Source organism: Bilifractor sp. HCP3S3_D3, from assembly GCF_052063915.1.
GTDB lineage: Bacteria > Bacillota > Clostridia > Lachnospirales > Lachnospiraceae > Bilifractor.
In genome coordinates, this window is sequence record NZ_JBQHWP010000004.1 from 57,672 (window position 1) to 173,014 (window position 115,343).

General features: G+C 52.4%; 98 protein-coding genes, 1 tRNA gene, 5 pseudogenes and 3 riboswitches (2 of these 107 cut by a window edge). Of the genes and pseudogenes, 91 read left to right on the top strand and 13 right to left on the bottom strand.

Going from position 1 to position 115,343, the window contains the following annotated elements:
- Positions 1–272, top strand: partial view of a hypothetical protein gene (locus ACTNDI_RS03450; RefSeq protein WP_441099364.1) — the 3' portion only. It extends 52 nt beyond the left edge of the window; only the last 272 of its 324 coding nucleotides appear in the window; its start codon lies beyond the left edge, outside the window; it ends in the stop codon at positions 270–272.
- Positions 273–418: 146 nt separating this feature from the next.
- Positions 419–556, top strand: a pseudogene (locus ACTNDI_RS03455) (IS200/IS605 family transposase); the annotation flags it as partial.
- 33 nt (positions 557–589) lie between these two features.
- Here ACTNDI_RS03455 and ACTNDI_RS03460 read toward each other — a convergent pair.
- Genes ACTNDI_RS03460 through ACTNDI_RS03470 form a run of 3 tightly spaced genes read right to left on the bottom strand, consistent with a single transcriptional unit; the run spans position 590 to position 5,632 of the window.
- A complete protein-coding gene (locus ACTNDI_RS03460) occupies positions 590–3,193 on the bottom strand; it encodes a family 78 glycoside hydrolase catalytic domain (RefSeq protein WP_441099365.1) in 2,604 nt (867 codons plus the stop codon).
- Positions 3,194–3,209: 16 nt separating this feature from the next.
- Entirely contained in the window at positions 3,210–4,076 is an 867-nt protein-coding gene (locus ACTNDI_RS03465; RefSeq protein ID WP_441099366.1) for an SGNH/GDSL hydrolase family protein, read from the bottom strand.
- Entirely contained in the window at positions 4,073–5,632 is a 1,560-nt protein-coding gene (locus ACTNDI_RS03470; RefSeq protein ID WP_441099367.1) for a family 43 glycosylhydrolase, read from the bottom strand. Before ACTNDI_RS03470 ends, ACTNDI_RS03465 begins: the two co-directional genes overlap by 4 nt.
- Before the next feature lie 236 nt (positions 5,633–5,868).
- On the opposite strand from ACTNDI_RS03470, the gene ACTNDI_RS03475 reads away from it, so the two are divergent.
- The 7 genes from ACTNDI_RS03475 to ACTNDI_RS03505 all read left to right on the top strand — a co-directional run bounded on the left by ACTNDI_RS03475 (position 5,869) and on the right by ACTNDI_RS03505 (position 15,056).
- Positions 5,869–8,208, top strand: coding sequence for an alpha-L-rhamnosidase-related protein (locus ACTNDI_RS03475; RefSeq protein ID WP_441099368.1), 2,340 nt, complete (start codon positions 5,869–5,871; stop codon positions 8,206–8,208).
- 3 nt (positions 8,209–8,211) lie between these two features.
- Positions 8,212–9,060 (top strand): alpha/beta hydrolase fold domain-containing protein, encoded by an 849-nt coding sequence (locus ACTNDI_RS03480; RefSeq protein ID WP_441099369.1) that lies wholly within the window; start codon positions 8,212–8,214, stop codon positions 9,058–9,060.
- A 96-nt stretch (positions 9,061–9,156) separates the two neighbouring features.
- Positions 9,157–11,253, top strand: a complete 2,097-nt coding sequence (locus tag ACTNDI_RS03485; RefSeq protein WP_441099370.1) for a hypothetical protein — start codon at positions 9,157–9,159, stop codon at positions 11,251–11,253.
- Positions 11,254–11,363: 110 nt separating this feature from the next.
- Complete coding sequence (locus ACTNDI_RS03490; protein WP_441099371.1) at positions 11,364–12,749, top strand: MFS transporter; 1,386 nt, start codon at positions 11,364–11,366, stop codon at positions 12,747–12,749.
- Between the two features lie 111 nt (positions 12,750–12,860).
- Complete coding sequence (locus ACTNDI_RS03495; protein ID WP_441099372.1) at positions 12,861–14,102, top strand: helix-turn-helix transcriptional regulator; 1,242 nt, start codon at positions 12,861–12,863, stop codon at positions 14,100–14,102.
- Positions 14,099–14,362, top strand: coding sequence for a hypothetical protein (locus ACTNDI_RS03500; protein WP_441099373.1), 264 nt, complete (start codon positions 14,099–14,101; stop codon positions 14,360–14,362). Before ACTNDI_RS03495 ends, ACTNDI_RS03500 begins: the two co-directional genes overlap by 4 nt.
- The gene (locus tag ACTNDI_RS03505) at positions 14,352–15,056 is read left to right on the top strand and encodes an SGNH/GDSL hydrolase family protein (protein WP_441099374.1); all 705 of its coding nucleotides are present in this window, start codon (positions 14,352–14,354) and stop codon (positions 15,054–15,056) included. The genes ACTNDI_RS03500 and ACTNDI_RS03505 overlap by 11 nt, the downstream gene beginning before the upstream one ends.
- Here ACTNDI_RS03505 and ACTNDI_RS03510 read toward each other — a convergent pair.
- Complete coding sequence (locus ACTNDI_RS03510) at positions 15,037–15,420, bottom strand: PocR ligand-binding domain-containing protein (protein WP_441099472.1); 384 nt, start codon at positions 15,418–15,420, stop codon at positions 15,037–15,039. The genes ACTNDI_RS03505 and ACTNDI_RS03510 overlap by 20 nt on opposite strands.
- 52 nt (positions 15,421–15,472) lie before the next feature.
- Here ACTNDI_RS03510 and ACTNDI_RS03515 point away from each other — a divergent pair, with 52 nt between their 5' ends.
- The 20 genes from ACTNDI_RS03515 to ACTNDI_RS03610 all read left to right on the top strand — a co-directional run bounded on the left by ACTNDI_RS03515 (position 15,473) and on the right by ACTNDI_RS03610 (position 34,386).
- Entirely contained in the window at positions 15,473–17,875 is a 2,403-nt protein-coding gene (locus ACTNDI_RS03515) for a glycoside hydrolase family 3 N-terminal domain-containing protein (RefSeq protein WP_441099375.1), read from the top strand.
- 24 nt (positions 17,876–17,899) lie between these two features.
- A complete protein-coding gene (locus ACTNDI_RS03520) occupies positions 17,900–18,064 on the top strand; it encodes a hypothetical protein (protein WP_441099376.1) in 165 nt (54 codons plus the stop codon).
- A gap of 20 nt (positions 18,065–18,084) precedes the next feature.
- Entirely contained in the window at positions 18,085–20,154 is a 2,070-nt protein-coding gene (locus ACTNDI_RS03525; RefSeq protein ID WP_441099377.1) for a beta-galactosidase, read from the top strand.
- A 1-nt stretch (position 20,155) separates the two neighbouring features.
- Positions 20,156–20,812: a GDSL-type esterase/lipase family protein gene (locus ACTNDI_RS03530; protein ID WP_441099378.1), complete on the top strand. Its 657-nt coding sequence runs from the start codon at positions 20,156–20,158 to the stop codon at positions 20,810–20,812.
- Positions 20,813–20,871: 59 nt separating this feature from the next.
- Positions 20,872–21,138, top strand: a complete 267-nt coding sequence (locus ACTNDI_RS03535; protein WP_441099379.1) for a DUF5605 domain-containing protein — start codon at positions 20,872–20,874, stop codon at positions 21,136–21,138.
- 19 nt (positions 21,139–21,157) lie between these two features.
- The gene (locus ACTNDI_RS03540) at positions 21,158–23,356 is read left to right on the top strand and encodes a family 78 glycoside hydrolase catalytic domain (protein ID WP_441099380.1); all 2,199 of its coding nucleotides are present in this window, start codon (positions 21,158–21,160) and stop codon (positions 23,354–23,356) included.
- A 67-nt stretch (positions 23,357–23,423) separates the two neighbouring features.
- Positions 23,424–23,481: transfer RNA gene (locus ACTNDI_RS03545), tRNA-OTHER, on the top strand.
- A gap of 349 nt (positions 23,482–23,830) precedes the next feature.
- Positions 23,831–24,124, top strand: coding sequence for a type II toxin-antitoxin system RelB/DinJ family antitoxin (locus ACTNDI_RS03550; RefSeq protein ID WP_441099381.1), 294 nt, complete (start codon positions 23,831–23,833; stop codon positions 24,122–24,124).
- Positions 24,114–24,302, top strand: coding sequence for a hypothetical protein (locus ACTNDI_RS03555; protein ID WP_441099382.1), 189 nt, complete (start codon positions 24,114–24,116; stop codon positions 24,300–24,302). Before ACTNDI_RS03550 ends, ACTNDI_RS03555 begins: the two co-directional genes overlap by 11 nt.
- A gap of 640 nt (positions 24,303–24,942) precedes the next feature.
- Positions 24,943–26,862, top strand: coding sequence for a tetracycline resistance ribosomal protection protein Tet(W) (gene tet(W), locus ACTNDI_RS03560; RefSeq protein ID WP_441099383.1), 1,920 nt, complete (start codon positions 24,943–24,945; stop codon positions 26,860–26,862).
- A gap of 50 nt (positions 26,863–26,912) precedes the next feature.
- Positions 26,913–27,680, top strand: a complete 768-nt coding sequence (locus ACTNDI_RS03565) for a class I SAM-dependent methyltransferase (protein ID WP_002586626.1) — start codon at positions 26,913–26,915, stop codon at positions 27,678–27,680.
- Positions 27,681–27,721: 41 nt separating this feature from the next.
- A complete protein-coding gene (tet(40), locus tag ACTNDI_RS03570) occupies positions 27,722–28,942 on the top strand; it encodes a tetracycline efflux MFS transporter Tet(40) (protein WP_441099384.1) in 1,221 nt (406 codons plus the stop codon).
- A 170-nt stretch (positions 28,943–29,112) separates the two neighbouring features.
- Positions 29,113–30,351, top strand: coding sequence for an IS1634 family transposase (locus tag ACTNDI_RS03575; RefSeq protein ID WP_441099385.1), 1,239 nt, complete (start codon positions 29,113–29,115; stop codon positions 30,349–30,351).
- A gap of 23 nt (positions 30,352–30,374) precedes the next feature.
- Entirely contained in the window at positions 30,375–30,584 is a 210-nt protein-coding gene (locus ACTNDI_RS03580) for an ErpK protein (protein ID WP_441099386.1), read from the top strand.
- Positions 30,577–30,741 carry a hypothetical protein gene (locus tag ACTNDI_RS03585; protein ID WP_279200722.1) on the top strand — a complete coding sequence of 55 codons (165 nt, stop codon included), beginning with the start codon at positions 30,577–30,579 and terminating at the stop codon, positions 30,739–30,741. Before ACTNDI_RS03580 ends, ACTNDI_RS03585 begins: the two co-directional genes overlap by 8 nt.
- A gap of 193 nt (positions 30,742–30,934) precedes the next feature.
- Positions 30,935–31,600, top strand: coding sequence for a 4Fe-4S binding protein (locus ACTNDI_RS03590; RefSeq protein ID WP_441099387.1), 666 nt, complete (start codon positions 30,935–30,937; stop codon positions 31,598–31,600).
- Position 31,601: 1 nt separating this feature from the next.
- Positions 31,602–31,745, top strand: a complete 144-nt coding sequence (locus ACTNDI_RS03595; protein ID WP_441099388.1) for a hypothetical protein — start codon at positions 31,602–31,604, stop codon at positions 31,743–31,745.
- Between the two features lie 48 nt (positions 31,746–31,793).
- Positions 31,794–32,738, top strand: a complete 945-nt coding sequence (locus ACTNDI_RS03600) for an SIR2 family NAD-dependent protein deacylase (RefSeq protein ID WP_441099389.1) — start codon at positions 31,794–31,796, stop codon at positions 32,736–32,738.
- Positions 32,739–32,942: 204 nt separating this feature from the next.
- Complete coding sequence (locus ACTNDI_RS03605; protein WP_441099390.1) at positions 32,943–33,791, top strand: protein-ADP-ribose hydrolase; 849 nt, start codon at positions 32,943–32,945, stop codon at positions 33,789–33,791.
- 151 nt (positions 33,792–33,942) lie between these two features.
- A complete protein-coding gene (locus tag ACTNDI_RS03610; RefSeq protein WP_441099391.1) occupies positions 33,943–34,386 on the top strand; it encodes an Rrf2 family transcriptional regulator in 444 nt (147 codons plus the stop codon).
- 222 nt (positions 34,387–34,608) lie between these two features.
- Here ACTNDI_RS03610 and ACTNDI_RS03615 read toward each other — a convergent pair whose 3' ends face one another.
- Positions 34,609–35,847 (bottom strand): helix-turn-helix transcriptional regulator, encoded by a 1,239-nt coding sequence (locus ACTNDI_RS03615; protein WP_441099392.1) that lies wholly within the window; start codon positions 35,845–35,847, stop codon positions 34,609–34,611.
- Positions 35,848–36,040: 193 nt separating this feature from the next.
- On the opposite strand from ACTNDI_RS03615, the gene ACTNDI_RS03620 reads away from it, so the two are divergent.
- The 14 genes and pseudogenes from ACTNDI_RS03620 to ACTNDI_RS03685 all read left to right on the top strand — a co-directional run bounded on the left by ACTNDI_RS03620 (position 36,041) and on the right by ACTNDI_RS03685 (position 51,686).
- Positions 36,041–37,558, top strand: a complete 1,518-nt coding sequence (locus ACTNDI_RS03620) for an MFS transporter (protein WP_441099393.1) — start codon at positions 36,041–36,043, stop codon at positions 37,556–37,558.
- On the top strand, positions 37,551–39,716 hold the full coding sequence (locus tag ACTNDI_RS03625) for a glycoside hydrolase family 2 TIM barrel-domain containing protein (RefSeq protein ID WP_441099394.1): 2,166 nt from the start codon (positions 37,551–37,553) through the stop codon (positions 39,714–39,716). Before ACTNDI_RS03620 ends, ACTNDI_RS03625 begins: the two co-directional genes overlap by 8 nt.
- Complete coding sequence (locus ACTNDI_RS03630; protein ID WP_441099395.1) at positions 39,713–40,558, top strand: sugar phosphate isomerase/epimerase family protein; 846 nt, start codon at positions 39,713–39,715, stop codon at positions 40,556–40,558. The genes ACTNDI_RS03625 and ACTNDI_RS03630 overlap by 4 nt, the downstream gene beginning before the upstream one ends.
- Position 40,559: 1 nt before the next feature.
- Positions 40,560–42,824 (top strand): family 78 glycoside hydrolase catalytic domain, encoded by a 2,265-nt coding sequence (locus ACTNDI_RS03635; protein WP_441099396.1) that lies wholly within the window; start codon positions 40,560–40,562, stop codon positions 42,822–42,824.
- Positions 42,808–44,598 carry a family 43 glycosylhydrolase gene (locus ACTNDI_RS03640; protein WP_441099397.1) on the top strand — a complete coding sequence of 597 codons (1,791 nt, stop codon included), beginning with the start codon at positions 42,808–42,810 and terminating at the stop codon, positions 44,596–44,598. Before ACTNDI_RS03635 ends, ACTNDI_RS03640 begins: the two co-directional genes overlap by 17 nt.
- A 12-nt stretch (positions 44,599–44,610) precedes the next feature.
- Positions 44,611–45,906 (top strand): glycoside hydrolase family 1 protein, encoded by a 1,296-nt coding sequence (locus tag ACTNDI_RS03645; protein WP_441099398.1) that lies wholly within the window; start codon positions 44,611–44,613, stop codon positions 45,904–45,906.
- 167 nt (positions 45,907–46,073) lie between these two features.
- Positions 46,074–46,169, top strand: a pseudogene (locus ACTNDI_RS03650) (mannonate dehydratase); the annotation flags it as partial.
- 1 nt (position 46,170) lies between these two features.
- Positions 46,171–46,656: pseudogene (locus tag ACTNDI_RS03655) on the top strand (glucuronate isomerase); the annotation flags it as partial.
- Positions 46,657–47,017: 361 nt separating this feature from the next.
- Complete coding sequence (locus ACTNDI_RS03660) at positions 47,018–47,428, top strand: peptide deformylase (RefSeq protein WP_441099399.1); 411 nt, start codon at positions 47,018–47,020, stop codon at positions 47,426–47,428.
- Positions 47,425–47,730 (top strand): hypothetical protein, encoded by a 306-nt coding sequence (locus ACTNDI_RS03665; protein ID WP_441099400.1) that lies wholly within the window; start codon positions 47,425–47,427, stop codon positions 47,728–47,730. Before ACTNDI_RS03660 ends, ACTNDI_RS03665 begins: the two co-directional genes overlap by 4 nt.
- 169 nt (positions 47,731–47,899) lie before the next feature.
- Positions 47,900–48,076: riboswitch (cobalamin riboswitch) on the top strand.
- A 179-nt stretch (positions 48,077–48,255) separates the two neighbouring features.
- Entirely contained in the window at positions 48,256–49,422 is a 1,167-nt protein-coding gene (locus ACTNDI_RS03670) for an ABC transporter substrate-binding protein (protein WP_441099401.1), read from the top strand.
- 15 nt (positions 49,423–49,437) lie between these two features.
- Complete coding sequence (locus ACTNDI_RS03675) at positions 49,438–50,523, top strand: FecCD family ABC transporter permease (RefSeq protein WP_441099402.1); 1,086 nt, start codon at positions 49,438–49,440, stop codon at positions 50,521–50,523.
- Positions 50,523–51,284: an ABC transporter ATP-binding protein gene (locus ACTNDI_RS03680; protein ID WP_441099403.1), complete on the top strand. Its 762-nt coding sequence runs from the start codon at positions 50,523–50,525 to the stop codon at positions 51,282–51,284. Before ACTNDI_RS03675 ends, ACTNDI_RS03680 begins: the two co-directional genes overlap by 1 nt.
- Before the next feature lie 102 nt (positions 51,285–51,386).
- A complete protein-coding gene (locus tag ACTNDI_RS03685) occupies positions 51,387–51,686 on the top strand; it encodes a hypothetical protein (protein ID WP_441099404.1) in 300 nt (99 codons plus the stop codon).
- A 248-nt stretch (positions 51,687–51,934) separates the two neighbouring features.
- On the opposite strand, the gene ACTNDI_RS03690 is transcribed toward ACTNDI_RS03685, so the two are convergent.
- From ACTNDI_RS03690 to ACTNDI_RS03705, 4 genes and pseudogenes are all read right to left on the bottom strand, one after another.
- Positions 51,935–52,060 (bottom strand): hypothetical protein, encoded by a 126-nt coding sequence (locus ACTNDI_RS03690; protein WP_441099405.1) that lies wholly within the window; start codon positions 52,058–52,060, stop codon positions 51,935–51,937.
- Between the two features lie 69 nt (positions 52,061–52,129).
- Positions 52,130–52,555, bottom strand: coding sequence for a putative toxin-antitoxin system toxin component, PIN family (locus ACTNDI_RS03695; protein WP_441099406.1), 426 nt, complete (start codon positions 52,553–52,555; stop codon positions 52,130–52,132).
- A gap of 7 nt (positions 52,556–52,562) precedes the next feature.
- Positions 52,563–52,844, bottom strand: a complete 282-nt coding sequence (locus tag ACTNDI_RS03700) for a type II toxin-antitoxin system RelB/DinJ family antitoxin (protein ID WP_441099407.1) — start codon at positions 52,842–52,844, stop codon at positions 52,563–52,565.
- Positions 52,845–52,905: 61 nt separating this feature from the next.
- Positions 52,906–53,106: pseudogene (locus tag ACTNDI_RS03705) on the bottom strand (terminase TerL endonuclease subunit); the annotation flags it as partial.
- A 235-nt stretch (positions 53,107–53,341) separates the two neighbouring features.
- On the opposite strand from ACTNDI_RS03705, the gene ACTNDI_RS03710 reads away from it, so the two are divergent.
- From ACTNDI_RS03710 to ACTNDI_RS03765, 12 genes are all read left to right on the top strand, one after another.
- Positions 53,342–54,694: an LlaJI family restriction endonuclease gene (locus tag ACTNDI_RS03710; RefSeq protein ID WP_441099473.1), complete on the top strand. Its 1,353-nt coding sequence runs from the start codon at positions 53,342–53,344 to the stop codon at positions 54,692–54,694.
- Between the two features lie 225 nt (positions 54,695–54,919).
- Positions 54,920–55,684 (top strand): DUF5986 family protein, encoded by a 765-nt coding sequence (locus tag ACTNDI_RS03715; protein ID WP_441099408.1) that lies wholly within the window; start codon positions 54,920–54,922, stop codon positions 55,682–55,684.
- A 27-nt stretch (positions 55,685–55,711) separates the two neighbouring features.
- Entirely contained in the window at positions 55,712–56,899 is a 1,188-nt protein-coding gene (locus ACTNDI_RS03720) for an XRE family transcriptional regulator (protein WP_441099409.1), read from the top strand.
- Between the two features lie 651 nt (positions 56,900–57,550).
- A complete protein-coding gene (locus tag ACTNDI_RS03725; RefSeq protein WP_441099410.1) occupies positions 57,551–58,534 on the top strand; it encodes an alpha-hydroxy-acid oxidizing protein in 984 nt (327 codons plus the stop codon).
- A 194-nt stretch (positions 58,535–58,728) separates the two neighbouring features.
- Complete coding sequence (locus ACTNDI_RS03730; protein ID WP_441099411.1) at positions 58,729–59,475, top strand: metallophosphoesterase; 747 nt, start codon at positions 58,729–58,731, stop codon at positions 59,473–59,475.
- Positions 59,476–59,941: 466 nt separating this feature from the next.
- Positions 59,942–61,102 carry an ABC transporter substrate-binding protein gene (locus ACTNDI_RS03735; protein WP_441099412.1) on the top strand — a complete coding sequence of 387 codons (1,161 nt, stop codon included), beginning with the start codon at positions 59,942–59,944 and terminating at the stop codon, positions 61,100–61,102.
- Between the two features lie 265 nt (positions 61,103–61,367).
- Positions 61,368–62,891 (top strand): sugar ABC transporter ATP-binding protein, encoded by a 1,524-nt coding sequence (locus ACTNDI_RS03740; protein ID WP_441099413.1) that lies wholly within the window; start codon positions 61,368–61,370, stop codon positions 62,889–62,891.
- Positions 62,888–63,937 carry an ABC transporter permease gene (locus ACTNDI_RS03745; RefSeq protein ID WP_441099414.1) on the top strand — a complete coding sequence of 350 codons (1,050 nt, stop codon included), beginning with the start codon at positions 62,888–62,890 and terminating at the stop codon, positions 63,935–63,937. The genes ACTNDI_RS03740 and ACTNDI_RS03745 overlap by 4 nt, the downstream gene beginning before the upstream one ends.
- Positions 63,937–64,986 (top strand): ABC transporter permease subunit, encoded by a 1,050-nt coding sequence (locus ACTNDI_RS03750; RefSeq protein ID WP_441099415.1) that lies wholly within the window; start codon positions 63,937–63,939, stop codon positions 64,984–64,986. The genes ACTNDI_RS03745 and ACTNDI_RS03750 overlap by 1 nt, the downstream gene beginning before the upstream one ends.
- 399 nt (positions 64,987–65,385) lie before the next feature.
- Positions 65,386–67,035 (top strand): response regulator, encoded by a 1,650-nt coding sequence (locus ACTNDI_RS03755; protein ID WP_441099416.1) that lies wholly within the window; start codon positions 65,386–65,388, stop codon positions 67,033–67,035.
- Positions 67,036–67,186: 151 nt separating this feature from the next.
- Complete coding sequence (locus ACTNDI_RS03760; RefSeq protein WP_441099417.1) at positions 67,187–68,701, top strand: sensor histidine kinase; 1,515 nt, start codon at positions 67,187–67,189, stop codon at positions 68,699–68,701.
- A 52-nt stretch (positions 68,702–68,753) separates the two neighbouring features.
- Entirely contained in the window at positions 68,754–69,896 is a 1,143-nt protein-coding gene (locus ACTNDI_RS03765) for an ABC transporter substrate-binding protein (RefSeq protein WP_441099418.1), read from the top strand.
- Between the two features lie 123 nt (positions 69,897–70,019).
- Here ACTNDI_RS03765 and ACTNDI_RS03770 read toward each other — a convergent pair whose 3' ends face one another.
- From ACTNDI_RS03770 to ACTNDI_RS03780, 3 genes are all read right to left on the bottom strand, one after another.
- The gene (locus ACTNDI_RS03770) at positions 70,020–71,963 is read right to left on the bottom strand and encodes a hypothetical protein (protein WP_441099419.1); all 1,944 of its coding nucleotides are present in this window, start codon (positions 71,961–71,963) and stop codon (positions 70,020–70,022) included.
- Positions 71,964–72,189: 226 nt separating this feature from the next.
- Complete coding sequence (locus ACTNDI_RS03775) at positions 72,190–73,059, bottom strand: LytTR family DNA-binding domain-containing protein (protein WP_441099420.1); 870 nt, start codon at positions 73,057–73,059, stop codon at positions 72,190–72,192.
- A gap of 113 nt (positions 73,060–73,172) precedes the next feature.
- On the bottom strand, positions 73,173–74,306 hold the full coding sequence (locus tag ACTNDI_RS03780) for a cation diffusion facilitator family transporter (protein WP_441099421.1): 1,134 nt from the start codon (positions 74,304–74,306) through the stop codon (positions 73,173–73,175).
- Positions 74,307–74,680: 374 nt separating this feature from the next.
- Between ACTNDI_RS03780 and ACTNDI_RS03785 the strand changes: the two genes are divergently transcribed.
- The 17 genes from ACTNDI_RS03785 to ACTNDI_RS03865 all read left to right on the top strand — a co-directional run bounded on the left by ACTNDI_RS03785 (position 74,681) and on the right by ACTNDI_RS03865 (position 96,935).
- The gene (locus tag ACTNDI_RS03785; RefSeq protein WP_441099422.1) at positions 74,681–76,471 is read left to right on the top strand and encodes a flavin reductase; all 1,791 of its coding nucleotides are present in this window, start codon (positions 74,681–74,683) and stop codon (positions 76,469–76,471) included.
- A 58-nt stretch (positions 76,472–76,529) separates the two neighbouring features.
- Positions 76,530–76,925, top strand: a complete 396-nt coding sequence (locus ACTNDI_RS03790) for a pyridoxamine 5'-phosphate oxidase family protein (protein ID WP_441099423.1) — start codon at positions 76,530–76,532, stop codon at positions 76,923–76,925.
- A 12-nt stretch (positions 76,926–76,937) separates the two neighbouring features.
- Positions 76,938–77,579: a trimeric intracellular cation channel family protein gene (locus ACTNDI_RS03795; protein WP_441099424.1), complete on the top strand. Its 642-nt coding sequence runs from the start codon at positions 76,938–76,940 to the stop codon at positions 77,577–77,579.
- 195 nt (positions 77,580–77,774) lie between these two features.
- The gene (locus ACTNDI_RS03800) at positions 77,775–78,752 is read left to right on the top strand and encodes an aldo/keto reductase (protein WP_441099425.1); all 978 of its coding nucleotides are present in this window, start codon (positions 77,775–77,777) and stop codon (positions 78,750–78,752) included.
- 268 nt (positions 78,753–79,020) lie between these two features.
- On the top strand, positions 79,021–80,025 hold the full coding sequence (locus tag ACTNDI_RS03805; RefSeq protein WP_441099426.1) for an ATPase P: 1,005 nt from the start codon (positions 79,021–79,023) through the stop codon (positions 80,023–80,025).
- Positions 80,026–80,446: 421 nt separating this feature from the next.
- Positions 80,447–81,994 carry a carbon starvation CstA family protein gene (locus ACTNDI_RS03810; RefSeq protein ID WP_441099427.1) on the top strand — a complete coding sequence of 516 codons (1,548 nt, stop codon included), beginning with the start codon at positions 80,447–80,449 and terminating at the stop codon, positions 81,992–81,994.
- A gap of 287 nt (positions 81,995–82,281) precedes the next feature.
- The gene (locus ACTNDI_RS03815) at positions 82,282–83,211 is read left to right on the top strand and encodes an AAA family ATPase (protein ID WP_441099428.1); all 930 of its coding nucleotides are present in this window, start codon (positions 82,282–82,284) and stop codon (positions 83,209–83,211) included.
- Between the two features lie 136 nt (positions 83,212–83,347).
- Positions 83,348–85,096, top strand: coding sequence for a hypothetical protein (locus tag ACTNDI_RS03820; protein ID WP_441099429.1), 1,749 nt, complete (start codon positions 83,348–83,350; stop codon positions 85,094–85,096).
- A gap of 219 nt (positions 85,097–85,315) precedes the next feature.
- Positions 85,316–85,969, top strand: coding sequence for a cupin domain-containing protein (locus ACTNDI_RS03825; protein ID WP_441099430.1), 654 nt, complete (start codon positions 85,316–85,318; stop codon positions 85,967–85,969).
- Between the two features lie 65 nt (positions 85,970–86,034).
- Entirely contained in the window at positions 86,035–87,813 is a 1,779-nt protein-coding gene (locus ACTNDI_RS03830; protein WP_441099431.1) for a DUF438 domain-containing protein, read from the top strand.
- Positions 87,814–87,870: 57 nt separating this feature from the next.
- Positions 87,871–87,972, top strand: a riboswitch (TPP riboswitch).
- Between the two features lie 92 nt (positions 87,973–88,064).
- A complete protein-coding gene (locus ACTNDI_RS03835; RefSeq protein ID WP_441099432.1) occupies positions 88,065–88,757 on the top strand; it encodes an energy-coupled thiamine transporter ThiT in 693 nt (230 codons plus the stop codon).
- Positions 88,758–88,921: 164 nt separating this feature from the next.
- Positions 88,922–89,242 carry a DMT family transporter gene (locus ACTNDI_RS03840; RefSeq protein WP_441099433.1) on the top strand — a complete coding sequence of 107 codons (321 nt, stop codon included), beginning with the start codon at positions 88,922–88,924 and terminating at the stop codon, positions 89,240–89,242.
- Positions 89,243–89,853: 611 nt separating this feature from the next.
- Positions 89,854–90,915, top strand: a complete 1,062-nt coding sequence (locus ACTNDI_RS03845; protein WP_441099434.1) for a TDT family transporter — start codon at positions 89,854–89,856, stop codon at positions 90,913–90,915.
- A complete protein-coding gene (gene cooS / locus ACTNDI_RS03850) occupies positions 90,887–93,073 on the top strand; it encodes an anaerobic carbon-monoxide dehydrogenase catalytic subunit (RefSeq protein WP_441099435.1) in 2,187 nt (728 codons plus the stop codon). Before ACTNDI_RS03845 ends, cooS begins: the two co-directional genes overlap by 29 nt.
- Positions 93,074–93,469: 396 nt before the next feature.
- On the top strand, positions 93,470–94,063 hold the full coding sequence (locus tag ACTNDI_RS03855; RefSeq protein WP_441099436.1) for an anthranilate synthase component II: 594 nt from the start codon (positions 93,470–93,472) through the stop codon (positions 94,061–94,063).
- A 175-nt stretch (positions 94,064–94,238) separates the two neighbouring features.
- Entirely contained in the window at positions 94,239–95,771 is a 1,533-nt protein-coding gene (gene pabB / locus ACTNDI_RS03860; protein ID WP_441099437.1) for an aminodeoxychorismate synthase component I, read from the top strand.
- A 210-nt stretch (positions 95,772–95,981) separates the two neighbouring features.
- Positions 95,982–96,935 carry an aminotransferase class IV gene (locus ACTNDI_RS03865; RefSeq protein ID WP_441099438.1) on the top strand — a complete coding sequence of 318 codons (954 nt, stop codon included), beginning with the start codon at positions 95,982–95,984 and terminating at the stop codon, positions 96,933–96,935.
- Here the strand turns inward: ACTNDI_RS03865 and ACTNDI_RS03870 are convergent.
- Positions 96,919–98,301, bottom strand: a complete 1,383-nt coding sequence (locus ACTNDI_RS03870; protein ID WP_441099439.1) for an MATE family efflux transporter — start codon at positions 98,299–98,301, stop codon at positions 96,919–96,921. The genes ACTNDI_RS03865 and ACTNDI_RS03870 overlap by 17 nt on opposite strands.
- Positions 98,302–98,702: 401 nt before the next feature.
- Positions 98,703–98,887: riboswitch (cobalamin riboswitch) on the top strand.
- Between the two features lie 482 nt (positions 98,888–99,369).
- Between ACTNDI_RS03870 and ACTNDI_RS03875 the strand changes: the two genes are divergently transcribed.
- From ACTNDI_RS03875 to ACTNDI_RS03965, 19 genes and pseudogenes are all read left to right on the top strand, one after another.
- A complete protein-coding gene (locus ACTNDI_RS03875) occupies positions 99,370–100,503 on the top strand; it encodes a 1-propanol dehydrogenase PduQ (protein ID WP_441099440.1) in 1,134 nt (377 codons plus the stop codon).
- A gap of 51 nt (positions 100,504–100,554) precedes the next feature.
- Complete coding sequence (gene eutS / locus ACTNDI_RS03880) at positions 100,555–100,920, top strand: ethanolamine utilization microcompartment protein EutS (protein ID WP_441099441.1); 366 nt, start codon at positions 100,555–100,557, stop codon at positions 100,918–100,920.
- Between the two features lie 42 nt (positions 100,921–100,962).
- Positions 100,963–101,418, top strand: a complete 456-nt coding sequence (locus ACTNDI_RS03885) for a EutP/PduV family microcompartment system protein (RefSeq protein ID WP_441099442.1) — start codon at positions 100,963–100,965, stop codon at positions 101,416–101,418.
- 45 nt (positions 101,419–101,463) lie between these two features.
- Positions 101,464–102,051 (top strand): ANTAR domain-containing response regulator, encoded by a 588-nt coding sequence (locus ACTNDI_RS03890; protein WP_441099443.1) that lies wholly within the window; start codon positions 101,464–101,466, stop codon positions 102,049–102,051.
- Positions 102,052–102,053: 2 nt separating this feature from the next.
- Positions 102,054–103,481: a sensor histidine kinase gene (locus tag ACTNDI_RS03895; protein ID WP_441099444.1), complete on the top strand. Its 1,428-nt coding sequence runs from the start codon at positions 102,054–102,056 to the stop codon at positions 103,479–103,481.
- Between the two features lie 22 nt (positions 103,482–103,503).
- On the top strand, positions 103,504–104,934 hold the full coding sequence (gene eutA / locus ACTNDI_RS03900; protein ID WP_441099445.1) for an ethanolamine ammonia-lyase reactivating factor EutA: 1,431 nt from the start codon (positions 103,504–103,506) through the stop codon (positions 104,932–104,934).
- 14 nt (positions 104,935–104,948) lie between these two features.
- Complete coding sequence (locus ACTNDI_RS03905; RefSeq protein WP_441099446.1) at positions 104,949–106,319, top strand: ethanolamine ammonia-lyase subunit EutB; 1,371 nt, start codon at positions 104,949–104,951, stop codon at positions 106,317–106,319.
- Between the two features lie 18 nt (positions 106,320–106,337).
- Entirely contained in the window at positions 106,338–107,300 is a 963-nt protein-coding gene (gene eutC / locus ACTNDI_RS03910; protein ID WP_441099447.1) for an ethanolamine ammonia-lyase subunit EutC, read from the top strand.
- Between the two features lie 26 nt (positions 107,301–107,326).
- Positions 107,327–107,980 carry an ethanolamine utilization microcompartment protein EutL gene (gene eutL, locus ACTNDI_RS03915; RefSeq protein ID WP_441099448.1) on the top strand — a complete coding sequence of 218 codons (654 nt, stop codon included), beginning with the start codon at positions 107,327–107,329 and terminating at the stop codon, positions 107,978–107,980.
- A 19-nt stretch (positions 107,981–107,999) separates the two neighbouring features.
- A pseudogene (locus ACTNDI_RS03920) lies at positions 108,000–108,257 on the top strand (BMC domain-containing protein); the annotation flags it as partial.
- Positions 108,258–108,737: 480 nt separating this feature from the next.
- Positions 108,738–110,216 (top strand): acetaldehyde dehydrogenase (acetylating), encoded by a 1,479-nt coding sequence (locus ACTNDI_RS03925; protein WP_441099449.1) that lies wholly within the window; start codon positions 108,738–108,740, stop codon positions 110,214–110,216.
- Between the two features lie 81 nt (positions 110,217–110,297).
- The gene (eutM, locus tag ACTNDI_RS03930) at positions 110,298–110,594 is read left to right on the top strand and encodes an ethanolamine utilization microcompartment protein EutM (RefSeq protein ID WP_441099450.1); all 297 of its coding nucleotides are present in this window, start codon (positions 110,298–110,300) and stop codon (positions 110,592–110,594) included.
- A gap of 2 nt (positions 110,595–110,596) precedes the next feature.
- Positions 110,597–110,896, top strand: coding sequence for an ethanolamine utilization microcompartment protein EutM (eutM, locus tag ACTNDI_RS03935; RefSeq protein WP_441099451.1), 300 nt, complete (start codon positions 110,597–110,599; stop codon positions 110,894–110,896).
- A gap of 71 nt (positions 110,897–110,967) precedes the next feature.
- On the top strand, positions 110,968–111,801 hold the full coding sequence (locus tag ACTNDI_RS03940; RefSeq protein WP_441099452.1) for an ATP-binding protein: 834 nt from the start codon (positions 110,968–110,970) through the stop codon (positions 111,799–111,801).
- A complete protein-coding gene (pduL, locus tag ACTNDI_RS03945) occupies positions 111,801–112,451 on the top strand; it encodes a phosphate propanoyltransferase (protein ID WP_441099453.1) in 651 nt (216 codons plus the stop codon). The genes ACTNDI_RS03940 and pduL overlap by 1 nt, the downstream gene beginning before the upstream one ends.
- A 113-nt stretch (positions 112,452–112,564) precedes the next feature.
- Positions 112,565–113,386 carry an ethanolamine utilization protein EutJ gene (gene eutJ / locus ACTNDI_RS03950; RefSeq protein WP_441099454.1) on the top strand — a complete coding sequence of 274 codons (822 nt, stop codon included), beginning with the start codon at positions 112,565–112,567 and terminating at the stop codon, positions 113,384–113,386.
- Positions 113,387–113,408: 22 nt separating this feature from the next.
- The gene (locus ACTNDI_RS03955) at positions 113,409–114,356 is read left to right on the top strand and encodes a hypothetical protein (protein WP_441099455.1); all 948 of its coding nucleotides are present in this window, start codon (positions 113,409–113,411) and stop codon (positions 114,354–114,356) included.
- 14 nt (positions 114,357–114,370) lie between these two features.
- Positions 114,371–114,649, top strand: coding sequence for a EutN/CcmL family microcompartment protein (locus ACTNDI_RS03960; protein WP_441099456.1), 279 nt, complete (start codon positions 114,371–114,373; stop codon positions 114,647–114,649).
- Between the two features lie 115 nt (positions 114,650–114,764).
- On the top strand, positions 114,765–115,343 hold the start of the coding sequence (locus ACTNDI_RS03965; protein ID WP_441099457.1) for an ethanolamine utilization protein EutH. Its footprint extends 618 nt past the window's final position; 579 of the gene's 1,197 nt are visible here — the first part of the coding sequence; it begins with the start codon at positions 114,765–114,767; its stop codon lies beyond the right edge, outside the window.

The window sequence follows — 115,343 nt, forward strand, 5'->3', positions numbered from 1 at the left end:
TCTGTCAGAATACCGGCGACCCGGTTCTCGCCGAATCCCTCCACGAGGATCGTGAGCAGGAGAGAAATCAGAAAAATAAACAGCACAAGGTGAATGGTATGGACGAGGGCGGCATGCATAATGCTGCCCTCGTCTTCGTCCTCGCAGCCGCAGTGCTCCCGCTCGCAGAGATCGTGGATGCGCCGCTCCGTCTTGTGACGGTATTTTGTCAGACGGAGAAACTTGTCGAAGGCAAGTCCGCTCAGGGCGCCGATGACTGCTTTGCAAAGTAGGATTTTGACTATGGCGGGTACCGCGACCCGCTCGGAGATGAGGAGGCGTCAATGATACAACGTGATCTTTATCTTCACCAGCTTGTTTCCTATATGTGGGATGGTCAGATCAAAGTTATTACCGGAATCCGGAGGTGCGGAAAGGGGGATATTATGTCAATACAGTAGGGTTAAATGAAGCTGCCATCAGAAAATATATCCAAGACCAGGAGCGGGCGGATATCATACAGGACAAGCTCAACGTAAAGGAATACGAAGACCCTTTTAAGGGTCAGGGTAAGTAATACGGATGCCACTTGAGGGGCAGCGATTTTTGATCACTGCTTTTGATCGGGAATAGGCTTTAGCAAATAGGAATAGCTTCCACAGGAGAGGATCCTCTGCGTCCCGTCGGGAAGCGTCAGCTCCGCCTCGGTATTGGATGGAATCTCAATGTGAAACGCAGTTCCGTCTGCCGTGCGCTCCCAGCGGCTGCACACGGTTCCGTAGGGGGAGTCGTAGCTTGCCTCGGCCCAGCGCAGGCTCCCGCCCGGCAGGGGCCGGATCGTGAAGCGGTTTTCCTTTTTCACCTCGATGCCGCAGACCGTGTCAAACAGGAACGCACAGACCGCGCCGGGAGAATAGTGGTTCATAGACTGCTTGAGCGGGTGCCCGTTTTCATCATAGGCCAGATAGTTTTCCCAGACCGTCGTGGCGCCCTGCTCCACCATGGCCAGCCACCCGGGAGCTACGGTGTTTTCCAGCATGCGGTAAGCCGTGTCCAGATAGCCGTATTGTGTCAGCACGCCCAGCACAAAGGGCGTGGAGAGAAAGCCCGTACCGACGGTGTATTGCCGCTCGACGGCCGAGCGGTTCAGATCCGCCGCCACGCGACCGGCCGTTTCCGTGTCCAGCAGACCCAGCGCCAGCGCGCGCACCATGGGCGCCTGCCGCGGGGCTTGGATCTTCCCGTCCCGGACGAAATGATAGTTGTATGCCTTCTTCGCTCCTTCGGCGTACTCGCGGCAGAGCGCAGCCTCTTCCGGAAGATCCACCGAGCGCAGCATCTCATCGAGAAGCTCCATAGAGTAGTGCATGTAGGCGGTGGTGATCTCCGCCTTCGGCCGCAGGAGCTCCTCCACGCCGTCCACGCCCGGTTCGCACCACTCACCCCAGTGCAGGCCGCTCTCGATGATGTATTTGGCGTAGGGAGAATCGCCCAGCAGATAGGGCGCGATCTGATTTTTGACGGGCATGCCGTCCGGCAGATGATAAAAGCTCTTGTCCGCGGCCGCCTGAATCATATAGTCCCGCCAGCCCAGCATCAGCTCCAGGTTTTCGCGGATGAATTGCTCATCTCCATAGAGTTTCCACAGCGTATAGGGCAGGATGACCGCGGCATCCGCCCAGCCGATCGCGCCGTTGAGCATGTCGCGCTTGCCCTCTGCGCTGCGGATGCGGGGGCAGACGTTGGGCACGCGGCCGCTGGGCTCCTGGCAGTCCCGCACGTCCCTCAGCCATTTACGGTAAAAGGCCGCGGGATCTGCAAAATAGCAGGCGGTTTTCGCAAAGATCTGCGCGTCCCCGGTCCAGCCGCTTTTCTCCCGCTGGGGGCAATCGGTGGGGATATCCACGAAGTTGCCCTTGAGGCTCCACAGCGTGTTGCGGGCGAACTGCGTAAGCTTTTGATTGGAGCAGGCAAAGCTCCCGGTAAAGCGCAGTGCGCTGTACACCGCCACCGCCTCAAAATCCGCCGGGTCCACCGTGTCGAGGCCTTCCACCAGCGCGTAGCGGAAGCCCGAGTAGAAAAAGTCCGGCCGGAACACTTCCTCACCGCCCGCGCAGGTGTAGACGATTTCCTGCCGCTTGACGGGAAGACCCGGCAGGTCCATCTGCAAGGTCAGGTCGCTGAATTCCCCGTGATCCAGCGCTTCGCCCAGACGCAGGCGGATCTGCTGGCCGGCCTCCCCCCGCACATGGAAGCGGACGTATCCGGCCAGATTCTGTTTGAAATCCAGAATTCTCGCGCCGCTGGGAGTGATCCGCAGTTCAGGGGAAAAGACCTCCTGCTCCAAGATCCCGTCCGCAGGGGAGGCGGTGGGACAGACCGGGTACGAGGTCAGGGCGGCGTTTTGAGAAAAGCTCGGTGCCTTTCTCGCGTCAAAGACCTCGCCGTCCATCAGGTCCGCATAGAGGACCGGGCCGTCGTTGCTCCAGCGCCAGCTCTCGTCCGTGCCGACGGTCTCACGGCTGCCGTCGGCGTATTCGATCACCAGCTGCGCCAGGAACTTGAGCTGGGTGCCGAAAACGTATTCCTCGTTGGTACTGCCGAGCTTGCCCTTGAACCAGCCGTCCGCCACGGTGAAAGTCAGCTCATTTTCCGCTTTCAAAAGCGCAGTCAAGTCATAGACCTGGTAATACAGGCGCTTGTCGTATTCCGTGCAGCCGGGGGCGAGGACGCCGGGGAGCCGCACACCGTTGAGCACGGCACTGTAGACACCGCAGGCCGTGGCGTAGAGCCGCGCGCGTTTTACCTCGCCCCGGAGCGCGAAGCGCTTTTGAAAGCAGTCTGCGCTCAGGCGCTCTTTCCGATCTGTGTCCACACCAGCGATCCATTTGGCTGTCCAGTCTGAGCTCTCCAGCAGCCCCATTTCAAACCACGCGCTCTCCGAGTCCTCGATCTGTCCGTTTTCATCCCAGAGCCGGACCGCCCAATGCACACGCTGCGCGCTTTTCAGCTTCGGTCCGTCATATGCACCGTGCATCCGGTCTGTCTCGACTTTTCCGCTTGTCCAAAGCAGATCCCCGTCTTCGCCGCTCACGGTGATCTGATACGCGATTTGCTTTTTGCCGCCCTGACAGATCCAGCTGAGCCGGGGCGTCATATCGTCGATCCCCAACGGGTTGACCCGGTAATTGCATTGCAGGCTGACAGCTTTCATTTTTATACCTCCTGGTTCAGTCCTCAAAGAGCTTCATCAAAACTCTTGCGTATACCTCATGTCCCTCCACGCTGGGGTGGTTGACGCCGTTGGAGAGCAGCGCCTCCCAGGGGATCCCGGCCTCTTTGGCCTGATCCCAGACGGCGCGCACATCGGCCAGGCACACCTGCTCCTCCCGGGCGACTTCCCGGATGGCCTCGCAGCGCGCCGGGGTGGTCACTTCTTTTGCGGGGATACCGATGGGCTCCAGCAGATCGTTCGGCAGATCGCCGTTGGGCGTGAGCAGGATGATATCCGCCGTGGTTTCCGCTTTCAGCTTTTGCACCAGACCCTTCAGCAAGGATTTGTAGGCACTTGCGTCGCCCATGGTCTCATCGTCCCAGTTCAGGGAACCGTTGATCAGGATCAGATCCGGGTCATGGCGCACCACGTCGCGGTCGGCGCGTTTGCACATCATGGGGAGCACATCGCCTGCAATGCCTGCGTTGAGGACGCTGACGGAGGTCTGTTCATACTTGTCGATCAGAGCAAGGCGAAACTTTTCGATATAGCTCTCGCGGGCGTCGGTGATCTCCACCGGCGCGGCTTCTTCTCCGCGCAGCATGCGCTCAAAGCCGGCGCGCAGCGCCTCCGGGTCCTTCGGGAGCAGCGTTTCAAAATGCCCTGCCGTGACGCTGTCGCCCAGCGCCACGATGACTGGGTTTTTCCGTTCCAGACCGTTTTCGTCCAGGCCCGCCTGCGTGAGGCCGGCGACCGCGCCGCGATTGCGCTTCATCTTTTCCATAAAGCGTTCGGGACGTGCGGGGGATTCGCAGACAAAGCTGTCCGCCAGATTTAAAAACTGCTGCGCATACGGCGCGGGGATCCGATAGGTGGTCTTCATTCACACTCAACCTTCTTTCTGTTCTGTTTGATAAGACGAAAGCCTTTCATATCGACGGAGCCGCTGCCCCGATATGTGAAATACAGCGGGAAGACGCCGTTCGGGATGCTCACTTGCCCGGCCCTCTTTTGCCAGATCGCACCCAGGTCATGTACGTCGACGGTGCCTCGGCATTCGCCGTTTGACTGTGTGCGCACTTCAAAGATCCCGCATCCGCTGCCGCGCACTTCAAGCTCGATCTGCGTCAGATCCGAGAAAGCGAACTCTTTGAAGCCGATCGTGGAGCCGTCACGGAGATTGCGGACAACCTGAACCGGATCTTCGGCATCGCGGATTGCTCGCGCATCCTCAGGCTCCAGATCGTCACAGCCCTGGGTCAAAAACGGATAGTCCATTTTCATGACTTCCGGATGGGAGAATGCCGCTCCGCTCTCAGCCGTTAAATGGCAGCAGATATACGCAGGATAGCTGCCCTCGCCCTCAAGCGGGCCGTGATTCAGACCGCAGGAGCTGACCGCTGCCTGGGATATAGAGCCGTCCGGGGCGATCGTGATCTTCTCCGCGCAGCCCTGACGGCTGTAGTTGGTGCGATTGGTCTGGCGATGATAGAAAACATACCACTGCCCGGCGCAGCACTCGATGCCGCCGTGGGTGTTTCCCAGCGCATTGACAGCATGCTCCTCCGTTCTTCCGTCAAGGAACACATCTCCGATGTCGACCAGCGTGCCTCCGAAGTGATAACCGGAGTCCGGCACAGAGCTGACAGCGTAGCAAAGCTCGTGACTTTGCACGGAGGAATAGATCAGATAATACAGTTTCCCGATCTTGCGGATGGAGCTGGCTTCAAAAAACTCATGGCCCTCAAAGCCCGTGCCGAAGCTCTCTGTAACACTGGGCAGCAGCGGTCTGGGCTCCTCGGCCAGCGTCAGCATGTCCGGCTTGAGGCGCATCACCTGGGAATGGTGCATTCCGTCATCCTGCTCAGGGCGCATGGGTGCGTTTCCCGAATAGAGATAGACCTGTTTGTCCTCGTCCACAAAGACGCCGGGATCAAATTGCGTCAGATCTCCCTGGCGGGCTCCCAGGGGCGTTCCATCCGCATGCTGCACACGGCCCAAATACTCATAGGTGCCGCAGGGCGTGTCGCAGACAGCGACGCCGATCTCGGGCAGAAAGTCAAGGCAATAGTACAGATAATATCGCCCGTCCGGCCCCTGCGCCACATCCGGTGCCCACAGGGCGTGGACACCACGGGGATTGAGATCCGATGGCTTTTTGGGCCCAATGCCAAAGAGAAGCCGCTGGGGCGGCGCATCTGCGGGAATGTTCTGATTCACCGGATCCTGACCTTTCCGATAGATGACGCCCTCATAGCGCCACTGTGTCAGGTCATCCACAGGCGCCGACCAGCACACATAATCATTCAGGCAGAAGCCTGCCGCGTCGAAACGGTCGTGACTCCCGTAGAGATAGATCCGCTCGCCGAACACATGCGGTTCTCCGTCCGGAACATACTCATAGGATGGAAGATAGGGATTAAACACCTGCGTTTTCATTTTCTTAGGACTCCTCCTTCAATCGGAAACTGACGGGAATATGGTTCCATTATTTCACGCGAAGCCCGTTCGGTCTATGTCCGGATTGGCTTTTTTTCACTCTGTTTGGTGAAGAACAAAACAAATCCAGATACAAAAAAGCAAAAGAGTGCGTTTACAAACAGACGGTATTTTCTTATTCTCAAGCTGAGATGATTTTGATGTGGAAGCGATATTCTCAAGCTGAGGTGATTTTGATGTGGAAACGAGCGAAATGGCTGGGGATCCCCCAGGGAGAAATCAAGGAAAAAGAGATATACCACGGCGATCTGGGAGGACGCTTTGCGTACTTTCGATGTGACAAGGAGCTGCCGGAGGGCTGCTCTCTGACGCTGGACATTACTGCAAACTCCCGCTACCGGCTCTGGATCAACGGCGAGGCGGTGCTCTCCGGTCCCTGCAAGGGGGATCGCAATCGCCAGTATTACGAGACAGTGGACGTGACGCCCCGGCTGCGGGAAGGGCACAATGCTTTCTGCGTCCAGGTGCTGTACAACGACCCGGACACGGTGGAATGGGAGATCGGCGAGCGGGCGGCCATCTACGGCGTTGTGGGCCGTCAGTGCGGTCACAGGCTTGCTATCGAGGGGGACGTTCTGGACAGCGCCGGAAATGCCGTAGGAACGATTACCACCGGCCTTGCCGACTGGCGGGTCTGGCTGGATCACAGCTATTCTTTGAAGTCCGACGAGCATACCCAGTTTCTCGGCGCGGTGATCGAACAGCTTGACGCCGCGCGGACGCCGATTCATTGGAAAAACGCCGATTTTGATTGCAGCTCCTGGCACCCTGCCCAGATCCTGGAACCGGGGGTGGCGGAGGATCCCTTCTGCTTCGTGGGTGTGACGCCCATGTTCCGCATTGTTAAGCGGGAGATCCCGCTGCTCTATGAGAAGAAGCAGGGCTTTGCCCGCTGCTTCGACCGTGCGGGAGAAACGCTTGCGCTGCTTTCCGAAGGCAGCATGAAGATTCCAGTTGGAGAACAGAAGGAGATCTTGCTGGACGCCGGAGCGATCCTGAACGCTTATCCCCGCTTCCGTTTTGTAGGAGGAAAGGGCGCGAAGGTACAGATCACCTATTTTGAAAAATTCGGCGGCCCCGGCTCGGACGCGGTTCGTTCCGATGTGCGCGGCGAGGTGACGGGCATCACCGATACGATCACGCTTGACGGCAGCGAGCTCTGCTTTGAGCCCTTCTGGGTGCGAACCTTCCGCTTCATTCGTCTGACGGTGGAGGCCGCCGATAGCCCGGTCACGGTCTTTGCGCCGCAATTTAACAAGACCGGCTATCCGCTGACCGTGGAGTCCTTTGTGGATTCTTCCGCCCCCTGGGTGGGAAAGCTCTGGGACATCTGCGTGCGAACGCTGGAAAACTGCATGCTGGAGACCTATATGGACTGCCCCTACTACGAGCAGCTCCAGTACGGCATGGACACCCGCTTGGAGGCGCAGTACACCTATGCCGTGAGCCGTGACACCGCTCTGGTTCGCAAGGCGCTGCTGGACTTCCACTACGGCATGCAGCCGGAGGGCCTGAACGCCGGAAAGGCGCCGTCTGCCTATCTGCAGATCCTCTCCACCTTCTCTCTGCACTATATCTTCCTGCTCTGCGAGTATGCCGCGCTTCATAACGACGCGGCGCTGCTGCGCCTGTGCCGGGGCGATATCGACCGGATCCTGGATGTGTTTGACAGTCGGATCGGGGAAAATGGTCTGGTCGGCAAACTGGACTTCTGGAACTTCGTGGACTGGAACGACGCTTGGAACGACACGACCGGCGCTCCTGCCGCCCTACAGAGCGGCCCGTCCGCGATCATCAACCTCATGTACGCCTATGCACTCGGCTGCGCGGCGGACTTCATGGACGATCAGCGGCGGGCCGGACTGGCCTCCGAATACCGGGAGCGACGTACCCACATTCTTTCCGCCGTGGAAACGCTTTGCTGGGATGAGACGGCGGGACTGTACCGCGAGGGCCCGGCCTTTCAGCAGTTCAGCCGTCACGCCCAGGCCTGGGCCGTGCTGAACGGACTGAAACAGGGAGCAGACGCGGCGCAGCTTTTGAAGACCGCCCTCAGGCGCGAGGATATTCTGCGCTGCAGCTTCTCCGCCTCCTACGATTGGTTCCGCGCGCTGGAAAAAGCCGGGCTTTATGACGACATGCGGCGCGAACTGCAGCCATGGATCGCCCTTTTGGATCTGGACTGCACCACCTGCCCCGAGACGCCGCAGGGCGCGCGCAGCGAGTGCCACGCCTGGAGCGCCCTGCCGCTCTATGAGCTGATGCGTACGGCGGCGGGCGTGCACCCGGAAAAGGACGGCAGCGTCCTCGTTGCGCCGCACACAATGGATCTCAACGATCTCCGGGGGCAGGCGGCGGCGAAAAACGGCCCGATCTCCTTCGACTATCGGAAGAATGATACGGGCAAATGGGAATACGCCCTGACGCTGCCCGTGGGGACGGATGGCCTGTTCCGCTTCCCGGACGGCAGGGAGACGCCTTTGCACGAAGGCAGGCAGCTTTTGAAGGAGGAATAAAGGATGCATCTTACGGTGGAAAAGAAACGGGAGGTTTTGTCCCTGATCACAGGCGTGACCTACGCCAACGTGGAGTGCTGGTACGGCGCGACGCGGCGGGATCTGCACATGGACCTGATCGTGCCGAAAAACCGGGTGGGGCACGCGCCATGCCCCTGCATCGTGTGGTTTTGCGGCGGGGCTTTTCGCGTGATGGATCGCGCTGTCTGGATGCCGGAGCTGCTGCGCTTTGCCGAGGCGGGCTTTGTGGTGGCGAGCGTGGAGTACCGCACCGGAAACGAGGCGATCTTCCCCGCACCGCTCTGTGACGCCAAGGCGGCCGTCCGCTTTCTCCGCGCCCACGCCGGAGACTATTGTATCGACCCGGAGCGCATCGTCTCCGCGGGCGAATCCGCTGGCGGAGCCATCGCCTGTCTGCTGGGCGTCACCGGGGAGGATAAGTCACTGGATCAGGGCGACTGGCTGGAGCAGTCCAGCCGCGTTACCGCTGTGGTGGACTATTACGGTCTTGCGGACATGACGATTTCCCTGAAGGACTTCGAGGGCAATAACGACGTGCCGCCCTGGATGCTGGAGGAGACGCTGGGTGTTCACTACACGCGTCGGCAGGCCGAGGCGGCCAGCGCTGTCAAGCGTGTGAGTCCTTCCGCTCCGCCGCACCTGATCCTGCAGGGACTCGACGATGCGGTGGTTTCCCCGAGCCAGAGCCGAAACTACTATGAAAAATTAAGGGAAAACGGCGTCACGGCGGAGCTTCTGGAGCTGGAAGGCGCCCAGCACGGCGACGACCTCTTTTTTCAGGATGAAGTGAAGGACCGGGTGCTTCAATTTCTGCAAGGAACACTAAAATAGAAGAAAATGCGCAAAACGAGAGATACCGGCGGTTCTCTCGTTTTGCTACTATTGAGGCATGATAAATCTTTCAAACAATTATTAGGAGGCAGAACTATGGGTAAAGAAATCTATCACGCACTGTTGGATCCGGACTACCAGGATGTGTATGTGGACGTGGACGAGATCCGCACCCGCAAAGCGCCCAACGGCGAGGAGATCACCTGTCGCTATATCCACGGCGGTTTTCGGCAGAAGGCGGTCAAGTTCAGCATCCATTTTCCGAAGCGGGACGCCTTCCGGGGCCGCTTTTTCCAGTATCTCTCTCCCTTCCCCGGTCCGGACGAGGAGATGGCCAGCCTGAACAAGACAGGCGGCGACGACGTGATCAGCTTTTCCCTCTTAAACGGCGCCTATTTCGTGGAGAGCAACATGGGCTCCAAGACCATGTTCGGGCCCAACGGAGATGACAAAGACCGCTGGAAATCCAGCGCGGCCGTGGCGGAGTTCTCACGCAAAAAAGCCATGGAGATCTACGCCTGCCCCCGCCCGGTCGGCATCGTATTCGGCGGCAGCGGCGGAGGTTACAAGACCATGGCCTGCATCGAGAACACCGACGCCTGGGACGGCGCGGTGCCCTATGTGATCGGCTCTCCGGTGAGCCTGCCGAACACCATCACCATGCATGTGCAGGGCGAGCGCGTGCTGCGCCATGCCTTCCCGAAGATCCTGGACGCCCTGGACGCGGGCGGCAGCGGGGATATGTACGCCGGTTTAAGTGAGGACGAGGCCGCCATGCTGCGGGAGCTGACCGATATGGGCTTCCCACCCCTGGCCTGGTACCCCGAGGCGAGAGGCCAGTTTGACGACGGCTCGCTGCCGGTGCTGTCTCCCGGCGTAAAGATGGCCGATCCCGGCTATTTCACGGACTTCTGGACGGTGCCCGGTTATCTGGGGGCCAACCCTGACAGCAACGCCTGCCGCGACCGCCTGCAGTTTAAGGGCAAGGTGCGCCGCGTCCATCTGCCCGGCGTGCAGGAGTCTCTGGACGAGGAAAATGAGCTGGAGAGCCGCAACGGCGTGGACAACGCATGGAAGAAGATGCTTTCGGACGGCAAGGACGCCTGGATCGAGATGGAGACGCTCCCCGAAGGAGAGGATCTCTATCTGCGCGGCGTGAACATCACCTTCGTCACCGGCGAGGCCGCAGGCAAGCAGCTGCTGCTGGGTGGCATGGAGCACGACCGGGTAAACGGCGGCGGATTTCTTACCATCGGCATGTGCTACGGTATGGACGATGTGCCCGGCATTCTCAGCAAGGTCAGGCCCGGCGACGAGCTGACGCTTGATAACTCTGACTACATCGCCATTCAGTCCTACTACCGCCATCAGGTGCCCGCGGACCTGAGCTTCCACGCCTGGGACCAGTTCCGCAAAGCCGACGGCAGTCCCGCGCTTCCCCAGCGGGCCAACGTCATGGGCTACGGCTTCACCGGCACCGGAACCGTGCAGGACGGCAACGCCCAGGGCAAGGTCATTGTGATCCAGTCCCTGATGGACGAATCCACCTGCCCCTGGTGCGGCGACTGGTACCGCGGCAAGGTTCGCGAGAGCAAGGGCGGCGAGGAGGATTTCCGCATCTATTACATGCAGCGCTGCATGCACGGCGATATCGAGTCCCTCGGCAACAACATGATCGTCAACTACAAGGGCGCGCTGCTGCAGGCTCTGCTGGATATGGCAGACTGGCTTCAGACGGGCAAAGAGCCCCTTCCTTCCACCGTCTATGAGCGCGTGGGCGGCCAAATCATCGAAGAAGCCGATCCCATCGCGAGAAAGGGCATGCAGGCAGGCGTGACGCTCACGGCAAACGGGCAGAAGTGCTGCCATGTGAAGGCCGGTGGCGAATTCGTGCTCCGCGCGGAAATGACCGTACCGGAGGGCGCGGGCGAGATCACCTCTGTCCGCTATGATTTCAACGACAGCTGGAGCTATCCCACGCCGCCCGAGAATCTCTTCCCGGTTGAGGGCAGCTTTGTTAAGAGCGAGAAAAGCGGCGCGCAGCTCGCTGTGTCCGAGATCACCCATCGCTTCGACGAGCCCGGCACCTATTTCGTCTCCGTGCGTGTGACAAGCCAGCGCAACGGTGATGCGCAGGATCCCTTCACACAGGTGAAGAATCTGGACCGTGTGCGGGTGATCGTCGAAGAATAATTGTTCAATTTGATCAAAAACTCGCTATTTCAGATGTATCCGTGTGGATTTGATCCAAATATAATGAAAGCACATCAAATCAGAAACGCATAAAAGAGAGGAGCTTTCCCATGAATGAAGAAATCAACAACCCCGCTCCCGTGAAGGAAAAGGGCGTGCCCTTCGGCAAATTGATAGCCTGGTCCCTGCGCGGCGGTTCCACGGGCGTGGCCATGATGATCCTTGGCTATCTGACCATCTTTGCGGTAAAAACGATGAGAATGCCCGCCGCTCTGGTGGGCGGCCTGCTGCTGGCCAGCAAGTTCATCGACGGCATCACCGACCTCTTCGCCGGTCTCATCATCGACCGCACCAACACCAAGATGGGCCGCGGCCGACCCTATGAGCTGTGCGTGATCGGCATGTGGCTGACCACCGTGCTAATGTTCATGATGCCTGAGAGCGCCACCATGGTGGTCAAGAGCATCTGGATTCTGGTCATGTATCTCTTCTCCAACTCCATTTTCTATACCTTCCTCAACGCCAACAGCACCGTTTACATGGTGCGCGCCTTCTCCTCCCAGAAGGAGTATGTTCAGTTATCTACCTATGGCGGCGTGGTCCCGATGCTGATCGTACTGATCTTCAACGTCCTCTTCCCCACGCTGATGGGCACCATGGCCACCAGCCAGGGCGGCTGGGTCAAGCTGGTGCTGATCTTCGCTGTTCCGTTGACGGTGCTGGGTATGCTCCGCTTCTTCGTCATCAAGGAGACCAACAACGTGGACGTGAGCGCCGAAGGCGACAAGGTGAACCTCAAGGAAGTCTTTCAGCTTCTGAAGAAAAACCGTTATATCTACATTATTGCGCTGGCCTCTCTGGTCATTAACCTGCTTACCAACATGGGCACCGGCGTCTTCTACTTCACAGAAATTGTGGGCAATGTGAAGCTGATGAGTGTGCTGGCCGTCAGCCAGGTCATCGTTCTTCCTCTTATGTTCATCTTCCCCCAGATGCTCAAAAAGATGTCCGTTGCCAAGTTGGTCCGCATTGGCCTGCTGGTGGGCGCGGCCGCCGGTATCGTGAACTTCTTCGCCGGCAGCAATATGATCCTGCTGGTGATCGGCGCGATTCTCACCGGTGCTGGCGCTGTCCCCGTCACCATGCTCGCTGCGCTGATGATCATCGAGTGCGCGGATTATAACGAGCACATCGGTCTGAGCCGTATGGAGGGCTCTCTCGGCGCGGTCAACGGCTTTGCCAGCAAGGTGGGCGCCGGCATCGGCGCGGGCATCCTCGGTATTCTGATCGGCCTGGCCGGTTATGACGGCAACCTGGCCGTACAGCCCGACTCCGCCATTACCATGATCCGCCTGCTGTACTCATTGATTCCCGCAGCGCTTAACGTGGTCGTGTACCTGGTCTTCCGCCTGTACAACCTGGATAAGAATATCTCTCAGATCCGCGCGGAGAACGAGGCCCGGCGCACCGAAGCCGAAGCGAAGCACGAAGCCTGATCCCTTTTCACTCCTCGACTTGAATCAGCGGTGAGCATTTGCTGCCCACCGCTGATTCTTTACGAAAAAAGGAAAATAGCGTATAATGCTCCCAAAGGAGCGTGAAGAAGGATGAAATGTGCCCGTTCGGATGTGGAATATCGCCTCAACGACCTGCAGGGCCAGGTTTTTTCCGCGTGCCGTATGGGCGCCTGGTGCTTTAACGAGGAGAAACAATTGTATATCAGCACCGCTCCTCATCAGGAGGAATACCATCTTTTTCTGCGTGTGGGCGGCGTACTGGATCAAGCCATCGGCGTGAAAGAAGACGAACCTGCGCCTCACATTCTCGACGGCAAGCTGGGGCTCGTGTGGATCGCGGAGTGGGTGCAGCTTCAAAACGGCGGGCGGTTTCTGGTGATCCTCGGCCCTACCTATTTGAAAAACACCTCCGTGGAGGACAGTCTGATGGCGCTGGATCGTCAGGGGATCTCCCAGCATCTGCGGCGGCAGTACCTCAACGTTTTGGGGGATGTGCCGGTTCTGAGCTTTGAGATGCTGCGGCAATACGCATGCATGCTCCACTATACCTGCTATCAGGAAGCTGTCAGCCCGCTGACGCTTGCGCCGCAGACGGCAAGCGTGCGCGAAGGAAAGCCGGAGGATTCGGAAAGGTTCGCCGACCGCAATGACTATGAACGTATGACGGCCTTTGAGGAGATGCTGCTGCAACAGCTTTCGGAGGGTGCGGCGCCCCAGCCCATGGCGGATTCCTATCCTGGGGAGCTGCAGAACTTCGGTCTGGACTCCATGCGGCAGATCAAGGATAACCTGCTGATCTTTACCGCTTTGTGCGCTCGCACCGCCGTCAAGAGCGGCGTGCCTGTCTACACGGCGAAAACCATGGAGAATGAGTGGATCCGTCGGATTGAGGACGCCCGCGGCTTTTCAAGGGCCTGGAAGATCAGAGCTTCGATGTACAACGCCTTTCTCCGTCAGGTGCGGCAGACCCGGGAGAGCACCGGTCTTTCCAAGGCGGTGCGCGACTGCCGAAGCTACATCCAGGCCAATTATATGAACGAGATCTCGCTGGAAGAGATTGCGCGCCACTGCGGCTATGCGGAATACTACCTCTCCCGGAAATTTGCCAAAGAAACGGGCATGAAGATCAGCGACTATATCCACAGCGTGCGTGTCGACGCCGCAAAGCTCCTGCTGGTTACCACTTCCCGGGAGATCCAGGATATCAGCGATCTGCTGCATTTCGGCAATCGCAGTCACTTTGACCGGGTGTTCCGCCAGCATGTGGGCGTATCCCCGGCAAAATTCCGCGAACAGGGCGGACAACTTTCAACGATAAAGGAGACGACATGAAGCTCAAGCAAATGAATCGATATATCGATTTTATGGAGGCCGTTCAGTCCTGTACGGCAGACGTGTATTTCTGCTCTGACGAGGACGACCGGCTGAATCTGAAATCCACGCTGTCACAGTTTTTGTTCGCCAGCATTTGTGGGGACAGGGATTATCTGCGGGGCGGAACCGTCGTCTGCCAGGACAGCGCCGACTATGACAAGCTCTCTTCCTATCTGGAGGAAAGCGATGACGAAGGGAGAACACAAAATGAATGCTGATCCCAAAATCCCGGAGGAACTGATGCGGGCCATCGGCGCCGGCATGCAGGAGCGGGCGAAAAAAGAGCAGGCGGACAAGGTGAAGAACTATCGAATCCTCAACGCCTGCGCAAAAAAAGGAGGGATCCTCTTCACCGGCTCTTCGCTGATGGAGCAGTTCCCGGTCTGCGAGCTGGCCATGGACGCAGGAATTACGCTTCCGGTGTATAACCGCGGTATCGGCGGCACTACCACCGACGATTTCCTGCGGGAGATCGACACGGTGCTTCTGAATCTGGAGCCGTCCAGGGTGTTTCTGAACATCGGCACCAATGACATGACCGACCGCATCTACGGCGAGACATGGATGGCGCACCTGTGTGATAACTACGAGGCGATCCTGCGCATCGCCCGGGAAAAGCTGCCCGACGCCGAAATCTTCTGCATGGCCTATTATCCCACAAACCATCATCTGCCGGATCAGAACGAATGGCAGGCGGCCATGCTCAAGGAGCGCACGGCGGAGAATATCGCAGCCTGCAATGCGCGCGTCAAAGCCCTGGCAGAGAAGTACGGCTGCCGATACATCGACGTGAATCAGGGACTCTGCGATGAGAGCGGAGAGCAGAAGGCGGAGTTTGCCATTGACGGAGTACACATGTACGCCAGCGCCTACCGCATTGTTTTTGAAAACCTCAAGCCCTATTTGCTGTAACACTCATGATTGAGAGCTTCGCCATTCGCCCGGTGAACAGATCCTCTTTCAGCATCCGAGCATTCACATGGCAGCTCTCACAGCGCTTTTCGATCACCGGCCAGCCCTCCTCGTGGGAGGGATAGGAAAACACATGCCCAAACAGCAGATAGCCCACCAGCACATCACCCACATATAGCGGCGTCACGGCCTCGGTCAGCCCGGCGTGACAGCGGTAAATGTGGGTGCTGTGCTTTTTTTCTGCCCTGTGACAGGCCTCCCTGTTGCAGGCCATGCAGGCATCAAAGCCCTTGCAGATGCCGCTATTATTTGACGAGTTTTTGCATGTTATAGCGAAAATAGATATTTCTTTTTCTCCGACAATTCCTTACAATATCGGCAAGAACAAAAACTGCATGCGAATAGGAGGCGCTCTCATGAAAAACTATATGGATACGACGCTGACTGCCCGGGAGCGGGCGGAGCTGTTGCTGAAGGAAATGACGCTGGATGAGAAGATCGCCCAACTGACGGGCGTTTTTTCCGTCAGGGGTTACGAAGATAAGATGGCGGAATTCTTCAAAAACGGCATCGGCCAGATCAGCACTCTGGGCTTTCGCATGTGCGGGAGCATCGAGGAGGCTGCCGCCTGGCAGCGCGAGCTGCAAAGCGCGGTGATGGAGGCAAGCCGCCTGCACATCCCCGCTGTTTTCCACATGGAGGGTGTGAACGGGGCGCTGCTGCAGGACACCACGGCCTTCCCCTCCGGCGTGAACCGCGGCGCGGGCTTCGACCCGGCACTCGAACAGGAGATCGGCGAGATCGTCTCCCGCCAGGAGGCCGCCTTCGGCTTTACCCAGATCCTGGCCCCGGTGCTGGACATCTCCCGGGATTCCCGCTTCGGCCGCCAGTCCGAGGCCTACGGTGAGGATCCCACTCTGGCCGCGGCGTTGGGTACGGCGTATACCCGCGGTATTCAGGAGACCGGGACGGCGGGCCGCCATCCCGAATCCGCTGCCAAGCACTTTCTGGGCTTTCACCGGGGCGCGGCGGGCATTCACGGCGCGGACGTGGAGATCGGCGAGGGCCTGCTGCGGGAGGTCTACGCCAAGCCCTTCCAGGCCGCCATCACCGAGGCAAAGCTGCGCGGTGTGATGCCCTGCTACTGCTCCATCAACGGTCTGCCCATGCACGCGAGCAAGCAATACCTGACCGGCTTGCTCCGAGAGGAGATGGGCTTTGACGGCGTGACCGTCTCCGACTACGGCGGAGCGGAAAACACCTTCCTGTATCAGAAAACCAGCGAGAGCAAGGGCGAGGCTGGCTACCGCTGCCTGAAAGCGGGCCTGGACGTGGAGCTTCCCATGCCCGAGGCCTTCCGTGAGATGAAGGAGCTCTTTGAAAAGGGTGAAGCGGATGAAGCTTACGTGGACGCCGCCGTGCTGCGCGTACTGGAGGCCAAATTCCGCATGGGGATCTTTGAGCATCCCTTCTCTCTGCAGGGGGCGGAGCTGGAAGAGACAGTGCACCACGCCCATGACGACGAGGTTTCCTTCCGGGCGGCCCAGCAGAGCATCATCCTGCTGAAGAACACCGGCGCGTTGCCGCTCTCCGGCAAAGAAAAGACCATTGCAGTCATCGGCCCCCATGCAAACAACGCCCGCTATTACTTCGGCGGCTACACCCACCTGAGCATGGTGGAAGCCATGCACGCCGCCATGAACTCCATGGCCGGTGTCGGGGGCGGCGGAGACGCCGTTCATGCCCAGATGGAACGCGTCCCCGGCACCAACGTGCAGGTGGACGAGACAGAGGAATTCAACCAGGTGCTGCGCAAACTGGAGCCGAAATGCCGCAGTCTCCTTGAGGTGCTGCGAGAGGAACTGCCAGAGGCGGAGATTCTGTACGCTCCCGGCTACTACAAAGCCGGCGCGGACGAGAGGCTCTTTGAGGAGGCACTGGAGATCGTAAAGAAGGCCGACGCGGTGATCCTGACTTTGGGCGGCAAGAACGGCTCCGGCTCCATTGCCACCATGGCAGAGGGCGTGGACGGAACAAACATCAACCTCCCCGCCTGCCAGGACGCATTCATCCGCAGGGCCGCAGCGTACGGCAAGCCGATGATCGGCGTTCACTTCGACGGGCGGCCCATCTCCTCCGATGCCTCCGACGAGCATCTGAACGCCATTGTGGAAGCCTTTACGCCGGCCAAATTTGCTGCGGAGGCTGTGGTCAACGTGCTGCTGGGCAAATACAATCCTTCCGGAAAGCTGCCGATTTCCGTGGCCCATAACGCCGGGCAGATCCCCGTTTACTACAACCATCCCAACGGCTCCGGCTGGCATCAGAGTCCCAGCATCGGCTTTGCCGACTATGTGGACTGCCCGCACCGCCCGCGCTATTGCTTCGGCCACGGGCTGAGCTATACCACGTTCGCGTACAGCGATCTTGTGATCGACAAAAATGAGGTCTGCCCCTTTGAGAAGCTGACGGTTTCCGTGAAGGTGAAGAATACCGGCCGTGTCGCCGGCACCGAGGTGGTGCAGCTCTATCTCCGGGACGTGCAGGCCTCCATGACCCGGCCCAACAAGGAACTGCAGGGCTTTGCCCGCGTCGAGCTGCAGCCGGATGAAGAAAAGACCGTTCGCTTCACCGTTTCGTCCAGTCAGATGGCCTTTGTGGACGAGGACATGAAGTGGAAGATCGAAAAGGGCGAATACGAGGTGCAGCTTGGTTCCTCCTCCGAAGATATCCGACTGACCGGCAGTTACACTGTCTCCAAAAACGCTTGGCTTGAGGGACGCGACAGGGCTTTTTACGCAGAAGTTGCGATTCAGTAAACCGAAGCTTGAAGGAGTATCTGTATGAAAAGCGAAGACCGCAATATAAGCCTGCTTTCTGCGCCGATAGCGTTTTTGATAGAAATTGATCTGTTTGAAAATGTGTTGCTGAAATTCCATCTGAACAAAAAAGGACATGACGTCTGGACCGCGTTGATGAAGAGCATTCTAGCTCGGGAGCTGCCCTGAGAGGAAAAGGAGGGAACAACATGAAAAAACAAAATTATCAATGGCCGGAATACACGGTCGGCACGTGCTATTATCCCGAGCATTGGGACGAAAGCCTGTGGGAGAGCGATCTGGATCGAATGCTCGCCGCTGGAATTCGCGTGGTGCGCATCGCGGAATTTGCCTGGAACCTGACGGAGCCGGAGGAGGGCGTTTTCCGCTTTGACTTCTTCGACAGCTTCCTGGATCTTTGTGCGGAGAAGGGCATGAAGGTCATATTCGGCACGCCCACCGCTACGCCGCCCGCCTGGCTCACAAAGAAATACCCAGAAGTCCTGAACGCGGACCAAAATAGCATCCCCTATGAGCATGGCGCCAGACGGCACTATAACTACAACTCTCCCCTCTACCGGGAGAAGACCAGGATCATCGTCACCGTGCTGGCCGAGCACTACGGGAAGCATCCCGCCATCGTAGGTTGGCAGATCGACAATGAGATCAACTGCGAGACCTGTGAATTTCATTCCGAGGCGGATCAGGCGGCCTTTCGCGTCTTCCTGCGGGAGACCTACGGCAGCCTGGACGCGCTCAACCGTGCCTGGGGGACCCGGTTCTGGAACCAGACCTACACCGATTGGGAGGAGATCCGCCTGCCCGGTCATGTGCTGAACAAGGGCTGGAACCCCCATCAGCGGCTGGACTATCTCCGCTTTGTTTCCGCGAGTGCCCGCGGCTTCTGCAAGCTGCAGGCAGATATCTTGAATCAATATAAAAAGCCCGGCGACTTCATCACCACCAACGCGCTCTTCTGGCACATCGACAATCCGAAGATGTTTGACGAGAGCCTGGACATCTTCGGCTATGACTCCTATCCCAACTTTGCCTTCGGCCTGAACCGCAGCGAATTGCTGAAGGAGCATGGCTACGGCATTGAGGGCGATCTGAACGACCGCCTGAGCGGAAAGAGTCTCAGCGAGGTGCGTGGCATCTGCCCGCATTTTGGTATTCTGGAGCAGCAGTCCGGCGCGGGCAGCTGGGTCTCCGGCATGGAAGGCCCGCAGCCGCGCCCCGGCCAGATCCGGCTCTGGGCCATGCAGAGCGTTGCCCACGGAGCGGACTTTGTCTCCTTCTTCCGCTGGCGAACCTGCAGCTTCGGCACAGAGATGTATTGGCACGGCATCCTGGACTATGACGGCCGGGACAACCGCCGCCTGCGCGAAGTCGCGGCCTTTGCTTCGGATCTGGGAAAGCTCGCGCCGCTCTGCGGCTCTGACTATGTGGCGAAGCTCGCCATCGTCAAGGACTACGACAATGCCTGCGACGCCGAGATCGACGCCTGGCACGGGAGACTGAGCTTCCCGGACGAGAATACGATCTATCAGCAGGCACAGCGGAGCCATGTGTCTTGTGACTATCTCCATCTGGCGGATGATTCTGCGCTCGAAGACCTCTGCCGCTACCCGGTACTGATCTACCCGCACCCGGCCATCATGACCGAGGCGAGGGCGGCGCTGCTCAAGGCCTATGTGGAGCAGGGCGGCACGCTGATCCTGGGATGCCGAACGGGCTATAAGCAGGAAAACGGCCAGGCTGTGCTGTCGCCTCCGCCGGGACTTCTGCGCGATCTCACGGGCAGCATAGTCCGGGAATCCGGCTTCCAGCACCCCGCAGAGCCCACCGTCACGGTGAATTGGGACGGCGAGCGTTTTGAGGCTCCTGTGTTCCAGGACCAGCTTGACACGGAGGGGGTCGCTACGGTATTGGCCCGCTACGACAGCTCCTGGTTTGCGGGAACGCCCGCTCTGATCGAGCACAGGCTCGGCGCCGGCCGCTGTCTCCACTGGGGCAGCGTCTTCTCTCGGACGCTGCTCGAAAAGCTGTTTGCATACGCGGAGTTGACCGGGCGCTTTGACGGGCTGCTGGATGCGCCGGAGGCCGTGGAGATTGCGGAACGGAAGAAGGATGGGCGGCGTTTCCTCATGCTGCTCAACTATCTGCCGGAGGAGCAGAAAATCGTCCTGCGCAAAGAAATGCGCGATCTGCTGGAAGACCGATTCGTTTCCGGAACAATCAGCCTGCCGCCCTTTGGTGTTCTCGTTTTGGAGGTGTGATATGAATCTCGTTCTGTACTTAGTCCGTTTATTGGTTCCTCCGGAAAAGGCGGATCTCAGCCGCCGCCGCATTGCCTGCATCGGAGACAGCATTACTTTCGGAGCCGGTGTGGCGGCAACGCGGAAGACAGACGCCTGGACATATATTTTGCAGAAGCGCCTGGGCGGCAGCTTCCAGGTGCTCAACTACGGCGTTTCCGGTGCAACGCTCCAGCGGGAAGGCGATTTCCCGTACCACAGGATCGGTTTCCTGAAGAGGCTGGAAAAAGCAAAGCCGGAGCTGATCGTTCTGATGCTCGGAACCAACGACTCCAAGCCATACAACTGGAATGCGGAGCGTTTTGCGAGGGAGTATGAGGAGTTGGCTCGGGAACTTAAAGAAAAGCCATGGAACCATCGCCTTGTCCTGATGACGCCGCCCAGGGCTTTCCCTGAGGACGAAACTGGCGCGATTGCCTATGACATCGAAAACGAACCGATCCGAGACGTGGTCCGCTCGCTGGTTTTCTCTCTCGGGCATAAATATGCGCTGCAGGTGATCGATCTTTACGCACTGACGGAGGAACACCCGGAATACTTCTGTGACGGCGTGCATCCCAATAAACTTGGTAACCGGGTCATTGCGGAACACCTGAATAAACAAATCCAACTGAACTAAGCCGGAGAATAGCAAAGAGCCTGCAGGCCATGTGCTCCATCGCCGCGAGTATTGGGCGCATGGAGGTCGACGACCGCACCGCCCATATCGCCGGTGAGCACGAGTGGGCCTCCCACGCGGGTGAGGAGGCTTACCTCTGGTTCAACGACCGGCAGTGCTTCGGCGAGCAGACGCTGCCTCTGCCGGAGGACAAGCGCTACTTTGTTGAGCTGATCGACGTGTGGAACATGACAAGGACCGTCCTGGAGGAGAATGCCTGCGGAACGACAAAGCTGCGCCTGCCCGGGAAAGAGGGGCTGGCGGTGCTGGCAGCAAGAATCGTGTGAAGAGAGGAAGAGGATATACATGGAACTGAAACACAGTCAATGGATCACCGCAGCGCGGGATCTGGGCGATGTGTGCCCGGTTTTCCGCAAGCGCTTTTGCGCGGAGAAAGAAATCGTCTCTGCCGCCCTGGAGATCACAGCTCTCGGCGTCTATGAGGCGGAACTGAACGGGCATCGTGTGGGCGGCTTCGTCCTGGCCCCGGGCTGGACCAGTTACGATCATCGCCTGCAGGTGCAGACCTACGATGTGACGGCGCTGATTTGCGAAGAAAACGAACTGCGCGTCACCGTAGGCCGCGGCTGGTTCCGCTCGCCCATGCCTGGTTGGGAGGATACGGAGGACAAACGCCGCCGCTATTCCCAGCCCTGCGGCCTGATCGCACGTCTGGAAGTCCACTTTGCAGACGGCAGTGAGAGCGTTCTCAGCAGCGACGAGAGCTGGGAGTTTGCCGAGAGCCCGGTCCGTTTCAGCGAGATCTACGACGGCGAGCGCTATGACGCGGCCTTTGCCCCCAAAGATTGGGAGGCGGCCCGGCTGCTGAACTGGTCGAAGGAGATCCTGATCCCCCAGGAGGGCGAAGAGATCCGGGAGACGGAGCGCGTGGCCGCCAGGGCCGTGCTGCATACCCCGGCCGGAGAGACGGTGATCGACTTCGGCCAGGAGGTCACAGGCTATGTGGAGTTCGCCGTGACGGCCCGAGAGGGCGACGAAGTCCGCTTCACTCATGGGGAAATGCTGGACGCAAACGGCAATTTCTACAATGCCAATTACCGCAGCGCCAGGGCAGAGGTGCTCTTCCGCTGCAGGGAAGGAAACCAGATCTGGCACCCGCGCCTGACCTTCTTCGGCTTTCGCTATATCAAGCTGCTGTCGTGGCCGGGAGAGGTGAAGGTGGAAGACTTCACCGCCGTCGTCGTCCACTCGGACATGAAGCGTATCGGGTGGCTTGAATCCGGCGATCCGATGCTCAATCAGCTCTTTTCCAACATCGTCTGGGGCCAGCGCGGGAACTTCCTGGACGTGCCCACCGACTGCCCCCAGCGGGATGAGCGTCTGGGCTGGACGGGCGACGCGCAGGTCTTCGTCCGTACCGCGTCCTATCTCTACGATGTGGAGCGCTTCTTCCGTAAGTGGCTGCGGGATCTGGCAGCCGACCAGCGGGAAAGCGGCGAAGTGGGCCAGGTCATCCCAGATGTGATGCCCACGGCTCCCGGCAGCGCGGCCTGGGGCGACGCAGCGGTCATCTGCCCCTGGACGATCTACCAGACCTACGGTGATTTGTCCGTGCTCGAAGCCCAGTACCAGAGCATGAAAAAGTGGGTGGATTATATTTCCGGTGATGGTTGGGAAGAGCACTTCCATTTCGGCGACTGGCTCGGTCTGGACGCCCCCAGCGGCAGCTACAAGGGCTCCACCCGAGACTGCTTTATTGCTGCGGCTTTCCGGCTTCATGCCATCGAATTGTTCTGCAAGGCCGGACGCCTGCTTGGCATGGATGTGCATGCCTATCAGGACTTGTATGAGGGCTTTGCCAAACGCTTCCGGAAGGGCTATCCTGATTATCGCACCCAGACAGAGCACGTCCTGGCAATCCACTTTGGCATTGCGGAAAACCCGCAGAAGGCCGCCGACGCCCTGGCGGATCTGGTCTGCGCCGACGGAAAGCAGCTGCGCACCGGATTTGTGGGCACGCCCTATCTGCTGCACGCGCTCTCCGACTACGGGCACGCGGATCTGGCCTGGGATCTGCTGCTGCGCAGGGCCTATCCCGGCTGGCTTTACTCCGTCACGAAAGGCGCCACCACGATCTGGGAGCACTGGGACGGCGCGAAGGAAGACGGCAGCTTTTGGAGCACGGATATGAACTCCTTCAACCACTACGCCTACGGCGCAGTGGCGGACTGGATCTTTGAAAAGGCCGCCGGCATCCGGCATGAGGAGAATGCTCCCGGCTTTGCCGCTCTTGTTTATGAGCCGCATCCCGATCCCCGGATCGGATTTCTCAAGGCGGAGCTGGAGACCCGGCACGGGACCATCCGTGCAAGCTGGCGCTATGAAGATACCGGCATTCGGTATGAGCTGGAGACGCCGGTTCCTGCCTTGGTACGCCTTGGCGGTGAAGATCGGTATGTCATGTCCGGAAGCTATACATTTTGGAGTATCCATTCAATTCCCGAAAAGGAACATACAATAGGCTTTTCGGAAAGAAGCATCTGAGAACAGAAAAGAGCCTGCAGGCCTTATGCATAGATACAAGTGTTTTAAGCCTTCGAAAGCTCATAAAAGCTAAAAGGCGGATAGCGCTCCTAAGCGGAAGGCCGGCGGTTCGAATCCGCCCAGGAACGCTAATTTGGAGGGCGGGGACCGAAAAAATCGGTTCCCGCTTCTTCTATCTCACAAGACGATTTCCGTCTAAAACCCCCTTCTACATATTAGCTGGAATCTAAAATAATAACGATTGTTCTAACGAGCGGATTATTTACCGATTTTCGGGTCTTTGGTTCGACAAAGGCGTTCGTTGCGCTGATCATGCGAGAGCACCGGTGATAATCCACGCTCATTAGAGGCCATTTCTCACAAATGCCTGAAAAACGGGCGGATGGCTGCAGTTGGATGCAAAATCAATACAAATAAATTGAAACAGCAATGAATGTGTATTAAAATAATAAAAAAGAAATGGAGGAATAATGAATGGCAAGTACAATTCAAGTACGTGTTGATGATGAGTTAAAGAGAAAGTCAGACCAGTTGTTTAAAGATCTTGGTACAGATACGACTTCTGCAATTCGGATGTTTTTGACACAAGCTGTTGCAAATAACGGTTTCCCATTTGAGATAAAACGGGTGGAGCATAATCCGTATGCTGCCATGTCTGAAGAAATGATGTTGGAGAAACTGGAGAAATCAAGAGTATCTGCATCAAAGGGTAACTATCGATCTGCGGATGCTGTTATTGCTGATATGAGAGAAAAGTATGGAATATAAAGTAGTAGTAACAGCAGATGCAGAAGAAGATCTAAATCAATACATCAGATATTTGCTTATGGTGAAAAAAAGTGATCAGGCGGCGAAAAATGTTTTGGATGATTTTGAGGCTACTATTCAGAGCCTTAAAAGTGTTGCAGGAAGTTTGAAGCCGTGTGATAATGCTCATGTACGGTAAGGAAGCAAGCAACCGAAAACAAGAGATAGACCGCCAGCACTACACTATTCCGAACCAAAGACCAAAAGATAAGCATTGTGGGAAAATCTAAACTTTTGGATTTTCCTACAATGCCAACTACGGCGGAATCCCTCCCACTCCTTATATCTTTCTGTATACATTGAATTTGTATTTAGTAAAATGCAGACAACACCACGGATCGGCTTTTGGTTGGACAATTCCAACCAAACACCACAGCAGACAGCAGAAAACATTCTGAACGCTAGGAAGCCGGTATGATTGTTACATATAAGGGGAAGAAAAATTTCTTTTAGGTACTTGCTTTCCTAAAACTGATGTGATACAATGATTTAATCCAGAAAAGGAGTAAAAAATATGCGGCAAGGTATTCTTAAATAAAACTATAATCAAATAGTGGGAACAAAGGATTATGATAGCTCCTTTTGTAGGGGCTTAGTTTTTTGTACCCAATTTAAGAATACTTTTGCCTTATCAATTTTGACATATCCCCAAAAACAGCAATCACAAACAGGTGTATGCTGTATATGTGTATGTCCGCAACTTATAATCCCCAGTGGTAAAAGTATTTTACTGCTGGGGATTTTTATGCCCTTTGGGGCTGTAAAGGGAGGACAATCACATGAAAATAATCAATATTGGAATTCTTGCCCATGTAGACGCTGGAAAGACGACCTTGACGGAGAGCCTGCTATATGCCAGCGGAGCCATTTCAGAACCGGGGAGCGTCGAAAAAGGGACAACGAGGACGGACACCATGTTTTTGGAGCGGCAGCGTGGGATTACCATTCAAGCGGCAGTCACTTCCTTCCAGTGGCACAGATGTAAAGTTAACATTGTGGATACGCCCGGCCACATGGATTTTTTGGCGGAGGTGTACCGCTCTTTGGCTGTTTTAGATGGGGCCATCTTGGTGATCTCCGCTAAAGATGGCGTGCAGGCCCAGACCCGTATTCTGTTCCATGCCCTGCGGAAAATGAACATTCCCACCGTTATCTTTATCAACAAGATCGACCAGGCTGGCGTTGATTTGCAGAGCGTGGTTCAGTCTGTTCGGGATAAGCTCTCCGCCGATATTATCATCAAGCAGACGGTGTCGCTGTCCCCGGAAATAGTCCTGGAGGAAAATACCGACATAGAAGCATGGGATGCGGTCATCGAAAATAACGATGAATTATTGGAAAAGTATATCGCAGGAGAACCAATCAGCCGGGAAAAACTTGCGCGGGAGGAACAGCGGCGGGTTCAAGAAGCCTCCCTGTTTCCGGTCTATCATGGCAGCGCCAAAAAGGGCCTTGGCATTCAACCGTTGATGGATGCGGTGACAGGACTGTTCCAACCGATTGGGGAACAGGGGAGCGCCACCCTATGCGGCAGCGTTTTCAAGGTTGAGTACACCGATTGCGGCCAGCGGCGTGTCTATCTGCGGCTATACAGCGGAACGCTGCGCCTGCGGGATACGGTGGCCCTGGCCGGGAGAGAAAAGCTGAAAATCACAGAGATGCGTATTCCATCCAAAGGGGAAATTGTTCGGACAGACACCGCTTATCCGGGCGAAATTGTTATCCTTCCCAGCGACAGCGTGAGGTTAAACGATGTATTAGGGGATCAAACCCGGCTCCCTCGTAAAAGGTGGCGCGAGGCCCCCCTCCCCATGCTGCGGACGACGATTGCGCCGAAAACGGCAGCGCAAAGAGAACGGCTGCTGGACGCTCTTACGCAACTTGCGGATACTGACCCGCTTTTGCGCTGCGAAGTGGATTCCATCACCCATGAGATCATTCTTTCTTTTTTGGGCCGGGTGCAGTTGGAGGTCGTTTCCGCTTTGCTGTCGGAAAAATACAAGCTTGAAACAGTGGTAAAGGAACCCACCGTCATTTATATGGAGCGGCCGCTCAAAGCAGCCAGCCACACCATCCATATCGAGGTGCCGCCCAACCCGTTTTGGGCATCCATCGGACTGTCTGTTACACCACTCCCGCTTGGCTCCGGTGTACAATACGAGAGCCGGGTTTCGCTGGGATACTTGAACCAGAGTTTTCAAAACGCTGTCAGGGATGGTATCCGTTACGGGCTGGAGCAGGGCTTGTTCGGCTGGAACGTAACGGACTGTAAGATTTGCTTTGAATACGGGCTTTATTACAGTCCGGTCAGCACGCCGGCGGACTTCCGCTCATTGGCCCCGATTGTATTGGAACAGGCATTGAAGGAATCGGGGACGCAGCTGCTGGAACCTTATCTCTCCTTCATCCTCTATGCGCCCCAGGAATACCTTTCCAGGGCTTATCATGATGCACCGAAATACTGTGCCACCATCGAAACGGCCCAGGTAAAAAAGGATGAAGTTGTCTTTACTGGCGAGATTCCCGCCCGCTGTATACAGGCATACCGTACTGATCTGGCCTTTTACACCAACGGGCGGAGCGTATGCCTTACAGAGCTGAAAGGATATCAGGCCGCTGTCGGTCAGCCGGTCATCCAGCCCCGCCGTCCAAACAGCCGCCTGGACAAGGTGCGCCATATGTTTCAGAAGGTAATGTAAAGATACATAATCGTCAAGACGGCAACAATCAGAAGTTATGGAGGGTAACAATGGAATATAGTAAGGAAGATTTAATGGAAGCAAAAAAGCAAATTTGGGGAGTGGGAGAGAACATGGGAACAGAGGAAAGTAAAAAAATCTGGGAGGAGAACGCACAATTTTGGGATAATGCAATGGGTGACGAATCTAATGAATTTCACAGAGAGGTAGTGCGTCCCAAAGTAACGGAACTTCTATCTCCTAATCCTGCGGATTACATTTTGGATATTGCGTGTGGCAATGGAAATTATTCTTCGTATCTTGCACAAAGAGGCGCTTCGGTTGTCGCTTTTGATTACAGCAAAAAAATGATAGAATTGGCTAAAAGACGGCAATCACAATATGCAAAACAAATTGAATTTTGTGTGGCGGATGCGACCGATAGAAAAAGTATATTAGAATTAAAAAGAAATCGAGCCTTTACGAAAGCAGTTTCTAATATGGCAATTATGGATATTACGGATATTGAACCACTTCTTATGGCTGTTTATGAACTGTTGCAGGAAAGCGGAATTTTTGTCTTTGCAACGCAACACCCTTGTTTTGTCACGTTGACTGAAAAATATATGACACCGCACAGTTACTATGATATAGCGATTGAAGGGCAACCGAAAGAGCAGATTTATTATCATCGTTCCATACAAGATATTTTTAACCTTTGTTTTAGAGCTGGATTTGTCATTGATGGATTTTATGAAGAATGTTTTAAAACCAACAAAGAAATTCCTATGGTAATGATAGTAAGGCTTAAGAAGGTAAAACGTGATAGCTTAAAATAAATTCAAACAACCCACTGATTCGTAAAGGAGAATGTAACTTCATGTTTGCTAAAAATTCAAAGGCATATTCTGTCTACCTGCTGTTCCGATTTGTCTTTTCCCTGGCGGTTTCTATGTCCACAGTGCTTTCCAACGTGTACCTCCTGGAGGTGGTGCAGCTGGATGCTTTCCAGCTTGTCCTGGTAGGGACGGTTCTGGAGACCTCCTGCTTTCTGTTCGAGATACCCACCGGTGTGGTGTCGGATTTGTATAGCCGTCGGCGCTCGGTGCTGATTGGAATGTTCCTCTACGGCCTGGGCTTTCTGATGGAGGGTGCGCTACCGTGGTTCGCGCCGGTTCTGCTGGCCCAGGTTGTCTGGGGTTGCGGTGATACCTTCATCACCGGCGCTCTGGAGGCGTGGATTGCCTCGGAGGAAGAGGACAAACCCATAGACAAGGTGTTCCTGCGGGGCAGTCAAATGGGGCAAATCGGCGGCGTTCTGGGCGTGGTGCTGGGCACACTGCTGGGAAACATAAACCTGCAAATGCCTGTCATCTTGGGGGGCAGTTTGTGCTTGTTGTTGGGGCTGGTGTTGGTTCGCATCATGCCAGAAACCAACTTCTCCCCTGCTATTGAGGAACGGCAGGGCTTGCTTAAAGACTTTGTCTGCCTGTTCAAGCTCAACCTGGGCTTTGTGAAAGGCGCACCTGTGTTGCGGGCGCTCTTAGCAATCACACTATGCGGGGGACTTGCCAGTGAAGGCTTTGACCGGCTCTCCACCGCTCATTTTCTGGATGACACGGTAATACCCGTTATCGGGCCGCTGAACAGCGTCACTTGGTTCGGTGTTATCAGTCTTATCGGCAGCGGCTTAGGTATTCTGGCTTCTCAGTTGCTCATCGCCCGCATGGAGAAAAAAGGGACTGTCAGCCGAACCAGTGTGGTCATGTCCACCAGCGCCGGGTATATCCTGTGCCTGGTTCTCTTCGCGGTGGGGCGGAGCTTTTGGTTCATGTTGTTGGTGTTCCTGCTGGCGGGGCTTATGCGCACCATCAAGGAGCCTGTGCTGGCCGCCTGGATGAACGACCATGTGGATGAGAAAATGCGCGCCACAGTCTTTTCCACCAGCGGACAGCTGGACTCTTTCGGGCAGATCATCGGCGGGCCTATTGTGGGGCTGGTAGCCCAGCAGGTGTCCATACCCTGGGGGCTGGTCTGTACCGCTTTCCTGCTGTTGCCCGCGCTGTTCTTAGTGCCGGTGGCGGGAAAGAAGCGGGATTGATATGGCATAGTTAAGTTTACTGACGAGCGGGAGATTACTTCCGCTCGTCTTCATTTAGTAGCGCAAAATTTGAGGACTCTTTATTTCCTTATTCGGTATAGCGGAGGCGGCTGTCAATTCGACATAATTTTCTTGTGATACTTTACCGTACATGAGCATTTACGCAGGAAATGAAGCAGTACAGTGATTCCAGGGTCTCTGATTTTTTCCGTGAACTCAATGAAGAACAGCGCCAGAACTTCCTGGAATTATGGAATAAGAAATCTGATAAGGATGAGCGGATCTACATATCTTATGATTCAACCAACAAGAACTGTGAGGCCGGAGATATCAGCATGGTCGAGTTTGGTGCCGCCAAGGTGGATACAGGAGCGCCGATCTTCAACTATGCAGTAGGGTTTGATACCAGTAATGAGCTTCCTCTCCTGTATGAGAAATATCCCGGAAGTATCAATGATGTTTCGCAGCTTCAGTACATGATTGCCAAAGTGAAGAGCTACGGATACAGAAACATTGGTTTTATTCTTGACCGGGGATATTTCAGCAAAGAAAACCTGAATTTCATGGACCAGAATGGTTTTTCGTTTGTTATTATGGTGAAAGGATTGAAGGACCTGGTCAGAGACCTGGTTCTGAAGAACAAAGGAACTTTTGAAAGTGAATGGGGTTCCCAGGTCCCTGAGTTTGGTGTATATGGAAAAACAATTCATACATTCATCTATTCTTCCGATACAAAGAAAAGATATGTGCATCTTTATTACAACGCGGGGAAAGCTGCCGGTGAAAGATACGATTTCGAGACAAAACTGCTTGAGATGCAGAAGTATCTGGAGCAGTACAGGGACACAGACCGGGAATTCGGGCCTGCATTTCATAAGTACTTTCATATGCATTACAACAAAGAGAATCACCACTTTGTTTATGCTGAACCGAATCTTCCGGCCATCCGTGATGCATTGAATCTCTGCGGATACTTCGTCATCATTACTTCAGAAAAAATGGACCACAAAGATGCCATCACACTGTATAAGAGCAGAGACAGTTCAGAGAAGCTCTTCCGGGCGGACAAGTCATATCTGGGCAACAGCAGCCTTCGTGTAGCGTCGGACGAAGCTGCAGCGAACAAGATCTTTATTGGATTTATTGCTCTGATTATCCGGTGCAGGATGTACACAAAGCTTCGTGATAAGGCAAGAAGCATGGTGAAAAAGCCGAACTATCTTACGGTCCCGGCTGCTGTGCGGGAGCTGGAGAAGATCGAGATCTGCAGGCAGGCAGACCATGCATACCGGTTGGACCATGCAATAACAAAAACACAGAAAGAGATCCTTGATGCGTTTGGAATGAATCCTGCGGATGTAAAAGAAACAGCCAGGGGGATCGATAAGATTTTGAAGGGAGAAGTGTGATGGCACGAACAAGAAGATCCGGGATGGAAACACTGGACGAAAAGATAGAGAAAACGGAACAGGCAATCAGCAGGAACCGGGAGCAGTATGACCGTCTGACTGCAGAGCTTGACAAGCTTTTGGAAAAGAAGAAAGCGATCCAAACTGAGGAGCTTATGAAAGCGATAGCTAACAGCCCTCACAGTTATACAGAGATCCTGCAATTTATACAGGGTGGAACTGAAGATGAATGAGAAGAAAACGAAGCCCCAGCTTTGGGAAGAAATCCGAAAATATGAGCAGCTTCAGCTGTGGACAGAGCAGTTTCTCGAAGAACGCGGATTGCTGCAGGAATACAATAAGTATATAAATCAGAAAAAGGAGACATCAGAAGAATTACCTTTTGAGTAAATCAGCTGATCTCTCCATGCTTAAGCAAGTGCTGTTGGGGCTGTTCGAGTTGTAAAAAGACTGGAAGTTCACATCCAGATAAAAAGCTTGACAGAATTAATGTAATAATATATATTACAACTAAAGAATGTAAATTGCAGGCGGAAAATTTTAACAGATCATAGCGATGTAAGGTATACGAGGAGGAAAGTATATGGATGCTCAAAGCTGTCTTAATATTCTGCGGGGAATCAAGGATGTGGCCTTTGCCACGGTGAATGATGAGGGAAAACCGGAGGTCCGGATCATCGACGTGATGATCGTAGAGCAGGATAAGCTGTATTTCTGCACAGGGCGCGGAAAAGATTTTTACCGTCAGCTCCTGAAACACCCGGACGTTGCTGTCACCGGCCTCAACAAGGATTTTCAAATGGTCCGGCTGTCGGGTAAGGCAGAAAAACTTGCGGATCAGAGACAGTGGATTGACCGTATTTTCGAGGAAAATCCGGTGATGAACGGCGTGTATCCGGGAGAAAGCCGCTATATTCTGGAACCGTTCTGTATAAGCAAAGGAGAACTGGAATTCTTTGATCTAGGAAAAAGCCCGATTTATCGCGAAAGCTTTGTGTTTGGCTGGGAGGAAGCTTCGGACGAGGCGCTGCAGGATACAGAGAAAGAGGCAAAGATTTGTCATGCACCGCGTGAAAAGGGTTTCCTGATCACCGACGCCTGTATCGGCTGCGGAAAGTGTATGCGCGGCTGTCCGCAGCAGTGCATTACGAAGGGAACACCATTCCTGATCCATCAGGAGAACTGCCTGCACTGCGGACTCTGCTTCGAGAACTGCCCGGTTCAGGCAATCGTGCACAGAGGAGAATAAGATGCCGAAGGAATTGCTCGAGAAACCGGCAACAGATTTTGTGAAGAAGCTGGTCGAGAAACAGCGCAGGATGTGCTTCCTTCCGGAAGGGAAGTTGAAGGACTGCGAGTACTGCGGCGCGGCATGCGGAGAAGTCGCAGGCTGAGACGGCGGAAAAAAGTTTTCCTTATTTTAATTATAGGAGGAGCACCTGATGTATTTTTTTAATCCAGATAGGATCATGACAGATGATTCGAAAATGAGCTTTGATCAAAAAATTTCTGTGCTGCAGGAACAGCTTGCAAACGCGGATGCGGTTGTAATCGGAGCAGGGAGCGGTCTTTCGACCGCGGCAGGATATACCTACTCGGGAGAGCGATTCGAGAAATATTTTGCGGATTTTGAGAGAAAATATGGGTTTCGGGATATGTATTCCGGAGGTTTCTATCCGTATCAGACGATGGAAGAATTCTGGGGATACTGGTGCAGGAATATCTGGATCAACCGGTACGCACCGATCCCGTCAGATCTCTACGGGCGGCTGCTTGCACTGGTAAAGGATAAAGATTATTTTGTTCTGACGACCAATGTGGATCATTGCTTTCAGAGGAGCGGTTTCGATAAGAAGCGGCTTTTCTATACGCAGGGTGATTATGGCTTGTTCCAGAGCAGTTCCCCTGGCAAAGAGGCGAAGAAAAGGACCTACGATAACTACGAGGTCATCCGCAGGATGATTCTTTCGGAAGGATATCAGATCGAAAAGAATGGAGAACTGATTGTCCCGAAGGACACGAAGATCAGAATGACGGTGCCGTCTGATCTTGTTCCGGTGTGTCCGGATGATGGAAAGTTGATGACTACGAATCTTCGCTGCGACGACAGCTTTGTGGAGGATGAGGGCTGGCATCAGGCAGCGGAGCGGTATCAGGAATTCCTGCGCCGGCACGAACGGCTTCGCGTTCTGTATCTGGAACTCGGGGTCGGCATGAACACGCCCGTCATCATAAAATTTCCATTCTGGGAATACACAAAGAAGAATCCGAATGCCTTCTATGCGTGCGTAAACCTGGGCGAAGCTGGCTGCAGCCGGGAGATCGTGAAGAGGAGTGTCTGCATTGATAAGGGAATCGGAGAAGTTCTGAATAGACTTGGAGTCTGAAGACTTATTATTGTTTGCTTGTTTGATTCTGTGGCATAAGAGGGTCAGAGAGTAGGATTCTCTGGCATAAGAGGGTTAGAGAGTAGGATTCTATGACATAAGAGGATCCGAGAGTATGCTTCTATGGCGTCAGAGGATCAGAGACATACAGACTTAATTTGTTGGTCTGACGAGGTCAGATTCCCGGTTACAGGAGGAAAATATATGAATGATAAGGAACAGATGGAAAAACTTCATTTTCTGATTAAGTGTCTGGAAACAGAAATGCCGGAGTATGCGGGATATGCTCTTCCAGATGACCCGAAGCAGGCATTTGATCTCTATCGGGCACTCTGCAATGTCCGTATGCCGTCGGGGGATACCGGACATACATTACCGGATGATTTTTATACGGTGCAGTCGGAAGTTTTAAAAGGCATCACCGTGGAAAAGGGAATCACTGAGGCAGCGGACCTGCCGCCGGCCGGGCTGGATCATCGTCTTTTTCTATGGCAGGGGGATATCACGACGCTTAAGGCCGATGCGATTGTGAATGCTGCCAATTCCCAGATGCTCGGGTGCTTCTCTCCGCTACATGGCTGCATAGACAACATGATTCACACCATGGCAGGTGTGGAACTGCGGGAAAAGTGTTATCAGATTATGAAAGCGCAGGGGCATGAGGAGCCTACTGGCGAGGCAAAGATCACGCCGGGCTATAATCTTCCCGCGCGCTATGTGATTCATACGGTTGGACCGATTGTGTCCGGTTGGCTTACCGGGAAGGATAAGGAACTGCTGGCCTCCTGCTATCGGTCGGTTCTTTCCACAGCCTCCGGTCATCAGCTGGAATCTGTTGCGTTTTGTTGCATATCCACCGGTGTATTCCATTTTCCGCAGGACAAGGCGGCAGAAATTGCCGTGAGTACGGTAAGAGGCTGGCTTGATGCACATCCGGAGTCCTCCGTGCATCGTGTCATTTTTAATGTGTTTAAGGAGAGCGACCGTGAAATTTACCGGGAGATTTTATATCCATCGGGTACAAATGCCCGGATGGGGCAAAATCAAAAGTGATGTAATATACGATAAAGGGAGAGGTTTTGTGCAGAGGTCAACGAGAGGTACGATAGAGGGAGAGGCTTTGTGCAGAGGTCGACAAGAGGTACGATAGAGGGAGAGGCTTTGTGCAGATATCAACGAGAGGTATGATAGAGGGGGAAATTTTATGCAGATATCAACGAAATTTACGATAGCGATTCACATCCTGGCGGCGGTGGAATATTTTGGCAAAGAGGAAAAGGTGACCAGCGATTTTCTTGCGTCAAGCATCGGGAGCAACCCGGTGATCATCCGTAATCTTATGTCGGATCTCAAAAATGCCGGGCTGATTGAAATCAAGAGAGGGCCGGGAGGCATTGCGATTACAAGGCCGCTGGATCAGATTACGTTTTATGATGTGTATGAAGCTGTGGAGAAGAACAAGGAAGATCTCTTCCACTTCCATGACAATACGAATCCTCTGTGCCCGGTCGGCAGAAATATCCACGCCTCGCTGTATGGCAAATTGCAGGATGTTCAGAAAGATTTTGAAGAAAGCCTGAAAAAGCATAGGCTCAGTGATGTGATCTCTGATCTCTACAAAGAAATACAGACAGAGAAAGCTGGATGAATTTCCTGGTTTTCCCAAATCAGGACGCAATGCGCCCTGATTTGAGCTGGACACATGATCATTATCGTCAGCTGATAAAGATAGAAGATCGTGGTCTGCCTGCTCATAGCTGTATGCGCCGGCAGATTGAAATAAACTGCAAATCTGATAGCAATCACCTCCGTCCGGAGAATTGATCCGCACCTTAACAGAGGTTGAAATAAACTGCAAATCTGATAGCAATCACTGCGGTGTTTTGTGTTTCTTACGATACTGAGCGGGCGTGCAGCCTGCGGTGTCACGGAAGCTCTGGATAAAATAGTTGACCGTGTTGAAAGCAAGGCACTCCGAGATTTCACGAACGCTCATGTCGGTGGATTCCAGCAGTACCTTGGCGCGTTTCACCTTGGCGAGGCGGATATACTGGCTGACTGAAATACCGGTTTCTTTCTTGAATTTCTCCGTCAGATAGTATTCCGTATAACCCACGAGCGAGGCCATTTCGGAGACGCGGATTTTCCGGTCAAGGCTAAGTTCGATGTAGTCGCAGCATTTCTGAATTTCGTGGGAATAGCCCGGATTTGTGCGCAGATAATGGACTCGGTAGATAAAGTCATGATACATGGCGTCTGCCAGTGCGGAAAGCTCGCCGGAATCCTTGCTGTCCTCCACAGCCTGGAGATAAGAGTCACCTACTGCGTAAGCAATTTCAGGCGACAAGCCGGCTTCCATGGCCGCGCGGCTGACCAGGGTTGTAAAGACGACAACACTGGTCTTTGACTGTCTCAGCGGATCAGCACTTTTAATGGGTACGCCAGGGCTGAGGTCAATGCTGCGCTGAATAATGGTATGGTAATTGATATCGCCGTTGCGTACCATCTGCAGCATGGCGCGTTCGGACAGCCATATTTTTTCCCGATTTCGCGTGTCGACGGGCACAATTTTGTCCTCGGGAGAGGAACTTATGGAACCCAGTACCTCAGGGCCGAGCTGTCTACCTGTCAGGGTGTTGTGCACAAGCATTACATAGCGTGAGAAAATGGCGTAGGGCATCACCGGCATCCGCGGAAGCGCGGCGATCAGATTTCTGCTCCAGCGGGCATTTTCGTGTGTGTCAATAAACGGTCGAAGAGATGTGCGCAGCTGCTGCTCGGAAGGCTCCGTGTAGAACACGGGGCCGATCACGAAGATCAGGCTTTGCTTTCGCTCATCCTCAAAGGTGACAGCCCATTGCATCCCGATCGACGAGCCGATCAGAAAGGGAACACTATGATCAGTATTTTTTGTAATCTTTTGTAACTTCTCATTTGCTCCGAGAATGGAAAAAGCCTTTGCAAGAAGCTCCGAGTTTTCTGCGGGACAGGTGGAAGCGATCAGGTCACAATTCTCGTTGTAGCACCACACATACAGCTTTTCGTTGCTGGAAATAATAGATTCAAGCAGAAGAAGATTCTCTTCTCCCCGCGTCATGTCATGATCCATAAGTCTTATGCACCCCCGTTCCGCTGGCCTTTTTTTTCACTGTATCACAATTATCCCACACGAACAATAATCATCCTGAATTTTTGTAATTTTTGCAGGATTATTGGCTTTACGGCCGTCCGTACTGTTTGGTATGATGCCATTGCAGACGAAGAAATCCCCAAAAATCAACAAAAAAACAGGAGATAATACAATGGAAGAAGAAAAACTCACGCAAAGTCAGATCGACGGTGTTGAATATCGCCGTGCCAAACTCTGGCAGATTATTCTTGTCGCATTCAACGCCTTTAACGGCATGGCCGTGTATTTCCTGATTGGCCTTGCCAGCTACTCGGCCAGCATCGGGTACGGCATCGCAACAGTGGTAGTCGGCGGTCTGCTGACCTTTACCCGCATTTTTGATGCGATTACCGATCCGTTGCTTGCCTTTGTGTATGACCGCTTCAACACACCCTTCGGCAAAGTTCGTCCGCTGCTGTTCATCGGCTGGGTGATCGAGTGTACCGGGCTCCTGTGCCTTTTCAATGTGTTCTCCAGCAAAGGACACGGCATCCCCGTGTTCCTGGCATGCTATATGATTTATGTAGTTGGCTACACCATTGTGAACATTACCGCTCAGACCATCCCTGCCCTGATGACCAATGATCCGAAGCAGCGCCCGACCGTTGGTGTTTGGCAGACTGCCCTCAATTACATCACACCGATGGCTCTGAACATCATTGTTTACACCAAAATCATGCCGGCAATGGGCGGCGGCTTCAATCAGGATTTCCTGAACGTGGTCTGCTGGATGTGCATTGCCATCTCCTTTATCGGTGTCGTTCTTGTCAGTATCGGTGTTTCTGAGTACGACAGGCCCGAAAACTTCAGGGGCATCGGCAAGACAGAGCGCCTCAAGCTGAAGGACATGGTCGACGTGCTTTGCCACAATAAGCCGCTGCAGAGTTACATCATATCCGCCTCTTCCGATAAGATTGCCCAGCAGGCTGCTTCCGCCTCCATCGTCAGCACGATGCTCAACGGCATTCTGATCGGCAATATGGGCCTGGCGACTATGCTGAGCATGATCGGTATGTTCCCCTCCATCATTTTCGCCATTGTCGGTGCGCATTACGCCGGTAGGCACGGCAACAAGGAATCCATCATCGCCTGGACCCGCTACAGCCTCTTTGCTAACGTCGCCATGATTGTGTTTTTCATTATCACGAAATATACTGTCGGCACAACAGCGATCTCCTCATCTCAGCTTTTTAAGACAATCTTCGTTGTTCTGACCTTTACCGTTAACGGTTTTGCCATGTGCGTCACCACCGCCAACACCGGCTTTATAGCCGATATTATCGACTTTGAGCTGGACCGCAATGGCAAATACATCCCTGCCGTTGTGACCGGCACTTACAGTCTGGTGGACAAGATCGTGTCTTCTTTATCCGCTGCTATCGCCACAGGCTGTGTTGCCCTGATCGGCTATACCTCCACCATGCCCCAGCCTACTGATCCGCAGACGGACAGTATCTTTTGGATGACAATGTTCCTGCGCTACGGTCTTGCAGTCCTGGGCTTCATCTGCACGCTGCTGGCCATGCGCAAGTGCAAGCTTGGCCGCGCCGAGATGGTTGAAGTACAGAAACGCATCAACGCGAAGAAATCAGCAGCGCAGGAAGAACTATTCGACAAAGAACTTCATAAGGGAGATTTGAAAAATGCGTAAAATTACCACCTTGACAGACGGTTGGCGTTTCGGGAAGAGCCGGGATGCCATGATCGAGAACGTCACACTGCCGCACACCTGGAACGCTGTTGACGGACAGGATGGAGGCAATGATTATTATCGCGGTACCTGCTGGTATATGCGCGAGCTTACAGAGGAGGAGACAGCAGGTGAGCGCCTGTTTCTGGAAATCAATGGCGCTGCCAACACCTGCGAGGTCTGGCTCAATGGCGAACGGCTGACTCATCATGAAGGAGGTTACTCCACATTCCGCGTGGAACTGAGCGGGAAGCTGCAAAAGCAAAAGAAGAATCTGCTGGAAATCTCTGTAAGCAATGAGGAAAATTCGACGGTCTACCCCCAGAAGGCAGATTTCACCTTCTACGGCGGTTTGTACCGGTCGGTAAATCTGATTTCCGTTCCGGAGGAACATTTTGAATTATTAAAGGACGGAACCCCCGGCATCAAGGTCACACCAGTGGTGGATCTTGAAAGTAAAAGCGCCACGGTTACGGTGGAAACCTGGCATAATGGCAAGTCGGTCGATATCACCGTCAACGGCGAGACCCGGACTGTAGAGCACTGCGCTGAGTTTGTCATCGAAAACGTTCATCTTTGGGATGGATTGAATGATCCCTATCTCTATACTGCGACGGCAAAGCTGCCTTCAGGAGATGAGGTTTCCACACGTTTCGGGTGCCGTGTCTTTACCTTCGACTCAGAGAAGGGCTTCTTCCTCAACGGCCGCAGTTACCCGCTGCGCGGCGTGAGTCGTCATCAGGACCTCAAGGGCAAGGGCAACGCCCTCTCTTATGAGGATCATGCTGCCGATATGGCCATCATCCGCGAACTTGGCGCAAACTCGCTGCGGCTTGCCCATTACCAGCATGCGCAGGAGTTCTATGATCTCTGCGATGAAAACGGTATCGTGGTCTGGGCGGAGATCCCGTATATCACGATGCACATGCAAAACGGGCGGCAGAACACGCTCGATCAGATGCGCGAGCTGATTACCCAGTGCTACAACCACCCCTGCATTGCGGTCTGGGGCCTTTCCAATGAGATCACCGCGGCGAGCGCCGTGAACGAGGATCTGCTGGAGAACCACCGTGCGCTCAACGCTCTTTGCCATCGCATGGATCCCACGCGCCTGACCACGATGGCCAATGTTTTTATGCTGGAGATCGATAGTCCCATTCTCGAGATTCCCGATATCAACAGCTACAATCTGTATTTCGGCTGGTATCTGGGGGAGCTGGAACAGACCGATGAGTTCTTTGACGAGTACCACGCGAAGTATCCGGAACGTGTCATCGGATTCTCGGAGTACGGTGCGGACGCCAACCCCGCCTATCATTCTTCTAATCCCCAAAAGGGAGATTACACCGAAGAGTATCAGGCACTCTATCACGAGCACATGCTCGCCATGATCGAGGCGAGGCCTTATCTCTGGGCAACATACGTGTGGAACCTCTTTGATTTTGCGGCAGACGGCCGCGACGAGGGCGGCAAGCATGGCGAGAATCAGAAGGGGCTTGTGACCTTTGATCGTCAACTGCGAAAGGACGCTTTTTATCTCTACAAGGCAGCCTGGAACAAAGAGCAGCCCTTCGTTCACATAACGGGTAAGCGTTATAAAAACCGCGCCGAAGCCGAGACCGAGATCAAGGTCTACTCTAACTGTGATGAAGTGAAGCTTTATGTGGACGACATGCTGATCGGCACGCAGAAGGGCAAGACGATCTTTCGCTTCCGCATCCCGCTGCTGGGCGATCAGATGATCCGCGCCGAGGGCGACGGCTGCAGCGACGTAACGGTGATCCGCCGCGTTGACGTGCCGGATGAAAGCTACATCTTCAACAAGGCTGCGGCCAGCGTCACCAACTGGTTCGATGCGGGCGAAATCGACCCGAACTGCTTTTCTATCAACGACACGCTCGGCGAGATCCGGCAGCATCCGGAGGCCGGGGCGATCGTGAATGCTATGATAGCTAAGGGAGCCTCCGAACGTGGCGACGTGGCCGACGCTGTGAAGGACAATCCCGCACTACAGCGCATGATGGGGCGCATGACCATGATGAGCCTTCTCAAACAGAGCGGTGCGGATGAGAAATCCATCAGGCAACTCAACAGGATATTGCAGGGAATCAAAAAATGAAGACTTATGTTCAACAGATCATGCTGGGTACGGTGACTTCGAATGAAGCACAGGCTCGTGAGACACTGGAAAAAATCAAGGCAGCCGGATATGACGGTCTTGAGCTCAATTCCTTTATGATTCATCCGACCGGGATGCTGGTGCGCATGCTGACGAAAGCGGCCGGCATGCCCACCGGAAAGGGCGGAAAACTCGACTGGCACGCTCTGCTAGCGGAAAGCAATCTTGGCGTTTCCAGCCTTCATACGGATCTCGGCAGCCTGGAGCGTGATGCTTCTGCTGTCGCTGCAGAAGCAAAGAGTTTCGGCACGGATAAGGTCGTAATCACTGGCATGTACCGTTTCGACTATAGCGACGAAAAGGCTTTGCGCGAGTTGGCCGGGCGGCTTAACAGAGTGGGAGAAGTGCTGAAAAAAGAGAGCGTCGAGCTCCTGTACCACAACCACAACGTCGAACTGCTGCTGCTCGGAAGAGGAAAACGTGCTTACGACGTACTGATTGACGAGACTGATCCATGCTTTGTCAGTTTCGAGTTCGACAGTTACTGGTTCACCGATGGCGGGGCAGATGCGAAGAGCTGGATGAAACGACTCGGCAGCAGGATGAAGCTCTGGCATGTCACCGATCGCGGCAGCCGTCAGTCGGGCCCGTCTATCACGCCGATTCTAAAAGCTGACAGCATGGAGCTTGGCACCGGGAACATGGATCTCGATGGTCTGCTCGCGATTGCACAGGAAAACGGCGTGGAGAGTGTCATTCTGGAGAGCCATAGAAACTGGGTGAATAAAGACCCGATCAAAAGTCTGGAAGTCAGCGCCAGCTGGCTGAATGAAAGGAAATAATATGAGTATGCTTTTGCAGAACCGCCTGCCCGCACGATGGGAGGCCAAATGGATCGATCCCGAGGTGCCACATGACAAGGAACAGCGGCAGCCCGCCTCTGTTCTGCGCCGCCGTTTCACAATGGATAATACGGGAAACGCCGTGCTGTATATCACTTGTCACGGTTTGTATGAGGCGGTTCTTAACGGCACGCGCGTCGGCAGCTTCGTGCTGGCACCCGGCACGGGTGACTACCATAAACGATTGTGTGTACAGGCCTACGATGTTTCTGATCTGCTCCGTAAAGGCGAGAATGAGCTGATTGTCACCCTCGGCGACGGCTGGTACCGCGGCTGCGTAGGCATTGACGGGCTGCGGAATTTCTACGGCGAGGATCTCGCCTTGCTCTGCCAGATCGAGCTCGACGGCAAGGCTGCTCTTTGCAGCGATGAAAGCTGGGAGGCCAGTCAGAGCGGACCGATACGCGAAAATGATCTCCAGCAGGGTGAGACATACGATGCACGCATGGAGGAGATTGCCGGCTGGCATGCTGTTACCGTGCGGGACTTCGGCTTTGACCATCTCTGTGGCGAGGCCTTCGTACCGGTCTGTGAGCATGAGCGCTTCGAGGGAAAGCTGATCCGTACGCCGAACGGTGAGACGGTGATCGACTTTGGCCAAAACCTTGCTGGCTATACGGAGATTCGTGTAAGGGCCAAGGAGGGACAGCGAATCGTGATTTGGCACGGCGAGACCCTGGACGAAAACGGCAACTTCACCCAGTCCAATTTTGACCCGGGCGCGCGTAACAAGAACGGGGGCATCCCGCAAAAGCTGGAATACATCTGCAAAGACGGGCTGAACATCTATAAACCGCGCTTCACGATCTTCGGTTTCCGTTACGCAAAGATAGAAGCCGATATTGACCTGACGGATGCGCGGTTCACCTCAATCGCTGTTTACTCCGACATGTCGCAGACTGCGTTTTTCAACTGCGGTAACGCTGAGGTGAACCGCCTCTTTGAAAACTGCCTGTGGTCCATGCGCTCGAATTTCTGTGACATCCCCACCGATTGTCCCACCCGTGAGCGCGCGGGATGGACAGGCGACGCAGGCGTCTTCGCACCGACGGGTCTGATGTTGATGGACTGCGCACCGGTTCTGCGCAAATGGCTTGGCGAGTGCCGGCTGGCGCAGCGCGAGGATGGACTGGTACAGAATATTGCTCCGGTGAACAACTCAGGATCGATGATCTCAAACATGCTGCAGGGTTCCGCCGGCTGGGGCGATGCCTGTGTGCTGGTGCCCTGGGCGATTTATGAGGCTACGGGAGACAGGTCGATTCTTGAGGAAAACTACGACATGATGCGCCGCTGGATGATTTTCTGCGAAAAGCGCGCCGCTAAAACACGGCCACAGAATCTCCGGAACCCGTATAAAAAATATCTGGTGGATGAGGGGTTCCACTTCGGGGAGTGGTGCCAGCCGGATGTGGACAACATGGACGCAATGAAAAAGAACATGATGTTCGGCGCGCCGGAGGTTGCCACGGCCTATTATTTCAAGTCTGCCACGCTGATGTCCAAGATTGCCGCGATTCTCGGCAAACAGGAGGAAGCGGATAAATTCAATGAAATCGCGGAGGGCGCAAAGAAGGCATATCGCTATACATGCACAAAGAACTGCGTGATCAAATCTGACCGCCAGTGCGAATACGTGCGCCCCATTGCTTTCGGGCTGCTGGATAGCGGGGAAGCAAAGGCTGCTGCGGAAGCGCTGAATGATCTGGTTGTTCAGAACGGCTATCACCTGAATACCGGTTTTCTCTCTACTCCTGATCTCTGCCGCGTACTCGCGGACTGCGGCTATACGGACACTGCCTATAAGCTTCTGCTGCAGGAAGATTGCCCCGGCTGGCTCTACGCGGTGAAGAAGGGCGCGACCACGACCTGGGAGACCTGGGACGGAGTGCGCAGGGACGGCACGGTGCACGATTCCCTCAATCACTACTCCTACGGAGCAATTGCCGGATGGCTGCTCGATGGTGTCTGCGGTATTCAGTTCAAAGCCGGGAAGCTCACGATCCATCCACATCCACATCCCACCCTTGGGTTTGCCAGGGCTGAGCGGCGTACGCTGTACGGCACGGTCAAAAGCGCCTGGTGCTATAAAAACGGAAGATTGGTCTTTGATATTTCAGTGCCCGCCCCGGCCAGGGTCGAGCTGCCGAACGGGGTAACACACGAAGTTACCAAGGGAGAATACCATTATGAAGTATATCTGTAACCCTATCAATGTTAGCTACCGTTATCAGTTTAATGCCGATCCGCGCAAGGGCGGAGAACTGCAGATCTGCCGTGAGGCAGCCGATCCCTCAATGATTCTTTTCAAGGGTCGTTACTACATCTTCGCGTCCATGACACTGGGTGTCTGGGTGTCGGACGATCTGGCACACTGGGAGAGCTATCGTCTGCCGGAGGGGCTGCCTTTCTATGATTACGCTCCGGATGTACGCGTAATCGGAGATTATGTGTACTTCTGTGCCTCTGCACGCGAGCACAGCTGTGACCGCTGGCGCACGAAAGATGTTCTGAACGGCCCCTATGAGCGCATGGAAGGTTCTTTCCCATTCTGGGATCCGAATCTCTTTCTGGATGACGACGGGCGTGTATATTTCTACTGGGGGTGTTCCAACGAGACGCCAATTTACGGCGTGGAGCTCGATCCAGAGACTATGCTTCCGAGGAACGAAGCGGTTGCTGTCGTAGAAGGCCATCCCTTTGAGATCGGCTACGAGCGCGTCGGTGAGGACAACAGCACACTGCCAGCCTCCGCGGAAGAGGTCGAGGCAAGATATCAGGCATATCTCAAGTCCAGGAACATGACGGAGAGCATGGTCCCTGAAAACCTTCGGCCACTTATCCGCGGCATGTTTTCCAACAAACCCTATATTGAAGGAGCGTGGATGGACAAACATTGCGGGAAGTACTATCTGCAATACGCCGCCCCCGGAACGCAGTACAATACCTATTCCGACGGCGTCTATGTGGGAGAAAGCCCGCTTGGCCCCTTCCGGCTGTCTGAAAACAACCCCTATTCCTACAAGCCGGGCGGCTTCCTTCCTGGTGCGGGTCATGGCTCGACGATGAGGGATAAAAATGGAGGTTTCTGGCATACGGCGACGATGCGAATCTCGGTGAACCATGACTTTGAGCGCCGCGTGGGTCTATGGCCCGCGGGGTTTGATAATGATGGCGAACTCTTCTGCAACCAGCGTTACGGCGACTGGCCGATGGCGCTTGAAGGCGATCCCTGGCGCGATCCGGCCTGGATGCTGCTGAGTGTGGGAAAGGCAGCGACCGCTTCTTCCTTTGTCCCTGGCCACGAACCTTCGATGGCAACGGAAGAGAACGTGCAGACCTGGTGGCGGGCAGCAGGCAACAGCCGCAACGAGTGGCTGTGCGTCGATCTCGGGAAGCAATTCAAGGTGCACGCCGTGCAGGTAAACTTTGCTGATGACAGGATCGACACTCCCTGTCCGGGAGAGATCCGTCCCGGCTCGCAGGCGCGCTACATCGATGAAGCGGAGCGCATTACGCAGTGGAAGCTGGAGGGGAGCGTTGATGGGGAAAAATGGTTTGTCATCGAGGACAAGTCCGACACCGAAACCGATCTTCCCCATGATCTGATCATACGCGAGGAAGGTATTGATGTCCGGTATCTACGCCTGAGCGATATGGCTGTGCCCTTTGAGCAGGCGCCGTGCGTCTCCGGTCTTCGTGTCTTTGGCCTGGGGGATGGCGAAAAGCCAGCCGAGCCGGTCTTTTCTGCTGCGCGAACGGGCGATCTGGACATGGTGGTACAGATCAGGGAACAGATGGACACTTTGGGATACAACATCCTCTTCGGTTCCTCGCCGGAGAAGTTATATCACAGCTATATGATTTTCAAGGCCGGCTCGCAGCGTGTCGGTGCGCTGATCAAGGGCCGTGAATACTATGTTCGTGTGGATGCTTTTAACGAAAACGGTATCACTAAGGGCAAGTGTGTGAAACTGTAAGGGGGGAAGAAAATGGCATTTACGAAGGGATTTCTGATCGGCGCAGCGACCGCTGCCCATCAGGTTGAGGGCAACAACAGAAACAGCGACTATTGGATTCAGGAGCATCTGCCGCACAGCAGTTTCATCGAGCCCAGCGGCGAAGCCTGCGACCATTACCACCGTTATGAAGAAGATATAAAGCTGATGGCAGCGGCCGGGCTGAATGCCTACCGCTTCTCTGTTGAGTGGGCACGCATTGAGCCCGAGGAAGGGCAGTTCGATGAGCGGGAGATTGAGCACTACCGTGACGTGATCCGCTGCTGTCGGGCGAACGGCATAGAACCCATTGTGACGCTGATGCATTTCACCTCCCCTGCATGGCTGATTCGCAAGGGCGGCTGGGAAGCGGAGAGCACTATCGGGTACTTCCGCCGATACGCCGCTTACGTTACCGAAAAGCTCGGCGCGGAGCTGAACTACATCTGTACGATCAACGAGGCTAACATGGGCCTGCAGTTAGCGGCGATCTCCAGGCGCTTCCGCCTGATGGCCGAACAGGCGGCGAAGAGCGCGGACTCTGGCGCGAAGAAAGCTGAAGGTACCGTACAAGTAGGCATGAACTTTAAGAAAATGATGGAGAACATGAAATTCGCCGCCATCGAGAACAACCAGGCCTTTGGAACGCCACAGCCTCAGATCTTTGTAAGCTCCCGCACGCCCGAGGGCGACGCACTGGTCTTTCGCGCGCATCAGGCGGCGAAGGAAGCTATTAAGGCTCTGTACCCCGACATCAGGGTGGGCATTACGCTCTCCCTGCATGATCTGCAGGCGATGCCGGGAGGGGAGAGCTATGCCGAGGCTGCCTGGGACGAGGAGTTCAGGCACTACCTGCCGTTTATCGCAGACGACGACTTTCTCGGCGTGCAGAATTATACCCGCACGCAGTACGGTCCCGCCGGACAGCTGCCCTGCCCCGAGGGAGCGGAACTGACCCAGATGGACTACGAGTTCTATCCCGAGGCTCTGGAGCATGTGATCCGTCGTGTTGCCGAGGACTTTAAAGGGGATCTGATCGTCACGGAGAACGGGATTGCTGTCTCGGACGATTCGCGCCGGGTGGAATTTGTCCGTCGTGCGCTTGCGGGTGTTGAGAGCTGCGTCAAAGACGGCATCCCCCTCAAGGGCTATATGTACTGGAGCCTGCTGGATAATTTCGAGTGGCAGAAGGGATTTTCCATGACCTTCGGACTGATCGCCGTCGACCGCACCACACAGACGCGCACGCCAAAGGAGAGCCTCGCCTTCCTGGGGTCTTATAGAAAGTAAACGTCCATTCGATAAATCATTCCACAAACTGTATAAGCAACGGATTGCCCGGTTTGGCTGCGGCCTGTATGGCGTTAAGAGCATACAAGGAAACGAGACTGTCCGGTGAAATATAAAGTGGTATCGAATACGTGTGTCTTCAAAAATAAGGAGGAGATTCCATGCCGATGCAAATGGCCGTTCATATGGATGATCCGCCCTGGGACATCTTCGGTCTGCCGCGACTTCTGGTAGATGAGGCGAGCATAGACCGTTTTCTTAAATCGGGTGTTTCGTGTCTTCGGTCCTGATGCCGGCGTCGACTCGATCGGCGATGCGCCGTCTATCAAGGAACTCGCGGCCTTTCTCGGTGCACTGGACGATACAGGGGAACTGCCCAGAACGATCCTGTATTCTCTCAATCCCAACGACAATGCCGCTCTTGTGACCGTGATGGGCGCCTTTCAGACAAGCGGGGGTGTCAGCAAGGTCCAGAACGGAAGCGCCTGGTGGTTCAACGACCATAAGCAGGGCATGATCAATCAGCTCACGACTCTCGCCGCAGACGGCTATCTTGCGGGATTCATCGGTATGCTGACTGACTCGCGCAGCTTCCTCAGCTACGCCCGGCACGAGTACTTTCGACGCATCCTCTGCGATCTGATCGGCGGCTGGGTGGAAAACGGCGAGTTTCCAAATGATGAAAAGGCCCTTTTGTCCATTGTAGAAGGTATTTGCTTCCGGAATGCGGAGAGGTACTTCGATTTGTGATAGAGACCCGGCCCTTTCAGTATCAATGCTTTTGCTGTTGAACTGTTCCGTTTCCGGCAAAAAGAATAAAAAATACAGAGATAACAGAAAGAAGCCAGAGGCTCGGACAGCAAGTACTTGCGCTGTCCGAGCTTCTTTATTTACGCGAGCGTCGCGATAGCGAGATAAAACTCGCGCAGCGTGTTTTATCTCGTTTGATATCATATTTTGCGTTGAGAACGGATGTGTCTGCCGTTACTGCCTGACAATTGATGCAAGAAGAATTATATATGCAGGAGAATATTTGGCTTTTAACCCATAATACGTTACAATTAAAAAACAATTTTTAATAACAATGATATTACAGCATGGGAGATGTTGAATGATTAAACCGATAGTAAAAGATGTATTTTTTCTCGGACAGAAATCTGAGGCAGCTACAAAGCAGGATCTGTCCGTCGGACAGGATCTCATGGATACCCTGCAGGCTAACCAGGATCACTGCGTCGGCATGGCGGCCAACATGATTGGAGTGAAGAAAAGAATCATCATTGTCAACATGGGATTCATGAATGTCGTGATGTATAACCCTGTCATTGTGAGAAAAGACACGCCGTATGAGACGGAAGAAGGCTGTCTGTCGCTGCCCGGCGTCCGGAAGACCACACGGTATCAGAATATCGAAGTCGAATACTATGACAGCAGCTGGAAGAAGCGCCGCCAGAGCTGTTCCGGGTGGACGGCACAGATCATCCAGCATGAGTGTGACCATCTCGCGGGGGTTATTATATGAGTGCGCCGGAATCATGGAAAGCGGCTTATCGCGAGCTGCTTGAGACAATCATCCATATGGGCTACCCGGAAGAATTCGGCAAGGCAATCGCGAAGAATCTCGGATCGGAAAAGACCATGCGCCGCATGACGGCATATCTGTATGCCGCAAAGCCGCGGACAGCGGAGGAAATCGCTGATGAGATGCTGGCAATCATGAGCGACCGTGAGCGGTGGATCGCGAAGAAAGAGGCGGAGACAGCCAACGCCAGATATAATGAGTTTCTTAACTATGGATTCGGTGAAGGTGACGAAGATGATTGATTGCATGTGATGCCGCTGCATTCTCGTGATTTTTGATAATATGAAGTGACCTTACATTTGTAGCCGTGTGGTGAGCCGCGAAGAAATCCGGGAAAATGATTACAATCTGAAGTGAGATGTTGGTTTTCTTGAAAATACTTGTTGCGTTCACTGGAATATGTTAGAATGTTTTCCATTAGCGACTGCAAGTGCGGAGAATTCCGAAAAGGAAAACAGGTGAGAATCCTGTACTGTCCCGCAACTGTAATTGGTTTTTTGTGCCAGAATGCCACTGGGCCGGGTGCCTGGGAAGGCGGTACAGAATATGGCCATAAGTCAGGAAGCCTGCTTGCAGTTTGTAAATAACGGTTACGGCAGATAATGTTATTACAAAAAGAACTTGTGAGACAAAACACCGGGGCAGAGAATCCGGTTTGTTTTTGATTGCTGTTTTGTGCCGTTTTCGTTGGAAAACGGTTTTTTTTATGCCGTAATTATACTCTTCAATCAAATCATCATATTTCCAGTTAGAAAGGAATCAAGGAAATGAAAAACAAAGTATGGAAACAGATTGTGGCTGTCATGCTGTCATCCGGTCTGGCATTAGGGATTGCCGGATGCGGAGGAGGCTCCTCTTCGGGAGATTCCGGACAAAGTGCCGCATCCTCTTCTGTGGCAGCGAATGTCACTTCAGCTTCCAAGGAACAGGAGGTAGGATCTTCAGAAAACGCTGTTTCCGGATCCCAGGTATCGGAACAGGAGACCGTTGTTACGTCATCTTCTGTGGAAGCAACATCCAAACACACGCAGTATCCTGTAACAATTAAGACATATGGTTCGGACGGAAAGGCGATCGAAACCACCTACGAGAAAGCACCGGAGAAGGTTCTGGCCGTCTATCAGGGCAGTATAGAAACACTGCTTGCTCTGGGACTTCAGGATCACATCGTGGCGGCTGCGGGACTGGACAACGCTGTTCCGGACAGCATGAAGAATGCCTTTGACAGTCTGAATTACCTGGATGAGTTCACTCCTTCCAAAGAAACGGTTACGATGCTGGAACCGGATATGATTTTGTCCTGGGGGTCTCTGTTCCAGGAAAAAACACTGGGCGATACGATGGACTGGATCAACAAGGGAACCAATGTTTACATCAATTCCAATACTGCCCGTAATGACAGCCCCCGGACACTGGAAAATGAGTATCAGGACATCCTCAACCTTGGAATTATTTTTGATGTTCAGGACAGGGCAGAAGCTATCGTTAATAAAATGAAAAGTACAATAGCAGATGTGCTTGCTCAGGCAGGGAGCCAGCAGGAAAAGCCTTCGGTTATGATTCTGGAATCCAATGACGATACATTCACCAATTACGGGGCGGATTCGCTTGGAGGCGACATGGTGACGCAGCTGGGGGCAGAGCTGGCAAATCCGGATGCATCTGAAGTGGGAAAGGAAGATATCATCGCAGCCGATCCGGATGTTATTTTTGTTGTGTATATGCCATATTCCGGAGATGATCCGCAGACAATCCAGGATGAGAAGCTGGCGGTCTTCAATGATGATAAGACTTTTCAGAGCCTGTCCGCGGTGAAGAATGGACGGGTTGTTCCGATAATGCTGAGCGAGATGTACGCTGCGGCAACCAGGACACAGGATGGAATTGAAACCTTTGCCAAGGGCCTTTATCCCGATGCCGGATTCAGTTTTTAAGCAGGTGACAGGAACGTGCGTAAGAGAAAAAAAAGAGATACAGAACAGCATCCGGTTTCAGCTGCGGCATATGGAATGACGGTTCTTATTCTTGCCGTGCTGCTGGCCGCTTCTGTCCTGATATCCATTACTTTCGGTAATGCCGATATTTCAGTTGCCGATGTATATAAGGTGGTATTACGGGAGCTTTTTCACATCCGGAAATTTGATGCCTACCATACAGGAGCCGTTCACGATGTTGTATGGCTGATCCGCTTTCCCCGCGTCATGCTTGCCATTGCCGTGGGGATGGCGCTTTCTGTCTGTGGCGCGGTCATGCAGGCGATTGTAAAAAATCCCCTGGCGGATCCCTATGTGCTTGGTATATCCTCAGGCGCTGAGATGGGAGCCACGCTGGCAATCCTTTTTGGAGCCGGATCTTTTTTCGGAGCCGGAGCGGTAGGAGCTATGGCTTTTTTAGGAGCCATGCTGACTTCTTTTGCCGTTTTATTTATCGCGAATACAGGCGGTCCGTCCAATGCAGGGAAAATGATTCTGGCCGGTATGGCAGTCAGTGCAGTCTGCTCCGCCTTCTCCAGCTTTTTTATCTATCTTGCTAATAACAAGGATGCTACGGCACAAATTACGTTCTGGATGATGGGAAGTCTGGGAGGCGCCAGCTGGTCTGATGTACCCGGGATTCTTCCGATTGTGCTTGCCGGAGTCATTGTATTCTGGACACAATCCAGAAATCTGAATCTGATGCTTCTGGGAGACGAGACGTCGATTACTCTTGGAACAAATCTTCAGAAAATCCGGAGCTGGTATATGGTTCTGGCTTCTCTGATGATAGGTATTGCGGTGTATTCCGCGGGAACCATCGGGTTTGTGGGATTGATTGTACCACATGTGGTACGGATGTTTTTCGGCACAGACCACAGGAGACTGATTCCGGTGACGGCACTGGTCGGCGCTGTTTTTCTGATCTGGGCAGATGTGGCATGCCGGGTGATCCTTCCAAATTCTGAAATGCCGATTGGAATATTGATTTCCATGATCGGAGCGCCGTGCTTTATTTATCTGATGGCGAGCAAATCCTATGGTTTTGGAGGCAGTCAGTAATGGATGTAAGCGTAAAAGATATCGGGCTTTCCTACGGAGTCAGAGAAATCCTTAGTTCTGTCAGTTTTAAAGCGGAAAACCAGGAGTTCATCGGACTGATCGGACCCAACGGAAGCGGAAAATCTACTCTGCTGAAATGTATTTACCGGGTTTTGAAACCAGATCAGGGGGCTGTTTATATCAATCAGAAGGATATCGCGCACCTGTCCTATAAACAGTCTGCCCGTGAAATGGCTGTGGTGGCACAGCATAATTATTATAACTTTGATTTTTCTGTCACGCAGGTAGTCCTGATGGGAAGAGCACCGCATAAATCTGCCTTTGAGAGAGATAACGCGGAGGATTATCGGATTGTGAGGGAAGCGTTAGAAAAGGTAAATATGCTTTCTATGGCGGACAGAAGTTTTTCCACTCTTTCTGGAGGAGAACAGCAGAGAGTGATTCTTGCCAGGGCACTGGCGCAGAAAACGCCGTGCCTCATCCTGGACGAGCCGACCAACCATCTGGACATTACCTATCAACTGGAGCTTTTGGATATTGTTAAAAGCCTGAATATTACTGTCATCTCCGCGATTCATGACCTGAATATGGCAGCCATGTTCTGCGACAGACTTTATGTTCTGCGTAACGGACAGATCCTGGCCAGCGGAACGCCGGAAGAAGTACTCACGACACAAATGATCAGGGAAGTCTATCATGTAGAAAGCCAGATTGTCTACGATGCTGACGGGCATATGCATATCATATATCTGCGTTCCTGATGAACATTGATCCCGTTTTTTCCAGCCTTCTCGGGCTGGATTTTTATTTACGCGAACAGTGAGCCGCAGCCGAATGCGAAGTATTCGTGTGCGGCGAGCGTCGTGATAGAATCATGGAAAGCGGCTTATCGCGAGCTGCCTGAGACAATCATTCATATGGGATACCCGGAAGAATTCGGCAAGGCGATTGCAAAGAATCTCGGATCGGAAAAGACCATGCGCCGCATGACGGCATATCTGTATGCCGCAAAGCCGCGGACAGCGGAGGAAATCGCTGATGAGATGCTGGCAATCATGAGCGACCGTGAGCGGTGGATCGCGAAGAAAGAGGCGGAGACAGCCAACGCGAGATATAATGAGTTCCTTAACTATGGACTCGGTGAAGGTGACGAAGATGATTGATTGCATGTGATGCCGCTGCACAATATGAAATTTATTCCGATGAATCTTTTGGACGAAGGGGCAATTTCTGCCACGGATCTTGACGGATTCAGTGAGGAATTGAGGGGTGCGTTGCTCACTTATATAGAACTCAGAGACCGCAGAAAAAAGTGAGAGGGTATTGCCATTTGTTAATGTGTAGCAGCAGAGAAAAAGGGTGCAAGGTCAAAAATAAGAGTGCAGGGCTTTAGACGATTATACAGTGGGAATCAGCATGCAGACCGTTCCGTTACCGTATTGCCGGAAGTTGTGCCGCCGAAGTAGTAGCGAAAGCCGGAGCCGTTCGTTGAATCCCTGGGCTTATCTCTTGTAAATAGCTTCAAAAATACTCTCATCTGATTTCTCCTAAAAATGACATAAGAAAAGCACCGATCCGTGATATGGATTGGTGCTGGTAAAAGTTCTTATTCGTTATCATTTGTGGCATTCAGTATAATATCAAGCATTTGCCTTGGAGTTACTATATATGGTTTTATAGGAAAATGCTTGATATTTCCGGTTACGAGATATGCATCTTCATCTTTTCTGGCCTGCATCGTAACTTCGTAGAACACTCTGTCTTTCGAATCCGGAAGATCAATATCCAGGTGTTCTTCAGAAATATCCAGTGCATGAGAAACAAACTCATCGATGATATCTTGGACAATTTTCTCTGTAAGATGAAACTTCGGTCGTAAAAGAACAGAACGGTATTCTTCAAGAATTTCTTTATTTACCAGAGGAACAATTACGTCATTGAACGTCAGGTTTACTATGCTTCCGGGGACGGATTTCCATTTTAGTGCTGCGGAAACCAGAACGTTGGTATCAATCACTGCAAAATATTTCACAGACACCTCACTTTCTGGCTTCTGCTATTTCGGCATTGATTTCATCAAGCGTCATATCCGAGATACCATTTTCTTCCGCAATCCGGCTGGCACGCTTCATAGCAGAGACGCCCTTGTTTTCAGATGCCTCATCAATTTTCATGCTGAAAGGGATGCCCCGATCTCTGACCAGTCTGGAGACACACATTCTCAGATAGGATGGCATGTCCAGACCCAGCTGATCTAAAATTTGAGTTGCCTCGGTTCGCTCGGTTTCGTCTGTACGGAATTGAACAAGTGTGTTTGCCATAAGAACACCTCCTTTTCTGATTTCATACTAGCACAAAGCAAATACAAATGCAATCATATGATTACAAAAATAGAATTCCTCGGTCATCGTAAAACGATTCGCCGCTGTCATTTCCGCAGCGGATCGCCCGGTCAAGCCCCATGATCATGGCGACCGCGCCGTCGATTTTCTCCGTTGATTTCTCCTTATCAGCCTTGATGTTTCCTGCAGGGTCACGGCGGATGAAGATGTTATCCATCATCAAGCGGAGCACCGGACGGCCTGCTTCACCTATTGATTAAGTCTCAGCTGCCGGAAGGCGTTCTCCTCGCCGGGGGTCTGCTTTGCTGTCTTGCTCATAATGGATATGCCCAGACAGATCCGGATGGAGCATCTGAAGAATGATATCGGAGTATGTAAAAGAACAAAAAAGGTACACGCAGGCGGAACTTGCCCATATTTTACATTGCTCCGAAGAAAAAACCGTGCCAGTCATACGCAGACTCAAGCAGTTCGGCGTGTTGAAGAGCGTAAAAGCATCCGAATTTCAGAAGAACATGTCGGATCTTCTGGAGGAAGATGTTGAAGTAGCCGATGTTGAGGTTGACGACAGTACATATCTGTATGTCTTTACGTTCGTCGGTGTAATAATGGTCGGAGACCGTGTTCTCAAATGCTATCCGAAATACATTTTCTCTAACGGACAGTCGCTTGCCGAGATGAAGCAGGTAATGCGTGTAATCTCAAAATACAACCGCTCCGAAGAGCAGATTATAAATCTTTTTAATGGTGATGCCGAGAGCAGAAGCTTCAATCTTCTGGCTGTGATTCTGTTTCTGCTGAATGATTATTATGAATATGGTCTTTACAGCAACAATGAGAATGTTATCGAGGTTAATGGCGAGGGAAATATTCTCTGGGGAAGAACGATTGATGAATGCTTTCCGGTTATAAGCAACGGACGGCCATATTACATGGAATTATTCACAAGGCGGACAGTGAATGATGAAACAGACTACTTTCACCGGCTGCATCAGGCGGTGCTGACGGAGTGTTCAAAACAGCTGAAGGAAGCGCAGCTGACAGAGCTTTTTGATATTGAACCTCTTGAACTTACAGATGATGAAGTGTCCGATTTTGGAGATACGGATTATATTCTCGACCGTATCATCAGCGAGCTTTCTGTGCAGTTCAATACTCGCAAACAGATTCTGCTGAAAACGATGTATGCATATATTGCTGCAGACAGGCGTGTTGCGGAAATGGATGATGGTGTCAGCTTGTTCGGAACGAACTCATTCAATCTCGTGTGGGAAAAGGTATGCGCGGCGGTTTTCAACAATATGCTGCAGGCAGAACTAAGGAATCTCCCATTGCCTTTACCACTGGATGAAGACTATAAGCCGCTAGCCAGAAAGAAACTCATTGAAATTATAGAGAAGCCAGTATGGACCGCGGCACAGGCTTCCGGAGATGTATACAGTCATACTGCAAGTGATACCCTGATACCTGATCTCATTACGATTTCCGAAGACTGCTTTATCATATTTGATGCTAAATACTATAACCTTTATATGGAAAAAGATGCTCTGCGGGGACAGCCTGGAATTGAGTCAATAACGAAACAGTATCTTTACCAGCTTGCATACAAGGACTTTATGCAGAAACACGGATTAACGAAGGTGAGAAACTGCTTCCTTTTTCCGACAGAAAAAGATGAATATATAGACAAGGGATATGCAGAACTTAGAATGCTCCATGCGCTTGGGCTTGAAAATATAGCTGTCCGTCTTCTGCCGGCTCACAAGGTGTTTGATTGCTATCTTTCGGAAACAACGATAGATATAGAGGTTTTGAATTTGGAAAATTAAAGCAGCATTTAATCGGATTGACAAACCCGACAAACAGATTCAACATTAATTGACTAAAATAGCGTTTTAGCATATTTTAATTTACAAGTTCTAATTTAAACGGTGCATAACTTTACAAAAGACGACTGACATGGTAAAATACTTTATGTCAGTCGGCTTTTAATGCGTCGTGACATACTATGATTCACTTTTCAATGCACAAAGATTTATGATTCGGAGGTCATTATGTCGGGATCTTTCAATTTTAGCAATATGGACAAGCTGTTCGAGAAAATTACTGCGGCTGTAGTAAAGGGTGTAGGTCCTGACATCCGCGACTATCTTGCAGACAATCCAGACGAGACGCATAACGCGCTGAAGCTGGTACGTGGGGACAAGATTAACACTAATCTCAGAAACTTTGTAGCTTCGGATACAGTTGAGCTGAAAACTTTCAAGAGATATGCCTGGGAAGGCCGGATTCTTATTGACCGCGAACATAAGGTGACTATTGCCATCTGTACTAAGCAAACATTTGATGCTATTCCGAGAAAAAAGGATCGGACAAGTCCGCATTATCAGATGACTATTGCTAATGTCGAGAATGCGGATGTGGAGCCGATCTATGAGCAGATGACTCTTTTCCCTGGGATGTCACAATTCAGCAGTGATGTGTATGCCGATGATTTTAAGACTATCATGGGGGAAGATGTCCTTGCCGAAGACGGTTATAAGCATCTGGTAGTAGTTTATGAGACATCTGGCTCAGATGTTACATATATCGCCGCAAAATTGATTGACAGAAATCTTGCTACCGCTAAGGAATATTCGCTTGGCAGATTCCTGAAACCTGACTTTGGCGATCTGACTGCAGAGTTCAACGATGAAGAAACAATACAGAATGATGTACGCAGCCTTGTGACAGTGAAGGCTCCAAAGCAGAAAACCAATGTTACTCCAAAACAGGACGGGCTTGTTACGGCAAAAGGACAGGAGGAAAAACGGGCTTAAGCTGCCCGTTTGATGAATATGAATATAATGAAATTTAACGGTCAGCGTCTACGCGACGCACTGCAGTTTCGGGGAAAGAAAATGGCGGATCTTTCCAGGGAAACCGGCATAAGCAGGCAGTCACTGTCACTATATGCAAACGAAGAAAATGTGCCGCCTTATGAGAATGTTCAGAAAATTGCCAAGAATCTTGATTTTCCGTCAGAATATTTCCTGTCAGAAGACAAATGCACAACAGTAACGACTAATACGTATTTCAGGTCTCAGGCTGCTGCAAAAAAGAAAGAACAGAATGCGCAGGAGAAGAAGCTTGAATACACAGCAAAAATGTATGAAATTTTACTGAATTATGTGGATTTTCCCGCTCTTCATCTCACTCTTCCCATGGGAATATATGCTGATGCTGACGACGTTGTCAATGCTGAACCGGAGGAGATGCAGGAGAAAATAGAAAAGCTGACACTATCGTTAAGAAAGGCCTGGGGAGTTGGAAACGGTCCGATTGAAAATATGCAGTTTCTTCTGGAATCCAACGGCATTGTTGTGACTGGATTCCGTAATGTTGACGATAAAATCGACGCTTTCAGTCAGAAGGTGCATGTGAAGAACGGGGATTCTGTGTACATTGTTGCTCTTGCACTTGGGAAAAAGCCAAGAGAAAGGCTCCGCTTTGATATGGCACATGAACTCGGCCATATTATGATGCACAATTGGGATGAGAGCAATGAAGATTTGAATCGTGAAGAATTCAATGCTATTGAACGGCAGGCTAATATGTTTGCAAGCGCGTTCCTGCTTCCGAGAGAATCATTCGGAAAAATGGTAAGCCCATATGCCACGAATATAGAATTCTATCGTTCACTCAAGAAGAAATGGGGTGTTTCGATGCAGGCAATGATGTACAGGGCAAGGCAGCTTGATATTATCAGCGTAAATCAGTTTCAGTACATGATGCGCCAGATTTCACAGAAAGGCTGGAGAACACACGAACCGGGTGATGTTCCGGGGAATCTTAACAGTACTATTTTCCAAGGTGCAATAGATGTGCTTTTTGATGGCGGATACTTGAACGCAAGAGAGCTTGTCAGAGCTTTCCGTGATGCGGGTATATGGTTGAATACGCGGGATATGGAAGATCTGATGGGATTAAAGCCCGGAACTCTTGACGCTGGTCCGAAGATTCTTTCTATTAAGCCGAGAATTGAACCTAAATAAAGCAATACGGGAGGTGCAATAAGTGAATCAGAAAGCTATTCATGTTGGATGCCCATGTTGTAATAATAAGCGGTTGTTTGATTTGTCACCAGACACAAAAGGCGAGATGGAAATCAAATGCCCGTGGTGCGGAAAAGTCATTTCAATTTCTGTTCAGAACGAAGAAGTGTATGCAGAACAGATAATGTTTAAAGCAATAAGTTAGAAAAGTTCGAAGTCCGGACTCAAAAAGGCGGAGCCTGAGATATTCGTCAGGCCCCGGATTTCGTACTTTTCTTTTGAACCAAGTCACGCGTCACATTATGCGGTTTTAATGTGTCCCGACACACTCTAATTCAGGATGAAAATGAACTTTGAAAGAGAGATGCAGGCAACATTCAGAAAAGACAGGCACGCCTTTAAGGCCGTCCTGTCCGGGCGGCCTGGATGACCAGATATTCAGCACACCGCGCTTAGAGACTCCCTGAGATGGGCGGCAGCATGACTGCGGGCATACCTCTGGGAAGGCGGATCATATGTCCGGAGCATTCCGGGCACGTGCAGATGTCTTTATGATACAGTGCCATCATCAGCTGCTCTGTATTCATTGTGCGGTAGGGATTTCCCGGAAAGACCGTTCCTGATCTTTTTTTATAGTATGGAGGCTGACAGATGGAAAAAGAAGCAAACTGGCCGGGGCCGGAGGGGCTTATTCCGGCGCTGCCAAAAGATGCATCGAACGCAAGCTGGCACACAAGGCATTTTTTGGATGAAATTCTCATAGAAGAGCGCATTATCGGAACGCATACGGCAGATATCTCGATGATGCTTTGGGGGCGGAAATTTACATCTCCGATCATGATGCCGGCATTTTCGCATTTAAACAAGGCAGGGCTCGATCACCGGCCAATGGAAGAGTATGCGCAGGCGGCAAAGGATCTGGGACTCGTCAACTGGGTCGGCATGGAGTCCGACGCGGATTATGCGGACATTGCCGCAGTCGGCGCTGATACAATTCGCATCATCAAGCCTTTTGCCGATCATGAAAAGATCAGGAGACAGATGGCCTTCGCGGTGAAACATCAGGCATTTGCGGTTGGCATTGATATCGATCACAGCATCGGAAATGATGGAAATGTAGATGTGGTCGATGGCGAAAAAATGGGCACACTGACGGATCAGGATATGGAAGGATTTGCAGAGACTGCACATGAATTGGGAGTTCCGTTTGTTGCCAAGGGAGTCCTCAGCATAAAGGATGCCGCCATCTGTGAGAAGGCAGGCGTGGATGCAATCGTAGTCAGTCATCATCACGGCAGACTGCCATTTGCCGTACCGCCGGCGATGATACTTCCTGATATCAGGAAAGTCTCAGGGAAAATGAAGATTTTCGCGGACTGTTCCGTGGATGATGGAAGAGATGCATACAAACTCATGGCGCTGGGAGCTGATGCTGTTTCGACCGGGCGTGCCATCCTGCCGGGGCTGCTGAAAAACGGGACACCGGCTGTGAGGGAAAAGCTGCAGCAGATGAACAGACAGCTGAAAGAGCTGATGGGGTATACCGGTGTGGCAGCGCTGGGTGCATTTGATCCAACGGTACTCTGGTACCACGGAAGACACCTCCTTGCATGTTTGGAAAAATCGGAGTTTTAGATATTTTCCGAGGGCATTTGCCTGGAACATGTTTGCCGCTGCTCCGTTTACGCTCTTCAGAACAATGAATATCGATACCTCACATAGCCCCGCTGTGACGAAAATCACTTCGGGGCTTCTGGAAAAGGTGTATGAAAATTTAACCGGTAAAAATTACCATATGCCTGAAGGAGGAAGGAGGCAATTTTCTGCGTATGGCTTTATATGCGATTGGAGATCTGCATCTTCATTTTCAGTCTGAGCTGAAGGCGCCCGGACAGCTGCATGACCGTGTATGGAAGAAGCACGAGGAAAAATTCAAAAAAAACTGCACACAGCTGATGACGGACGAGGATACGCTTGTTCTGGTCGGAGATCACAGCTGGGGAAAGAATCTTGCGCAATGTGAAGAGGATCTTCAGTATATCTGTGATCTTCCCGGCCGCAAGATCCTGACCCGCGGCAATCACGATATGTTCTGGGATGCAAAGAAAACCGGGCAGCTGAATGAAAGATATCAGCCACAGCTTGCCTTTCTTCAGGATAATTATGAGACGTACCGGGACTATGCGCTTGTCGGGACAAAGGGATTCACTTTTGAAGGACCCTTTTATGTGGACCGCCGCGGGAGAATCGCGGGATGGGACGAGGAGGCGGAGGAGCATGCGAAAAAGCTGGTGGACCGGGAGCTGAAGCGTCTGAGAAAATCCTTTGAGCTGGCGAAAGAAGACGGCTACCGGAAGTTTATCATGTTCCTCCATTATCCGCCGACAAATATTCTGGAGGAACGAAGCGGATTTACGGATATGGCGGAAGAATATGGCGCGGAGCAGGTGATTTACGCGCACTGTCATGGGGAGAGCCGGTTCCATGACAGCATACAGGGAGAATATCGCGGGAGGCAGTATCATCTGGTGTCAGGGGATTTTCTGCGGTGGAAGCCGTGGAAGGTGATGGACTAAACCTGGATCCTGTCTGCGTTTTCGAAGAGCTTATATATGCCCCGCAAGCGGTGCACTACATATTGTATAAGCTACGGATTGCTCCGTGCTTCGCACTCCCGCAATCCAACAGGCATTCGCACTTCCGCGCCGCTTACGCGTCACTTCGTGCTCATACCTGTTGCCTTCGAAATCGCATCCAGTCTCTTACGCGCGCTTCGCGTGCGACGATCCTGTCTGCGTTTTCGAAGAGCTTATACAATAAAACAAACATGCGGAATAAGAAATCGTACTCACGGTATGAAAATTTGTGCCGGAGATGCGATTTCTTGTTTTTTTTGCGGATAAAATCAGGTAGTTTGACAACATTTTCAAAAAGATATTGAATTTACCAGACAAGATACCTTGGCTATGATATAGGCATCAAGATCATTGACACGGGGGTGTCAAAAATTTATTTCATTGTTCTTTCAAGGGAGGGAAAAAAATGAAAAGAAAAGTCGTAGCAACTATCATTGCCATGGTAATGGCCACAGGACTTGCGGCATGTGGATCTTCTGCGAGTTCAGCAACTTCGGCAAAATCAGAGTCATCTGAGGCATCTTCAGCATCATCAGAAGAAGCGGCAGCGGCAGATTCTTCAGAGGATATGGAGGAGCTGGCAAGTTCGATTTCCGCTGACGCGGGAAATACGGACGGAGACCTGATTACCGTAGGATTTTCTCAGGTAGGACATGAGTCAGACTGGCGTACCGCTTCGACGAATTCTGTCAAGGAAGCCTTCTCTGAGGCAAATGGCTTTGATCTTCAGTTTGTTGACTGCGACAATGACTCCGAGGCACAGCTTGAGTCGGTCAGAAACTTCATTCAGCAGCAGGTTGATTACATCATTATTGACCCGATTGTTGCAACTGGATGGGACACTGTTCTGACAGAGGCTCAGGATGCAGATATTCCGGTTATCGTCATTGACCGTACGATCGATGATTCCGATAAATATACAGCATGGATCGGAACAGAGACGAAGAACGAAGGCCTTGCGGCAGGAGCATGGCTGAAAGCTTATGCAGAGGCAAAGGGTCTTAAGGATCTCAATATCCTTGTTATCTCCGGAACAACCGGATCTTCAGCACAGATCGGACGAAGCGAGGGCTTTGATCAGTATGTAGAATCTGAGGGATGGAACAAGCTGGATGAGCAGACCGGAGATTTCACACAGGACGGCGGCCAGAAGGTTATGGAGTCCTACTGCAAGTCCTACGAAGGAAAGTTCAATGTTGTAGTATGTCAGAATGATAACGAAGCGTTCGGTGCTGTAGATGCGATGAAAGCAGCAGGCGTTTCCTACGGTGTTGACGGTGATGTCATTGTCATCTCGTTTGATGCATGCAAGGCAGGACTTCAGATGGTTCTTGACGGCGATATCAACGCAGACTTCCAGTGCAACCCGCTGCAGGGACCTGACTGCGCAAAGATCGTATCTGAGCTTGCGGCAGGCAAAGATGTTCCGGAAAAGACCTACATGGCTGAGCCGTGGTACGCACATGATGATACGGTTAAGAGTGTAAGTTACACCAACGCAGCAGGCAAGGATGTCACAGAGGATATCATTGTAGTTGATCAGAGCATCGTAGATGCAGGATACTGATGGTCAGACGTACGGACTTTAAGAAGTCCGGCAGTTGCACCAGCTGAATTCTGGAAGGGCTGTCGCTTTTCGAGCAGCAGCCCTTTTGCGTGGAATGACATGCCATCATATCCTTTGTGTGCATGACGCGCGCGAGACAGGACTTCAGGCTGGCGGAAATCCCTTCTGCAATCGCGTTTGTGTGCATGACGCGCGTGACGAAAGGGATCAGCCGGAAGACAATTGCATCGGGATAACAATTGGGATAACAGGAGAGCGGATCACTATGGAAGAAAATGTTCTTGTGGAAATGAAGAACATCGTCAAAACCTTTCCGGGCGTTGTAGCACTTGATCATGCCTCGCTTACGCTGCGGAGCGGAGAAATCCATGCGCTGATGGGAGAAAACGGCGCCGGCAAGTCTACAATTATCAAGTGCCTGACAGGTGTGTATGAAAGGGACAGCGGCGATGTGTATGTGAAAGGCGTCGAAGGCAATGTTCACTGCCATTCGACGATGGATGCCCAGAAGATCGGTATCGCGACAGTATATCAGGAAGTCAATCTCTGTCCGAATCTTTCTGTTGCAGAAAATCTTTATATCGGACGTGAGCCGAGAACAAAGCTGAATACCATCGACTGGCGGACAATGAACCGTAAGGCGAAGGATCTTATGGAACGCATGAAGATCGAGGTAGACGTAACCAGAACGCTGGAAAACTATTCCATTGCCATTCAGCAGATGGTTGCGATTGTCCGTGCGGTCGACATGGACGCAAAGGTTTTGATTCTCGATGAGCCGACCTCATCTCTCGATGACCACGAGGTGGAAAAACTGTTTGATATGATGCGTACGCTGAAGAAAAAAGGTGTTGGCATCATATTTGTCACACATTTTCTGGAACAGGTTTATGAGGTGTGCGACAGAATCACCGTTATGCGAAACGGCGGATTTGTCGGGGATTATTCGGTGGCTGAACTGCCGAGGGTAAAGCTCGTGGCCGCGATGCTGGGCAAGGACTTTGATGATCTCGCCTCCATCCGCAAGGAAGGAGAACATACTGTCTCGGATGAAATCCTCTATAAGGCGGAAAATCTGAGCCATCGCGGGACAATCAAGCCGTTTGATTTTTCCATCCGAAAGGGAGAGGTTGTCGGACTGGCAGGGCTTCTCGGAAGCGGACGAAGCGAGCTGGTGCGGTGCATCTACGGAATAGACAATTCACAGACCGGATATGCGGAGATGGAGGGGAAGACCCTGAAGATCCATACGCCGCTGGACTCGATTCGGGCGGGCATGGGTTATCTGCCGGATGATCGCAAGCTGGATGGCTGCATCGCCGGTCTGTCCATCCGTGAAAATATCTGTATCGCACTGCAGGCAAGGGCAGGAGTGTTTCACCGGATTCCGACGGCGAAGCAGAATGAGATTGCAGACAAATATATCAAGATGCTTCAGATCAAAACATCCTCCCGTGAAACGCTGATCAGTCAGCTCTCGGGCGGCAATCAGCAGAAGGTGATTCTGGCGCGCTGGCTGGCGACGAATCCGAAGTTTCTGATCCTGGATGAGCCGACCAGAGGTATTGATATCGGTACAAAAACAGAGATTCAGAAGCTGGTTCTGCAGCTCGCATCGCAGGGCATGAGCGTTATTTTTATTTCTTCGGAAATCGATGAAATGCTGCGAACCTGCTCCCGGATTCTGATTATGCGTGACGGTCACAAGGTAGGGGAACTGGATTCCAATGAAGTTGAACTGACGCAGGAGAGCGTCATGGGTGCGATCGCTGGAGGTGAAACGGAATGAATATCTGGAAAAAATTGAGAAAACATCCGCTCTTCATGCCGATCCTGATGCTGATCCTGGTGCTTTTGATCAACCTGTTCAAGGATCCGTCTTTTTTTGCGATAGCAATCAAGAACGGCGTGCTGTACGGAAGATTGATTGATGTGCTGAACCGCGGAAGTGAAATCGCTATTCTTGCAGTAGGACAGACGCTCGTTGTCGCTGTTTCCGCCGGAACCGATATCTCGGTCGGATCAGTTATGTCACTGGCGGCCTGCGGAGGCTGCATGGTACTGGCAGGTTACGGGAATACCTCGGTTACGGGTATTGTGGCCCCGATTGCCGTAGGAATCATCGTCGGTATGCTGTTCGGCCTCGGAAGCGGCTGTGTCAACGGCGCGATGGTTGCCAAACTGAAGATTCAGCCGATGGTGGCGACTCTGATTCTGTTCACGGCTGCACGTGCTATTGGCCTGCTTCTGTGCAACAATCAGATTATCTATATCCGATATGAGCCGTATCAGTATCTGGGAAATTTCCTTCCGGGTGTTCCCATACCGACGCCGATCATCGTGACGATCATCGTGATTGCCGCAGCACAGCTGGTTCTCAGAAAAACAGCGCTGGAGACATATATTCAGTCAGTCGGCATCAACAGCCGGGCTTCAAGGATCTGCGGTATCAACTCGGATAAGATCTGCTTCATCTGTTATGCGATCTGCGGTCTCTGCGCAGGGGTTGCCGGTATGATTGCTTCTTCCAGAATTTATTCGGCGGATTCGAATAATATCGGCCTGAATAATGAGATGTATTCCATTCTGGCCGTCGCTCTCGGCGGGAACAGCCTTGCCGGCGGAAAATTTAATCTGGCGGGATCTATTGTCGGCGCCTACACAATCCAGGCCATTATGACGACGCTGCTTGCGATGGGCGTTTCTACAGACCAGTCTCCGGCGATTATGGCTGTGATCATTGTGATCATCGTTGTGATCCAGTCTCCGGTTTTCAAGGAATGGTCTGCGATGCGCAGGACAAAAAGAGCTGAGGCAGGAAAGGAGGCAGAATGATGGCTGGACAAATTCAGAGTGTGAGAAAGAAAAAGGCAATCAACAGCAACAATCTGCTTCTGTTTATTACGATACTATTGTTTATCGGCATGTACGCCATCGGATGCGTGATTTACGCAGGAAAAGGATTTACTCATTTTCAGACTTTTCTGAATCTGTTCATTACCAATGCCGGTCTGATCTGTGTGGCTTCCGGCATGACCTGTGTCATGCTTACGGGCGGTATCGATATCTCTGTCGGCTCCCTGATTGCGATGAATTGCATGATCCTTGCCGACGGTATGGCAAATAAGCATATGAATGCGGTTCTGCTTGTCGTACTGGTGATGATTGTCGGCGTGGTGTGGGGCTGTGTGCAGGGATTCCTGATCGGTTATCTGGATATTCAGCCGTTTATCGTAACGATGGCAGGCATGTTCTTCGGAAGAGGAATGACAGCCGTGATCAACACAGAACAGGTTCCGATTACGAAGGACGCAAGCAGCCTGTTTTACGGCTGGGCAAATGCGAAGATCCTGCTTCCATCCTTCCTGGGTTACATGGGGAAAAAGAAGATGATCGCGCCGTTCATCCGTCCTACGGTGATCATCGCGCTTGCCGTTGTGTTTGTTATCTTTTTTGTTCTGAAGTATACCAAGTTCGGGCGTGTGCTCTATGCGGTCGGAGGAAACGAGAGCAGTGCCAGGATGATGGGACTGAATGTCCGGAAGACGAAGATGGAGGCGTATATTCTTTCTTCTGTGCTCTGTTCCATTGGTTCCATTCTGTACTGTCTGAACACGATGACCGGTTCGGTGCAGCAGGCGAAGGGATTTGAGATGGATGCCATCGCTGCCGCGGTTATCGGCGGCACGCTGCTTACCGGAGGTTTCGGCAATGTATGGGGGACGCTGATTGGCGTAATGATCACAGGTACGATCAACTCCCTGGTCATGACGAACGGAAAGCTCCTGTCGAGCTGGGCGAACATCATGACGGCAGCGCTTCTCTGCGTTTTCATTCTGCTGCAGGCTATTTTTGCCTACATCAAGAGGCGAAGAGAAAATTGAGTGTGACAGCAGGTATATTGGAGATTCAGGCAGAGTTTTCCGCTCTGTCTGAATCTCTTTGTGATCTCGAATCAGAACGCAGTCAGAGTACCTTTGATCTGTGCCGGATCCGTTGATCCGTTTATGGGGAGCAACGGATCCGGACGTGTTGTATAATAAACAGGTTCGAAGTGTGACGGATTGGTTCATGATGTGCATATGGAAGCAAGACCATCACTGTTCCAAGGGGTGTTCGTTGTCGGATTGGTTCATGATGTGCATATGAAAGCAAGACCATCACTGTTCCAAGGGGTGTTCGCTGTCGGATTCGTTCATAATGCATGTATGGTCGCGGGGATGACGACAGCTGCAGGATGTGTTTTAATAGAGGGAGTTTGTGCCGTACAGGAGGCGTGCGATATGCTGAAGGTATTTCTGGTGGAAGACGAATATATTATTCGTGAGGCAATCCGAAAAACGATAAACTGGGAGCAGGAGGGATTTGAGCTGACCGGTGAGGCAGGTGACGGAGAAAAGGCATATCCGATGATCATGCAGAGCAGACCGGATATTCTGATCACCGATATCCGTATGCCGTTTATGGACGGACTGGAACTCTCCAGACTGGTGTGCAGCAGTCTTCCGCACACGAGAATCATCATTCTGAGTGGTTATGACGATTTTTCCTATGCAAGAGAAGCGATCAGTATCGGGGTGACGGAATATCTCTTGAAGCCGGTGACAGGCGCAAAGCTTCTGGAGACGATGAAAAAAATCGGGACCGATATTGCTGCGGAGCGGGAGAGGGAAAACTATCGCGCGATTTATGAAAAGGAACATGAGGAGCGTATCCGGCTGGAACGTTCTGCTTTCCTGAAAAATGTGATCAGCGGACGATACTCTATGACGCGCCTGATGGAAATGAGTCATGAGCTGGGTATCCGTCTTTCGGCAGCGTTCTATCAGATCATTCTGTTTCAGTGTCTGGTGAGCCAGGACAGGCGGGCTGGCCGAAGGTACAATCCGGGCGACGGTGTGATGGATATGCTGGATGCGCTGCGGGATGTTTTCTGCTATGAGCAGGTGGGCGGATCTGTGTGCATACTGGTTACCGGATCGGATGCGGATTCGATGGAGCAGAACCGGGCTTCCGTGATGGAGACGATCAGACGGGGCATGGCGGATGCGGATGGATACATTTATTTTACTTCTACAGGACCGGTTGTAGAACATATCAGTGAGATTGCCGATTCCTATCATCTGGCCGGCCGGATGTTCGCGCAGCGCTTCCTGTATGATGAGGGGCGTGAATTTGTCTATGACAGAGATACGTCTTCGAGACAGCCGGGTTCTGAGAGCCGGGACAGCGGCCGGGGAAGTCTGTCGGACCGTGACGCTGTGGAGTTCTGGCAGATGGACAGGACATACATTCATAATTTTCTGGCAAGCGGAGACGTCGATGACATCGATATATTCTGTGACACGATCGTGAAAAATATCGGGATCCGGAATCTTTCGTCTCTGCTTTTCCGTCAGTATATCATGATGGATGTATATCTCATCTGCGCCGGCTTTCTGGGAAACTGCGGGTGCACAAAGGATGAGATTGAGGAAGCCTGCGGCTCTTATTATTCGCAGGCGTTTTCGGTCTCCATGGAAGAGGCGGAAAGTCAGCTGAAGCAGTGTTTTTCGGCGACGCTGGCGCTCCGGGACAAGTATTCGGAAACGCAGTCTCTTTCGCTTACGCAGGAAGCACAGAAATATATCAAGAAGCATTTTTGCGAGAACGACCTTTCACTGGGAAAGGTGGCAGGCGCAATCGGCGTTTCGTCAAATTATCTGAGCCATATGTTCAGCCAGAAGACAGGACATACCTTTATCGAGTATCTGACCGGATTGCGGATGGATCAGGCAAAAAAACTGATGAAGACCACAGACCTCACGAGCGCGGAGATCGGCATGAAGGTGGGATACAGCGATGCTCATTATTTCTATTATATCTTCAAGAAGACACTGGATATGACGCCGAAGGAGTATCGGAGTCGCGCTGCAGAGGCGGAGAATCCGTGAACGAAAATGGGTGTATGTGCGGGACAGGAGATCCCGCGGAGAAGATACGGAGCGTCGCTCATACAGGCAATAAGCGCGTGCGCGGGACAGGAGATCTTTAGGACAGGTCTGCAGGTACGGGCAGGGAAACAGGCAGAAGAGGGGGACTTTTGTGAAAACGGCGGAAGGCGTTACCGAGAAAAGAACCAGTATTTTACGCAGGATCTGGAGAATCATACTCGTTATTACGATCCCGCTGACGGCACTGTCCGTTGTCTGTCTGGTTCTGCTGAATATGATATACACCCGGTATGACAGAAGCGTACAGAACATTACGGCAGTCAACAGTTATAATCTCGACTGGGAGAAAAACATGAACAGTACCATGTATTATCTCATAGTGGAGGCCAATGACTGGGATAAGATCATTCAGGAGAAGAATGCGGATAATCCATATTATCTGATCGATGATATGCGAAGCCATTTCAAGAGCCTTGCCGCCGACAATGATGATTCAGAAGTTGAGAATAATCTGGATATGATTTTTCGTGTTCTTGACAATCTGGAAAAATGCGTCGATGAGGTTGCGGACAATATCCGTGAGGGAGGTCATTATGACGACAATATTGAGATTCTGAAGACGGATATTTATGTCATGACAGATATGATTCAGGAGAATATCCAGAAGTATATCTATCGGGAAGCGGTGCTTATGGAGCAGTCCCGCGAGAAAATTGCACGCAGCGTGCGTGTGCTTACCTGGATCATCGTCGTGCTGATTGTGTTTGCTTTTGCGGCGACGGTGTCCTTTTCCCGGTGGATGACTCATAAGATCACAGATCCCATTTTCGGACTGGTGAAGGCAACGAAGAAGTTCTCCGGAGGAAATTTTTCCGTTCGTTTTGAATCCAATTCTCACGATGAAATCGACGTGCTGGCGGACAGCTTTAACGATATGGTCAGGGAGATTTCGCTCCTCGTGGAAAATATACATCGGGATGAGCGCCAGATGCGGGATCTCGAGCTGAAGCTTCTGCAGGAGCAGGTCAATCCGCATTTTCTGTATAATTCGCTGGATGCCATCATGTGGCTGGCAGAGGCAGGGGAAAACGCGCTTGCGGTGAAGATGGTGAGTTCGCTGTCGACATTTTTCCGGACCGGTCTCTCGAAGGGGAGAGACTGGATCACGGTAAGGGATGAAGAAAGCCACACCAGAAGCTACCTGGAGATTCAGCAGTTTCGCTATCAGGATATCCTGAGTTACGAGATCAAAATTCCGGAGGAGATCGGCGGTTACTATATGATGCGGCTGATGCTGCAGCCGATCGTGGAAAATGCGCTGTATCACGGTATTAAAAACCGCCGCGCAATGGGTCACATTCTTGTCATGGGGGAGAAGGATGGCGGTGATCTTGTCTTCACCGTAAAGGATGATGGCATTGGCATGAAACCTGAGGAGCTGGAGCATATGCGTGAGCTGATTTCCGGGCAGGCCAGGGATGAATCCGATCATGGGTTCGGAGTTGCCAATGTACAGCAGCGGATCCAACTGCGATACGGTCCGGAATACGGGGTCACGGTGGAGAGTGTGTATGGAGAAGGCACTTGTGTGCGCGTGAGGATTCCGGCGCTGACGGGACCGGGAAATTCAGATCTGCCCGGACCGGGGGAATTATCCAGAATATAGGCATCAGAAATTTCCGGCTTCCGGATTTAAGAAAGAAGGGACAGGGGTGATTATGCAAAATAAATTGTTATGCTATAAGCAGTACCACAAACGCAATAAGCATCGAATTGCTCCATTCTGCGGACTTCTGCTGGCTGCTCTCTGCGGCTTCACGGGCTGCGGCACGGAACACAACGAAGCGGTAACTTCCATCTCTTTTTCCCAAGATGACAGCACTGGCCAGTTTGCCGCAGATGACGGGCATACGATCACCATCGGATTTGCGCAGGTCGGTGAGGAATCGGACTGGAGAAGAACAAATTCTGATTCCGTGCGTAATACCTTTACAACGGACAGAGGATATAATCTGCTGTTTGAGGATGCGCAGAACGATCCGGACGCACAGGTGAGTGCGGTCAGCCGGTTCATTCAGCAGGGTGTGGATTATATTGTCCTGGAACCAATTGTGAAAACGGGATGGGATAAGGTACTGGGAGATGTGCAAAAAGCAGGAATTCCTGTCATCGTTGCCGACAGGCAGCTGACATTGGAGGATGATTCGCTTTATACAGCCTGGGTCGGCTCCGATCCGGAACTGGAAGGGGATAAAGTATGTGCCTGGCTGCACGCTCTTGCAGAGAAAAGAGGACTGGATGAATCACAGTTTCGTATTGGTATCATTCAGGGAACAATCGGGTCCAGTCCGCAGATCGGTCGTGAAAAAGCACTTCGCGAGGCGGCGTCGGACTATGGATGGTCGATCGTGGGTTCAGAAAGAGGTGAATTTACGCAGGCTAAGGGCAGAGAGGCAATGGATGCGCTGCTGGAAAAATATCCGGATCTGAATATTGTCTACTGCGACAACGACAATGAGGCTTACGGCGCGATTGAGGCACTGGAGGCCGCAGGGAAAACCATAGGAACAGACATCAATAACGGAGAGATCATGATTGTCGCATTCGACGCGGCGAAGAAGGCACTGTCGTATGTAAGAAAGGGACTCATTGCCTGTGACGGTGAGTGCAATCCTTTTCTCGGGCCGGAAATTGAGAAGGTGATTCTCGCTCTGGAAGAGGGAAAGAGTGTCGAGAAGATCCGGTATGTAGATGAAGGAATATATGCCGGAAACCAGGAGATTCACTCTGTAATTGTAGATGGGAAGACCTATCCTGTGACGCAGGTAACACAGGATCTTCTGGAGAAAAGAGTCTATTAAAGATTTGTTAATCCACACAGGACGCATAATATTGTGATCGGCTTTTACGGACCAGCGATACCGCTGGTCCGTTTATCCGATAAGGGCAATATCGTTCCGATCATCCGTAATTGGCGGTGCTGTTCATCCGGAATAGGCAATGCCGGTGAACATATTTTCAGCGTCGATGCCGTTTACTGTCTGCGGATAAGCGCCGCTATTGTCGACGCGGATGCGGACAATCCGGTTATCGGGTGTGAGGAAATCAACGCTGTCTGTCAGATTGGTCCGGTAATACTGGAGCACAGTACCGCCCGGTATCTCCGCCTGGCGGAAGGTCAGATTCTCCGGGGATCCGGACCGGTCGGAAGCAGTGTCGAGGGTGCGTGTTTCGCGCAGCACGATGTCATTCTCCGATACAGGCGCTGCAGTGTACCATGCGCTTCCGGCGACAGGGTTTCCGTCATCGTCGAGCCGGAAGAGATTTGCGCAGACAGTGGTTCCGAGAAGCTGCGATCTCGTGGACAGGAGAAAACGGTCGGGGTTCAGAAGAACATGATAGTAGAGCCCGCATGAATATTCAGCCGTCATGCCGCCATCGTCGGAACTGTCATGTGCAGCAGTATCCGTTGATGACGGATATGTCGAAGATTCGTGATTGGTCGAACCTGTATCATTCACAGAATCTGTATCATCCGGGGTCCAGACCATGTGCGGAGCAACGCCGTCGGATGAGGCGGACGGAAGTTCATAGAGGTGAACAGTTTCCCAGTCGTCTTCCTGATGTGTGTTGATGAGGAGAAAACGCCTCTCGCCGCGCGTGATCAGATAATAATCGGGTGCGTAATGGCCCGGGAGCTCAAAGGTTCTGGACTGTCCGTTCACCGAAATCGTTATATTTCTTGCCCCGGCTTCATAGCCTTCCTCAGTTGTTGCAGGATCAGACTCAACCTGAAAGCTGCTGAATCCGCGGCCGCTGTCGTCCGTAATGGTCATCGGCACGTATTCCGGAACGGCAACGGCATAGCTGTCGTCCGTCTCCGGTACGAAAGACGGATCAATGATGCCGGAGAGATCCGCATACCTGACAGAAGGTGTCTGGGCGCCGGATGCATAGGCTGTGATGTCTCCGGCGCTGAACCAGAAGGTGACGCCCTTCGGGTCGAGAGTAAATTGAAGACCGCCATAGCTGTCGGTATTGTTCATGATTTCTCGGATCAGTGAGGCGGTATCTCTTGAATCCGTTGCCGAGAAAAGAATGAGATCCGGGTACTGATCTGTGAGTGCGAAGGCTATGATGTCCGGCAACGCGTTCTTATCCGTGAAGACATCATCGATTTTCAGCTCGTTTCCGGTTGCAGGATCGTAATTGCAACCCCTGAGAATGACACTGCCGTGCGCGCCGTGGCTGTAGACATCCGTAAGCGACAGCACACTCAGCACGGATGCGTCCGCACGCTGGACATAGAGCTTCTCGTAATTATGGTAATACGGGTCACTGCCCTCCGGCGCAGGCTCCTCATCCTCGCTCTGTGCCATGACCCGCAGATCTTCGACGGCGCTGTCTGCCTTTGCTGCAACATCGCGGTTCAGGGTGTCTGCGGCGCGGCTGAGCAAAGATTTCGCCGCTGAGGAGAGATCGTCCGTGCCGGTCAGGGGGCCGCTGTAATCGGTCTCGTCAAATGACAGCTGCTGATAGGATGCATCTACCCAGGTCACATCCCCGTCCCAGACACCATTGAAAGTTGTTTCACAGACCAGCTGAAGATCGGAAACGGCCGCAGGGTTTGCAGACTGCCCGGAGACCGGGTCATAGACAGCGGATGGGTCACGGACAGCGGAAGGATCCTTCTCACTGCCACCTGTGGAAGAAGCGGAACAGGAAGACGATGCCGTGAGAGTTTCCGCGGAGGAAGCAGACAGAGCCTGCCGGCTGTCCGTGGAAGAGGCGTGAACAGGCTTCACACTTTTTGCGTCTGTGGAACTGCCGGCAGAAATGCCTGCCGGATCCTGCGCCGCGCCGCATCCTCCCATCACAAAGACAGCAGCAAGCATGCCGGATGTCATGACGTAAAACCATCTTCTCATTTCTTTCCCTCCTCCCGATTCAATCGTAAAAAGTGCGATAGATTTTTCTTTTCTTTTATTCTATCAGACACTATAGCAATACGAAAGAAGGAAGTACTTTCATAACGCAAAATTTTCACATATCCTGGTGTCCGGTTTGTGAGGCAGAATAAGAATTCAAGCCGGTCGGAAGCAGTTTGAGTATTATGCGGTTAAGGTACCCCCGGGATGGTTCGGGACGGGCGCTTCACCGGGGAACCTCCGGTTTCCAATTCAGGAGACGGTCGCGGAAGGCGGTGTATTTTTTCTCGGGCACCGGCAGAATGGTGCCATCGGTCATTGTTATTTCGAAGCGCTTCAGGGAACGCACGTACAGCGGGTTGACCAGATAGCTCACGTGTGCGCGAAGAAGTGAGCCCGAGAAGCCCGACTCATAATACCGGAGCGGCTCAATGGATTTGTAGGTGCCGTCGAGGGCATGGATCAGAGAATGACGTCCGTTGTCCGTGCTTTCAATCCACAGAACCGTAGCGGAGTTGAAAAAGTATGTGATGATGTTGTCACCCTTTCCCATGACGCTTCGGAAGGAGAGCCCCGAATACCCGGTACCGGCGGCATCGATATGAGATTCGGAGGAGGAGCCGGCGTAGACTTTCGGGAGGACAGAGCGATTCTGAGCATTGCCGCTTTCAGGTGCCGCTGGCTCCTCCTCAATGATATTGGATATGTGGATCATGTAAACCCGGGGGATCAGTTCCCGGCTTCCGCTGTCAGTCTGCTCCCTCCGGCATCCCCAGGACATGTGCAACCGCTGATGGTGACGGTCAACCTCACCGTTTTCAAAGTAGGTGTAGACGTCATATTCCAGCATGACCTCCAGGACATTTGTTCCGATGGAGACACTGTGTTCCGTGATGTTTCCCATGGAAAAGGTCGGATGCTGATCCACGGAACGCCATGTGTGGATTATCGTTTCTCTGCCGCGCAGGATCTGATCCTTCCTGGGACCGAACCACAGCACATCCTCGGCGAGGCAATCAAAGAAGGGTTCGAGATTGTTCTTGTAATATTCGGTGATGATGGATATCGATCGCTGAATCAGTTCCTGTCTTTTCATCCTGGTTCTCCTCCTTTTATGGTTTGAGAGCAGTTCTCTGCGCATCTGTTTTCTGTGACAGCGTTTCGCACGAATCAGGGGAGTGGTTTTACCTGAAGGATTTCACAGGTGCCTTATTTTTTTGCGGGGAGCATTCCAAAATCGGTGTCGAGCGATACTTGAACGGAGTATTCCGGGTATCTTTCGGCGGTTTCACTGCGGATTTGATCTCTTACCTGCATGCGGTCGGGCGCGTCGAAGCTCACGACAGTGTCAAAGCGGATTTTCTTCTCGTCGGGATCCAGATAGAAGCCGTGGACCTGTTCGACATAGGGATGGCTCATGGCGTGAGCGGTGATATCCTCGCGGATCCGGATGACTTCAGGATCTGTCGTGTTCTGCGTATAGATACCGATGCCGGTCAGGAATACGCCGTGCTTTTGATATACACGTTGTGTGATTCTGCGTGTGATCTTGTCCAGCTCGACCACCGAGAGAGTATCCGGGATTGCGATATGAACCGAACCGGTGTGACGTCCCGGACCATAATTGTTGAGGGACATATCATATGCGCCAAGGACCTGTTTTTCTTCGAGAATCGTTCTTTCCACGTCCTGCGCCAGTTCTTCTTCCATCCTTTCGCCGAGCATGGACGACAGCATATCCCGCACCATGATCAGGCCCCCGAACAGAATGTCCGCCGAAATCACGATGGCAAGCCAGGACTCAATGGAGACATGGAAAACGGTGTAAACCAGCATTCCGGCGACGGTTACCAGGGACAGCAGAGAATGCTTAAGCTCGGATTTTCCGGTCTGTGTGAGAGCTCTGGAGTCTGTGTGCTGACCGGTGTGAATATCATGGCGCCCCACAACAATCCGTGCGACCATGCTGATGATAATAATCGAGAAGGAATAAACGGTGAAGCGAGGGCGCGACGGATGCAGGACGGACTGAATGCCGCCGAGAATACCGGTGATTCCCGCATAGGCTGTTAGTCCGGCAATGAGAAGTCCGCTGAGATACTCTACTCTTCCATATCCGAAGGGGTGCTTGCGGTCTGCGGGCTTTCCGGCAAGCCTTGCGCCGAGAACTGTGATCACAGCATTGCTTGCTTCGGTGATATGGCTCAGGCCGTCGAGGATCATGGAAACAGATCCGGAAAAGACACCCTCCAATGCCTCGAGGAGTGCCAGGACGACACTGACAAGGATGGCTGTGCGCCCGACGCGGACGATTTCCCGGGTTCTTGTGTTCTGGTGGGTCATATATGAAAACACTCCATTTCTTTTTCTTATTTTTACTTATCCCAATTAGTTCTTTCCTACTATAGCATCTTAAAAATTATCGCGCTATCTGTTTTTCGTCAACGAGTTATATCGTGACGCCTCCGACGGCAAAAATGCAGAGCAGGGAGCAATCCGAAGACAATACGGTATGTAGTGCCCCATCTTCGGGGCAAAATTCCGCTGTATCTGGTTGAGACATCGTCCCATAAGTTGGAAAATGAAGAATGATATTGAGCGCGGTAGTGAAATTAATCTTCCGGTGGAAAAACCTTGCTTTCTATAGTATGATAAAAAATGAACGAAGTTATATATGTACTGGAATTTTGCATTCTGAATAAAGGAGGCTTACTGAAATGAGGGTTACAGAGGACATCCGCTACATCGGAGTCAATGACCACAAGATTGACCTTTTCGAGGGGCAGTATAAAGTTCCCCACGGAATGTCTTACAATTCATATGTAATCATGGATGAGAAGATTGCGGTCATGGACACTGTGGATATCAAGTTCACGCATGAGTGGCTGGACAATCTGGCGGAAGTGCTGGGAGAGCGCAGACCGGATTATCTGATTGTACAGCATATGGAGCCGGATCATTCCGCGAACATCATGAACTTCATGAAGATTTATCCGGACACCGTTATCGTGGCGAACAAGAAGACGTTCGCGATGATGAATCAGTTCTTTGACATGGATCCGTCCATTCACACGGAAGAAGTAGAGAACGGGGGAACGCTCTGCCTTGGAAAGCACACTCTGACCTTTGTGTTTGCGCCGATGGTACACTGGCCGGAGGTTATGGTCACCTATGACAGTACGGATAAGGTTCTGTTCTCTGCTGACGGCTTCGGCAAATTCGGTGCTCTCGATGAGGAGGAGCCGTGGGATGATGAAAGCCGCCGCTATTACATTGGCATTGTCGGAAAATACGGCGCGCAGGTTCAGAAGCTTCTGAAGACTGCTGCGACGCTGGACATCCAGATGATCTGCCCGCTTCACGGACCGGTTCTGTCGGAGAATCTGGGACATTATATTGATCTGTATGACAAGTGGTCTTCCTATACACCGGAGGAAGAGGGAATCGTAATTGCATTCACTTCCGTCTATGGACACACCAGAGCCGCGGTGGAGCAGCTGGCCGAGATGCTTCGTGAGGGCGGGGCGCCGAAGGTTGTGGTTCACGATCTGGAGAGAACGGATATGTCTCTTGCCGTTGCGGATGCGTTCCGTTACAGCAAGCTGGTTCTGGCGACGACGACTTACAATGCGGAGCTCTTCCCATTTATGCGTCAGTTCATTGATCATCTGACCGAGAGAAATTTCCAGAACCGCACGGTTGCATTTATCGAGAACGGAACCTGGTCTCCGCTTGCGCTGAAGCTGATGAAGGAGAAGCTGGCTGGCTGCAAGAAGATGACATATGTCAATACCAGTGTCACGATCCATTCCGCACTGAAGGCGGACAGCAAGGATGCGCTGAAGAAGATGGCGGAGGAGCTGACGATGGATTATAAGGCTCTGTCTACGGAAAAAGCAGCGAAGAATGATATGACCGCTTTGTTCCGGATCGGATACGGCCTGTATGTAATCACCACCAACGACGGCAAGAAGGATAACGGAATGATCTGCAATACGGTGACGCAGCTGACAGATACGCCGAACCGGATTGCCGTGAATATCAACAAGAGAAACTACACCTATCACGTGATCAAACAGACTGGAAAGCTGAATGTGAACTGTCTGTCTGTGGAGGCACCGTTCTCCGTTTTTGAGCGTTACGGATTCCAGAGCGGACGGGCTGCCGACAAGTTTGAGGGAGTTGAGGAGTTCCGCTCCGACAATGGACTGCGGATTCTGCCCCGCTATATCAACGCGGTGATGTCTCTGGAAGTGGAGTCGTATGTGGATCTGGATACGCACGGTATGTTCATCTGCACCGTTTCGGAGGCCCGTGTGCTGTCTGACAAGGATACGATGACCTATACCTACTATCAGAAGAATGTAAAGCCGAAGCCGAAGACAGAAGGCAAGAAGGGCTGGGTATGTACCGTCTGCGGCTATGTCTATGAGGGAGAGGAGCTCCCGCCGGACTTCATCTGCCCGATCTGCAAGCACGGAGCTGCGGATTTTGAACCGATCGGATAAATCGAATAATCCGTACGGAAACATAACAGATTGATTCCAGGCAAAAGAGAGGTACAGAATGGAAGAAGTATTTGAATTTTTAAAGAACGCCGGAACCTGGTATCTGGCGACCGTGGATGATGAGGGAAATCCTCAGGTGCGTCCCTTCGGGGCGCAGAATATCTTTGAGGGAAAGCTGTATATTCAGACCGGACTGAAGAAGAACGTGGCGAAGCAGCTGTTGGCGCATCCGCATATCGCAATCAGTGGGATGGCCAAGGGCAAGTGGATCCGCCTGAATGCGGAGGCGGTTTATGACGAGAGGATTGAGGCGCAGCAGGCGATGCTGGACGCAAATCCGGAGCTGAAGGATATGTATGCGGCCGGAGACGGCAATACCGCTGTTTTTTATCTGAAGAACGCAGCCGCGTCGATCTGCAGCTTTACTGAAGATCCGGTAACGGTAACGTTCTGATTTTCATGACAGATGGCAAGGGATTTTATCTATGTCATGGACCTGCTGGGAACGTGCGCCTTTGCGATTTCGGGGGCGATGACGGCGATTCAGCAGGGACTGGATCTCTTCGGTATCATGATTCTGGCTCTGACGACAGCGGCCGGTGGGGGCTTTATCCGTGATCTTACGATCGGGAATCTCCCGCCGGTGGTGTTCCGGGATCCGGTCTATATCATTCTTTCCTTTGCGACTGCAGGCGTTGTCTTCGTCGTGTTAAAGCTTCAGAGGCGACGGCTTCATCTGGAACGGCTGAAGAGCATTTATGAGCGGGCGCTGCTGATCTCGGATACCCTGGGATTGGCAGCGTTTACGATTGATGGTGTCTCGGCGGGACGGTCTCTGGCGCAGACCAATCTCTTCCTTTCCGTTTTTCTCGGGGTGGTTACCGGGATCGGGGGAGGAATACTCCGGGATCTGTTTGCGGGAAAAAAGCCCTATGTCTTTGTGCGGCATGTATATGCGCTGGCTTCTGTAGCAGGTGCTGTGGCTGCCTATCTTCTTCCGCGCTGGATCGATTTCAGCATGGCGATGATGATCAGCTTCGGGATTATTGTACTGCTTCGCTACCTGGCGGCACATTTTCGTTGGGACCTTCCGAGAATTTCCGGGTGAGGAAGCGGACAGAATGACAGGGCCGTGTAGATTTGCAGTGCCGCAGATGGAACGTCTGTGACCGGAGCAAGGAAGCGGCGTGGCGGCAATGTAATAACGTAATGTAGATGGAATTTTCTGAGGAAAGATTTTTCTGCAGAACAGATTTTTCCGCAGAACAGATTTTTCAGGGCATCGAAGGAGCGGGGCTCAGAGATGGCAGAGATGATGTATGGGGACATTCCCGGTATAAATAAGAAGGTGTCGAGGATTTTTTTTGGAACAGCCGGTGATACCTTTTTGAAAGGGCTGGACAATAACGCGCTTCTCGACGCGGTTTTTGATGCGGGAGTGAATGCTTTTGATACGGCGCGGCAGTATATGGATTCGGAGAAATCTCTGGGAAAATGGATTTCCGACAGAGGAAATCGTGACCGGATTGTTCTTCTGAGCAAGTGCGGGCATCCAGGCCTGGGCGGAAGGAAGAGGATCAACGAGAGGGAGATCCGGAAGGATTTTGAGAAATCAAGCCGGTATCTGTGCACGGATTATATTGATATCTACCTGCTGCACCGGGACGATCCGGATGTGGAGGCCGGCGTGATTGTGGAGATCATGAACGGCTTGAAGGCGGAGGGGAAGATCGGAGTTTTCGGAGGATCGAACTGGACGCACCGGAGAATAGAGGAAGCGAATGAGTACGCTTATAAGCATGGCCTGGTTCCGTTTTCTGTCTCCAGCCCGAATTTTGGGCTGGCAGATCAGGTGGCGGATCCGTGGGGCGGCGGCTGCGTTACGATTTCCGGTCCGTCAAATGAGGAGGCGCGAAGCTGGTACCGCAGAACACAGATGCCTGTCATCGCGTATTCCAGCCTTGGGCGCGGTCTTTTCTCGGGAAGGGTACATGCGGACGCGCCGGAGAAGGCGGGGGAAATTATGGATACGGTGGCGATGAAGGGTTACTGGTGCCCGGATAACCTGGAGCGGCTCCGCAGATGTGAGAAGCTGGCGGAGAGAAAGCACTGCACCGTGCCTCAGATTGCGATGGCGTGGATCTTCCGGCAGAAGATCAATGCCTTTGCCGTAGTAAGCACCCGGAAAATATCGAGAATGCAGGAAAACATTGAAGCGCTTCACATCGATCTCACGGAGGATGAGGTTCTGTACCTGGATTTGAGGAGTAAGGATGTCTGATCCCTGTGATGCTTCTAAACAGCGCGACAAACGGGGTTTGCTGCGGATCGTTCCGTGAGGATCCGGTTTGTGCTGCAATTCTTAAAATACAAAAGCTATATCAGATACAGACCGCCTGATAAAATATATAAAGTTTTATCAGATACAGACCGCCTGCGTTGAGCGGATCAGGTGATGGGAGAAGAAGCAAGTCTGTTACCGCTGTATTTAATGAAACATCGGGAATGTTTTGTGCGGTTTGGGTGATGGAGGATGAGAGGGATAGAAAATGCGTGGACCAAAGCCACTGAGCACAGTAACAATTGATCCGGAGGAAATCCGGGCGGACCGCAGGAAGAGCAGGAGGTTTGATCAGTGCGGTCTGGGAGAGAAGGCGATTTACGTCGGAGGATGGCTGACCCCGAGAAGGTTTTATGTGCCGTATTCTCAGGTGACCCATGTGTTCAAAAGAGTGGCGGTCAGCAAGGGCAGTGGGAAGGCGTTTCTCACGCCGATTCTGTATCTCGTAGTCCGTTACGATGATGGAAAGGAGAAGCAGTGCAGTTTCCGGTACCTGAATGAAGCCGATGAGATGCTCACGGAGCTGGAACGAACCCACCCGGAGATTTCTCTGAAAAAGCCCGGAAGTGAGGCGGCAGATAGGGAAAAGGAGGAGAGACGTCGGAGGCTGGATTCGGTCGTTCTGGAGGGAGAAGCGGCACGCGCGGCGCGGAAGCTGGAAAACGCGAAGGAAATTCTGAATAAGAGACCGGCGCTTTACAAGGAGCTGATCGCAAGAGCCAGGATCAAGAGAAGCTGTGATCTGATCCGTCCGGGCTGGCAGGCCCTGGCTGCGGTGATCCTTGCCGCGGGCATCTGCTGCATTGTCGGTTCCCTGGCCGGTCTTCGTGCCGGGCTCCCGAAAATGACCGCAATCATGCTGATTCTGATCGGCGCGGCAGCAGTTCTGATGATGGTGAACAGCAGAATTCTTCCCACGCCGGGCAGGAACCGGAGATCAGCGGAACGGGCGTGGGAGAAGGCACTCGACAATATGCAGCACCACATCAACAGCTATCCGGGGTTTCCGCTTCCTGCCTGTTATTGCCATCCGGCTGTCTGTGACCGGATGATCCGCATCCTGAAGGAAGAGCGGGCTGCTGATCTGGATGGCGCGCTGGCGGTTCTGAAGGAGGACCTGAAGCAGATGGATCACACCGTACAGCTGGACAGACAGGATTATGATGAGGTCGTGCGGATCAAGCCGCTCTTCCTTGTCAGCGATTACCGGTGAGAGTACGGCGATTTTGTTTGGCGGTTTTTCGATGATTTTCTGACCGGCGGGATCGCCGGTGTGGTACAGCGATATAGGTAAATATAAGGATATATGCATTGTGCAGCCCCGGGGACGATTGTGTGTAAGTAATCGTTTTCGGGGCTGATTGCGTGCAAATTATTGCAGAGAAAAACGTTTTCGAAACAAAATAATTTTTTCTGTAACGAAAACAATAATAAAAATTTCGGTGTTTTCGTGAGTTCTGCCGTCAAGACCAAAAAATCAGCAGAAATAACCTGTTTCAGACAAAAAATTATCGAAAATAAAAAAACTATAAAAAAATGATTATTTTTTGATGAAAAGCAGGTATAATAAAAAGTAATTATATATCCCACGGCGTTAAGGATCAGCGGACCGTGGGAGGAAAAGGAGATACGCTATGATCACATTTATCATCGGTCTCGTAATCCTTTTCGTAGGCGGCGCACTCTACGGAAAGCTTTGCGAGACAGTCTTCGGCCCGGATGACCGTGAGACACCGGCTTACGCAAAACAGGACGGTGTGGATTACGTTCCAATGAAGACCTGGAGAAATTCTTTAATTAACCTTCTGAATATCGCAGGTACCGGACCAATCCTGGGACCGATTCAGGGTATTCTGTTCGGACCGATCGCATTCCTTGCGATCCCGATCGGAAACGTCATCGGCGGTTCGATGCACGACTATTTTTCCGGTATGATCTGCACCCGTGACGGCGGTACACAGATGCCGGATTTTGTGAAGAACTACACAAATAAGGCTGTGTTCTGGCTGTATGATGTATTCATCTGCCTGCTGCTGCTTCTGGTCGGCGCGGTATTCATCTATACGCCGGGCGACATCGCCACAACACAGATTTTCGGATGGAGCGGCGCTCCGACCGATCCGACAACCTGGATTGTGTATGCGATAATCTTTGTTTACTATCTGATTGCCACGGTATTCCCGATCGATAAAATCATCGGACGGATTTACCCGATTTTCGGTATGATTCTGGTATTTTCTGCAGTTGGTATTTTCATCGCGATTTTCGCGAGAAGCTATCCGCTGACAGAGCTGTGGGGCAGCTGGAATACAGCGGTGAACGGCGCTGGATTTGATTATGCTTCTTACTTCAGTGCCGGTCATTTCATCCCGATCTTCTTCGTTACGGTTGCCTGCGGTATTCTGTCCGGCTTCCATTCGACACAGACCGCATTGATCTCCCGTACCATCGAGAGCGAGAAGGAAGGCCGCATGACCTTCTACAACATGATGGTTGTAGAGGGATTCATCGCGATGTGCTGGGCAGCCGGCGCAATGGCTATGATCAACCTTGGCGCGGCAAACGGCGGCGTTACCATGCAGCAGGTTGACGGCGTTTGGTCATTCTTCGGAATGGTCAACGGCGAGCTTACAAAGATCAGCGCGACCTCAGTGGTAGGTGTGCTCTGCAAGAATGCCCTTGGTCCGGTAGGCGGAATCATCGCTCTGATCGGAGTTATTGTACTTCCGATCACTTCCGGCGATACCGCTCTGCGTGCTCTGCGTCTGACTCTTTCCGATACCTTCCATCTGAAACAGGACAGCAATGCAAAGCGTATCGGACTGGCAATTCCGGTATTTGCTCTGGTTGCAGTCATCCTTGTATGGGCAAAGTTCGATGCGAACGGCTTCAACATTCTTTGGAGATATTTCGCATGGTCCAACCAGATGATCTCTCTGTTTGCACTTGCCGGCATCGGCGCATGGATGTGTGTCAACAAAAAAGCAAAGTTCGTGTGGATGCCTCTGATTCCGGCGGCGTTCTATGCATTCGTTACATCCTCGTTCATTCTGAACGCAAAGATCGGCTTCAATCTTCCGTGGCCGGCGGCATACGGAGTTGCGGCGGCATTTACAATTGTTTATCTTGTTGTTATTCTGATGAATGGCAAAAAGAAAGCTGGCGAGAGAGCGGCAGCATAAATCGTAACACAGGCCATTCCGGATGGATGGAATGGATGAATCTGCAAGCTGCTGTGCGTGACAACTGAATATGACAGGAGGGGGACAGCCATCAGCCATCTGTGCGGGCTGTCTCCTTTTTGATATAATAATGCGGTGGTATTCATGCGGCGGTGGATTTATTCTGAGGGATTCATGCGGTGGTGTATTTATGCGGTGGTATTCATGCAGCGGCAGTGGATTTCCGTGTGCCTTGAAGGCCGTGCATGGACAGCGAACTGGAATAGGAAAAAAGGAGCGTTAATCAGATGGGTGATACGGAAATGATCAGTTTTTTGAAAAAGGAGGGGATTTCGGACCGGATACTTTCGGAGGTCGAATCCTTCCGTTCTTACTATAAGCTGAATCCGGGAATGGAACGGAGGATACCGGATCCGATGTACCATTACTACGGAGCGGATGTGTGGGAAAAAGCACTGTCTGCGCTGCTGGTCGGCGAGCATCTGCTTCTGTCCGGTCCGAAGGCTACCGGAAAAAACGTTCTGGCGCAGGATCTGGCCGCGGTTTTCGGGAGACCGGAGTGGGATATTTCTCTTTATATCAATACAGATGCCGCTTCGCTGATTGGAACGGATACGTTTGAGAACGGCGCGGTTCGCTTGCGGAAGGGACCGATTCTGCGGGTGGCAGAGGAGGGCGGTTTCGGCGTTCTTGATGAGATCAATATGGCAAAAAATGAATCGCTGGCTGTTCTTCACGCCGTTCTGGATTTCCGCCGGGTCATCGATGTTCCGGGATACGACCGCATCTGCCTGAATGAGGCTTCGCGGTTTATCGGGACCATGAACTACGGGTACGCTGGAACCCGTGAGGTCAATGAGGCACTCGCCTCGCGGTTCCTGATCATTCAGATGCCTGTCATCAGTGAGGAGAATCTGAAAAAATTGATTCGCGACAAGTACCCGGATATCCGGGAGGAGTACGCGGAGCAGTTTTCGCAGCTGTTCCATGACATTCGCAGAAAGTGTGAGGGAGGCGAGATTTCCACAAAGGCGCTGGATCTGCGCGGGCTGATGGCATCGATCAATCTGATCCGCCACGGCCTCGGCGTCATCGACGCCATTGAGCTGGGAATCATCAACAAATGCTTTGATGACTATGAGCGGCAGCTCGTCAAGGATATGATTACCGTGCGTTTTCCGGGAGATCTCGGGAGAGATAAAATCTTTTGCGACTGAGTACAGCTGCCTGCGCAGCGGGCAGCGCGTGTCGGAATTTGACGGGAACGGATCTTCAGGCAGCTTGTGTTGGAATTTGACGGGAAGAGATCTGCAGGCGGCTTGTTCCGTCTGTCAGATTATATGAGGAAAGGGTATGGAAATCTCGGAATTTGAAAAGAAACGCGCCGCGAATCTGATCTGGAACGGAGCGGAGAATTATAGTATTGAGCCCGGATTCCGTGTCTTCGACAGAGAAGGGCACGCCGATCTGTACTGGAACAGTATCGTCGGCGCAGTACATAAGCACTATGACTGGGAGAAGCTGGAGAGATTCTACAACACCTTTCACGAGAAGATTGATCAGACGGCTTACGAGAGCCTTTTCTGGATCGCGATGGAGAATTGTACCTTCGAGAAGGAAAAGGATGTTAGGCCTGTTTTTCCTTATCTGAGACGGGAGTACGCAAAGCGTCAGCTGAAATCGCTGGAGGGAAGCTTCGCGCTGGAGGACTCTGCGGGGCAGAGAGTGCTGGCTGTGATGCACGGGCACTTCCGGAGAGTCCTGGGCGAGAATGAGGGACTTCCGGATGTCGTAGATGTGAAGCTTCTGAATGACATCGAGGTGAGCGGGGACCTGGATACGGATCAGGTGATCGACAGGATTGCCGACACTCTGGAGACGTACTTTACATACCGGCGGCCGGGATCAACGAAGCCGGTGCCGAAGAGCAGTGTTAATCCGTTTTCTTTGTTTTTCCTGCGGAGAAAGCAGAGGAGAGAGGCCGGAAATATGGGACCGATCCGCCGGCTCGCCTTCGGATACGGCGAGCATCTGTCGGAATACGGGAGTGAGGTTCTGGACCAGAGCCGTCTGAGCGTTGCTTTTGCGAAGTATTCTGCACAGACCGACGAAGGTTTAAAGGAGTATATCACAAATTATTTCGGGAAGCCTCTCTATGATCAGAAGACTGTGCGCCGGCTGGAGAAGGAGTACTGCACGGGAAATCATACGGATGTTCATCTTCATTTCACGGACGGCGCGTATGACGACGAGATGCTGAAGAGCGGTTTTGCGGGAAAAATGCGGAAGCAGGCGGTGGAGCAGGCGAAGGAAAATGAGGAGGCATTTCAGGAGAATGTCGCGAAATACCGCATGGAGATTCTCCGCCTGACGAATCGGATTCGGAATTCCATGCTGATGCACATGGACAATCAGGTGGTGAAGTCGAATTCGGGGAGGCTCGATGCGTCTTTGATCTGGCGCGGGCTTGAATTGGATGACGACCGTATCTTCCGGAAGGTACTTCCCGGGGACAGCGGCAATCTTTCGGTCGATATTCTGCTGGACGCGTCTACCTCGCAGGTACACCGGCAGCCGGTTGTCGCGGCGCAGGGCTATATGATCGCGGAGAGTCTTACGCGATGCGGAATCCCGGTCAGAGTGTATTCGTTTTGCTCGATGAATGGATATACCGTTGTAAACCTGTTCCGTGATTACCATGAAGTGAAGAAGAACCGGAACATCTTCCGGTATTTTACGACGGGGGCCAACCGGGACGGTCTGGCGATCCGCCTCGCCGCGGGAATGATCGAAAAAAATGATGCCGATCACCGGCTGCTGATTGTCCTGTCTGACGGAAAGCCGAACGACGCCATCAAGGTGCGGACCTCGGCGGGTTCATACAAGGATTATGCGGGCACAACCGGTGTGGAGGATACCGCCGCGGAGGTGCATCGGGCAAGGATGCAGGGCATTACCGTTCTGTGCGTTTTTACCGGCGATGAAAAAAGTCTTCCGGCAGTGCAGCATATCTACGGCAGGCATTTCGCGAGGATCCGGAAGCTGGATCTTTTCGCGGATACGGTGGGAAATATGCTGCAGACCTGTCTGAGGAATCTGTGAAGATGAATCCGGTTTTAATAGCATAGGTATCTGATACCTTTCAGAAAAATAATGGCCGTCTTATATCCCCGTAGCTAATGCAACAGGGATATAAGGCGGCATATGTTTTGGCAAATATGTTTTGGTAAAGAGAAAAATGTTTGATCCGTATCCTGGGATACGGATTTTTTTGATTCCTTTGTGTATGCTCGTGTTGTATCGGAAAGGATGGTGAAGAAAATGAAAGAAAAAGTTGGAGACGTTTTTTCTATTGCAAAAGATAACAATCCGGTTCCGGGATGCACCATCTCAAGGGAAGTGTACAGCGGTACCAATTCTATCACATACTTTTCATTAGCGGCCGGTACAGATATCAGTGCTGAAATTTATTCCAGCTATAAGCTGATTCTGGTGGCGGATGGAAGCATGGAAGTATATGGAAGAGAAGGATTTATCAGGGAACTGAATGCCGGCGGGGCTATCGTGACTCTGACAGATACCCCGATGGGAATGCGCACGCAGAAGGGCGTGGTTTACACGGAGATTTTAATTCGGAAGGAGGATATTATGAACAATACAATTAAGGCGGGTGAGGTATTTCAGCTGGCAGAGGTGGTTCCTTATCAGGCGGGCAGGATTGTGAATATGGATGTTGTCCACAACGATAAAATGAAATTTGTAGTGATGTCATTTGATAAGGGAACGGGTCTTTCCGAGCACGCGGCTCCGGGAGAAGCGATTGTTTTTGCGCTGGACGGAGAGGGAATCATCGGATATGAGGGAAAAGAGCACAAAATCAAAGCCGGCGAGAACTTTCATTTTGCTAAGGGAGGACGTCATTTTGTGAAGGCCTCGGAGAAGTTCAAGATGGCATTGCTGCTGACACTTGACTGACCGACGTTTACTGACAACTGAGTCTGAACTTGTACATATATATGAGTATTGGAGTAAGCAGAGATATGGCAAAGAAGATTGACTTTAACAAATCTGTGTATGAACTGGTGCAGGAGTACCCGGAGCTGAGAGACATCCTTTCCGGCGTCGGATTCCGGGAGATCACGAAAAAGGGAATGCTCGGTTCTGTCGGAAGAATCATGACGATTCCGAAGGGCGCGAAGATGAAAAATATCTCGATGATGGATGTGGTCATGGCACTCATGACGCACGGCTTTGAGATCGAGGGAGAAATGCCGGAGCTGAAAATGCCCTGGGAGGAAGCAAAGGACGCACAGGCAGCCGGTGACAGTGTGAGCCGGGAGGCGGCGCAGGCAGATGGTGGCAGTGTGAGCCGGGAGGCGGCGCAGGCAGAAGGCGGCAGTGTGAGCCGGGCGGCGGCGCAGACAGAAGGCGGCATGACTGAGGAGCGCAACGAACTTCTCAAGAGCTACCTGAGAAGACTCGGCAGCGGTGAGGACCTTGAAGCAGTAAGAGCCGATTTTGTGAAAAATTTCCGTGATGTTGATGCCTCCGAAATCATGAGAGCGGAGCAGGATCTTCTGAAATCCGGGACTCCTCTTGAGGAGGTGCAGAAGCTCTGCGATGTACATTCCGCGCTTTTCCACGGTGCGACAAGAGAAGAGAAGATCGCCAATGCGGAGAAGGCGGTAGAGGATTCTCTTATGAAGAAGATCGGAGACTCCTCTGTTGCAGCAGGGAAGGCCGGAGATTCCTCTGTTGCAGCAGGGGCGACAGGAGTTTCCTCTGCTGTAGAGAAGAAGAGAGCCGGTGCTTCTGTCGCTGAGCAGAGGACAGCAGACTTCTCTCGTATAGCGGAGATGACCTCAACGGCAGCTGCGGATCCGGGCGACCGCAAAGAGCTGGCGGCTTCGCTCGCGTCGGTTCCGGGCCATCCGCTGAATCTCTTTGAGAGGGAGAATCAGGCAATCGAGACGCTTCTTCTCCGTGCGCGTGAGGCTGTCGCCGGAAAGAGTGCGGACGACAGGCTTATGTCACAGCTTCGCGAGATTGCAGTTCACTACGCGAAGAAAGGAGATCTGCTCTATCCGCATCTGAAGGTGCGTTATGATATCTCCGGCCCGTCAGATGTCATGTGGACCGTGGATGATGAGATCCGCGACGAGATCAGTGCGCTTTCAAAGGATGAAGATCACGACGACGACTGGTACGGCCGGCTGTCGGCGGTGCTTGACCGGGCGGAGGAAATGATTTACAAAGAAAATAATATTCTCTTCCCGATCTGCGCGGTGAATTTCACGGCGGAAGACTGGTATTCGGTGTACCGGGACTCCGGAGATTATACGGAGATCCTCGGTCAGTCCTTTACGGACTGGGAAGAAGCGGAGCAGGCTCTGAACGCAGAGAAAAAGGCAGAAAAGCCTGGCCTCTCCCAGGGCGAGGTTGTGATGCCGGGCGGACATATGACGGTTCCGCAGCTTACAGCACTGCTGAACACCATACCGATGGAGATCAGTTTTATTGATGCGGACAACATCAACCGCTACTTCAATGAGGGACCGAAGGTCTTCAAGCGTGCGGGAATGGCCATTGACCGGGAGGTCTTTTCCTGCCATCCGCCAAAGGTAGAGCCCATGGTCCGCAGTATTCTGGACAGCTTCCGGGACGGAAGCAGGGACAGTGTACCGGTATGGATGGAGAAAAACGGAAGAACCATGCTGGTGAACTATCTTGCCGTAAGAGACCGGAAGGGCAATTATCTTGGGGCTGCGGAGCTGGTGCAGGATATGGAATTCGCGAAGGAACACTTCGCGGGTCACTGAATCAGCAGGAAAATGAATTGACGGTTTTGCTTTATCTGCTATACTGTAAATACAAAGAAAAACTGCTGGGGGAGCGGAAGCTGAGAGTGCCGTGCATGCGGCTGACCCTGATGACCTGATCCGGTTAATGCCGGCGTAGGGAAGCTGAGTCTGAATGCAGGCTGTGTGATCAAAGAAATGAATGTTTCTGAGAGTTCCGTAGCTTTGAAAAGTGAAATCCTCCCGCAGACAACTGTGAGGAGGATTATATTATGTCTGTATTTGCTACTCTTGGAAGTGACGGAGTATACCAGCTGACGCAGGTCGGCTACATTGCGGTGATTGCCGTGATCATTCTGGCACTGCTTCTGGTCTGCCTGATCCGGAAACCGGACCAGAAGGGTGTACTCGGTACGAGAAAGCTTGTGTTCTCGGCGATGGCAATCGCGCTTGCGACGGTCGCATCCATGATCAAGCTGTTTCATCTGCCGATGGGCGGCAGCATAACCTTCTTTTCCATGCTGCTGATATCGCTTGTGGGATATTGGTACGGCCTTGGGACAGGGCTGTTTGCAGGTCTTGCCTACGGTCTTCTCCAGCTGATCGTTGATCCCTATATTATTTCTCTGCCGCAGATGCTGGTGGATTATGTGTTTGCGTTTACGGCTCTCGGGCTCTCCGGTGTGTTTTCCGGGGCGAAGCACGGACTGATCAAGGGCTATCTGCTTGGAGTTGTCGGCAGGTATTTCTTCGCGGTTCTTTCAGGCTACATTTTCTTTGGAAGCTATGGCAATGAATACGGAATGTCGGCGATCGGATACTCCCTTGCCTACAATGCGATCTACATCTTCGTGGAGTGCGGCCTCACCATTGTGCTGCTTCTCATACCGGCCGTGAATAAGGCGATGATAAGGGTCAGAGGGATGGCGCTTGCGGGAGGTAATTCGAGACAGAGCGTGGCATAAGGCACGGGCGAGGCATTGAGACGGTGCGTGTGTGGGAATTTCCGGACGGTCGCAGTATGAGACGCTGAAGGCCGGAATGTCCGTGGATGATGCAGCGCAGGAATTCCCGGTCGGTCGCAGTATGAGACAGCATCCGTGTAAGTGAACATGCAGGAGGAATCAAAATGACTGTTTTTCTGCTGACAGTACTGATCGCTTCGGAGGTGGCGGCAACGTCGCTCCTGAAGTATACGCATCACTTTACCCGGCCGTTACCGTCAATTATCTGTATCGCGTGTTATTGTGTGTGTTACTACACCTTTTCTCACGTCATGGATCGTATGAACGTGGGCGTCGCCTACGCAATCTGGTGCGGAGTGGGACTGATCGCCACAAATGTCATCGGCTATCTGCTGTTCCGTCAGAAGCTGACCGGTGTCGGCGTCTTTGGAATCGTGCTGATTATCATCGGGTGTGTGATTGTAAACGTCTGGGGAACCAGATAGTGGGATACGGCAGATATGGAATACTGCAGATATAAAATATGGCAGATATAGAATACTGAAAATATATAATACGATACGGAAGATATGTAGAAGAAGGCCGCTGCGCAAACTGTTGCGTGGCGGCCTTCCTTGTTCGCTTGAAGATTCTGAACATATGGCCAGGTATCGCATCAGCTCCTCAAAAACGCAGACAGGATCGTTACACGCGAAGCGTGTGTAAGAGACTGGCCGTGATTTACGCGAATAGTGAGCCGCAGCCGAATGCGAAGTATTCGTGTGCGGCGAGCGTCGCGATAGCGAGATAAAACTCGCGCAGCGTGTTTTATCTCGTTTCGAAGGCAGCAGGAATGAGCAACACGAATGAGCTTTCTTTTTCGTTGATATTGCCGGAATGTTCCTGTATAATTCAAAATCATATTTAGTTGATAGGAAATATAATAAATGCAGAAATGTAATGCAAAAACGTGGCTGAGAGCCGGTATTATGAGGAACTGCGGCAGTGAAGTGGCGTTATGAGGAACTGCGGCTGTGGGCTGGCATTAGGAGAAGCTCCGGCTGTGGTTTCGTAACATAATGAGCGGCAGGTGTATTTTTTCTGGAGGAAGGGACGCATGAAGAGCATGATCAGGAGAGTGCCGGTTCCGATAGCAGGAGTGATGCTGGGTTTTGCGGCATTTGGGAATTTTCTGAAGAGCTATTCGAATCTTGTGTGGATTCTCATGGAGCTGGTATCCGTGGCGCTTCTGGTGCTGCTGGTTCTGAAGGCTCTTCTGTATCCGGAAGATTTGCGCCGGGATATGAAGAATCCTGCCATAGCCGGCGCTGCGGGGACTTTTTCCATGGGACTGATGTTCCTCGCGGTCAGTCTGAAGAGTGTCAGCGTTCCGGCTGGTGTGTCAGTCTGGTGGGCGGCGCTGGTGCTTCACGCGGTGCTGATCGTGTGGTTTACAGCGTCCTTTGTGCGTTGTTTTCAGCTGAAAAAAGTATACATGACATGGTTTCTGGTCTATGTGGGCATTGTGGCGGCTGCGGCGACGAGCCCTGCTTTCGGGATGCAGGCGCTCGGCAGAGTGCTGACGGTTTACGGTCTGGCAGCGACGTCGGTATTGATGATCCTGATGGCGGTCCGTTATCGTAAGCTCCCTGCGGAGAAGCTGCTTGCGCCTCTGACGGCGATCTGTGCGGCGCCGTTCAGTCTGTGCCTGGTGGGATATCATCAGTCCTTTGAGACAAAGGATCCTGCTGTATTTCTGGTGATCTTTCTGTTCTCCAGCGCCTTCTATGTGCTCGGACTGGTACAGGTATTCCGATACATCGGGGGAACATTTTATCCGTCATTTTCGGGATTTACGTTTCCGTTCATCAATACCGCAATCGGAACCCGGCTGACATGGAACGCGCTTCGTGCGGGGGACTGGGGGAAAAACCTTTCCGGATTTGTGCCGGGACGGGGAAATGATATTGTGACTGTATTTTTGGTACTGGCAGATGTAGAATGTATAATTGCCGGGATTTTGCTGGGTATTGTTTTTTTCAGGTATGTTGTGTTTTTGTCCGGAAAAGAACAGACAGCAGCTGCCGGCACAGGCAGATTGCGGCAGCCGATGATGCCGCAGGAGGAAAAAAGAGGAGGATATCAGAAGCATGCTCGAACATATTCACACACATCGTAATCTGATTGGGTTTGATGAAAATGGAATCCCGGTCGTGATTCAGAAAGCATCCGCGCATGATCCGGAAAAAATAGATGCGGAGTACCGCGCAGTAGAGGAAGGAAGAGATCCGGAATCTGTGCATGACGGAAAAGAGAAGATTCATGCAGATGAGGGAACGGGAATGGGGCACCATTCTGCGGAGGGCGCGGCATGTGTCGACACAGAGGAAGATGAGAACGCGTTTATCCGGGACTATATGAATGCCGTAACCGCATATCGCAAGACCTTCCCGTCCAAGCAGGATCAGATTGACAAGACACCGGACCCGGCAATCCGTGAGATGCTTCTGCGCTCGGAGCAGCTGGGTATTGACACAACTTTCGACCGGTTCGATAAACAGCAGCCGCAGTGTAATTTTGGTATGGCCGGCATCTGCTGCAAGATCTGCAATATGGGACCGTGCCGTATCACACAGAAAGCGAAGAAGGGTGTCTGCGGGGCGGACGCCGATCTGATTGTCGCGCGGAATCTTCTGCGTGCGGCAGCTGCCGGAGCCGCGCAGCACGGCATGCATGCGAGAGAGCTGATGCTTGAGCTGATGTGGGCCGCAGAGGGCAAGCTGGACGCGCCGCTCCTGGGTGAGCAGAAGATTCTGACCACGGCGAAGGGCTTCGGAATTCCGACAGAAGGCCGTGAGGTGAAGGATGTCGCATACGATCTGGCAAAGGCTCTGCTGGATGATCTTTCCAGCCCGGATCCGGCTCACGTATACAAGACAGCGGAGGTCTGTGCTCCGCCTGAGCGCGTAAAGCTCTGGAAGGATCTGGATATCATGCCGATCAGCGCCTATCATGAGGTTTTTGAAGCGTACCACAAGACGGCGGTGGGAACTGACGGAGACTGGAGAAGCACGATGGAGCATTTCCTGCGCTGCGGACTCGCCTTCTGTTTCACCGGTGTGGCGGGAGCGTCGATCGCGACCGATTCTCTGTTCGGTATCGGCGACCGTGTGACGTCGAAGGTGAACATCGGGGCACTGGAGAAAGGGTACGTGAACATTGCGGTTCACGGTCATCTGCCGCTTCTGGTAAAGGAAATTGTGAAATGCGGCCAGACAGAGGAAATGATTAACCTTGCGAAGGAAAAGGGTGCGAAGGGAATCCGTTTCTACGGCATCTGCTGCAGCGGACTTTCCGCGATGTACCGCTATGATGGCGTTATTCCGCTGTCCAACGCGGTTTCCGCGGAGCTGGTCCTGATGACCGGAGCGTTGGATCTCTGGGTGGCAGATGTTCAGGATGTGTTCCCGGCGATCATGGATGTCGCAAAATGTTACCGCACGACGGTTGTGACGACGAGTGCTTCCGCGCGTCTGCCCGGTGCCGAGAGAATGGAGTTCGACCGTCATCATTCCAACATCGGTGAGGCGAAGGAGCTGGCGCGGAAGATCGTCCTGCGCGGAATCGAGAGTTTCGAGGACAGGAAGGGTATTCCGGTCTACATTCCGCCGTATGAAGTCACCGCGGAAGTCGGTTTTTCCGCCGAATATCTGGGCCGCCGTTTCGGAGGCTTCGGACCGATCGCGGAGGCGCTGAAGGACGGACGGATTCTCGGAATCGTCAACATGGTCGGCTGCAATAACCCGAAGGTGCCGTATGAACGGTGCATCGCGGATGTGGCGAAGGTGCTGATTGAGAATAACGTACTCATTCTCACGAACGGATGCGCGTCGTATCCGCTGATGAAGCTCGGATACTGCACGAAGGACGCGAACAAGCTTGCGGGAGAAAAACTCCGCGGATTCCTTGAGCCGGATCTTCCGCCGGTGTGGCATGTGGGAGAGTGTATCGACAACACGAGATCGAGTGCCATCATGGCAGGCATTGCGGGTGCGCTCGGCCAGAAACTGCCGGATATGCCGTATGCGTTCACTTCTCCTGAGTGGAGCAATGAAAAGGGAATTGATGCGGCTCTGGCCTTCCGTCTTCTGGGAATTTCCTCTTACCATTGTGTTGAGGCGCAGATCTTCGGTTCGAAGAATGTAATTGAGTTCCTGAAGCAGGGAACCGAGGAAACACTCGGATCTCACATGGTGGTAAATGTGGACCCGGTCAAGCTCGGTGAGCAGATTGTCGCGGATATGAAGGAGAAGAGAAAAAAGCTGGGCTGGGACTAAGTAAAAACTAAGGCCTTGGCTGCATGGTAAAGATATGGTACTATTTTATAAAAACTGACTGGTGTGCCTTGGGCGTTATCTCAGCTTAAGAATACTGCCGGAACAGAATGCGGAGTGTCATTACGACGCTCCCGTTCTGTTCCGGTTTTTTTTACGCGAACAGTGAGCCGCAGCCGAATGCGAAGTATTCGTGTGCGGCGAGCGTCGCGATAGCGAGATAAAACTCGCGCAGCGTGTTTTATCTCGTTGTGTATAAGTCCAGTCGCAATGTTCATGGCCCACGGCGAGCTTGCTCAGTAGTGGGCAAGAACATTAGCGACGACAACAGGTATGAGCACGAAGTGACGCGCAAGCGGCACGAAAACTGCGAAGCACACAGTATTTGAGGGGGACAAAATGCTTGCAATGATTGATAACTTTGATTCCTACACGTACAACCTGGTGAGTTATTTCCGGGAGCTAGGGGAGGCGGTGACGGTGATCCGGAGAGACCGGATTTCCCCGGATCGCATCGGGAGGATGAAGGATCTGGAGGGAATTGTCATTTCGCCGGGACCGGGCTCTCCTTCCGAAGAGGACCCTTCGGTGGCGGTGATCCGGACATTTCAGGACAGAGTGCCGATACTCGGAGTCTGCCTCGGGCATCAGACCATCGGATTTACTTACGGGGCAGAGATCCGGCGCGGCAGAGCGCCGATGCATGGAAAGGTTCTTCCGGCATACAATAACGGGACGGGATTGTTTTCGGGTCTGCCTGGGGAATTTGCGGTGACGCGTTATCATTCACTGATTGTGTCCGGAGAAAATCTCCCGCCAGTGCTTGCGGTTGACGCGGTGGACGGGGAAGGAGTAATTATGGCAATGCATCACAAATACTGCCCGGTGTACGGTGTTCAGTTTCACCCCGAGGCGGTTCTCACGGCCTACGGTCATGAGCTGCTGGAAAATTTTCTTCGAATATGCAGGGACTACAGGATGAGCAGGGGATAAAAGCGGACGGGAACCGTGCCAGCAGTGATGAGAGAAATGGAAGAATGAAAAGAGAAGAAATTAACTACCGTTGTGTTGATGAGAGAAGTAAGGCGGGATTCGTGAATAGACGATGTAAGCTGAGAGATAATACGGCAGGGTGTATGACGGACGAGAAAGCGAGCGGGAGAAAGCAATGAGACGGATAATAACGGAAGAGTGGAGTGGAGAAGGGCTGACGCTGGAACGGCTTGCTAATGTCATCCGGAGAGATGGCATCAGCGGATCGGACTGGGCATTTCTGGATTCCTCGCTGAAAGGACCGGACGGAAGATATTCGATTCTTGGCCTGTATCCTTATCTTGAGGCGGAGGAAAGGAACGGGGAGCTGTTCGTGAATGGAGAGAGGAGGACGGGCGATCTTCTGGCTTTCCTGAAGGATTATATCGAGAATAACCGGGATAGACAGAACAGGGAATCCGGGACCGGCGGGGAGCGGAAGGATGGCGGACCGGTCATGACCGCAGGGGCTATCGGCTGGTTAAGTTATGATTACGGAAGGAAAAGGGCGGAGATACCGGGACGGCATGAAAACGATGATTCTTCCGTTGACGGAGGTCTGCCCGACGGGAGATTTGTCTTTTATGATCTGTATCTGGTTGAAGATCTTCTGGAGAACAGAATCTGGATCTGCACCGGGGAAAATCTGTCCGGAATTGGCGATTACCGGGAAAAAGTCCGGATGTGGGCCGAAGAAACAGCGGACCTCTGTGCAGAGAGAATCAGGAATGACAAACGGATTGTGCGGCATGATCCGGTCAGGAAGGGAGAGAGGGGAAAAACAGTCATATCCGGTGATCAGGGAAGGTCAGATGCCGGAGAAGGCACCGGAGAAGTGATTTTTTCCTCTGATTACGGAGAAGAGGATTACGAAGAGACAATCCGGAGGCTGGTTGAGTATATGAGGGCAGGAGATATCTACGTCATGAATATGACGCGCAGGATTACAGCGGAACACATCGGGGATCCGTATCAGATGTTCCGGTATCTGCGGAAGCATAATCCGTCGCCGTTCGGCGCATTCCTGTCCTTCGGAGAGTATGAGATTGTGTGCGCCTCCCCGGAGCGCTTCCTGAGGGTTCGGGATGGAGCCGTGGAGACCAGTCCGATCAAGGGAACGCGGAAAAGAGGGGATACGCCTGAGGAGGATCAGAGACTGAGGCAGGAGCTAGCGGAGTCGGAGAAGGACAAAAGTGAGCTGCTGATGATCGTGGATCTGGAGCGGAATGACCTGAACCGGGTGTGTGTGCCGGGATCCGTGAAGGTGCCGCGCATGTATTACATCGAAAGCTTCGCAACGGTGCATCATCTTATCTCGGATGTAACGGGGAGGCTGAGACCGGAGTGCAGTGCGGTGGATCTGCTCGATGCGGCTTTTCCGGGCGGGTCAATCACAGGCGCACCGAAGCGTCGTGCGATGGAAATCATCGATGAACAGGAGAACAGTAGCAGGGGACTGTATACAGGAGTCATCGGCTATCTGGGATTGGACGGGAACTGTGATTTTAATATCGTGATCCGGACGGCGGTCTGTCGAAATGGCTGCTGCAGCATCGGAGTCGGCGGGGGAATTACCGTGGATTCGGATCCGGAATTCGAATATGAGGAGACAAATCAGAAAGCGGCGGCACTGGTCGAGGCGATTCGTGCGGTAAACCACATGCTGTAAACAGCGCCACAGACTGTATAAGTCCCCGCGTCACTTCGCAGCTTCCGTGCGACTGGACTTATACAGTAAAAGAATGAGAGGATAAGGAAATAAGATAGCAGGCGGCGTTGCCTGAGACGGTCTGCGCGGCAACAGGAGAGCAGGAAGAGCTCTGGACGGGGAGAAATGCGGTACAGTTCAGACAGAAAGAATTGGAAACAGAGGTGTGAAATGGAAGAGATCAGATGTAAGGCGGATGATGGCTTTTTCTTCGGAATGGGATTATTCGAGACAATTGCAATAATCCATGGGACGGCAATGCTGGAGGACCTGCATATCCGCAGGCTGGCAGGCGGACTTCGTGACCTGCATATTGAAAACAGAGCGTATCTGAAGTGGGAGGAAGAACATGGCAGCGGGGAAGAACGTGGCAGGGGGGAATGGTGCGGAAACGGCAGAAAAAGCGGGATGGAGACCTGGCTGACGGAGATGCTGCACGAATATCTGTCGGGACTTGAGAAAGGACGGGTATGGGAAAGAGGGGCGCTGAAAATTACCGTGACGGAGGAAAATCTGCTGTTCAGCACCCGGGAGAATCCCTATACGGACCGGCAGTTCCAGGAGGGGCTCCGGCTGCGCTTCAGCCCGGTTCTGCGAAATGAAACCTCGCCGTTTACCTACTATAAAACCTTAAATTGCGGGGACAATATCCTGGTGCACCGGCAGATTCAGAAGATGGGGTATGATGAAGCGGTTTTTGTGAATACGAAGGGCGAGATCTGCGAAGGATCCGTAAGCAATGTTTTTTTCACCAGGGGAAATGAAGTTGTGACTCCTCCGGTAACAAGCGGGCTTTTGAAGGGAACGATCCGGAGCTATCTGCTTGATCCGGGGAAGAAATGGATGCTGGATCGGAAGGAAGGGGACTGTCTGAAATTCCGGGAACAGGTGGTGCGGACGGAAGATCTGAAAAAATTCACCGGCATGTTCATCACCAATTCTCTGATGGGAATCATGCCGGTGCAGTCTCTTGGAAGATTTCGTTTTCCGGACAGGAAAGCCGCCGAAGCACTGCGGGATTCCTTCCTCCGGGATATGGAAACAGGCGGACACAATGTGGAAACAGGCGGACGCAGTATGGGAACAGGCAGACTGGATATGGAATCGGTCAGTCGTAGAGGTTAAGCTTCTTCATGACCAGAATCGAGATATACAGCGCCGCGGCCGTCAGCAGCCAGGAGACCGGCCAGACGAGACATAGGACCTCATAGACCGGGTGGTGTGCGAACACAGTAAACAGCCAGATCAGCCGGAACAGGATGGTGCCGCACAGAATTTCGACGGAGGGGAGCAGAGAATGACCTCTTCCCCGGAGAACGGCTGCAGGAATCTCATACAGGGTGACGAGATATTCCCAGAGGAGGACCAGGCGGTTCCGGCGGATGGCGTACATCAGGACGGCCTCTTTTGAGGAGAAAATCCGCATGAAGAAGGTCCCGGAGAGCGCGATCGGAACGCTGAGCACGGCGCCGGCCAGGGCTCCGAAGATGAGGCAGTACAGGAAAATTTTTCCGCAGCGTTTCTTCTGTCCGGCGGCGTGGTTCTGGCTGATGAAGGTGGTGGCTGCCTGCGTGAAGGCAGCTACGGCAAAGTATCCGAAGTATTCAAAGTTCAGGGCGGCGGCGCTTCCTGCGATGGCGTCGGATCCGAAGCCGTTGATGGCGGCCTGGATAAATACATTTGAGACGCAGAATACTGCCTCCTGTACACCGGCCGGAAGGCCAATAGCCAGGAGTCGCTTCACATTTTCTCCCTTCAGACGGAGATTGCGCAGGGAGAGATGGAATTCATCGGTTTCCTTCATCAGGAAAGAAACTGTGAGGGCGGCACTCAGGGCATTGGAGATGTCCGTCGCAAGAGCGACACCGGTTACATTTAAGCGGCACACAATAACAAAGAAAAGATTCAGTATGACATTCAGAATTCCCGCGGAAATCAGAGCATAAAGGGGTCTTCTGGTGTCACCCTTAGCCCGCAGAATGGCACTTGCGAAGTTGTAAATTACGATGAACGGACTTCCCAGCATGTAAATCTGAAGGTAGCGCACGCCGAGATCAAGGATATTGTCCGGAGTGGATATCAGGATCAGCAGCGGCCGGGCGGACACGAGTCCGCAGATCATCAGGATGACGCCGACAATGAGACTGAAGAGCATGGATGTGTGAATAGCCGCAGGAATTTCTTTCCGGCGGTTCATTCCGATGTAGCGGGCGATCAGGACATTGACGCCGACGGAGAGACCGGTGATCAGGCCGAGGATGATGCCGATGGGTTCCGCGTTGAGACCGACGGCGGCCAGTGCTTCAGGAGAGGAAAACTGTCCGATGACCGCGGAATCCGCAGAATTGAAGAGCTGCTGCAGAATGCTCGCGGCAGCGATCGGGAGCGCGAAGAGCATGATTTTCCCTGCCAGGCCGCCGTGGATCATATCGATCTCATTTCTGGCGGTTCTTTTGTTTTGGGTAATTGCTTTGGAATCAGATGATGACATTTGTGAAATAACCTCGTTGTTAATATTTTTGTGCTGTATCATTGCTGCCGCGTCATGGCTGCTGCATCATTGTGCTGCGTCATGGTTGCTGCATCATTGCTGCATGAGTCATGAACCTTCTGTTGTATCTTAGCGGCGAAGTACGGAGCAATCCGCAGCTGATACTGTATGTGGCACGATGTATCGTATGGGAGCTTACGGTCTTTAACAGAAGATCTGAGCATGTGCGTGATTTGCGCACATCCTATATTAGCAGGAGCGGGATTTATTAACCAGTGGTGTTTGGACAAATATCCGGCAAAATATACAGAATCAGCTGATAAAATTATACAAAACATGACTGAAAATTATACAAAACATGACGCTTGACAAAAGGTTGTCAATATTATAAACTGACAACATAAATTTGATGGTACACAGGTGTCGGTAAATTGTTGCCGGTGAAAAGGGAAGCAGGTGTGAATCCTGCACAATGCCGTTGCTGTGTTGGCTTAGCTTTTTCTCTTATGCCATTGGGGAAACCTGAGAAGGCGAGAAAAAGTGATGACGCCGCAGTCAGAAGACCTGCCCGTGTATAACGCACATGAATTCTCCTCGGATCTGGGAGAGTGCCTGCCCTCAGCGATGCAGCTGATGGCTTTTCGGCCGTGTCCATGGAATGGAACCGGTATTTTATGAACAGGGAAGACCGTTAAGTGCTTCACCATCGAATTTTTCATTGCGCCACCTCTCTTAATTATCAATCCGGCGGATGCAATGTCGAAAGGGAAAGTGTCGGGCGGAACGGTCGGTGCTTTCCCTTTTCTTTTTCGCTTTGAAAGGATGCCAACAATTTCATAAACCCGCATTTTCCCGTTGGCTTTGCGTATTTACTCTTTCCTTTGAGTATGAATACGAAGCAGGGGGAAGTGTGTTTTTCTGCCGGGCGAGGAAGCCGCAGAAGAATGAGGTAATATGTATTTAAGTGCGATGCAGCATTTTAAACAGTATGTTTAAAATGCTGCTTTTTTTGTCTCGGAATAACAGTAAAAATTTACTATTAATTTAACACAGAAGAAAGGGGAAGCAATGGGAGAATTCAGAGTCAGCACCAGGATCATGATCGGTGATCGGCTCGATCAGCTGGTGAATGATATGAAAAAGGTGTTTGTTGTAGCGGATCATTTTCTTGCGGTCAGCAAAAAGGTTTCGTATGTGACGGACCGGCTGGATCGCGCGGGAAAGCAGTACGATGTTTTTTCGGATGTGGCGGCTGAGCCGGATCTGGGAGTCGTGACTGCCGGTATCAAAAGGCTGGAGGCGCTGGATCCCGATACGGTCATCTGCCTCGGCGGCGGCGCGTCCATCGACGCGGCGAAAGCGATCGTTTTTATCGCGAGACGTGTAAATGAAAAATATAAAAACATCCGCTTCATCGCGATTCCGACGACCAGCGGAACCGGTTCCGAGGTGAGCACATTCGCCGTTATTACAGACAAAACGACGCAGACAAAATATCCGCTCGTGGACGAGAGTCTGGTGCCGGATATCGCTGTACTGGACGCGAGTCTGGTCGTCAGCGCGCCGCCGAAGGTCACCGGAGATACGGGCATTGACGTATTTACACATGCGGTGGAAGCCTTTGTCTCCAGGGAACACAATGATTTTACGGATGCCATGGCCATCAAGTCACTGCAGCTTTTACAGAACAACCTCCTTGAAGTGTATAAAAATCCCGAGAACCTTCACGCGCGGCAGAGCATGCACAATGCTTCGTGCATGGCTGGTATTGCGTTCGCAAATTCCGGTCTCGGGCTGAACCACGGTATGGCGCACGCCATGGGTGCGCATTTTCATATTCCGCATGGGCGGGCAAACGGAATTCTTCTTCCGTATGTCATGAGCTTCAATGCCGGATGCCATGACCATCTGACACCGGCCGCAAGCCGATACGCGGAGATCGTCGCGCAGCTGGGCATGGACAGCGTGGGAACGCGTCAGAGCGCGTTGATGCTGATCCGCACTGCAAAACGCTTTATGGAGAAAATGAACATGCCGGTGACAATCGCAGAGGCAGGTGTCACAGAAGATGATTTTAATGCACAGCTGGATGAGATGGCAAAGGCAGCGCTTGCTGATCCGTGCACTGCATCGAACCCGAGAGAGGTCACACTGGAGGATATCAAGACGCTTTATCGTCAGGCGTTTACCGGCAGGGCGTAAGAAATAGCTTACCAGGGATGATTGCCGGTATGTAGGCCGGAAGGAGGGGCTATGTTTGAATCGAACGGCGGGAACGGCGGGAACAAAGAGAGAATTATTCAGGAATTTGTTCCCGGAAAACAGGTTACTCTGGCGCATGTGATCGCCAGCCCGGATGCGGATTTGTATTCGAAGCTGGGTCTTCTGGACGCATCGGGCGCAATCGGAATCATGACAATTACGCCGAGTGAGGGCGCTATGATCGCTGCTGATGTGGCTTCGAAGGCTGCGGATATTAAAATCGGCTTTGTGGACCGTTTCAACGGATCATTGGTAATCACCGGCGATGTGGCGGCTGTGGAGGAGGCGCTGAAAAACGTCATGAATGTTCTCTGCGGCATGATGGGATTTTCCTCCACGGTGATCACAAGGACATGATGGGATTTTCCTCCACGGTGATCACAAGGACATGACAGACAGATGACAAATCAGAAAAGAAAAAGAATAATGCTGATCGGACGGTCGACGGCCGGAAAAACGACACTGTGCCAGAGAATTTTCAACGATGATATCCGGTACCACAAAACCCAGACAGTCACCGTGGAACATGAAGTAATGATTGACACGCCGGGGGAATACCTGGAGCGGAGAGGATTCCGGGGAGCGCTGATGGTCACATCGGCCGATGCGGACATCATTCTTTTTCTGCAGGATGCGACGGAGAACGGGACGATGTATCCGGCACAGTTTTCAACGATGTTCACAAAACCGTGTCTTGGAGTTGTGACGAAGATCGATATCGCAGATAAAAAACAAATCAGTGATGCAGAGGTGTATCTGAAGGCAGCTGGAGCACACAGGATTTATCGCATCAGCAGTGTGACAGGTGAGGGTGTGGAAGAACTGCTCCGGGCACTGGATATGCCGGTGGATTGACAATGCCGCAGATCATTGAACGCGGCTGAATGAAGGCTCTGACATATGGATAAGACAGAACACGCATTAAGAATAGTAATTGCAGATGATGAGCCGATCGCAAAGATGGACTTGAGAGAACTTCTGGAAGATTCGGGATATGAGGTTGTAGGAGAGGCCTCCGACGGCTTTGATGCGGTGGAGGAGTGCCGGAAAAACAAGCCGGATCTTGTCCTTCTTGACATTAAGATGCCGTTTCTCGACGGACTCTCGGCATCAAAGATTATTTTTCAGGAAAAGCTGGCGGACACGATCATTCTGCTGACTGCCTATACGGATCCGGAATTTATTGAGTCGGCGAAGGACTGCGGCGTATCCGGATATCTGGTGAAGCCGTATTATGAAAAATCGCTGATTCCGAGCATTGAGCTGGCTGTCAGCCGCAGCCGCGAGATGAAGAAGATACGCGCAGAAGTAGAAAGGGCGCAGGAAAGACTGGAAAGCCGCGTGATTATTGAGAAAGCCAAGGGCCTGATCATGCTGCGCGATCAAAAGAACGAGGAAGAGGCTTACAGTTACATCAGACAGATCAGTCAGCAGAAACATCTGTCCATGAGAAGGGTCTCGGAGATGATACTTGTCAGGAGCATATGATTATGGATGAGCAGAATCTGCGCGAGCTGTGCAGGAAATATGTGGATCTGACGGAAGAGGAAATCGAGCAGGTTCTTACGATGGCGAAACTGCTTCCCTCAATCGCAGATATCGAAGAGGCGGATGTATTCATCGATTGTCTGATGCAAAGCGGAGATTCTCTTGTGGTGGCAGAAGCAAAGCCGACAAAGGTTCCGTCCTCTTATAAGGGCAGCGTCGTCGGCATGATCGCTACGAAGGAAAATGAGCCTGCCGTAGCCAGAACGTTCCGGTTGGGCGTGGGCACCCGTCAGATGAAGGCAACGACACAGGAAAAGGGCATCACGATTCAGACGGTGGAGCCGATAAAGGTACAAGATCGTGTGATCGGTGTGCTGATTATCGAGAAACAGACCAGCGACGAAATACAGCCGCGCGAAAAACTGCATATCTCGATGAGCGGTTACAAAGAGATTGCCGCGGCGGTCACCAAAATCATGCCCGACAACAACTGGCTTGCGGAGTGTATCGACGAGGCATTGCTGCTGGTGGATAAAAAAGGAATCATATCGCTGCGGAACCATGTCGCGAAAGAAATGTATGAAGAACTTGGCTATGTGAAAGATCTTCTGCATCAGCCTTACGCGAACGTGAGACTGACTGCGGAAAGCGTCGACACGTATGATCATGATTATTCGTACGAAGAGGTACTGGTTGGAAGCAGGATCATCAGCGTAAAAACCGTTCCGATCGAATCCGGGCACTATTCCAAAGCTGTGCTGATGCGCGATATCACGCGGCAGAAGGAACAGGAGAAGGAGCTGGTGCTGAGAAAGACAGCGATCCGGGAGATGCATCACCGGGTCAAGAACAGTCTTCAGACGATTATCAGCCTGCTGAATCTTCAGATGCGGAAATCGGATAATGACGAAGTACGGGAAGTGCTGATGGAGACAATGAATCGTATTTTTTCTATCGCAAATACCCACGAGCTGCTGTCGAGCGAGGTTGCCGACTATGTGAGTCTCCGGGAGGTACTGGAGAACCTGAAAAACAACATCACTCTTGCGTTTTCCGGAAACAGAAAGATAGCCATTACGGTGAGCGGAGAGGATTTCAAGGTCGATTCGGATGTCGCCACGTCGGTTTCCGTTGTGGTCAACGAGTTGATACAGAACGCCGTGAAATATGCGTTTCCGGACCGGGAGGAAGGTCAGATCAGTATCCATGTGCATCAGGGAGAGCTGTATTCGGAGCTTACGGTAGAGGATAACGGCGTGGGATATGATGCTTCTGATCAGAGCAGCGAGAATTTCGGCATGTCGATTGTGCGTTCCTTCGTGCGTGACAAGCTTCGGGGTGATATTCGAATCTCCTCCGACAGCAGTGGAACGAGGACCTGGTTCAGCTGGCTTAATCAGATCATGAAACCTATCGATAAGTGCTCGTAGGAGACAAGAGGCTATTAAAAAAATGAGACAGGAAATCAAGAGTATCGGAATTGATATCGGCACATCAACTACACAGCTGGTTTTCAGCCGGCTGGTGATCGAAAACGTTGCCGGAAACTACACGGTTCCGCGGGTTTCGATCATTGAAAAAGAGGTTATCTACCGAAGTAAGATTTACTTCACTCCGCTGAAATCTGCAACGGAGATTGATGCGGACGCGATCAAGAAAATTATCCGGAGTGAGTATCAGGCTGCGGGTATGAAACCGGAGGATCTGTCAACCGGCGCCGTGATCATCACAGGTGAGACAGCGCGCAAGAAAAATGCCAATGAGGTGCTGGAGGCCCTCTCGGATATGGCCGGCGATTTTGTGGTAGCCACTGCCGGACCGGATCTTGAGTCGGTGCTGGCGGCACGCGGCGCCGGCACAGATGCGATTTCTCAGGAAAATCACACGACGGTGGCAAACCTGGATATTGGAGGCGGCACCACCAACATCGCGGTTTATGAAAAAGGCGCGCTTAAAGGCACCTGCTGTCTGGATATCGGCGGACGCCTGATCAAGATCGTGGATGGGAAAATTTCTTATATTTTCCACAAAATCGTGAAACTGGCGGCAAACCACGGAATCAGGATCGCTGAGGGCGACCGCGCAGATCCGGAGGTGCTGATGAAGGTCTGCCGGATCATGGCAGATGAGCTCGCGAAAGCGCTGCGTCTGGCGCAGCCTGACGACGAGCATCGCGCCCTGTATACCAATGACGGCAAGATGCTGAGAGATGATATCGGCATTCGGGCGGTCACATATTCCGGCGGCGTCGCTGACTGCATTTATCAGGAAAACGACAGTGAACTGTTCCGCTACGGAGATATCGGCGTTCTGCTGGGAAAGGCCATCCGTGAGAACAGGACGATCGCGGCACTGACCCGCTATCAGGCGAAGGAGACAATCCGCGCTACGGTCGTGGGCGCAGGAACACATTCAACAGATGTAAGCGGCAGCACCATCCGGTATGACAAAGGAAAGCTTCCTTTGAAAAATGTACCGGTTCTGAAAATATCGGAGGACAGCGAGACTGATTTTGAAACATTCAGTCAGGCAATCGCGACACAGCTTCCCCTGTTTTACACCGAGGGCAGGATGGAACAGGTAGCGATCGCTTTTTCGGGAAAAGGCTGGACCGGCTTTCAACAGATCCAGAAGCTGGCTGCAGCCATCATCAAAGGAGCCAGGGAGGTGATAGAAAGCAACTACCCGCTGATTGTGGTGGTGGAGTGTGATATTGGAAAGGTTCTGGGAAACGCGCTGAATATTCAGCTTGATTTCAAAAAACCGGTTATTTGCATCGACGGGATCCGTGCGGCGGGCGGCGATTATATTGATATCGGTGAGCCGCTGGCCGGCGGAACAGTAGTACCTGTGGTTAATAAAACACTGGTATTTAATTCTTAAGAGAGGTGTGACAATTGATTTTAAAAACAAGACTATTTGGCAAAACTTACGAATTTAAATCCGTAAGAGAAGTAATGGGCAAGGCGAACGAGGAAAAATCAGGTGATAAACTGGCAGGTGTCGCAGCCGAGACAGCGGAGGAGAGAGTTGCGGCAAAGTACGTGCTCGCCAATCTGACGCTGAATGACCTGCGCAACAATCCGGCAGTTCCGTATGAAGAGGACGAGGTTACCCGGATTATCCAGGATGATGTCAACGAGACAATCTTCAATGAGATTAAGAACTGGACGGTTTCCGAGCTTCGCGAGTGGATTCTTGATGTAGATACGACACCGGATATGATCCGCCGTGTCTCCCGGGCGCTCACCGCTGAGATGATCGCCGGTGTCTGCAAGCTGATGAGCAATCTCGACCTCATCTACGCGGCAAAAAAGATTCGTGTATCCGCACACTGCAACACGACAATCGGACTTCCGGGTACGTTCTCATCCCGTCTGCAGCCGAATCATACAACCGATGATCCGAAGGGAATCCTTGCGTCTGTTATGGAAGGACTCTCTTATGGATGCGGCGATGCAGTCATCGGTCTGAACCCGGTTGACGACTCGGTTGAGAGTGTGGCGCGCATCCTGAAGATGTTTGATGAATTTAAACATAAATGGGATATTCCGACTCAGATCTGCGTTCTGGCCCATGTAACGACCCAGACCGAAGCAGCGAAAAGACTCGGAGCCCCGCTTGACCTGATGTTCCAGTCCATTGCCGGTTCCCAGAAGGGAAATGAGGCGTTTGGTCTGACCGCTCAGATGCTGGAGGAAGGCCGTCAGACGATGCTGACGAGGGGAACATGCACCGGACCGAATGTCATGTACTTTGAGACCGGACAGGGATCGGAGCTTTCATCCAACGCGCATAACGGATGGGATCAGGTGACGATGGAGGCTCGCTGCTACGGGTTTGCTAAAAGGTTCCAGCCGTTTTTGGTGAATACGGTTGTCGGCTTCATCGGACCGGAGTATCTGTATGATTCGAAGCAGGTCATTCGTGCCGGATTGGAAGACCATTTCATGGGTAAGCTGACCGGCGTTCCGATGGGATGCGATGCTTGCTACACCAATCACATGAAGGCGGATCAGAATGATATCGAGAACCTGGCAACACTGCTTGTGGCTGCAGGCTGCAATTACATCATGGGTGTTCCGGAAGGCGACGACTGCATGCTGATGTATCAGTGCACAGGATATCATGAGGCGGCAGCTCTCCGTGAGGTTATGGGCCTTCGTCCGATTCACGAATTCGATATGTGGCTTGAGAAGATGGGCTTCTCAGAGAACGGTAAACTGACAAAACTTGCGGGCGATGCTTCCGTATTCATGAGCAAATAAGGGAGGCGGTGAAAGAAAATGGAATCAAAGGACTTAAGAACAGTCATTGAGGAAGTTCTCAAAGAAATGAATCTTAAACCGGGAGCGGAAGGGGTCGGCAGTACAGCTGCCTCCGTCAGCTCTGCAGTAAAAGAGGCGGTCGGCGATTCGAATGCCAGAGGCTGTCAGCTTGTTATTCCGGACAAAGGGGTGAGTCTTGATCCCTCTTATGTTGAAGATGGAGAGCTTCCGGATATCACTGCGATTGATCTGCGCAAGCAGTATCTGGTGGAGAACCCGGTCAATAAAGAGGCATACGCAGAGCAGAAGGCAGCTGCTCCGTGCCGTCTGGGTATCGGAAAGGCAGGAGCCCGTTACAAAACACTTCCGCAGCTCGAGTTCAGAGCGGCGCATTCTGCTGCGCAGGATGCAGTCTTCAACGATGTAGATGAAGAGTTCATCAAGAGTCAGGGACTTTTCATCGTCCAGACACAATGTGACAGCAAGGATACGTATCTGACCAGACCGGATCTCGGACGTAAGCTGAGCCCTGAGGCGGTTGAGACGATTAAAGAGAAATGCAAGAAGAACCCGACAGTTCAGATCTATGTGGCCGATGGTCTGTCCTCTGCGGCAGTAGCAGCGAATATCCCGGATCTTCTTCCGGCGATCATGCAGGGGCTTCAAAGCTATCACATTGATACCGGAACGCCGTTCTTTGTGAAGTACGGCCGCGTAGCGGTAGAGGATGAGATCAGCGAGCTGGTCGGCGCAGAGGTTGTCTGTACACTGATCGGAGAGCGTCCGGGCCTGATTACTGCGACGTCTATGTCTGCCTATATCGCTTACAAGGCGACAGTGGGAATGCCGGAGGCAAGAAGAACAGTTGTTTCCAATATCCACAGCGCAGGAACGAATCCTTCGGAGGCCGGCGCCCACATTGCGGAAATTATTAAAATCATGCTCGAAAAGAAAGCCAGCGGTACAGACCTGAAACTGTAATTTAACCGGAATGGAGGAATTGAAGAATGAAAAGAGATCCACTGTTCGCAAAGGTTCTGGCGACCAGACTAATCGCGAATGTCTCTCCGGACCTTGCAAAAGAGCTGAAATTAAGGCCGGATCAGAAGTCCCTGGCACTTATTACCGCCGACATCGATGATGTCACGTATACAGCACTGGATGAAGCTACAAAGAAAGCAGACTGTGAAGTCGTTTACGCAAAGAGTATGTATGCAGGGGCAGCCAATGCGAACACCGCGCTGGCCGGTGAAATCATCGGTATTCTGGCAGCTCCGAATCCGGCAGAGGCGAGGGCAGGACTGGACGCATGTATTGACATGATTGAGAATGTCTGCCACTTCGTATCTGCGAACGACGATGATTCGATCTGCTATTATGCGCACTGCATATCAAGGACAGGTTCTTACCTGTCTGCTTCCTGCGGCATTAAGGAAGGGGAGGCAATCGCATACCTGATTGCACCGCCGCTTGAGGCTATGTATGCAGTGGATGCGGCACTCAAGGCAGCGGATGTGCAGTGCTGTGTTCTTTACGCACCGCCGTCAGAAACCAACTTCGGAGGCGCGCTGCTGACAGGAAGCCAGTCGGCATGCAAATCTGCCTGCGATGCCTTCGCTGCGGCTGTTGAGGCGATTGCTTCAAGCCCGCGAGAAGAATGATCAGTATCGGAGGTAGTATATGCAGGCATTAGGCATGATCGAAACCAGAGGACTGGTTGCGTCCATCGAAGGAGCGGACGCTATGCTGAAAGCCGCCAATGTAACTCTTCAGTGCAGGGAATACTCCGGAGGAGGACTGGTCTCGGTAATGGTCCGGGGAGATGTCGGAGCGGTGAAAGCTGCGGTTGACGCAGGGGCAGCCGCGGCAGGGAGAATCGGTGAGCTGATTTCGGTTCACGTGATCCCGCGGCCGCACGGTGATGTGGAACAGATCCTCGGTCATGTACACCCGGAAAAACCGGATGATGATCCGGAAGGACCGGACGGGAATCCTGGAGGACCGGATGGGAATCCGGAAGGACCGGACGATCATACGGAAAAAACGGATAATGATCCGGAGGGACCGGCCGATGATCCGAAAGAACCAGACGTAAATCTGGATATCCCGGAGGATAATCTGAAAGAACGTGACGGAGTACAGAGCGGCGCTCCGGATCTGCCGGACACAAAACCGGAGGTGTCGTCGGAAGCGACGGATCCGATCAAGGGGAAACCGGCGTCTTCATTGATTTCATTGGACGAGATTGGCAGCAAGAGTGTTGGCGAACTAAGAAATCTCGCAAAGAAACTTGGAATCGATACGTTGACACGGGAGCAGATCCGATCCGCACGCAAAGACGTGCTGCTGGAAGGTATAAAAGCATTTTGTGACAGAGAGGGATTAAGCAGAACAGAAAAATAACAGGAGAATGGCAGAATGAAGATAATCGATAAAGACCTGATCTCAATGCAGGAAGTGAGGGATCTGGTTGAGTCAGCCAAGGAAGCGCAGAAAGAGCTTGCGCGCATGGATCAGGCTCAGGTAGATCACATTGTACGGTGCATCGCGGACGCTGGTGTCCGCAATGCTGAGCGTCTTGCCAGAATGGCGGTCGAGGATACCGGTTTTGGCAAGGTAAAAGATAAAATTGTCAAGAATGTGTTTGCGAGCCGTGGCGTATATGAGCATATCAAGGATATGAAGACAGTCGGAGAGATTTCCCGCGACGATGAGAAGGGACTGCGCGTGCTGGCGGTTCCGGTAGGTGTCATCGCCGGACTTATCCCGTCCACGAATCCGACCTCTACTGCCTTCTATAAGGCAGAAATTGCTGTTAAGGCGGGAAATGCAATCGTATTCTCCCCGCATCCGACGGCACAGCGCTGCATCATGGAGGCGGTTAAGGTCATTCGTCAGGCCATCGCGGAGGCAGGCGCAAATGAGAATCTTGTATCCTGTATTTCCATCCCGACGATGGAGGCAACGGATACATTGATGCATCACAGAGACGTAGCACTGATCCTCGCCACTGGTGGATCGGCCATGGTAAGGGCAGCGTACTCCTCCGGTACACCGGCGATCGGTGTCGGACCCGGAAACGGCCCTGCCTATATTGAAAGATCCTGTGATCTTCCTCTGGCAGTGAAGAGAATTCTGGACTCCGAGACTTTTGATAATGGAACAATCTGTGCATCTGAGCAGTCGATCATCTGCGACGAGGATATGGTGGAGCCGGTTATGGCTGAACTGAAAAAGCAGGGCGCGTACATCCTGGATCAGGAAGAGAGTGAAAAGCTCGGCAAGTTCATCCTTCGCGCAAATGGAACCATGAATCCGGAGATCGTCGGAAAGAGCGTTGAGACAATCGCAAAGCTGGCTCACCTGGACAAGGTTCCGAAGGATGCGAAGGTTCTGATTGCGAGAGAGACCGGGGTTGGTCGCGGTCATCCATATTCCAATGAGAAGCTCGGACCGATCATGGGATTCTACACAGGTAAGGATTATCACGATGTCTGTGACAAGGTTTGTGAGATCCTTTATTACGAGGGCGCAGGGCACACCTTCTCCATGCACACAAAAAATGAAGCAATCGTTGATTATTTTGCAAAACGTGTTCCGGTATCCCGCATTGTTGTCAACACACCGAGTACACTCGGCGGCATCGGCGCGTCCACAGCACTGCAGCCGGCTCTGACACTCGGATGCGGCGCAGTCGGCGGAAGTGCAACCAGTGAGAATGTCGGCCCGATGCAGCTGATCAACAGGCGATACGTGGCGTATGGGCAGAAAGAGATGGAGGATATCCGCGCGGAAATCGATTCCTGTGTGGAGAGTGCGGATAACCAGCCTGATTTGTCGGACATCAATGTCGATGAGATTGTGAAGAGCGTGATCGCACGGCTGAAGGCGATGTGATCATTCAAACGAACCTGATGCGACGTATCCATCATATACGAACCTGATGAGACATGCCAATTATATTGAGAGGAGAAAACAATGGCAACAGTTAATGATGCACTTGGAATGATTGAGACTAAGGGACTGGTTGCGGCTGTTGAGGCAGCAGACGCTATGGTCAAGGCAGCAAACGTACATCTGATTGGTAAAGAGCGTGTAGGCGGCGGCCTTGTTACCGTTATGGTAAGAGGTGATGTCGGAGCGGTAAAGGCGGCGACTGATGCGGGCGCTGCAGCGGCAGAGAGAGTCGGTGAGCTTCTCTCCGTACATGTCATCCCGAGACCGCACGAGGAAGTTGAGTATATTCTTCCGTCAATTGGAAAGGAGAACGAATAATTATGTCAAAAACTACAGAAGCACTGGGAATGATCGAAACAAAGGGTCTGGTAGCATCCGTTGAAGCGGCAGACGCGATGGTTAAGGCTGCAAACGTACATCTGATCGGAAAAGAGCGTGTCGGCGGCGGCCTTGTCACCGTCATGGTCAGAGGCGATGTCGGAGCGGTAAAGGCGGCGACCGATGCGGGTGCGGCTGCAGCCGAGAGAGTCGGCGAGCTGATTTCGGTACATGTCATTCCGAGACCGCATATGGACGTGGAGTATATTCTTCCGACGCTCGGCAATACTGCAGAACAATAAGGCATAATACCGAGAGGATGACAGGGAGCATACAGCTCCGGAAATGATAAAAGAAGAAGGAGTGAAGGCGTATGAAAGCAATAACCGAGGAACTACTCCGTTATGAGCTGAGAAATTCCGAGCCAGACGTATATATCGTGCCGGACGGAGCCATCCTTACTCCCGCAGCAAAAGAGTATCTGCAGCAGAAAAAAATCAAATATCAGATGAAAAGCAATTTTCATGATCAGGTCCATCCCGGTCAGGGCGGACAGAAGAAAACAGAAAGCACCGGCGCCCCTGCTCCGCAGGAACAGAGGGCACCTGCTGCAGAAAAAACAGAAACAGTGGCCGTTCTGCGTCCGAAATACACGGAGCATGAGACCGGAGCATTTTTCTATGAAAAACCGGAACACATGACCCAGCTTTACGGCAATGAACTGGTGAACAAAGATGATCCGAGAATCGTTTTTCGTGGGAAACTCGATTCGGTACAGTCACTGATCGTCCTGGCTCAGGCAGTTATTTATGAGAACGGCTGTCAGTCACTTGTCGACGATCTCAATGATATTCTGCGCCATCTTCGGGAATTGATGCGCTGTGATGTTCTTGGCGAGGACGTTCCGGAGATGACAACGATCGGACTGACTCATGCTGAGCTGCGCGAGCACTCTCATGATCCGATGAAGTTCTATAAGATTAAGCAGATGCTGCTTCCGGATTACAGCATGGGAATTAACTACGCTTATCTTAATCGTATCCGGACACAGATCAGGGAGACAGAGCTGTCCGCCTGCACTGCGTTCAGGGAAGGACGGAAGTATAAACGCGGAGATATTATTGAAGAACTCAACCGTCTGTCCAGTGCACTTCATATTATGATGTGCAAATATCTGGCCGGAGACTACACAGGAGGAGGCAATTGATGAAGGATATTGTTTCAGCCGTGATGGATTCCATCCATATGGCCGGACTGGTAGAGATCGAGGTCTCTGCAAAGCACGTTCACCTGACGCAGTCAGATTGTGAGGTCCTGTTCGGAAAGGGAGCAACGCTTACGCCGAAAAGAGATCTTTCGCAGCCATTCCAGTTCCTTTCCGATCAGAGAGTGACTCTGATCGGGCCAAAGGGATCCATGAGTCATGTTGCTGTGCTCGGCCCTGTCCGCAGCGCAACACAGGTGGAGCTTTCCAAGAGCGACTGCGTCGCGCTTGGAGTAAATGCTCCGCTGAGGGAATCCGGGGATGTCGAAGGAAGCGGTGCCATCACCATCCAGGGGCCTGCCGGTTCGCTGGAGATCAAACAAGGTGTGATTATTGCACACAATCATATTCATGTGACGGAGAAGGACTCGAAGCTGCTGAATCTTAAGGATAAGGACAGAGTTGCGGTGGAAGTACTCAGTGACAGGCCGGTAATCTTTGAGGATGTGATCATTCGTGTCAGCCAGAATTTCAGCTGCAAGATGCATATCGATTTTGATGAGGCAAATGCAGCGTTCGTGCATGGCTTTACGATGGGAAGAATCATTCGGAAGATTGACCGCAAGGGAATCGGCCGCAGTGAAAACTGGTGACGGACAGGATCGTTGTCCGTAAGGAAAACGGCTGCAGTGAAATCTGGTGACGGGCAGGATAGTCCGGAGCGGGAATTTCAGAATTACACGAATTTGAAATGAAAGGTGCGTTTATGCTTGATCTGAAGCGAATTGACACATACATGGACAAGGTATCACAGTCCCAGGAGGAGGTTTTTCCGTCTTCCGGAAGATTGAAGACGGGGCTTGATCTGGGTACCGCATATATTGTTCTCGTCGTTCTGGATGAGAACAATCAGCCGGTAGCCTGTGAGAAAAAGGCTGCGAGCGTTCTGCGGGACGGTGTCGTGGTTGATTTCAGCGGCGCGCGGACGATTGTGCAGGAATTGAAGGACAAATTGGAAAAGCGGATTGACCGGGAGCTTGTCGAGTGCGCGATTGCCATGCCGGCCGGTACAGACTCCAGTGTTCGGACTCATGAATATGTGGCAGAAGGAGCAGGGTTCGAAGTCACCAATGTGCTCGATGAGCCTACGGCTGCGAATTCTGTATATCAGATTCAGAACGGTGTTGTGGTAGATATCGGCGGCGGCACCACCGGCCTCGCATTGTTTAAAGAGGGAAAGGTCATTGAGATAGAGGATGAGCCGACAGGCGGCACGCATCTGTCTCTGGTGCTTGCCGGAAATTACCATGTATCTTTCGAAGAAGCTGAAAAAATCAAGCAGGACTACAGCCGGCATAAAGAGATTATGCCGGTGGTACGTCCGGTGGTCGAAAAGATGGCTACCATTGTGAAAAAGTATATCGATCCGTCCGAGACAGATACGATCTATCTGTGCGGCGGAACGTCCTGTCTGACAGGAATTGAAAGTGTCTTTGAGAAGGTAACGGGGATCAGAACCATCAAGCCCCGGGATCCCTTCCTTGTGACGCCGGCCGGAATCGCGATGAACTGCATCGTTTCCGGTTAAAGACTGACAGAAAGGAGGAAATATGGAAACAGGAGAATTGACAGACCGCATCGCTGCCAGAGTGAAAGAAAAACTGGAGCAGATGGGGATCACTGTTTCTGACAGTGAGATCACAGCGTGTATGAACGGTTCGAATGATGCGGCGCATGGAGAGTCCTGCCGCGAAAACGGAACGTGCGAATCGTCTGCCGCTTCGAAAAGCGGACGCAGAATTCTGTTGATTTTGACCGAAGAGGAAGGAACGAATGGCAAGGCCTTCCTGGAGAACAGTGAGATTACGGGTAGGTACAATGTACAGTGCGCGGTTCTTTCCGATGGCAGCAGTGACAACAGCATCGATATGGAACGGATAGATACCGTCGTTCTGTACAATCTGACGTGCGCGAATCTTTCAAAACTTTGTGTGGGAATGGCAGATACTCCGTATCTGAAGGCAGCCCTGCAGGCGCTTATGTCCGGCAAAAGATTGCTGGTATCAGAGGATGAAATTGAATATCTGCGATACAGAAAGAATATGCCATCACCCATGTGGAAGAGGATGAGCGGGGATCTGGAGTTTCTGAAAAGCTGCGGACTGACTGTCGTTCCGGCTGAGAAACTGGTCGGTGCTGTCATAGACAGATCGGCGGAGAAACCCGATCGTATTGCCATGGACAAATCGGTGGAGAAACCCGATCGTATTGCCATGGACAAATCGGTGGAGAAACCCGACCGTATTGCCATGGACAAATCGGCGGATAAGATGCCGACCAAGGGAAACTCCTCATCAGGGGAAAATCCCTTATCCGTTGATGGCTGCGAAGCCTGCGGTAAGGAATGCATCATCAGCCGCAAGGCTGTGACAGAAAGGGATGTGATCGAGTCGGTGAAAGCCGGCGCGACATGTATCCGGGTCAGAAAGGACTGCATCATCACAGAACTCGCGAGAGAAACCGCTGAGCGCAAGGGTATCCGCTTCTGCTGCGATTAAAAGGGGGATAAAAGATGAAGGTTGCAAAGGTCATCGGGAATATCTGGGCCACAAGAAAGGATGAAAGGCTCTCCGGTCTGAAGCTTCTGGTTGTCCAGCCGTTGGACGTCAGTAATGAGAAATCGCACAGCGTTCCAACTGTCGCGGCTGATCTCATCGGCGCAGGCGTCGGAGAGACGGTGCTCATCGTCAATGGCAGCTCGGCAAGAAGTGCGGTCAATGACATGAGCGCGCCCGTTGATGCAACTGTAGTCGGAATCGTGGACGACCTGGAAATCGTTTATCAGGAGTAATCAGAGGATAGAAAGACAGGAGTCCGGAGTCCGGTATTCCTGAATCACAGGATCCTCATCGGTCGCGGTTATTTTAGCAGCAACTATAAAAAATGTTTATTCTTAGGGGCAAAATATGAGCACATTTACATCAAGCCTGAGGGAGTGGGCGACGACCCTCTCCATTAATAAAGTAATCATGATGATCATGATGATATTCATGGTTGTCGGCGCGATAGACAAGATCTGCGGCAATAAAAAGGGATATGGTGAGAAATTTGAAGAAGGCTTTAACGCCATCGGACCTCTCGCGCTTTCCATGGCCGGCGTTGTAGCGGCAGCTCCGGTGCTTGCGGAGGTGCTGGGGCCGGTCATCAAGCCGATATACAATTTCTTCGGTGCGGATTCTTCGATGTTTGCAACCACACTGCTGGCGTGCGATATGGGAGGCTATCCGTTGGCGATGCAGCTGGCTGGAGATGAAGCAATCGGAAAATTCGCGGGATTGATACTGGGAACGATGATGGGACCGACGATTGTATTTACAATTCCGGTCGCACTTGGTATCATTGATAAGAAGGACAGAGGTTACCTCGGAGCAGGTGTGCTCGCGGGTATGATCACTATTCCGATCGGCTGTATCGTCGGCGGCCTGTGTATGACAGCGATGACGAGCTATAAGCTGAGTCTCGGGCGTATCGTGCAGAACCTGATA

Excerpts from the sequence above, each read along its gene's own strand:
- ACTNDI_RS03460 (WP_441099365.1), bottom strand. The coding sequence starts at position 3,193 with ATGAAAGCTGTCAGCCTGCAATGCAATTACCGGGTCAACCCGTTGGGG.
- ACTNDI_RS03465 (WP_441099366.1), bottom strand. The coding sequence starts at position 4,076 with ATGAAGACCACCTATCGGATCCCCGCGCCGTATGCGCAGCAGTTTTTA.
- ACTNDI_RS03470 (WP_441099367.1), bottom strand. The coding sequence starts at position 5,632 with ATGAAAACGCAGGTGTTTAATCCCTATCTTCCATCCTATGAGTATGTT.
- ACTNDI_RS03475 (WP_441099368.1), top strand. The coding sequence starts at position 5,869 with ATGTGGAAACGAGCGAAATGGCTGGGGATCCCCCAGGGAGAAATCAAG.
- ACTNDI_RS03480 (WP_441099369.1), top strand. The coding sequence starts at position 8,212 with ATGCATCTTACGGTGGAAAAGAAACGGGAGGTTTTGTCCCTGATCACA.
- ACTNDI_RS03485 (WP_441099370.1), top strand. The coding sequence starts at position 9,157 with ATGGGTAAAGAAATCTATCACGCACTGTTGGATCCGGACTACCAGGAT.
- ACTNDI_RS03490 (WP_441099371.1), top strand. The coding sequence starts at position 11,364 with ATGAATGAAGAAATCAACAACCCCGCTCCCGTGAAGGAAAAGGGCGTG.
- ACTNDI_RS03495 (WP_441099372.1), top strand. The coding sequence starts at position 12,861 with ATGAAATGTGCCCGTTCGGATGTGGAATATCGCCTCAACGACCTGCAG.
- ACTNDI_RS03500 (WP_441099373.1), top strand. The coding sequence starts at position 14,099 with ATGAAGCTCAAGCAAATGAATCGATATATCGATTTTATGGAGGCCGTT.
- ACTNDI_RS03505 (WP_441099374.1), top strand. The coding sequence starts at position 14,352 with ATGAATGCTGATCCCAAAATCCCGGAGGAACTGATGCGGGCCATCGGC.
- ACTNDI_RS03515 (WP_441099375.1), top strand. The coding sequence starts at position 15,473 with ATGAAAAACTATATGGATACGACGCTGACTGCCCGGGAGCGGGCGGAG.
- ACTNDI_RS03520 (WP_441099376.1), top strand. The coding sequence starts at position 17,900 with ATGAAAAGCGAAGACCGCAATATAAGCCTGCTTTCTGCGCCGATAGCG.
- ACTNDI_RS03525 (WP_441099377.1), top strand. The coding sequence starts at position 18,085 with ATGAAAAAACAAAATTATCAATGGCCGGAATACACGGTCGGCACGTGC.
- ACTNDI_RS03530 (WP_441099378.1), top strand. The coding sequence starts at position 20,156 with ATGAATCTCGTTCTGTACTTAGTCCGTTTATTGGTTCCTCCGGAAAAG.
- ACTNDI_RS03535 (WP_441099379.1), top strand. The coding sequence starts at position 20,872 with ATGGAGGTCGACGACCGCACCGCCCATATCGCCGGTGAGCACGAGTGG.
- ACTNDI_RS03540 (WP_441099380.1), top strand. The coding sequence starts at position 21,158 with ATGGAACTGAAACACAGTCAATGGATCACCGCAGCGCGGGATCTGGGC.
- ACTNDI_RS03550 (WP_441099381.1), top strand. The coding sequence starts at position 23,831 with ATGGCAAGTACAATTCAAGTACGTGTTGATGATGAGTTAAAGAGAAAG.
- ACTNDI_RS03555 (WP_441099382.1), top strand. The coding sequence starts at position 24,114 with ATGGAATATAAAGTAGTAGTAACAGCAGATGCAGAAGAAGATCTAAAT.
- ACTNDI_RS03565 (WP_002586626.1), top strand. The coding sequence starts at position 26,913 with ATGGAATATAGTAAGGAAGATTTAATGGAAGCAAAAAAGCAAATTTGG.
- ACTNDI_RS03575 (WP_441099385.1), top strand. The coding sequence starts at position 29,113 with ATGAAGCAGTACAGTGATTCCAGGGTCTCTGATTTTTTCCGTGAACTC.
- ACTNDI_RS03580 (WP_441099386.1), top strand. The coding sequence starts at position 30,375 with ATGGAAACACTGGACGAAAAGATAGAGAAAACGGAACAGGCAATCAGC.
- ACTNDI_RS03585 (WP_279200722.1), top strand. The coding sequence starts at position 30,577 with ATGAATGAGAAGAAAACGAAGCCCCAGCTTTGGGAAGAAATCCGAAAA.
- ACTNDI_RS03590 (WP_441099387.1), top strand. The coding sequence starts at position 30,935 with ATGGATGCTCAAAGCTGTCTTAATATTCTGCGGGGAATCAAGGATGTG.
- ACTNDI_RS03595 (WP_441099388.1), top strand. The coding sequence starts at position 31,602 with ATGCCGAAGGAATTGCTCGAGAAACCGGCAACAGATTTTGTGAAGAAG.
- ACTNDI_RS03600 (WP_441099389.1), top strand. The coding sequence starts at position 31,794 with ATGTATTTTTTTAATCCAGATAGGATCATGACAGATGATTCGAAAATG.
- ACTNDI_RS03605 (WP_441099390.1), top strand. The coding sequence starts at position 32,943 with ATGAATGATAAGGAACAGATGGAAAAACTTCATTTTCTGATTAAGTGT.
- ACTNDI_RS03610 (WP_441099391.1), top strand. The coding sequence starts at position 33,943 with ATGCAGATATCAACGAAATTTACGATAGCGATTCACATCCTGGCGGCG.
- ACTNDI_RS03615 (WP_441099392.1), bottom strand. The coding sequence starts at position 35,847 with ATGGATCATGACATGACGCGGGGAGAAGAGAATCTTCTTCTGCTTGAA.
- ACTNDI_RS03620 (WP_441099393.1), top strand. The coding sequence starts at position 36,041 with ATGGAAGAAGAAAAACTCACGCAAAGTCAGATCGACGGTGTTGAATAT.
- ACTNDI_RS03625 (WP_441099394.1), top strand. The coding sequence starts at position 37,551 with ATGCGTAAAATTACCACCTTGACAGACGGTTGGCGTTTCGGGAAGAGC.
- ACTNDI_RS03630 (WP_441099395.1), top strand. The coding sequence starts at position 39,713 with ATGAAGACTTATGTTCAACAGATCATGCTGGGTACGGTGACTTCGAAT.
- ACTNDI_RS03635 (WP_441099396.1), top strand. The coding sequence starts at position 40,560 with ATGAGTATGCTTTTGCAGAACCGCCTGCCCGCACGATGGGAGGCCAAA.
- ACTNDI_RS03640 (WP_441099397.1), top strand. The coding sequence starts at position 42,808 with ATGAAGTATATCTGTAACCCTATCAATGTTAGCTACCGTTATCAGTTT.
- ACTNDI_RS03645 (WP_441099398.1), top strand. The coding sequence starts at position 44,611 with ATGGCATTTACGAAGGGATTTCTGATCGGCGCAGCGACCGCTGCCCAT.
- ACTNDI_RS03660 (WP_441099399.1), top strand. The coding sequence starts at position 47,018 with ATGATTAAACCGATAGTAAAAGATGTATTTTTTCTCGGACAGAAATCT.
- ACTNDI_RS03665 (WP_441099400.1), top strand. The coding sequence starts at position 47,425 with ATGAGTGCGCCGGAATCATGGAAAGCGGCTTATCGCGAGCTGCTTGAG.
- ACTNDI_RS03670 (WP_441099401.1), top strand. The coding sequence starts at position 48,256 with ATGAAAAACAAAGTATGGAAACAGATTGTGGCTGTCATGCTGTCATCC.
- ACTNDI_RS03680 (WP_441099403.1), top strand. The coding sequence starts at position 50,523 with ATGGATGTAAGCGTAAAAGATATCGGGCTTTCCTACGGAGTCAGAGAA.
- ACTNDI_RS03690 (WP_441099405.1), bottom strand. The coding sequence starts at position 52,060 with ATGAGAGTATTTTTGAAGCTATTTACAAGAGATAAGCCCAGGGATTCA.
- ACTNDI_RS03700 (WP_441099407.1), bottom strand. The coding sequence starts at position 52,844 with ATGGCAAACACACTTGTTCAATTCCGTACAGACGAAACCGAGCGAACC.
- ACTNDI_RS03715 (WP_441099408.1), top strand. The coding sequence starts at position 54,920 with ATGTCGGGATCTTTCAATTTTAGCAATATGGACAAGCTGTTCGAGAAA.
- ACTNDI_RS03720 (WP_441099409.1), top strand. The coding sequence starts at position 55,712 with ATGAAATTTAACGGTCAGCGTCTACGCGACGCACTGCAGTTTCGGGGA.
- ACTNDI_RS03725 (WP_441099410.1), top strand. The coding sequence starts at position 57,551 with ATGGAAAAAGAAGCAAACTGGCCGGGGCCGGAGGGGCTTATTCCGGCG.
- ACTNDI_RS03730 (WP_441099411.1), top strand. The coding sequence starts at position 58,729 with ATGGCTTTATATGCGATTGGAGATCTGCATCTTCATTTTCAGTCTGAG.
- ACTNDI_RS03735 (WP_441099412.1), top strand. The coding sequence starts at position 59,942 with ATGAAAAGAAAAGTCGTAGCAACTATCATTGCCATGGTAATGGCCACA.
- ACTNDI_RS03740 (WP_441099413.1), top strand. The coding sequence starts at position 61,368 with ATGGAAGAAAATGTTCTTGTGGAAATGAAGAACATCGTCAAAACCTTT.
- ACTNDI_RS03745 (WP_441099414.1), top strand. The coding sequence starts at position 62,888 with ATGAATATCTGGAAAAAATTGAGAAAACATCCGCTCTTCATGCCGATC.
- ACTNDI_RS03750 (WP_441099415.1), top strand. The coding sequence starts at position 63,937 with ATGGCTGGACAAATTCAGAGTGTGAGAAAGAAAAAGGCAATCAACAGC.
- ACTNDI_RS03755 (WP_441099416.1), top strand. The coding sequence starts at position 65,386 with ATGCTGAAGGTATTTCTGGTGGAAGACGAATATATTATTCGTGAGGCA.
- ACTNDI_RS03765 (WP_441099418.1), top strand. The coding sequence starts at position 68,754 with ATGCAAAATAAATTGTTATGCTATAAGCAGTACCACAAACGCAATAAG.
- ACTNDI_RS03770 (WP_441099419.1), bottom strand. The coding sequence starts at position 71,963 with ATGAGAAGATGGTTTTACGTCATGACATCCGGCATGCTTGCTGCTGTC.
- ACTNDI_RS03775 (WP_441099420.1), bottom strand. The coding sequence starts at position 73,059 with ATGAAAAGACAGGAACTGATTCAGCGATCGATATCCATCATCACCGAA.
- ACTNDI_RS03780 (WP_441099421.1), bottom strand. The coding sequence starts at position 74,306 with ATGACCCACCAGAACACAAGAACCCGGGAAATCGTCCGCGTCGGGCGC.
- ACTNDI_RS03785 (WP_441099422.1), top strand. The coding sequence starts at position 74,681 with ATGAGGGTTACAGAGGACATCCGCTACATCGGAGTCAATGACCACAAG.
- ACTNDI_RS03790 (WP_441099423.1), top strand. The coding sequence starts at position 76,530 with ATGGAAGAAGTATTTGAATTTTTAAAGAACGCCGGAACCTGGTATCTG.
- ACTNDI_RS03795 (WP_441099424.1), top strand. The coding sequence starts at position 76,938 with ATGGCAAGGGATTTTATCTATGTCATGGACCTGCTGGGAACGTGCGCC.
- ACTNDI_RS03800 (WP_441099425.1), top strand. The coding sequence starts at position 77,775 with ATGGCAGAGATGATGTATGGGGACATTCCCGGTATAAATAAGAAGGTG.
- ACTNDI_RS03805 (WP_441099426.1), top strand. The coding sequence starts at position 79,021 with ATGCGTGGACCAAAGCCACTGAGCACAGTAACAATTGATCCGGAGGAA.
- ACTNDI_RS03810 (WP_441099427.1), top strand. The coding sequence starts at position 80,447 with ATGATCACATTTATCATCGGTCTCGTAATCCTTTTCGTAGGCGGCGCA.
- ACTNDI_RS03815 (WP_441099428.1), top strand. The coding sequence starts at position 82,282 with ATGGGTGATACGGAAATGATCAGTTTTTTGAAAAAGGAGGGGATTTCG.
- ACTNDI_RS03820 (WP_441099429.1), top strand. The coding sequence starts at position 83,348 with ATGGAAATCTCGGAATTTGAAAAGAAACGCGCCGCGAATCTGATCTGG.
- ACTNDI_RS03825 (WP_441099430.1), top strand. The coding sequence starts at position 85,316 with ATGAAAGAAAAAGTTGGAGACGTTTTTTCTATTGCAAAAGATAACAAT.
- ACTNDI_RS03830 (WP_441099431.1), top strand. The coding sequence starts at position 86,035 with ATGGCAAAGAAGATTGACTTTAACAAATCTGTGTATGAACTGGTGCAG.
- ACTNDI_RS03835 (WP_441099432.1), top strand. The coding sequence starts at position 88,065 with ATGTCTGTATTTGCTACTCTTGGAAGTGACGGAGTATACCAGCTGACG.
- ACTNDI_RS03840 (WP_441099433.1), top strand. The coding sequence starts at position 88,922 with ATGACTGTTTTTCTGCTGACAGTACTGATCGCTTCGGAGGTGGCGGCA.
- ACTNDI_RS03845 (WP_441099434.1), top strand. The coding sequence starts at position 89,854 with ATGAAGAGCATGATCAGGAGAGTGCCGGTTCCGATAGCAGGAGTGATG.
- cooS (WP_441099435.1), top strand. The coding sequence starts at position 90,887 with ATGCTCGAACATATTCACACACATCGTAATCTGATTGGGTTTGATGAA.
- ACTNDI_RS03855 (WP_441099436.1), top strand. The coding sequence starts at position 93,470 with ATGCTTGCAATGATTGATAACTTTGATTCCTACACGTACAACCTGGTG.
- pabB (WP_441099437.1), top strand. The coding sequence starts at position 94,239 with ATGAGACGGATAATAACGGAAGAGTGGAGTGGAGAAGGGCTGACGCTG.
- ACTNDI_RS03865 (WP_441099438.1), top strand. The coding sequence starts at position 95,982 with ATGGAAGAGATCAGATGTAAGGCGGATGATGGCTTTTTCTTCGGAATG.
- ACTNDI_RS03870 (WP_441099439.1), bottom strand. The coding sequence starts at position 98,301 with ATGTCATCATCTGATTCCAAAGCAATTACCCAAAACAAAAGAACCGCC.
- ACTNDI_RS03875 (WP_441099440.1), top strand. The coding sequence starts at position 99,370 with ATGGGAGAATTCAGAGTCAGCACCAGGATCATGATCGGTGATCGGCTC.
- eutS (WP_441099441.1), top strand. The coding sequence starts at position 100,555 with ATGTTTGAATCGAACGGCGGGAACGGCGGGAACAAAGAGAGAATTATT.
- ACTNDI_RS03885 (WP_441099442.1), top strand. The coding sequence starts at position 100,963 with ATGACAAATCAGAAAAGAAAAAGAATAATGCTGATCGGACGGTCGACG.
- ACTNDI_RS03890 (WP_441099443.1), top strand. The coding sequence starts at position 101,464 with ATGGATAAGACAGAACACGCATTAAGAATAGTAATTGCAGATGATGAG.
- ACTNDI_RS03895 (WP_441099444.1), top strand. The coding sequence starts at position 102,054 with ATGGATGAGCAGAATCTGCGCGAGCTGTGCAGGAAATATGTGGATCTG.
- eutA (WP_441099445.1), top strand. The coding sequence starts at position 103,504 with ATGAGACAGGAAATCAAGAGTATCGGAATTGATATCGGCACATCAACT.
- eutC (WP_441099447.1), top strand. The coding sequence starts at position 106,338 with ATGGAATCAAAGGACTTAAGAACAGTCATTGAGGAAGTTCTCAAAGAA.
- eutL (WP_441099448.1), top strand. The coding sequence starts at position 107,327 with ATGAAAAGAGATCCACTGTTCGCAAAGGTTCTGGCGACCAGACTAATC.
- ACTNDI_RS03925 (WP_441099449.1), top strand. The coding sequence starts at position 108,738 with ATGAAGATAATCGATAAAGACCTGATCTCAATGCAGGAAGTGAGGGAT.
- eutM (WP_441099450.1), top strand. The coding sequence starts at position 110,298 with ATGGCAACAGTTAATGATGCACTTGGAATGATTGAGACTAAGGGACTG.
- eutM (WP_441099451.1), top strand. The coding sequence starts at position 110,597 with ATGTCAAAAACTACAGAAGCACTGGGAATGATCGAAACAAAGGGTCTG.
- ACTNDI_RS03940 (WP_441099452.1), top strand. The coding sequence starts at position 110,968 with ATGAAAGCAATAACCGAGGAACTACTCCGTTATGAGCTGAGAAATTCC.
- pduL (WP_441099453.1), top strand. The coding sequence starts at position 111,801 with ATGAAGGATATTGTTTCAGCCGTGATGGATTCCATCCATATGGCCGGA.
- eutJ (WP_441099454.1), top strand. The coding sequence starts at position 112,565 with ATGCTTGATCTGAAGCGAATTGACACATACATGGACAAGGTATCACAG.
- ACTNDI_RS03955 (WP_441099455.1), top strand. The coding sequence starts at position 113,409 with ATGGAAACAGGAGAATTGACAGACCGCATCGCTGCCAGAGTGAAAGAA.
- ACTNDI_RS03960 (WP_441099456.1), top strand. The coding sequence starts at position 114,371 with ATGAAGGTTGCAAAGGTCATCGGGAATATCTGGGCCACAAGAAAGGAT.